Raw genomic sequence first — 99963 nt, forward strand, 5'->3', positions numbered from 1 at the left:
GGCCGCAGCGTGGGCGGCACCACGGGCAGCCTGATCGGCTCCGCAGCGGGCGGTGGCGCCGGTGGTGCACTCGGCAACTACATGGGCAACAAGAGCGATGAGGACGATAACCGTCGCTCCTATCGCGGCGGCCGTGATGATCGTCGCTACTATCGCGATGGCCATCCGGGTCGCGGTCATGCCTACGGCCACCGCAAGCACAAACATCGCTATCGCGACTGAGGCATCAATCGCCTCGTTTACCGATAAATCAAAAAATCGCGGCCCTTGGGCCGCGATTTTTTTTGCCGGTCAAACCACCAACCGTTCCAGCGCCCCGCGCAACCCGGCAGGGATCGCCACCGGCTGATTCGACCCGCGATCGACAAACACATGCACAAAGCGCCCCGCCGCACAGGCCTCGTCATCATCGGCCTTGAATACTGCCAGTTCGTATTGCACCGAACTGTTGCCCAGCTTGCCTACGCGCAGGCCGATTTCAATCCGGTCCGGGAAAGCAATCGAGGCGAAATAATCACAGGCCGAACTCACCACAAAACCGACTACTTCGCCGTCATGGATATCCAGGCCGCCGACTTCGATCAGGTAGGTATTCACCGCCGTATCGAAGAAGCTGTAGTAGGTCACGTTGTTGACGTGACCGTAGGCATCGTTGTCATGCCAGCGGGTGGTGATGGGCTGGAAGTGCGGGTAGTCGCAGCGTTGGGGCATTGGCGTTGTTCCTTGAATTGAATTGCAGTTCTAAAGCTATTACTGCTTCAGCATTCTTCGCCAGCAGGCTGGCTCCCACAAGTCGATCGGGTTTCAACCCCACGTCAGCGAACACCAGACACCCCCCTGTGGGAGCCAGCCTGCTGGCGATGGCGCCCGCAAGAGCGCTGTATGCATCACCTGCCAGCAAACCCCTTGCCTGCCGCCGCCAACTCCGCAATCCGCCGGGCCGGATTCCAATGATCCCCCTGGCGAGTTTCCAACGCCAATAACCGTTGATGAATATCCGCCAGCCCCTGCTGATCGGCCCAGGCCATCGGGCCGCCCTTGTCTGCCGGGAAGCCATAGCCGTTGAGGTAGACCAGATCGATGTCATGGGCCGATCCAGCAATGCCTTCCTCAAGAATCTTCGCGCCTTCATTGACCAATGCCAGCAGGCAGCGCTCCAGGATCTCCTCAGGCGAGATATCACGGCGTTGAAAGCCCAATCCTTCGCTGACCTCCAGCACCAGCGCATCGACCTCTACGTCGTGCTCGGCCTGACGACTGCCGGCTTCATAGTGATAGTAACCATTGCCGCTCTTCTGGCCGAAGCGACCCAACTCACACAAGCGGTTGTCGACCTGCACCTCTGGCGCATCCTGGCCAACGCCCGCCAGCTCCCTGGCGCGCCACCCCAGATCGACGCCTACCACGTCGTACATGCGGAAGGGGCCCATGGCAAAACCAAAACCTTGCAGCGCCGCATCGACCTGATGGGGATACGCGCCTTCCAGCAGCATCTTGCGTGCTTCAAGCACGTAGGTATTGAGCATGCGGTTGCCGATGAAACCCTCGCAGTTTCCGGCCACCACGCTGACCTTGCCCATGCGCTTACCCAGCGCCAGCGCCGCCTCCAGTACCGACGGCGCAGTCTTCGCGCAGCGCACGACTTCCAGCAGCTTCATGATGTGCGCCGGGCTGAAGAAATGCAGCCCCAATACCTGCCCGGGGCGGCCAGTGACTGCAGCGATGGCGTCGATATCCAGCGCCGAGGTATTACTTGCCAGAATCGCCCCGGGTTTGAGCAGAGCGTCGAGCTCGCGGAAAATCCTCTGCTTGAGTTCAAGGTTCTCGTACACCGCCTCGATCACCAGGTCTACGTCAGCAATGGCCGCATAATTGGCCGCCGTAGTGACCCGCGCAACACGCACATCCGCTTCGGCCTGATCGATACGGCCCTGGCGAACATTGTGAGCGCAGGTGTCTGCCACACTTGCCAGGGCTTGCTCGAGCATCTGCGGATTATTATCGACCCACTGCACTGGCACCCCGGCATTCACCAGGCACATCACAATGCCCCGGCCCATGGTGCCCGCGCCAATCACGGCGGCGCGCTGAATGTTGAACGGTGTCTGGCTCATGGTTGTTCTCTTGTTGGCGATCCAAAGACAGCCCTCACCATAGTCAGGCACCGATCATTTTTGAAATTTATTCCTGTGATGGGGGACATTCAGCAGATGGATACGCTGTTTGCCCAGACGCCAAACCCCCTGTAGGAGCGAGCTTGCTCGCGATGATCTTGAGGTCTCGCAAATTAAGCTGTTGCCCCGCGTCATCGTTGACGACCATCGCGAGCAAGCTCGCTCCTACAGATATCCCGCTCAAGTTGGGAGGTGAGTTTCGACCCACTCCCGCACTTCGCCATACGGGTATTCCTCCAGCACCGCATACCCCGCAATTGACCGCGCCTTGAGCTTGGTAAACAACGGCACACTGATTCCACACAGAAAACGGGTCACCCGTTCGGTCGAAGGGATGCTGGCGGTGTGCTGCTCGTGCTTGTGGATAAATTCAGTGGATAACGCGTCAAAGTTCTTATCCACAAGCGCTGGCAGCTCCGGCGGCGCCGGCAGTCGTGCGACATCCCCGTGACACACTGAACAATGCCCGCACTGCCGGGGAGCGTTTGCATCCCCAAAGTACTCGGCCAGCCGATAACCCAGGCAGCGGTCGGTGGCAAACAGATCCAGCATCGCATGAATTCGGGCGACCTCGGTTTGCTCGTGCCGGGTGAAGTATGCGTGCAGTTCCGTGGCCAGCACCTGGCTGTCAAAGCCTGCTTGCAGCACGCTGTAGACCTCGGTCATCTGCTTGCTTTCGAGCTCGATCCAGCCCTTCTCCTGGAAATAATCCAACGCCTTGACCACCCGATTACGCTCGGCCTGGTAGCGTTCGTACAGCGCATCAAAGCTCACCGTGGCCCAGGCTCGCGCAAGAGTGGATGTCTGGATGATCGCCGCGACGAAATCCTTGCGCTCACCCTCGAAGCGGGCCAGCAACTCGGCAGGCTCCTGCAGGTATTTGAACCGATACTCGGCGTAGTAGGCGTAACGCGGGGCAATGATCCGGCGTAGCTCCAGCTGCACCAGCAGTGTCTTGAGCGGCAGCTGCCGGATGTTGCTCTGGTCCGCCAGCGGCCCCAGCAGAAACTCCCATTGCCCATCGGCCGCGCACGCTTGCAACTCATCCAGCACATGGCGGATGCCATCCAGTTCCGGCGTGTCGCCGTAGACGAAGTTTTCCAGCACGTTGAGGCTGTCGCGGTTGGCCAGTACCAGACAGTCAGACGGCTGCCCGTCGCGCCCGGCACGACCAATTTCCTGACTGTAGTTCTCGATGGATTTGGGCAGGTCGAAATGCACGACGTTGCGTATATCGCTTTTGTCGATGCCCATACCAAACGCGATGGTGGCGACGATGCAGTTGGACTGCCCGCCCATGAAACGCTTCTGGATCGCCTCACGTTTTTCGTGGGGCAACCCGGCGTGGTAGGCCTCGGCCTGAATGCCGTTACGCCCCAGGTGTTCAGCGATGTGCTCGGCGGTTTTCTGCAGGGTAACGTAGACAATGCTGGGTTGGCCCGGGCGCTCGCTCATCCACTCAACCAGGCGCCGTCGCTTGTCCTGCCCACGCACAGGTTCCACCAGCAAATTAAGATTGGGCCGGTAGAACCCGGTGGTCACCACGTCTTCTGGCGTAATGGCGAACTTGGCCTGCATGTCCGCGATCACCTTCGGCGTCGCAGTGGCGGTCAGCAGCAGCGCCTGCGGGATATTGAACTGACGCTGGTAGTCCGGAAGCTTGAGGTAATCGGGCCGGAAGTTATGACCCCATTCCGAAATGCAGTGCGCCTCATCGACCACCAGCAACGAGATCGGCACTTGCTGGAGAAAGTTGCGAAAGCGCTCATTCTTCAGCCGCTCCACGGACACCATCAGGATCTTCAACTCACCTGATTTCGCCCGAACCATCACATCGGCGGCGGCGTCGCGGCTCTGCGCCGAATCGATACTGCCGGCCGAGATCCCGTGACGCTGCAGGAATGCCAACTGGTCCTGCATCAGCGCCAGCAATGGCGAAACCACCAGCGTCAGGTGCGGCAGCAACATGGCCGGAAGCTGGTAGCACAGGGACTTGCCCGAGCCCGTGGGGAATATCGCCGCCGCCGAGCGCCCGGCCAGCACTGCACTGATGGCAGCCTCCTGGCCGGGACGAAATTGTGGATAACCAAAAACCTGTTCCAGGGTGTTGTGCATAAGCTGTCACTCCGTTGACCGCTGGCGAAGCCCAAAGCCTAGCTGGCGATCGCCGCGAGTCGAGAATAGGTCGGGGGGAAAAGGATACGCGATGATACCGCGCAAGGAATGGCAGGGCGTGGGGAGAGCAGGACAATATGGCGCTTGCATTCCGGTTTTCAGGTAACTGGTTTGCCTGCACAGTTCAGGGCCACCAAGGCCCAACGCTGGGACACGCAGAAGCTGAAATGCTTCTACAATCCGCAGCGAACACCTATAAGGACATAGCGTGGACGTATTGATGGGGTTACTCGCCGCCTTGATGTGGGGCGGCACGGACTTTCTCGTGGGCTTGAATGCCCGGGCTGTGGGCGTCAAGCGGGCGGTGTATTTCGGTCAGGCGCTTGGCTTCGGCATCATGAGTTTGCTGCTGATCGCTTTTCCCGCGTTCATTCTCAAAGCCATGTCGGCATCTATCAATGTGTGGCTGATCGGTGTTGTTGCGGCAGTACTCACTGTGTCCGGTGCGCTGGCGCTGTCGAAGGCTTTTGCTCTGGGCAAGGCATCCATCGTCGCGCCGCTGGTGACGTCTTACGGGGTGGTGACGACGTTGCTGTCCTGGGCCGCAGGGGAGCAGATCGGTTTGCTCCAGCTACTGTGTATTGCCCTGTGCGTAGTCGGGGTCATTCTTTCCGGCATTCATTGCGACTCGAAGATTCCTCACTCCATCCAAGCCAAAAGTTCGGTGGCCTACGCGCTGTTGGCGGCGGTTTTTTACGGCACCAGTTTCTGGTTGCAGGGCCAGTTTGTACTGCCGGTGCTTGGACCGGTGACGATGCTGTGGCTCGCCTATCTGATCGGGCTGATCGTGCTGGTGGCGATCGTCTTTAGGATCAAGGACGGACTGAAGATTCCACCGTTGAAAAACTGCGTGACGCTGACCGGTGCCAGCCTGATGAACCTCGCAGGGTTCTCGTCATTTGCCTGGGGCGCGGTGGCAGGATCGGTTTCGGTGGTGACGGTGATCAGCACCCTGTCGGGCGGGATAGCGGCGATCCTGGGGTATGTGTTCTTCAAGGAGCGCCTGGCGAAGATCCAGGTGCTCGGGGTGGTCCTGGTATTGCTCGCAGCGTTTGTGCTGCACCTCAAGACCTGAGGCAAACGCCCACAAAAAAGCCGCCCCTGCGGGCGGCTTTCTCGTTACATCAGCCCAATCCTTACAACTTCGGACCAGCAGCCTTGATCGCGTCGCTCACGTCGAACTTCTTGAAGTTCTCCACGAACAGACCGGCCAGTGCTTTAGCCGATTCATCGTAGGCAGCCTTGTCAGCCCAGGTATTACGAGGGTTCAACAGGCCAGTCTCAACGCCCGGGACAGCCAATGGCACATCGAGGTTGATGGTGTCGAGGTGTTCGGTTTCAGCACCGATCAACGCACCGCTCTGGATCGCAGCGATGACGCCGCGAGTGGTCGGGATGTTGAAGCGCTTGCCGACGCCGTAGCCACCGCCGGTCCAGCCGGTGTTGACCAGGTAAACCTTGGAGCCGAAGCCGCGGATGCGCTTGATCAGCAGCTCTGCGTATTCGCCAGCCGGACGCGGGAAGAACGGTGCGCCGAAGCAGGTGGAGAAAGTCGACTTGATGCCGCTGCCGGAGCCCATTTCGGTCGAGCCCACCAGAGCGGTGTAGCCGGACAGGAAGTGGTAGGCCGCTTGTTCTTCGCTGAGGATCGATACTGGCGGCAGAACGCCGGTCAGGTCACAGGTCAGGAAGATCACCGCGTTTGGCTCGCCACCGAGGTTCTTCTCGGAACGCTTGGCAACGTGCTCCAGCGGGTAAGCCGCACGGCTGTTCTGGGTCAGGCTGACATCGGCGTAGTCGGCGTGCTTGGCGTCATCAATGACAACGTTTTCCAGGACGGCGCCGTGCTTGATGGCTTTCCAGATGACCGGCTCGTTCTTCTCGGACAAGTCGATACACTTGGCGTAGCAGCCGCCTTCGATGTTGAAGACAACGCCTTCGCCCCAGCCGTGCTCGTCGTCGCCGATCAGGTAACGGCTTTCGTCGGCGGACAAGGTGGTTTTACCGGTGCCGGACAAACCGAAGAACAGCGTCACGTCGCCCGCTTCACCGATGTTGGCAGCGCAGTGCATTGGCAGCACGTCGGCGGCCGGGAGCAGGAAGTTCTGCACCGAGAACATAGCTTTCTTCATTTCACCGGCGTAGCGCATACCGGCGATCAGCACCTTCTTCTGGGCGAAGTTGAGGATCACGCAGCCATCGGAGTTGGTGCCATCACGCTCTGGCACGCACTCGAAGTTGGCCACGTTCAGAACTTGCCACTCGTCACGACCTGCCGGGTTGTACTGGGCAGGATTGATGAACAGGCAACGACCGAACAGGTTCTGCCAGGCAGTCTGGGTGGTCATTTTCACGGCCAGGTAGTGCTCTTCAGCCGAACCTACATGAACGTGGGAAACGAAATGCTCTTGCGCGTTGTTGAAGGCCTCGACGCGGTCCCACAGGGCATCGAACTTGTCGGCCGGGAACTTGCGGTTGATCGGGCCCCAGGCAATGGCGGCCTGAGTGGACGGCTCTTCAACGATGAAACGGTCGACTGGCGAGCGGCCGGTACGGTGACCGGTACGAACAACCAGCGCGCCGGTATCGGCAAGCTCGCCTTCACCACGATTCAGAGCTTCTTTTACCAGATCATCAACACTCAGATCGGTGTACACGGCGTTATTGGCTTGCGTCATGAGATTCCCCGTCGGCCAGTGGCCGAGTGTGCTCCAAACGTTTTGTAGTAGAAAGTCGTGCACTACTACCGCGACAAAAAGTGGGCCGGATTATGCCAGAAAAGCCCAAAAATAGTAGGGCCCTCCCGTCGTAACGGCGTTAATCCGGTACTTACCAGTGAATTTACCTGCGCTGAACCGTTTTAGTGCCGGGTATCTGACGGTGTATCCACACCGGCTCCAGCGAACAATTGAGTGATATCAGCGGCGTCGAAAAGGTAACGCTGGTTGCAGAACTGGCAGTCGATCTCGATGTTGCCACCGTGTTCGATGACCAGCTCCTGAGCATCTTCCAGACCCAGACTGACCAATGCATTGGCCGATCGCTCGCGGGAACAGCTGCAACGGAAGCGCAGCCGCTGAACATCGAACAGGCGCACCTGCTCTTCGTGATACAAGCGGTGGAGCACGGTTTCGTTGTCCAGGCTGAGCAGCTCATCGGCAGTCAGCGTGCTGCCCAGGGCGGTGATGTGCTGCCAGCTGGCGGCGCGCTCTTCCTCATCCTTGAGGCGATCAGCAGGCAGTTGCTGCAGCAGCAGACCTCGCGCGCGACGGCCGTCGGCGTAAAGCCAGAAGCGCGTACCGACCTGTTGGGACATGACGAAATAATTGGTGAAGCACTCCGACAGGGTTTCGCCATCCAGATCAACGATGCCCTGGTAGCGCTGGCCTTGGGTCGGGTCGACCGTCAGCGCGAGGACACCGTTGGGCATCAGGTCGGCGAGCGTCGCATCTGGCGCGATGCGGTCGGCTTCATAACGGGCCAGGCCACGGATTTCGCGCTCGCTGGAGCACTCGATCATCAGTAACGGGATCGGACCATCGGAACGGGCCTGGAGGATCAACAGACCATCGAATTTCAGGGTGCCGACCAGCAACGACGCCGCCGCCATCAACTCGCCGAGCAATTGCGCGACCGGTTCCGGATACGCATGTTTAGCCAGGACTTCGGCGTAGCTGAGCTCCAACGAAACCAGTTCGCCGCGAGTATCGCTGTCATCGAAGATGAAGCGTTGGGTGTAGTCGGTATCCGTTAGATCGGTCATAGGTCTGGGTATCTGAATTAATGTCAAAAGTTTTCAAAGAGTAGCTGCACAGAGTTTGCGCACGCGAAGTTTGGCCATGGCAGGCATTTTAGCATTGGGCCAAACCTATGGGAGTGAGCTCGCTCGCGATTGCGTCATACCGGCCAGCACAGAAGCACCGGCTTCACTCGTCGTTGCTGTTCCCACGGAATTTAAACAGATCCCGCCGCTGTTTTTTGCTCGGTTTGCCATCGGTGGTCATGCCCAGCGAGCCCGCCTTGCGCATCTCGGCGGCCGCCTCGCGCTTAACGATGCTGGCTTCTGTCTCGGCGTACAACGCCTGCGCCTCGGGAGCACCACGCCGCACGATCGTCAGTGCCTGAACCACCACCGTTCGCTCTTCGAACCCCTGACGAATCTGAAATTCGTCGCCAATGTGCGGCTCCTTGCCGGGTTTGCAGCGCTCGCCCCGACAATGCACCTTGCCACTTTCGATCGCCGTCTTGGCCAAGGCACGTGTTTTGTAGAAGCGCGCGGCCCACAACCACTTATCGAGACGGACCTTGTCGTCCTCTTCTTTTTTTTGTGTCACTGGAGTTCCTCTTTTAGCCCATAGTCGGAACTGTACTACCGTTTCTGTCGGGCGCAAGAATCCGCCCCTCCAGTTAGAATGTGATCCTGTCGGTTCATCGCAGTGGAGTGTTCGAGTGACAATATTTCCGTCTTCATTGACTTCAACCAGTGGCGATTGCCAGGGATGTCAGCAAAGCGAACCTCTGGGCTTTGATTTTGCCTTTGCCTATCAACCCATAGTAGACCTGCGAGACCGATCGATCTTCGCTCACGAGGCGCTGGTGCGCGGCACCGCCGGTGAAGGCGCGTTTTCGGTGCTTGATCAGGTTACCGAAGCCAATCGCTACCGATTCGACCAGCTCTGCCGCACCAAGGCGATCGAAGGTGCCGCGCAACTGGGGATGCAAACCAACCTGTCGATCAACTTCATGCCCAATGCCGTGTACCGCCCTGAGCTGTGCATTCGCAGTACGCTGGCGGCCGCAAAAAAGCACAACTTCCCTATCAACCGGCTGATTTTCGAGACCCTGGAGAGCCAGCACGTAGATAACTATCGCCATTTGACCAATATTCTGCGTGAATACCGCGAATTCGGCTTCAAGACCGCCATCGACGATTTCGGTGCGGGGTACTCGGGGCTCAATCTGCTCGCTAACTTCCAACCCGACCTGATCAAACTCGACATGGATCTGATTCGTGATGTCGATCGCGATCGTGCTCGTCAGGCTATCGTGCGAGGGATTGTCACAATCTGTGCGGATCTGGACGTTACAGTCATTGCCGAAGGCATCGAAAGTGCTGGAGAACGGGATTTCCTGGCGGACTGTGGAATTTTTCTGATGCAGGGCTATTGGTTCGCCAAGCCTGCATTCAAAGCGTTGGCCCAGGTACCACCGGGTACCTGGACGCGTTAATCTCCGGTTTATTCCTATTGAAGACATTTGACCATTTGACCGTTGTCGGTCTGCGCGAGTGGGTGGCGCTTCCGGATTTGGGAGTGGCGGGCCTGCGGGCAAAAATCGACACCGGTGCCAGCACCTCCAGCCTGCATGCCACCGACATCGAGCCGTTTGAGCGCGATGGAGAAAAGTGGGTGCGTTTTACTGCGCATCTGGGCACGGTAGTGCAGTTGCGTCACCGACGTTGCGAAGCCCCGCTGGTGACGATGAAAACCATCAAGAGTTCCAATGGCCATGCGCAGAAGCGCTATGTGGTCAGCACCACCCTGGCCCTCGGTGATCGGGTCTGGCGGGTCGAGTTTACCCTCGCCTGCCGTAAATCCATGCGATATCGCCTGTTACTCGGTTCAAAAGCCCTTATCGACGGCCGTCTGGTCGTCAATCCGGGTATCAAATATGTACAAGACAAGCCGGTGTTCCCGGTATCTACCCTTTCCACAGGTGTTGCATGAAGATCGCTGTGCTGTCGCGGAACCCGCGTCTGTATTCCACTCGTCGTCTGGTCGAAGCCGGAACCGAGCGTGGCCACGAAATGGTCGTGGTCGACACCTTGCGCGCCTACATGAACATCGCCAGCCACAAGCCGCAGATTCACTATCGAGGCCGGCCGCTGGAAGGTTTCGATGCGGTCATCCCACGCATCGGGGCATCGGTGACGTTTTATGGCTGCGCGGTCCTGCGTCAGTTCGAGATGATGGGGGTATTTCCGCTCAACGAATCGGTGGCCATCGCGCGTTCGCGGGACAAACTGCGTTCCCTGCAACTGCTCTCGCGCCGGGGGATCGGGTTGCCGGTCACCGGGTTTGCACACTCCCCGGATGACATTCCCGACTTGATCGAAATGGTCAACGGCGCCCCACTGGTTATCAAGGTACTGGAAGGCACCCAGGGTATTGGCGTGGTGTTGTGTGAGACCGCGACTGCGGCGGAATCGGTGATTGAGGCGTTCATGGGCCTCAAGCAGAACATCATGGTCCAGGAGTACATCAAGGAAGCCGGTGGTGCGGACATTCGCTGCTTCGTGGTGGGCGACAAGGTCATCGCTGCAATGAAACGCCAGGCCAAACCAGGGGAGTTCCGCTCCAACCTGCACCGGGGCGGCAGCGCGAGCCTGATCAAGATCACCCCCGAAGAACGCATGACGGCCTTGCGGGCCGCCAAGGTGATGGGGCTGGCCGTGGCGGGCGTGGATATCCTGCGGTCCAATCACGGGCCTCTGGTGATGGAGGTCAATTCGTCGCCGGGGCTGGAAGGGATCGAGACCACCACGGGGAAGAACGTGGCGGGGATCATCATTGAGCATCTTGAAAAAAATGGTGGGCCGAATATGACGCGCACCAAAGGGAAGGGCTGACCCGGCTCCCTGTGGCGAGGGAGCTCGCTCCCGCTCGGCTGCGCAGCAGTCGCAAGACCAGGCAACCGTGTTCTGGCTTTTGGAACGCGGCTGAAGGGGCAGGGAGTCCTTCGGCCTCCAGCGGGAGCAAGCTCCCTCGCTACAGGGTTTGTGTGCAGTTGTTAAACCGCATCCCTGGGCAACATCAACCCCAACGGCAAGCGCACCCGCGCCTCCAGCCCGCCACCATCACGGTTGCGCAGCTCGACATTGCCGCCATGCATCGAAGCAATCCGCTTGACGATCGCCAGACCCAATCCGGTTCCCTTGCCGCCCCGGGCACGATCGCCACGGGTGAACGGGTTGAAAATGGCTTCCAGCTCCGACGGATCGATCCCTGCCCCACGGTCCATCACGCTCAGCACCACATAAGGCGCACTGGTATCACCGGAGACGTAAGCCGCGACCTCCACTCCGCTGCCGGCGTGATGCAGCGCATTGCCGATCAGGTTGTTCAGCAGTCGTTTCATCGACACCCGACGTAACGGGAACGGCTGGATCGGCTCCACGCGCAAACGGACTTTTTCTTCATTCTGGTTGTACGGCGCAGCGACTTCGCGCACGAGATCGATCAGGTCGACTTCTTCCACCGATTCATCGCGTCCATCACGGATAAATGCCAGGAACTGGTCAAGAATCGCGTCCATGTCCTCAATGTCGCGGACCATGTCGTCGGTCAGGTCGTTGTGGTCGCCCATCAGTTCCAGAGACAGCCGCAAACGGGTCAACGGCGTGCGCAGGTCATGGGACACCCCGGCCAGCATCAGCTCACGCTCGCGGCCGGCCTGTTCGACGTCTTCGGCCATTTGGTTGAAGGCGCGGTAAACCTCGGTCATCTCACTCGGTGTGTCGCTGATCGGCAGGCGAACGCTGCGGCCCTGACCCAATTGCCTAGCGGCATAGACCAGACGCTTCAACGGTTGATTGAGCTGGCTGACGAAGATCCACGCCGACGCGGTGGACAGCAAACCGATGGCGAGGAACCAACCGAGCACGTTCCAGATTTTCTGGCCACGCAACGGATGTGGATACAGCGGCACTTTCAGCCAGCCATCGCCCAGGCTTGGCGCCCGAACCCACAGTGCCGGCGGCGAGTGCATGCGCAATCGGACTTCGGTGTCGGGGCCCAACTCGGTTTGCATCTGCCGCTGGTAGATTTCGCTGTAGGGCCAATGCTGCTCACCTTCCGGCACGCCAGCGCCCACCACACGAATCAGAGGCACAGCATCGGCAATCTTGCCGCGATTTTCTTCATCGGCCGCCCAATAGGCGCGCAGCGTCAAGGCGACGCCGTGGCTGTACTGGCGATCCACAAGCACGTCTTCGTTCATCAACAGATAAACGAGGGTCAATGCCTTGGAAAACAGCACAACAATCAGCACCAGCCACAGGGTGCGGGAGAAGAAACTTTGGGGGAACCACACGGGCGTTTTCATGGATAACCGCTAAACACATGCAAGAGCGAGCGATGCTCGCACATTGCGGTTCGCGAGTCTGCGGACAAAATCATCCGCATGACCCGCTCCTACAAATCGCCAATCACTTGGTGGCTGCGCCATCCGGCACGAATACGTAACCCACGCCCCATACCGTCTGAATGTAACGAGGTTTGGATGGATCAGGTTCGATCATCCGGCGCAGACGGGAAATCTGCACGTCGATGGAACGTTCAAGCGCATCCCACTCACGGCCACGCGCCAGGTTCATCAGCTTGTCGCGAGTCAATGGCTGACGCGCGTTCATCACCAACGCCTTGAGCACGGCGAACTCGCCAGTGGTGAGCATGTGCACTTCGTCGCCGCGCTTCAGCTCACGGGTGGCCAGCGACAGTTCGTAGTCACCGAATGTCACGCTCTCGTCTTCGCTGCCCGGCGCGCCCGGCACTGGAGTCGACTGGCGACGCAATACCGCTTTGACCCGCGCCATCAGTTCGTCCGGGTTGAAAGGCTTGGCCAGGTAATCGTCGGCACCCAGTTCCAGACCTTTGATCCGGCTCAGCTCATCGCCCTTGGCGGTCAGCATGATGATCGGAATCTGATTGTTCGCGGTACGCAGGCGCCGGCAGGCGGTCAGGCCGTCTTCGCCTGGCAGCATAAGGTCGAGAACGACCAGGTTGAACACCTCACGCGCCAGCAGGCGGTCCATTTGTTCGGTGTTTGGTACCGTGCGGGCACGGTAGCCCTTGCTGACGAAAAAGCGCTCCAGCAGGCTGCTCAGCCCCGGGTCGTCATCAACAATAAGAATTTTTTCGCCTTCAGCAATGTTTGCAGTGCTGCTCATTAGATGCTCCTTTTAGCTCGGCGCGCATTATGGCGTAGCTGCCGTTATACGCACCGTGTGCATTGTTAGCAGATTTTTCCTCTACCGCCAGTAAACCGGGGCAGGTGCCTGGAACCTGCGATGTCCCCGAATGCCCGATGGCTGGTTATAATGCGCGGCCTTTTGTGTCAGGCAACGTCTGATCGTTTACAGCAGCAGCCACTTTTTATTTTCATGGCGCTGGCAGTAATTGTTCGATTTCACGGGTCAACGGGATGCCTGTTGATCCAGGTAGCGGCGCAGGCCAGGCCGCTCAACCAGACTCGCCGAGCCTTTAATCCTGTGCCCGCGAGCCTGCTTTCACAATTTGTCAGGTGGTTTTATGGACAGCATCAACAGCCGCATCGCCGAGGAACTCGGTGTACGCCCACAACAGGTCGAAGCGGCCGTCGCGCTACTCGATGAAGGCTCTACCGTTCCCTTCATCGCCCGCTACCGGAAAGAAGTGACCGGCAGCCTCGATGACATCCAGTTGCGTCATCTGGAAGAGCGTCTGCGCTACCTGCGAGAACTCGACGAACGGCGCATTAGCATCCTGGCCAGCATTCAGGAACAAGGCAAGCTGACTCCACAGTTGGAGCGCGACATCAAGCTCGCCGACACCAAGACCCGCCTCGAAGACTTGTACCTGCCGTACAAGCAGAAGCGCCGCACCAAGGGCCAGATCGCCCTGGAAGCCGGCCTCGGCGAGCTGGCCGACGGCCTGTTCAACGACCCGACCCTGGCCCCGGACGCCGAAGCTGCACGCTTCATCAACGCCGAAACAGGCGTGGCCGATGTGAAGGCGGCCCTCGAAGGCGCCAAATACATCCTGATGGAGCGCTTCGCCGAACACGCCGGTTTGCTGGACAAGCTGCGCAGCTACCTCAAGCAGGAAGCCACCCTCAGCGCCCGCGTCATCGCTGGCAAGGAAGAGGAAGGTGCCAAGTTCCGCGACTACTTCGAGCACGACGAACCGCTGAAAAGCATGCCCTCGCACCGCGCCCTGGCGATTTTCCGTGGTCGCAACGAAGGCATCCTCAGTTCCGCGCTGAAAGTCGGCGATGAACTGCCGGGCACCATGCACCCCTGCGAAGGCATGATTGGCCAGCAGTTCGGCATCCAGAACCAGAACCGCGCGGCGGACAAATGGCTAGGCGAAGTGGTGCGCTGGACCTGGAAGGTCAAGCTCTACACTCACCTTGAAACCGACTTGCTCGGCGAGCTGCGCGATGGCGCGGAAACCGAAGCGATCAATGTGTTCGCCCACAACCTGCACGACCTGCTGCTATCTGCCCCGGCCGGCCCGCGCGCCACGCTGGGCCTCGACCCAGGCCTGCGCACCGGTTGCAAGGTCGCCGTAGTCGATTCGACCGGCAAGCTGCTGGATCACGCCACTGTTTACCCACACGTGCCGCACAACAAGTGGGACCAGACCGTCGCGATTCTGGCGGCCCTGTGCGCCAAGCACTCGGTCGACCTGATCGCCATCGGCAATGGCACCGCCAGCCGCGAAACCGACAAACTCGCCGCTGAACTGATCAAAAAATACCCAGCCATGAAGATGACCAAGGTCATGGTTTCCGAGGCCGGTGCATCGGTTTACTCTGCGTCGGAACTGGCTTCCAAGGAATTTCCGGACCTCGACGTGTCGATCCGTGGCGCGGTATCGATCGCTCGTCGCTTGCAGGACCCGTTAGCCGAACTGGTAAAGATCGATCCGAAATCCATCGGCGTCGGCCAGTACCAGCACGACGTGTCGCAGCTGAAACTGGCGCGAGGCCTGGACGCAGTGGTCGAGGACTGCGTGAACGCCGTGGGTGTGGACGTTAACACCGCTTCCGTGGCGCTGCTGGCCCGCATCTCCGGCCTCAACGCGACTCTGGCGCAGAACATCGTTAGCCACCGCGACGAACACGGCGCGTTCAAGACTCGCGCCGCGTTGAAAAAAGTCGCACGCCTGGGTGAAAAAACCTTCGAACAGGCCGCGGGCTTCCTGCGAGTCATGAACGGTGACAATCCGCTGGATTCGTCCGCGGTTCACCCGGAAGCCTATCCACTGGTGCAGCGCATTGCCGCCGAAACCGACCGCGATATCCGTTCGCTGATCGGCGACGCCAGCTTCCTCAAGCGCCTGGACCCGAAGAAGTACACCGACGAGACTTTCGGCCTGCCAACGGTCACCGACATTCTGCAAGAGCTGGAAAAACCGGGTCGCGACCCGCGTCCCGAGTTCAAGACTGCCGAGTTCCAGGAAGGCGTCGAAGACCTCAAGGACCTGCAGCTGGGCATGATCCTAGAAGGCGTGGTGACCAACGTGACCAACTTCGGCGCATTCGTTGACATCGGCGTGCATCAGGACGGTTTGGTGCATATCTCCGCACTTTCGGAGAAGTTCATCAAGGATCCCCGTGAAGCAGTGAAAGCCGGTGACGTGGTGAAAGTGAAGGTCATGGAAGTCGATATCCCTCGTAAACGCGTGGGCCTGTCGATGCGCATGAGCGACACCCCTGGCGAGAAAATCGATGGCGCTCGTGGCGCGCGTCCTGGTTCGGCACCGCGCCAGTCCCAGCACACGGCACCACGCAAGGAAACTGCGGCGCCAGCCCCTGCCAACAATGCCATGGCTTCCCTGTTCGCCAACGCCAAACAGCTGAAGAAGCGTTGATGGATATCCCGCAAGGGTTGACCGAAAGCGCGTTCTTCAAGCTGCTGGGTTGTCGTTTGCACAGCCTGGAAGCCGGGGTGGCGCAAGTCGCCCTGGCACTGGAGCCAGAGTTGCGCAATCGCGGCGGCAAGCTGCACGGCGGCGCGTTGTTCAGCTTGGTGGACATTGCCATGGGGCTGGCCTGTTCCAGTACCCATGGTTTCGACCAGCAGAGTGCGACCATCGAGTGCAAGATCAACTACATTCGTGCGGTTTCTGACGGCGAAGTGATGTGCACGGCAAGGGTGATCCACCCTGGCCGCCGCACCTTGGTGGTTGAGGCCGACGTCATGCAGGGCGAAAAATTGGTCGCAAAAGCGCAAGGCACGTTCGCTGTCCTGTAGATGAATGCCATCATTTTGAGTTAATTTCAGCGCATGGCCGCAGCGTCGAAATTTCCGGTGGGAGCGGGCTTGCTCGCGAAGGCGGTGTGTCAGACTATTATTTGTCGGCACACAGTCCTCTTCGCGAGCAAGCCCGCGCCCACAATGATTGCGGCAAGTTGCAAAAACCAGGCGAAAACGCCAGTTTCAACTTCACCCTTGTAGACCGTCTTGCCCACCCCCATATTGGGGCGACTGACGCGTGAAGGAATCCAACTTGAGCGAAATTCTCAACCGCCGCCTGGCTATGCTCGGCGAGCGCGCTAACCTCTCTCTGCTCGAACAGTGCCTTCACGGCATCGAACGTGAATGCCTGCGCGTGACCAGCGAAGGTCGCCTGGCGCAAACGCCGCACCCGGAAGAATTGGGTTCCGCGCTGACCAATGAGCAAATTACTACCGACTATTCCGAGTCGCTGCTGGAGTTCATCACGCCCGCCCTGCCTGACCCGGCCGATACGCTGGCGAGTCTGGACAGCATTCACCGCTTTGCCTACAGCAAGCTCGGTAACGAGTACCTGTGGAGTCCTTCGATGCCGTGCCCATTGCCGGCCGAGGAAGATATCCCGATCGCCTACTACGGCACCTCCAACATCGGTCAGCTCAAGTATGTCTACCGCAAGGGCCTGGCCCTGCGCTACGGCAAGACGATGCAATGCATCGCCGGGATTCACTACAATTTTTCCCTGCCGGAACAACTCTGGCCGCTGCTCAAGGAAGCTGACGGCTTTGTCGGCACCGACCGCGACTACCAGTCCTCGGCCTACATCGCGCTGATCCGTAACTTCCGTCGCTACAGCTGGCTGCTGATGTATCTGTTCGGCGCTTCACCCGCACTGGATGCGGGTTTCCTGCGAGGTCGCTCCCATCAATTAGAGCAACTGGACCCGGACACTTTGTACCTGCCGTACGCCACCAGCCTGCGCATGAGTGACCTCGGTTACCAGAGCAACGCCCAGGCCGGCCTGACGCCGTGCTACAACGACCTGGCCAGCTACACCGACAGCCTGCGTAAAGCAGTAGCCACACCCTATGCGCCGTACGTGGAAATTGGCACCCATCAGGACGGAGAGTGGGTTCAACTCAACACCAACATCCTGCAGATCGAAAACGAGTACTACTCCAACATTCGCCCCAAGCGCGTGACCTACACCGGCGAGCGGCCGATCCAGGCGCTGGTGGCCCGTGGCATCCAGTACGTCGAAGTGCGCTGCCTGGACATCAACCCGTTCCTGCCGATGGGCATCGACCTCACCGAGTCACGCTTTCTCGACGCGTTCCTGCTGTTCTGCGCGCTCAACGAAAGCCCGCTGCTGACCAACAACTCTTGCAGCAACGCGACCTCGAACTTCCTCAGCGTGGTCAAGGAAGGCCGCCGTCCGGGCCTGCAACTGCAGCGTGACGGTCAAACAGTAGACCTCAAGGAGTGGGCCAGCGAACTGCTGGAGCGCATCGCCCCCCTCGCGGCGTTACTGGACCAGAGCCATGGCGGCGATGCTCACAGCAAAGCGCTGGATATTCAGTTGGCCAAGGTCAAGGACCCGTCCCTGACACCATCGGCCCAGGTATTGGCCGCGATGGCGGAGCACAAGGAGAGCTTCAGTCAATTCTCTCTGCGCCAAAGCCAGGCCCATGCGGAATACTTCCGCAGCGAGCCACTTTCTGCCGAAGACCAGGGGAAATTCGAAACACGGGCACGTTCGTCGCTGGCTGAACAAGTGAACCTGGAGCAAAACGAAGTCGGCGATTTTGATGTGTTTGTCGGGTCGTATCAGGCGAGCATTCTGGCGATCAGTAACTAAGCGGCGCCTGTTAAAAGATCGCAGCCTGCGGCAGCTCCTACGGATCGATGATCATGCCGCTGCCGTAGGAGCTGTCTCGTCAAACGAGGCTGCGATCTTTTGCCCCTCAGAATTTTCCACTAATAAGCTAATTCGAAAAAGTTATTTATTTTAGGTTTCTTAGATCATTTAGTCTCCTCACACGCCAACTCCCGGCCGCCTGTTGAGGAGCTTCTCCGATGAAACTGCATGTCCCCCTTCGCCTCCTGGCGGCCGCTTCGCTGGCTGCGGCGAGCTTCTTCGCCCAAGCCGCCGCCGTCACCGTTGCTTACCAGACCACCGTGGACCCGGCAAAAGTCGCCCAGGCCGACGGCGCCTACGAACAAGCCACCAACGCCAAGATCGACTGGCGCAAATTCGACAATGGCGCCGACATCATCGCCGCCATTGCCTCCGGCGACGTACAGATCGGCTACCTTGGTTCCAGCCCCCTGACCGCCGCGATCACTCGCAAGGTGCCAGTGGAAACCTTCCTGATCGCCACCCAGATCGGTGCTGCCGAAGCCCTGGTCGCTCGCGACGGTTCCGGGATCAAGACCCCGCAAGACCTGGTCGGCAAGAAGATCGCCGTGCCTTTCGTTTCCACCGGCCACTACAGCCTGCTGGCCGCGCTCAAGCACTGGAACATCGACCCTTCGAAAGTCACCATCCTCAATCTCGCACCGCCGGCGATCATCGCAGCGTGGAAACGCGGCGACATCGACGCCACTTACGTGTGGGACCCAGCCCTGGGCGTTGCCAAGGAAAACGGCAAAGTCCTGATCACTTCGGGTGAATTGGCCAAGTTGGGTGCACCGACCTTCGATGCCTGGATCGTGCGCAAAGACTTCGCTGAGAAGCACCCGGAAATTGTCACTGCGTTTGCCAAAGTCACCCTCGATGCCTACGCCGAATACCGCAAGGACCCGAAAGCCTGGCTGGCCAATCAGGGCAACGTCGACAAGCTCGTGAAGCTTTCCGGTGCCAAGGCCAGCGACATCCCTCTGTTGCTGCAAGGCAACGTCTACCCGCTGGCGGCTGACCAGGTCACCACCCTGGGAGCGCCGACGACCAAAGCCATTACCGACACCGCCACGTTCCTCAAGGAACAAGGCAAGGTCGAAGCGGTTCTGCCGGACTACGCACCGTACGTCAGCGCAAAGTTCATCACCAACTGATCGGGAGTTAATTGCGATGGCCTTGCTACAGCTGGAGCGCATCAGCGCACAGTACCCCGGCAGCCCAGAACCGGTACTGGCGAATATTTCCTTGAGCCTGGGGCCTCAGCAATTGCTGGTAGCGCTCGGCCCGTCCGGCAGTGGCAAGACCTCGCTGTTGAACCTGATTGCCGGTTTCGTCGAGCCCAGCGCCGGGCGCATCACCCTCGATGGCGTGCCCGTCAAGGGACCGAGCGCCGAGCGCGGCGTGGTATTTCAAGACGACGCCCTGCTGCCCTGGCAGGACGTACTGGCCAATGTCGGCTTCGGTCTGGAACTGGCAGGCGTCTCGAAAGAGAAACGCGAAATCCGCGCGCGGGAAATGCTCGCACTGGTGGACCTGTCCGGCTTCGAATACCGGCGCATCTGGCAGCTTTCGGGCGGCCAGAAACAGCGCGTCGGCCTTGCCCGTGCGCTGGCGGCCGACCCGCGTGTGCTGCTGATGGACGAACCCTTCGGTGCCCTCGACGCGTTCACCCGCGAGCAAATGCAAGAGCTGTTACTGCAAGTCTGGGAACGCACCGCAAAACCGGTATTCCTGATTACCCACGACATCGAAGAAGCAGTGTTTCTTGCCACTGACCTGATTCTGCTGGCACCGAATCCAGGGCAAATCGTCGAACGCCTCAGTCTGGATTTCGGACAGCGATACGCGACCGGCGAATCGGCTCGGGCAATCAAGTCCGACCCGCGCTTCATCGAGACCCGCGAACACGTGCTCGGCAAAGTGTTTAACCAACGCAGCGCCGCCACGCGGCAGGAGCGCGCATGAGCAGCTATGAAATTCCAGCCATGGCGGCGAAACCCGGCTCGACGTTGACTCCGGTTCGTCGCAGTTTGAGCACTCGTTGGATCAGCGTGCTGACCCTGATTGTATTGGTGACGCTGTGGTGGGCCGTAACCGCCACCGGCATGATCGAGCCACTGTTCCTGCCTTCTCCAGCCGCTGTGCTGCACAAGGGCTGGTTACTGGTGACGGCCGGCTATATGGATTCCACGCTGTGGCAACACTTGGGCGCGAGCCTCGGCCGTATCGGCCTGGGCCTCGGCTTTGCAGTACTGACGGCCGTTCCGGTGGGTATCGCCATCGGCCACAATCGCATCGCCCGGGGCATTCTCGATCCGCTGATCGAGTTCTACCGCCCTATCCCGCCGCTGGCTTATCTGCCACTGATCGTGATCTGGTGCGGCATCGGTGAGCTGTCCAAAGTCCTGCTGATCTACCTGGCGATCTTCGCCCCGATTGCCATTGCGACCGCCACCGGCGTGCGCACCGTCGACCCGGCGAAATTGCGTGCCGCACAGTCCTTGGGTGCTACCCGTGCGCAGCTGATTCGCCATGTGATTCTGCCGAGTGCGCTGCCGGACATTCTGACCGGTGTGCGCATTGGCTTGGGTGTCGGCTGGTCGACACTGGTCGCCGCCGAACTGATCGCTGCCACCAGCGGCTTGGGCTTCATGGTGCAGTCGGCCGCGCAATTCCTGGTCACTGACGTGGTGGTGCTCGGGATCCTGGTGATCGCGCTGATCGCCTTCGCCATGGAAATGGGCCTGCGCGCCCTGCAACGCAAGCTGGTGCCGTGGCACGGCCAGGCTCACTAGATTTTCCAATGTGCAAGCCCCCAGGCGCCACACTCCGAATTGAGTACGAGAAAGACCATGAGCAACCTGACAATCATCACCCTCAGCTGCGCGCTGGGCGCGCAAATCAGTGGCATCGACATCAGCCAGCCACTCGATCCGGAACAGCATGAGGCCATCGAAAAAGCCCTGCTCAAGCACCAAGTGCTGTTCTTTCGCGATCAACCCATCACACCACAGCAACAGGCCCGATTCGCCGCGTACTTCGGCGACCTGCATATCCACCCGATCTACCCCAATGTGCCGGAACAACCGCAAGTGCTGATCCTCGACACCGCCGTCACCGATGTGCGCGACAACGCGATCTGGCACACCGACGTGACCTTCCTGCCGACCCCGGCAATGGGCGCGGTGCTCAGCGCCAAGCTATTGCCAGAGTTTGGCGGCGACACCTTGTGGGCCAGTGGCATTGCGGCCTATGAGGCGCTTTCCGCACCAATGAAGTCCTTGCTCGAAGGACTCACAGCCACTCACGACTTCACCCGGTCATTTCCGGTGGAGCGCTATGGCAGTACCCCTGAAGCGTTGGCCCAATGGGAAGAGGCCAGGCGCAAGAACCCGCCGTTGTCGCACCCGGTGATTCGTACGCACCCTGTGAGCGGACGCCGGTCGCTGTTCGTCAATGAAGGGTTCACCTCCAAGATCAACGAGCTGTCGGACACCGAGAGCGAAGCGGTTCTGAAATTACTGTTCGCCCATACGACTCGGCCGGAGTTCACCATTCGCTGGCGGTGGCAGAAGGACGACGTGGCGTTCTGGGATAACCGCGTCACGCAGCATTACGCGGTGGACGATTACCGACCGGCGCGGCGGGTGATGCAACGGGCTACGGTGTTGGGGGATGTGCCGTTTTTTCGCTGAGCCCTGAGTATTTTGCTGGCTGTTCAGGCCTCTTCGCGAGCAAGCCCACAGTGAATTTTGTGCATGGCACGGATTCCTGTGTGAGCGGGCTTGCTCGCGAAGGCGATCTTACAGGTGCCAGATAGACCGGCGCAGAATGCCTACTCAGCCGTCGAAGGCTTCTCCCAAAGATTAATCCCGCCCTCCTGGGCAAACCGGTCAATCTCCGCCAGCTCCTGCGCACTGAAGCTCAGATTCTTCAACGCCCCGACGTTCTCGACAATTTGCTCCGGCCGGCTCGCACCGATCAACGCCGACGTCACCCGCGGATCACGCAGTGTCCAGGCCAGCGCCAGCTGCGCCAGGCTCTGCCCACGGCGCTGGGCGATTTCGTTGAGTGCCCGTACATGAGCAATATTGGCTTCTGACAAGTGCGACGCCTGTAAAGAGCCGCCACCCGGACGATTGACCCGGGCGTCTCGCGGAATGCCGTTGAGGTACTTGTCGGTCAACAGACCCTGGGCCAACGGGGTGAATGCAATCACGCCGGTGCCGAGCTCATCGGTGACATCCAGCAAATCCTTTTCAACCCAGCGATTGAGCAGGTTATAAGCCGGTTGATGGATCAGCAGCGGCACTTTCCACTCGTTCAACAGCGCCGCCATCTCCCGAGTCTTCACCCCGGAATACGACGAGATCCCGATGTACAGAGCCTTGCCTTGCTGCACCGCTGTGGCGAGGGCGCTGGCGGTTTCTTCCAGCGGGGTATCAGGGTCGAAGCGGTGGGAGTAGAAGATGTCGACGTAATCCAGACCCAGGCGTTGCAAGCTCTGATCAAGGCTTGCCAGCACGTACTTGCGCGACCCGCCACCCTGGCCATAGGGCCCCGGCCACATGTCCCAACCGGCCTTGCTGGAAATGATCAGCTCATCGCGGTACTGCTTGAAATCTTCACGCAGCAAACGACCGAAGTTGATCTCGGCGCTGCCGTAAGGAGGGCCGTAGTTGTTGGCCAGGTCAAAATGGTTGATACCAAGGTCGAACGCCGTGCGCAACAACGAGCGCTGGGTGTCGATCGGCGTACTGTCGCCAAAGTTGTGCCACAGCCCCAGTGACAACGCCGGCAACACCAAGCCGCTGCGGCCTACGCGGCGGTAGGGGATAGAGTCGTAGCGATTTTCAGCAGCGGTATAAATCATCGAATCCTCTCTCGTTTGTTTCTGTGGGAGCAAAGCTTGCTCGCGATGATGCCATCACCCCTCCTGATCAACGTACCAAATGCAGGAACTGCATGTGCCGCTCGTACTGGTCGAGGATGTCATTGATGATCTGTTCCTTGGTGTAGCCCACCAGATCGTAATCCTGACTGCCCTCGCTCAGATGCACTTCGGCCCGGTAATAGCGGCGGTTGTTGAGCTGCTTGGAGCCCATGCCACCGCGGGCGAAGGACGGCGTGAAATAACCGCGCATCTGCACTTGATAGATGAACGGATGCTGCTCGCCATGGCCGATTTCCAGGCTGACGCTGTCATTCGCAGGGTCCGGCTGAGTCACTACATTCAAGCCCTTCTCGACAAACACCGCCGTCACTTCTTCAATCGCCGGACGCACCGTCGTTTCGAGGAAGCGATACACCTCATCCCGCGACGGGAAATGCACCGCCTGGCTCAGGCGCTGACGCCAGCCACCACGACGGGAGCCGGAGACCGGTGCCAGGGAGTGCATCTGCGCGATCTGTTTCTGCGACTCCAGATAAAACGCTTTGTGCAATCCCCACATCATCAACAGCAGAATCAGCGAAAACGGCAGCGAAGTGAGGACCACCGCTGACTTGAGTGCATCGATACTGCCGGAAAACAGCAGCGCGCTGGTCACCAGTGCAGTCATCGCGCCCCAAAAAACTCGCAGCCATTTCGGGCCATCTTCATCAGGATTGCCGCCTTTGGCAGACAGCGTCGACAGCACCACCGTGCCGGAGTCGGCAGAGGTGACGAAGAACACGAAGCTGATGAACACGGTGACGGCGATCACCGTCTTGCTCCACGGATAGGTTTCCAGCAGCAGGTATAACGTCATCGAAGGGTTATCGATGGCAGACATGCCCAGTGCACTCATGCCGTGATTGAGCACCTGATCGATCGCGCTGTTACCGAAGATCGACATCCACGCCAAGGTGAATCCCAGCGGAATCAGCAACACGCCGAAGACGAACTCGCGGATAGTTCGGCCACGGGAAATACGTGCAATAAACAGCCCCACGAACGGCGACCATGCAATCCACCAGGCCCAGTAGAACACGGTCCAGCCACCCAGCCAGTCGCTGGGCTTGTCGTAGGCATACAGGTCGAAGCTCTTCATCGGCAAGGCGCCGAGATAGTCACCGATGTTCTGGATCAAGGTATTGAGCAAGTGCTGGGTAGGACCGGTGAACAACACGAACAGCAGCAGCGCGCACGCCAGCAGCATGTTGATATCGGACATCACCCGCACGCCTTTGTCGACGCCGGATACCGCAACGATGATTGCCGCGCCCATCATGAGGGTGATCAAGCCGACCTGAATCCATTGGGTATGGGCGATACCAAACAGGTAGTCGAGGCCCGAGTTGAGGTGCAACACCCCAAAACCCATGTCGGCACCCAAGCCGAAGACCGTGGCGATGATGCCAAAGCCGTCCACCGCGTAGCCAATCGGGCCGTTGATGCGCTTGCCAATCAGCGGGTACAGCGCCGAACGCAAGGCCAGAGGCAGGTTATGTCGATACGCGAAGTAGGCAAGCGCCATGCCCACGAAAGCGAACACACCCCAGCCGTGCAGGCCCCAGTGCAGAAACAGAATTTGCATCGCCTGACGTGCCGCATCCGCCGTGCCTGCTTCCCCTTGAGGCGGTTGCGCCAGGTGGGTCAGCGGTTCGGACACACAAAAGAAGAACAACGTGATGCTGATCCCGGCGGCGAACAACATGCCGGCCCAGGACAGGTAACTGAATTCGGGTTCGTCGTGGTCGGCACCGAGCTTGATCTTGCCGTAGCCGGACAAGGCGGTGACCACCACGAAGACCAGATACAGGCTCATCGCGAGCATGTAATACCAGCCGACCGTATTGGCCGCCCAGTTTTGCGCTTCCAGAAGCCAGGCACCGGCCTGTTCAGGCATGGCGATGACGACGATGCCGAACAGCAGGATAAACGTCGCCGCAAAGTAGAACACCGGCGGATTCATGCGGACCTGGCCGCTTGGAGGGAGGGACGATGCACTCATGGAGCGTGCACCTCAAAGGTTGCCGATGTGGCTGTGAAAATCGGACTCAGCAAAGGCAAGCCTCCTGTTGTGAGCGGGCAGCGAACCAAGGTTTAACTTGAATGAACGTTCAAGTTAAACATGGATAGGGCCCTAAGGACTAATCGCAGGGCTTGGCGGTACTGTTTGTACGCTAGCTCAAGGAAGGGTATGACGCGGGGCTGGGGGTATTCGTTCAGCAAGAAATTAGCGATAAATGCCATTATCTCGGTCGGCTTGAAATCATTCGCGGGCAAGCCACGCTCCCACAGGAGTTGTGTCGTACGGTAATTACGCGAACGACATCAATCCTGTGGGAGCGTGGCTTGCCCGCGAAGGCGTTCGCAAGATCACTGAAGGTTTCAGCCCTTACTTCTGCGTCCCATCGTCATGCTGCAGATTCGCCTGCGTCAGGTTGCACCCCGCCGGCACACTGCGAGTCAGCCAGACATTGCCGCCAATGGTCGAGCCCTGACCAATGGTAATCCGCCCCAGGATCGTCGCACCGGCATAAATCACCACGTCATCCTCGACAATCGGATGCCGGGCATGACCTTTTTGCAACTGCCCATCCTCATCGGCCGGAAACCTCTTGGCGCCCAGAGTCACCGCCTGATAAACCCGCACGCGCTCCCCGATGATGGCCGTCTCGCCAATTACCACGCCCGTTCCGTGATCGATGAAGAAGCTGCGGCCAATCTGCGCGCCTGGGTGAATATCAATGCCGGTGGCCGAGTGGGCGATTTCCGCACTGATCCGTGCCAGCAAGGGCAAGCCCGCGCGATACAGGTGGTGCGCCAGGCGATGGTGAATGACCGCCAGGATGCCGGGATAGCACAGCAGCACTTCGTCGACACTGCGCGCCGCCGGGTCGCCGTGATAAGCCGCCAGCACGTCGGTGTCCAGCACGCTGCGCAGGCCCGGCAAGGCGAGTGCGAAATCCTGGATGATCTGTATCGCCCGGGCCTCTACCTCGGTGTCCGTCTGGGCATTGTGGCGCGCGGCGTAACGCAGTTCGAGCCGCGCCTGGGCGAGCAGTGCATTCAGGGCAACGTCCAGGGTGTGGCCGACATAGAAGTCTTCGCTTTCCTCGCGCAGGTCCACCGGGCCCAGGCGCATCGGGAACAGCGCCCCGCAAAGCGCTTCAAGAATCTGCGCCATTGCCCCCCTGGAAGGCAATTCACGACCGCCCTGCTCACCGCTGACACGGCCATTCTGGGTGCGCCACTGTTCACGCGCTGTACGCAGTTGGCTGACGATGGACTGCAATTGCCAATGGCTCGAACGCTCGCTCACAGTAGAAACTCCTCTCGGGCGGCCGGACTGTCTGGCCGCCTTGACGGCAATTACTTTACGTCAAGGTCTCAAAGTCGAATTAAGAACCAATAGTGCTGTGCTCCGCACTTTCAGCCATATGCGATTCACGGTTGCCCACGGTTTTGGGGCTGCCTATAGTCCTGACACCTTCCTCCGCCAGTACGCAATCATGATCAAACAACAGCTCGCCCGTTTTGACCGCCTCGATCTGCTTAGCCATCCCACGCCCCTGGAAAAACTCGAACGCCTCTCGACCTGGCTGGGCCGTGATGTGTACGTCAAGCGCGATGACCTGACACCGCTGGCCATGGGCGGCAACAAGCTGCGCAAGCTTGAGTACCTGGCAGCCGATGCGTTGGCCCAAGGCGCCGACACCTTGATTACCGCAGGTGCGCTGCAATCCAATCACGTGCGGCAGACGGCAGCCCTGGCCGCCAAACTGGGACTAGGCTGCGTCGCCCTGTTGGAAAACCCCTTGGGCACTGATGACAAAAATTACCAGGGCAATGGCAATCGCCTGTTACTGGACCTGTTCGACGCCAAGGTTGAATTGGTGGAAAACCTCGACAACGCCGACGAGCAACTGCAGGCCCTGGCTGATCGTCTGCGTAACAATGGCAAGAACCCTTATATAGTGCCGATTGGCGGTTCAAATGCCTTGGGTGCCTTGGGCTACGTACGCACCGGCCTCGAATTGGCCGAGCAGATCAAGGACACAGGCCTGACCTTCGCTGCAGTAGTCCTTGCCTCCGGTAGCGCCGGAACCCACAGCGGTCTGGCGCTGGCCTTGAGCGAAGCAGTGCCGGATCTGCCAGTGATCGGCGTGACCGTATCCCGCAACGAGGAAGATCAGCGCCCGAAGGTGCAGGGCCTGGCCGAGCGTACCGCAGAGCTCTTAGGCGTGAGCCTGCCGGCAGCTTTCAAGGTGCAATTATGGGATGAGTATTTCGGCCCCCGTTATGGCGAGCCCAACGCCGGCACGCTATCGGCGGTGAAACTGCTGGCGAGTCAGGAAGGCTTGTTGCTGGACCCGGTTTATACCGGCAAGGCCATGGCTGGAATGCTCGATGGCATTGGGCGCCAGCGTTTTGATGAGGGCCCGATCATATTCCTGCATACCGGTGGGGCGCCGGCGTTGTTTGCTTACGCAAATTTTTTGTAGGAGCGAGCTTGCTCGCGAGAAACCCTGGAACCCCGCAGGGTTTCAGGTTTCCAGAGTTATCGTTAACGACCATCGCCAGCAAGCTGGCGCCTACAAGGAAGGCACTCTTTTATATTTCCAAATAGAATAACAAATCCGATATTTAATATTTTAATATCTATCAACATCATCATATAGTCGCGCCGCAGGCGAATTTGTGGCAAAACGCATATGCTGCTTCAGGGCAGCTTATTGCAGTCGCTTCAATCCCGAATTTGCCAACTTTCCTAAAGCGTCTTCCCATAAGAAACCACAGGGGCTTGTCATGAATTTTTCCGCATTACGTCGAAATCTGCTGGTAGGTTCGTTGGGTCTGGCGCTAAGCGCCGGCCTGATCGGCCAAGCAGTTGCCGGTGAGCAACTGCAAAAAATCAAGGACGCTGGCGTGATCAACGTCGGCCTGGAAGGCACTTATCCACCGTTCAGTTTCGTCGACGCCGACGGAAAACTGGCCGGCTTCGAAGTTGAATTCTCCGAAGCCCTGGCCAAAGAGCTGGGCGTGAAAGTGAAACTGCAACCGACCAAATGGGACGGCATCCTTGCGGCCCTGGAATCCAAACGCCTGGACGCCGTGGTCAACCAAGTGACTATTTCCGAAGAGCGCAAGAAAAAGTACGACTTCTCTGAGCCGTACACCGTTTCCGGGATTCAGGCACTGGTTCTGATCAAGAACAAGGACACCATCAAAACTGCCAACGACCTGGCCGGCAAGAAAGTCGGTGTTGGCCTGGGCACCAACTACGAGCAATGGGTAAAAGCCAACGTACCGGACGCCGACGTGCGCACTTACGAGGATGATCCGACCAAGTTCCAGGACCTGCGAGTGGGTCGTATCGACGCTATCTTGATCGACCGCCTTGCAGCGCTGGAATACGCCAAAAAGGCCAAGGACACCACCGCCGCCGGTGAAGCGTTCTCCCGTCAGGAAGCCGGTATCGCCCTGCGCAAAGGCGAGCCTGAACTGCTGGCTGCAATCAACAAGGCGATCGACAAGCTACGGGCCGACGGTACGCTGACCAAGCTTTCGGAAAAATACTTCAACGCTGACGTCACTAAATAATGGAAGAGGCTTTCCAACTCGCGCTGGATTCTGCGCCCTTCCTGCTGAAGGGTGCGTACTACACGGTGTTCTTGAGCCTGGGGGGCATGTTCTTTGGCCTGCTGATGGGCTTTGGCCTGGCGTTGATGCGGTTGTCGCGCTTCAAGCTGGTGAGCTGGATCGCGCGCATCTACGTGTCGTTCTTTCGCGGCACGCCGTTGCTGGTGCAACTGTTCGTGATCTACTACGGCCTGCCGCAACTGGGTATTGAACTTGATCCGTTGCCAGCAGCCCTGATCGGCTTCTCGCTGAACATGGCCGCCTATGCCTGCGAAATCCTGCGTGCCGCAATCAGCTCCATCGAACGCGGCCAGTGGGAAGCTGCCGCGAGTATCGGCATGACCCGCGCGCAGACCCTTCGCCGGGCCATTCTGCCGCAAGCGATGCGCACAGCCCTGCCACCACTGGGCAACAGCTTCATCTCGCTGGTCAAGGACACGGCACTGGCAGCCACTATCCAAGTGCCGGAACTGTTCCGCCAGGCGCAGCTGATCACCGCTCGCACCTTCGAAATCTTCACCATGTATCTTGCCGCCGCGCTGATCTACTGGATTCTGGCCACGGTGCTGTCGCACCTGCAGAACAAGTTGGAAGAGCGGGTCAATCGGCACGACCAGGAGTCCTGACCCAATGATTGTCGTGGAAAAACTGACAAAACAGTTCAAGGGTCAGGTGGTGCTCAACGGCATCGACCTGGAGGTGAAGGCAGGCGAGGTGGTGGCGATCATCGGGCCTAGCGGTTCGGGCAAGACCACCTTCCTGCGCTGCCTGAACTTTCTCGAAGAACCCACCAGCGGCCGGATCAAGGTCGGCGACATCGAAATCGATGGCAGTCGTCCACTGAACCAGCAGCAAAGCCTGGTGCGCCGCTTGCGCCAGCACGTGGGCTTCGTGTTTCAGAACTTCAACCTGTTCCCCCATCGCACCGCCCTGGAAAATGTGATCGAAGGGCCGATCGTGGTGAAAAAAATCCCCCACACCGAGGCTGTTGCCCTAGGCAAAAAGCTTCTGGCCAAGGTCGGCCTGGCCGGCAAGGAAGACGCCTACCCAAGGCGCCTCTCAGGTGGCCAGCAACAGCGCGTGGCAATTGCCCGGGCGCTGGCGATGGAGCCGGAAGTGATTCTGTTCGATGAACCGACTTCAGCGCTGGACCCGGAACTGGTGGGCGAAGTGCTGGCGACTATCCGCGGCCTGGCCGAGGAGAACCGCACCATGGTCATCGTGACCCATGAAATGGGGTTCGCCCGGGATGTCGCCAACCGCGTGGTGTTTTTCGATAAGGGCGTGATCGTGGAACAAGGCGAGGCAAAAGCATTGTTTGCCAACCCTAAAGAAGAACGAACGAAACAATTCCTCAGCAAGTTTTTGAATAACGCTCACGCCTAATCCCCTGCAATACTCTTTAACTTCCAAGGATGGAAGTTCTCCCCTCGCTATAAATAACTCATTTAATTTTCGTGGCCTTGAAAGCAACTTGTTTGTGCTCGCGTGCGGTACATATCTATGTGCTGTCGCCATTTTTTCTGCGCTTGTAATCTTCTCCTCGCCCTGACCTTGCTGGCCGAAGTGCTTTCACTCCGGCCCTGATAATGCGTGTGCCGCACGTAGTGATGTTCGACTAACCGGCAGCGTTTAATACCCGCCGAACGTAGGATATTTCTGAATAGCCGTTGATATTGCGATTGGCCAAACCACTCTATTGACAGTTAATCGCGCAAACTTTTATCTAGCCCTCAATCGACGGCACTTATCACGCTCAATCATTAGTTAACCAAAAAATTAATGAACGGTTTTGCTGCTCGAACATTCGCGTTCTTTATGTTTCAGAAACGGACTTCGCTGCAAAACACCAAGGAGAACCCATGAAAAGCATCTCGAACACACCCGAACTGGCGATGCCGACGCTGGCACGTTCCCACAAGGGCGGCATCAACATTCACCTGGCAGCTCACCTGATGATGGACATAGCGCCCTATCCCGGCATGAGCGAAGGCGATCTGATCGAGTTGTATTGGGATGAGTGCTTCGTGGCGTCCAAGACCCTGGGCGCTGATGAGGTCGGGGCAACCGTCAGCCTGCGCGTACCGCAGAGCTTTATCGTCAACGGTATCGCCAGCGTGCATTACCGCCTGATGCAAATCGGCGCGGCGCCGGTTTTGTCGGCCGTCGAGCAGGTACAGGTCAAACTCGACTGTCCCGGCGGACAACCCCCGCCCCTGTGCGGCGATGAAAATCAGAACCTGGCTCCGGTGCAGATGCCCGAGACCATTTGCCGCAAAGGCGTCAATCCCAGTCAGATCAAGCGCGGCGTTCCCCTGACCATCGAGCCCTACCTCAACATGGCCGTTGACGACGAAATCACCCTGCGCTGGGGCGATGTGCGCATGGACCTGCCCAAACTCGACCGCACTGATATCGGCCACCCTATCCAGGTCTGGGTACCACCCGCGATCATCGAGGAAGCCGGCGAAGACCTGCACCTGGAAGTGACCTATTGCGTGCTCGACCGCCTGGGCAACAACTCTCGCTGGGCGCCGCCGCGCAGGCTGAAAATTGGCTGTGGCAAAACCTCTATCAAGCTCAAACCGAAACACCCTGGCGGGCAGTGAGATTCAGGCATACCGTCTATGCATATTCCTAAAAGTTAGTTTATTAATTTTTTATACACGTTTACGGTATATACACCGGACCACCGGACATTCTTGATTTCAGTCGCCGCCATTTCCCGCGGCGCTTCCATGAAGATGCGAGGTAGGTATGGTCCGGAACACAATCACCCGAGTGCAAAACGCCAGGGCATTGCGTGCAGCCAAGGAGTGGCACTGATGTCCAGTCTGGCAGATGCACTAGTCCAGAGTGATCTGGACATCGCCCCCTTGGTATTGCCAACGCAGGTCTTGCGCAACGATGCGCAAGCCATCGCGGCCGCCCGTGAACTCGCGCAGGCCGCGCGACTGCAAGCAGCCAGGCGCGACCAGCAGCGCACGTTGCCCTGGTCGGAAATCGAACAGTTCTCCCGCAGCGGCCTGGGCGGTATTTCCATCCCCCGTGAGTACGGCGGCCCACAGGTTTCATTCGTGACCCTGGCCGAGGTGTTCGCGATTATTTCCGCAGCCGACCCGGCGTTGGGACAGATCCCGCAGAACCAGTTCGGCATCCTTCATCTGTTGCTCGACAGCGCTACCGAGGCGCAAAAAAAACACCTGTTCACCAGCGTGCTGGAGGGCTGGCGGATCGGTAACGCAGGTCCCGAGCGTGGCACCAAAAACACTCTGGAGCTCAAAGCGCGAATCAGCCCCAGCGGCGACAATTTCGTAGTCAACGGCCAGAAGTTCTATTCCACCGGCGCGCTGTTCGCCCATTGGGTTGCGGTCAAGGCGCTCAACGACGACGGCAAGCAAGTGCTGGCCTTCGTCCGTCGCGGCACACCGGGTTTGCGCATCGTTGATGACTGGTCGGGTTTTGGCCAGCGCACCACCGCCAGCGGCACCATCCTGCTTAACAACGTGCCGGTTGAACCTGAACTGGTGGTGGATAACTGGAAGATCAACGACAAACCCAATTTCCAGGGCGCCGTATCGCAGCTGATTCAAGCAGCGATTGACGCCGGTATCGCCCGGGGCGCGATTGACGATGCCATTGGATTCGTGAAAACCCGTGCCCGGCCATGGATCGATGCCAAGGTCGAGCGAGCCTGCGACGATCTCTATGTGATTGCCGACATCGGCAAGCTGAAAATCGAACTGCACGCTGCCGAAGCACTGTTGCGCAAGGCCGGCAAAGTTCTCGATGAGGTTAGCGCCGCGCCGCTGACTGCCGAATCCGCCGCCCGCGCCTCGATTGCCGTGGCCGAAGCCAAAGTAATGACCACCGAGATCTCGCTACTGGCCAGCGAAAAACTCTTCGAGCTGGCCGGCAGCCGCGCCACCCTCGCCGAATTCAATCTCGACCGCCACTGGCGCAACGCCCGGGTGCACACGTTGCACGACCCGGTGCGCTGGAAGTACTACGCCGTCGGCACTTACCACTTGAACGGCACCTTGCCGGCTCGTCATTCCTGGATTTGACCACCAGAACACTTTTGACCAGATTTCCGGAGAAGCACATGCCTCTTTCTCACCACGTCGCGGTCATAACCGGCGATGAGCAAGCCTTGGTCGTCGCCAGTGACCTGGCCGATGACTTCAGACGCGACAGCGCCCTGCGCGACCACGAACGCCGTTTGCCCCACCCTGAACTTGAAGTGTTTTCCCGCTCCGGCCTGTGGGGCATCAGCGTGCCGAAAGAATATGGCGGCGCTGGCGTTTCCAACGTCACGCTGGCCAAGGTCATCGCCCTGATCGCCCAGGCCGACGGCTCCCTCGGACAGATTCCGCAAAACCATTTCTACGCCCTCGAAGTGTTGCGGGTGAACGGCAGTGAAGAGCAGAAAACACGCCTGTACGCCGAAGTACTGGCTGGCCAGCGCTTCGGCAATGCGCTCGCCGAACTGGGAACCAAGACCGCCCACGACCGCGTCACGCGCCTGACCCGAGAGGGCGACGGCTATCGCATCAATGGCCGCAAGTTCTACGCCACCGGCGCGATCTATGCCCAGCGCATTCCCACTTCAGTGGTGGATGAGCACGGCGTACAGCAACTGGCATTCGTGCCACGTGACAGCAAACGCCTGACCGTAATCGACGACTGGAGCGGCTTCGGCCAGCGCACTACCGGCAGCGGTTCGGTAGTGTTCGAGGATGTATTTGTCGCAGCTGAGGACGTGATCCCGTTTCAGAGCGCTTTCGAACGACCAACGCCGGTCGGCCCCCTGGCGCAGATTCTCCACGCCGCCATCGACACCGGTATCGCCCGCGCCGCCTATGAAGATGCACTGCATTTCGTGCGCACCAAGACCCGCCCGTGGATTGACGCCACCCACGAAAAAGCCACTGAAGACCCGCTGACCATCAAGAGCTTCGGCCACTTGAGCATTCGCCTGCACGCCACCGAAGCGCTGCTGGAACGCGCCGGCGAATACCTCGACAAGGCCCAGGCCGACACCAATGCCCAGACCGTCGCAGCGGCCTCGATAGCCGTCGCCGAAGCCCGCGCCATCAGCACTGAAATCTCCCTCGCGGCGGGCAGTACGCTGTTCGAATTGGCCGGCAGCCAGGCAACCCTGATCGAACATGGGCTGGATCGCCACTGGCGCAACGCTCGGGTGCACACCCTGCACGACCCGGTGCGCTGGAAATACCATGCCGTGGGCAACTACTACCTCAACGATGAAAACCCGCCACTGCGGGGGACCATCTGATGGCTGTCACCAGGAAGAAGATCCTGCTCAATGCGTTCAACATGAACTGCATCGGGCACATCAACCACGGCCTGTGGACCCATCCACGGGACAACTCCACCCAATACAAAACCATCGAATACTGGACTGAGCTGGCGCAGCTGCTGGAGCGCGGACTGTTCGATGGCTTATTCATCGCCGACATTGTCGGGGTGTATGACGTCTACCAGAACTCGGTAGACGTGCCGCTCAAAGAGTCGATCCAGTTACCGGTCAACGATCCCCTGCTGCTGGTTTCAGCCATGGCCGCCGTCACCCGTAACCTTGGATTCGGCCTGACAGCGAACCTGACATATGAGCCGCCGTACCTGTTCGCCAGGCGCATGTCCACGCTCGACCACCTGAGCCGAGGCCGGGTCGGCTGGAACATCGTCACCGGCTATCTCGACAGCGCTGCCAAGGCCATGGGCTTGAGCGAACAGGTCGAACACGACCGTCGCTACGACCAGGCTGACGAATATCTGCAAGTGCTCTACAAACTCTGGGAAGGCAGCTGGGAGAACGGCGCGGTGGTCAACGACTCCGTGCAGCGCATATATGCGCAGCCAGACAAAGTGCACAAGGTCGAGCACCAGGGTGAGTTCTATCAGGTCGAGGGCTATCACCTCTGCGAACCGTCACCGCAGCGTACCCCGGTACTGTTCCAGGCCGGCAGCTCGGATCGCGGCTTGCTGTTTGCCGGGCGTCACGCCGAGTGCGTGTTTATCAGCGGGCAGAACAAACCGTCGACCAAGGTCCAGGTGGACAAGGTGCGCGCCAGTGCCGTCGAAGCTGGGCGCAATCCCGAGGACATCAAGGTCTTCATGGGCCTGAACGTGATCGTCGGCGAAACATCCGAGCAGGCCTGGACCAAGCACGCCGAGTACCTGAGCTATGCCAGCGCCGAAGCTGGCGTCGCGCATTTTTCGGCCTCCACGGGCATCGATTTATCCGAGTACGCGCTTGATGAACCGATCCCGTACGTGAAAAGCAACGCCATCCAGTCCGCGACCAAGAACCTGCAGAACAACGACTGGAGCCGAGGCAAATTGCTCGAACAACACGCCCTCGGTGGCCGTTACATCACCGTGGTCGGTTCGCCTGAGCAAGTGGCCGATGAGCTGGAATCGTGGATCGCTGAAACCGGCCTGGACGGCTTCAACCTGACGCGCATCGTCACGCCGGAAAGCTATGTGGATTTCATCGAGCTGGTGATTCCGCAGCTGCAGCGTCGAGGCTCGTACAAGACCGCTTACGACGACGGCAGCCTGCGGGAAAAGCTGTTTCGCGGTGAGGCGCATTTGCCTGCGCAGCACATTGGCTCCGAGTTCCGCCGCTAAAAGCATCGCGATGCCTGCTCGCGATGAGGCCCAACCAAACACCCAAATTTTCATGCACTGACTGGAAAAACCATCATGACCAAAAAACGTCTCTCTCACCCAGTAAAAGCACTGGCCCTGGCCTTAGGTCTCTTCAGTTCGGTGATCTTCGCCGCTGATCCACCACTGAGAGTCGGCACCACCGCCGCCTTTGCCATTCCCCTGGAAGCCGCAGTCGAAGAAGCCAACAAGCAAGGCCTTAAGGTCGAGCTGGTTGAATTCAGCGACTGGATCGCCCCCAACGTCAGCCTCGCCGCCGGCGACATCGATGTGAACTATTTCCAGCACATCCCGTTCCTGGAAAATGCCAAGGCCGCTGCGGGTGTTGACCTGGTGCCGTTCGCGCCGGGAATCATCAACAATGTCGGTCTCTACTCGAAAAAATACAAAAGCTTCGACGAGCTGCCAGAAGGCGCCACCGTCGCGATCGCCAACGACCCGATCAACAGCGGCCGCGGCCTGCAACTGTTGGCCAAGGCCGGGCTGATCACCCTAAAACAGGGTGTCGGCTACAAGGCCACCGAAGAGGACATCATCGCCAATCCGAAGAAAATCAAGATTCTCCAAGTCGAAGCAGTGCAATTGGTACGAGCTTACGATGACGCCGACCTGGTGCAGGGCTACCCGGCCTACATCCGCCTGTCCAAGACCTTTGACGCCGGCTCTGCCCTGCTGTTCGACGGCCTTGATCACAAGGAATACATCATCCAGTTTGTGATCCAGCCAAAGAGAAAAACCGACCCGCGCCTGATCAAGTTCGTCGACATTTACCAGCATTCGCCAGCCGTTCGCGCAGCCCTGGATCAAGCCCACGGCAAGCTCTATCAAGCTGGCTGGGAAAGCTGAGAATGAACGCTGCCACCCAACTGCGACTGGATGTTCCAGAGCAACGTAATGCGCAACAAGGCGAGCGGCACCCGGACCTGAATCGCGCCCACGTGCGCTTCGTTGGCCTGGGCAAAACCTACAACGGCCAGCAGGGTCCGGTAGCGGCACTGCACGGCATCGACCTGGCGATCCAGCGCGGCGAAGTGTTCGGCATCATCGGCCGTAGCGGTGCCGGCAAGTCGTCGCTGATCCGCACCATTAACCGTCTCGAACAACCGAGCAGCGGTCGGGTGCTGATCGATCAGGTAGACATCGGCGAGTTCGATGAAGACCGCCTGGTGGCGCTGCGCAGACGCATTGGCATGATCTTCCAGCACTTCAACCTGATGTCCGCCAAGACGGTGTGGCAGAACGTCGAGTTGCCGCTGAAAGTCGCCGGAGTGCCCAAGGAAAAGCGCGAGCGCAAAGTGCGCGAGCTGCTGGAACTGGTTGGTCTGGAAGGCAAACACAAGGCCTACCCGGCGCAGCTGTCCGGCGGGCAGAAACAACGAGTGGGTATCGCACGGGCCCTGGTACATGACCCGGCGATTCTCCTGTGCGACGAAGCGACTTCGGCACTGGACCCGGAGACCACGCAATCAATCCTCGGCCTGCTGCGCGAGATCAACCAGCGCCTGGGGCTGACCATCGTGCTGATCACCCACGAGATGGCGGTGATCCGCGACATCTGCGACCGCGTGGTGGTGTTGGAGCACGGACAAATCGTCGAACAGGGCCCGGTCTGGGAAGTGTTTGGCGACCCGCAGTATGAAGTCAGCAAAACCCTGCTCGCGCCGCTGCAGCACGCCCTGCCGCAGGAATTGCAGAGCCGTTTGCAGCCGCAACCACAGTCCCCGAACGCCGCCGTGGTGCTGCGCCTGCAGTTCACCGGCAGCGCCACTGACGAGCCCGACCTGGCCGCGTTGTTCAGCGCCCTCGGCGGTCGCGTGCGCTTGCTGCAAGGTGGTGTGGAGCGGATTCAGGGACATGCCCTCGGGCAACTGCTACTGGCGGTCTCAGGCTCGTCACTCGGGGCACAGCAATTGCGCCAACGCGCCGGGCAATGGGCGCAACAGGTAGAGGTGCTTGGCTATGTGGTTTGATCGGTTGCTGCAAGGCTTTATCGACACCTTTCTGATGGTGGGAGTGTCGTCATTGATCGCGCTGCTGGCGGGCATTCCGCTGGCGGTGATTCTGGTGACCAGCGCCAAGGGCGGCATCTACGAAGCTCCGGCGCTGAACCGCGCACTGGGTGCGTTCGTGAACCTGTTCCGCTCAATTCCGTTTTTGATCTTGATGGTGGCTTTGATTCCGTTCACCCGGCTGATCGTTGGCACCACCTACGGCGTCTGGGCTGCCGTGGTGCCCCTGACGATTGCCGCTACGCCGTTTTTTGCGCGCATTGCCGAGGTCAGCCTGCGCGAGGTGGATCATGGGCTGATCGAAGCGGCGCAAGCGATGGGCTGCCGGCGCTGGCACATTATCTGGCACGTGCTGTTGCCTGAAGCGCTGCCGGGGATTGTTGGCGGGTTCACCATCACCCTGGTCACCATGATCAACTCATCGGCCATGGCCGGGGCGATTGGTGCCGGCGGGTTGGGTGACATCGCTTATCGGTACGGCTATCAGCGGTTTGATAGCCAGATCATGTTGACGGTGATTGTGTTGCTGGTGGTGTTGGTGGCGATGATCCAGCTGGGCGGGGATCGCCTGGCGCGAGGTCTCAACAAACGCTGACCCAGCCCCTTGTAGGAGCGAGCGTGCTCGCGATGGACGTCAACGATTACGCAGGCTTACAGAACGCACGCATCGTTCTTGAATTTTTCGCGAGCAAGCTCGCTCCTACAGGGAATGCGGCTTGCTCGCGAATGGGCTGCGCAGCAGCCGCCTGCTTCATGGCGTATATTCGGCGCATCCCCATTGCCCGCGCAGCCCACCATGAAACAGACCCCCGACGACCTGGAAAAAATCACCTCCACTACCCTGGACCATTACAACTCGGTCGCCGAGGGGTTTCGCGAGGGGACTCGTGATCATGATGTCAGCCAGAATATCGACGCGCTGTTGCGGCATATCCAGGGCACCGCGCCGTTCGACATTCTCGATTTTGGCTGTGGCCCGGGTCGCGACCTGCAGACGTTTACCCGCATGGGCCACACGGCTGTGGGCCTCGACGGCTCTGAGCAGTTCGCGCAGATGGCGCGCACTGACAGCGGCTGTGAAGTGTGGCAGCAGGACTTTCTGAAACTGGATTTGCCTGATGAGCGCTTCGACGGGATTTTTGCCAATGCAGTGCTGTTCCATATCCCGCGCCAGGAGTTGTCGAGGGTGCTAGAGCAATTGCGCGGAGCGTTGAAGCCCGGTGGCGTGTTGTTCAGTTCAAACCCTCGCGGGCAGAACCAGGAAGGTTGGAATGGGCCGCGGTATGGGGCTTATCACGACTGGCAGGCGTGGCAGCAATTGCTGATCGAGGCGGGGTTTGTGGAGTTGGAGCATTACTACCGGCCGGCCGGGCTGCCGCTGGAGCAGCAGCCTTGGTTGGCGAGTGTGTGGCGCAAGCCCGGGTAATCTGGCAGGACGCCATCGCGGGCAAGCCCGCTTCCACAGTGATAAAGGTAGGACCACAAATGTATGATCCTCCCTGATACCTGTGGGAGCGGGCTCGCCCGCGATGAGCGCGAAGCGCTCGCTTTACTGCGCGTCCGGTTTCGGCTCGCGAATTTTGTACCAGGCCACATACAGCGCCGGCAGAAACAGCAGCGTCAACAAGGTTGCGATGATGATCCCGCCAATCATCGCGTAGGCCATCGGCCCCCAGAACACTTCCCGGGCAATCGGGATCATCCCCAGGCTCGCCGCTGCTGCCGTCAGCAGAATCGGCCGGCGCCGATGTTCTGTGGCTTGCACCACCGAGTCCCACGGCGAGTAGCCGTCTTTCTCGAAGGCCTCGATCTGCGTCACCAGGATCACCGAGTTACGGATGATGATACCGATCAGCGCGAGAATCCCCAGGATTGCCACGAAACCCATCGGCGTGCCGGTCGGGATCAGCGCCAGCACCACGCCGATCAAGCCGAGCGGCGCGACGCTGGCGACCAGGAACAGCTTCTGCACGCTTTGCAACTGGATCATCAGGAGCGTCGCCATCAGGAACAGCATCAGTGGCACGACCTTGGCGATCGGGCCCTGAGCCTTGCCACTTTCCTCGACCGTACCACCGGTGGCGACCTTGTAGCCGACCGGCAATGTCGAGGCGAACTGGTCGATGGCCGGCTTGAGTTGTTTGACCAGATCGGTCGGCTGAATCTCATCTCGCACTGCCGCCTTGATGGTGATCGTCGGCTTGCGGTCGCGACGCCAAACCAGGGGCTGCTCAAGTTCATATTGCACGGTGGCGAACGATAACAGCGGAATCGACGTACCACTTGGGGTAACGATCTGCAGGTTCTGCAGGGTCTCAGGCGTGCCACGTTCGGCGTCCACCGCGCGCCCCACCACGTTGATCAGATAGATATCGTCATCCACCTGGGTCACGGGCGCACCCACCACGATGCTGTTCATCAGGTTGGCCACGTCTTCCGAGGACAGCCCCAGCTGCCGCGCCTTGTCCTGGGCGATGTCGATGCGCAGGACTTTGCCCGGCTCGTTCCAGTCGTAGATGATCTCGCCAATGTGCGAGTTCTTGTCCAGTTCAGTGGCCAGCGCGATCGCATGCTTGCGCACTTGATCGATATCCTTGCCGCTGACCCGGTACTGGATCGGCCGCCCTACCGGCGGGCCCATCTCCAGGGCCTGGACGTAGCTGCCAATGCCGACGAAATCCTTGCGCAGACGCTCACGCAAACGCTGGCTCAGGGCCGTGCGCGATTCCAGCCCCTTGCTGACGATGACCAATTGCGCGTAGTACGGGTTCTGCAGTTGCTGGTCGAGGGGAAGGTAGAAACGGATCGCACCTTCACCGATGTAAGTGCTCCAGCGCACAATGTCCGGGTCGCCCTTGAGCGTTTCTTCGAGCCTGTCCACCGCCTTGCGGGTTTCAGCGATGGAAGCGTTTTGCGGCAGGTTCAGGTCGACGAGAATTTCCGGACGGTCAGAGGACGGGAAGAACTGGTTCTGCACAAATTGCATGGAGTACACCGACGCCAAGAACAGCGCAATGGTAATTCCGATCGCCCACCAGCGATTGCGCATGGCCCACAACATGCCCCCGTTGAACGCCCGCCCGACGCGGCCGGGTTCGGCGTTGTGCGGCTTCACATTGGCGCTGAGAATATGCACGCCGATCACCGGGGCAAACAGCACCGCAACCACCCATGACACCAGCATCGCCACCGCGATTACCGCAAACAGCGTGAAGGTGTACTCGCCAGCCGAGCTGGCGTTGAGGCCGATCGGCACGAAGCCGGCAACGGTCACCAGCGTACCGGTGAGCATCGGGAAAGCCGTCGAGGTGTAGGCGAACGTCGCCGCCTGCTCCTTGGTTTCGCCCATTTCCAGGCGCGTGACCATCATCTCGACCGTGATCATTGCGTCGTCCACCAGCAGGCCAAGGGCAATGATCAAGGCGCCGAGGGAGATCCGCTGCATGGTAATGCCGCTGTACTCCATGAAGACGAAGACCATCGCCAGCACCAGCGGAATCGAGCAAGCCACCACCAGCCCGGCACGCACGCCGAGGCTGATGAAGCTGACGATCAGCACGATCACCACCGCCTCGAACAGAGCGCTGGTAAAGCCGCCGACTGCTTTTTCCACCACTTCCGCCTGGTCGGAAACGCTGTGCACGCCCACGCCCACCGGCAGGTCGGCAGTCAGTTCCTCCATGCGTTGATGCAGGGCCTTGCCGAAGTCCTGGATGTTGCCACCCTTCTTCATGGCGATTGCCAGGCCGATGGCGGTCTGGCCATTGAAACGGAATTCGGGCGTTGCCGGGTCAACGTAGCCGCGGCTAATTTCCGCGATGTCGGCCAGGCGATAGAAACGATCATTGAGTTTGAGATTGACGTCAGCCAGGTCTTTTTCGGAATCGAACTGGCCGGAAGTGCGTACCGAGATCCGCTCTGGACCTGCCTCGATCACACCTGCAGGGGTCACCGCGTTCTGCGATTGCAGGCTCTGCACCACCTGGCGCTGATCAATGCCCAAAGCCGCGAGTTTGCGAGTGGAGAAATTCAGGTAGAGCACTTCGTCCTGCTCGCCAACCATCTCGACTTTGCCCAACCCTGGTACGTCGCGGATCTGCGCGCGGACCTGTTCGACATAGTCGCGCAACTGGCGCAGCGACAGTCCATCCGTGGTGAAGGCGTACACCGAACCGAACACGTCGCCGAACTCGTCGTTGAATCCCGGCCCTTGCAGGCCCTTGGGGAAGTCGCCGCGAATGTCGTTGATCTTCTTGCGCACCTGGTACCAGATTTCCGGGATGTCCTTGGCACTGGTGGTGTCGCGAAGGTAGACGAACACCGTGGATTCACCGGGTCTGGTGTAACTTTTGACGTAGTCGAGGGAGTCGAGCTCTTCGAGTTTTTTCTCGATGCGATCTGTGACCTGCTTGAGGGTTTCTTCCTGGGTCGCGCCCGGCCAACGGGTCTGGATGACCATGGTCTTGATGGTGAACGAGGGGTCTTCCTCACGGCCCAGGTTCATGTAGGAGAACACGCCCATCAGCAGCGCGACGAACATCAAATACCACACAAACGACTGATGCTTGAGGGCCCATTCGGATAAATTGAAACTCCCTTTCATTGCGGGCTTTCCTCGTCGATTTTTACTTTTTGCCCGGGTTTCAGGCTGTTCACGCCGGCGCTGACCACGCGCTCGCCAGACTTCACGCCGTCGGCCAGTACCACCGTGCTGTCAGTGCGGCTGATGAGGTGAACGTCTCGCGGCGAAACGGTTTGGGTTTGTGCATCGATCACCCAGATTCGCGACTTGCCATCGACCTCTTGCAAGGCGCTGACCGGCAATTCGATCCGCGGCTTGATCGCCGAGCTGAGGGTCACGCTGATGGCTGTGCCCAGGCGAAAACCCGGTGGCGAATCGGTCAAGGTCAGGCGCGCGCGCCGGGTGCGAGTTGCACTTTGCGCCTGGGGTTCGATTTCGCGAACGATGGCGGTGGCGGTGGTGCTCGGATCGAGCTGCGAGGCGACCTGGAACACCACATCCGTGGGCAACTGGTCGACCAGGGTGTCCGGCAGGTCGATCACCGCTTCCTTTATATCAGGCCGCGCCAGGGTCACCACTTGCTGACCTGCAGTGACGACTTGGCCGGCTTCGGCATTCCACGCGGTGACGATGGCCTTGTGGTCGGTGCGCAGCTCGACGTAGCCAAGTTGGTCTTTGGCCTGATCGACGGCCGCCTTGGCTTGATCAAGGGACGCCTGGGTGGTTTTCAGGTCAGTCTGGGCGATGTCCAACTGGGCCTGCGCGCCCACCCCGCGATTGAACAGCTCCTGCTGGCGTCGGGCATTGGCCTGGGCGTTGATGAACTGAGCCTGGATCTTCGCCAGATCGCCCTGGGCAGCGCGCAGCTGGTTCTGCTGATCCGTGGGATCAAGTGTGGCAAGCAAGGCGCCCTTCTCGACTTCGGCACCCACATCGACATTACGGCTGGCAATGCGCCCGGGCACGCGGAAGCCGACGTTGCTCTCATAACGCGCCTGGATATTGCCGGCGAAGCGCCCGAGATTTTCCTCGTTGAGCGCCAGCACCTTGATGAACAGCACCGGACGCACCGGCTCCGGTGGCGCTTCTTTCTTCGAGCAGGCCGCCAGCATGACGCTGGCTAAAACCAGCAACAGGCGCTTCATGGCTGGTTCCCCACTTCAAGATCCTTGTAGGTGTTCTCGGCGATTTCGACCTTCGCCCCAGGGTGCAACAACTGGCCGCCGGCGGTGACGACTCTGTCACCAGCGTTCAGGCCGTCGCTAATAATGACTTTGCCGGTCAGGTATCGGCCAACAGTGACCGTATGCAGCTCCACCTTGCCTTCGCCATCCACTTTCCACACGGCAGGCTCACTGATTTTTTTGGTCAGCGCCGACCACGGCAGCACGACGGCGGTTTTGCCCGGAGTCTTGGCCGTAGCGCTCACCACCGAACCCAACTGCATGCCATCAGGCAAACCATCGAGTGTGACCTTGACCTGTACAGTGCCGCTTTGCGCAGAGACGGCTGGGGTAACTTCGCGCACGGTGCCAGTGGTCTTGATCGAGGGGTCGTCGAGCAGGCTGACGACCACCGTTTTGTCCTCCGGGGCTTGGGTCAGCAGCGACTCATAGACGTTGAACACCGCATCGCGCTCGCCGTCCCGGGCCAGACTGAAAATCGGCACCGTAGCCTGCACCACCTGGCCGACTTCAGCCTGGCGCGCGGTAATCACGCCCGGTGCGTCGGCAATCAGTGAGGTGTAGCTCAGTTGCTCACGGGCATTGGCCAGTTGCGCTTGGGCGGCGGCCAGCGCGCTTTGGCTGCTACGCAGTGCGGCTTGGGCGGAATCGTATTCGCTGTGGCTGGTGTAGCCCTTGGGCAGGAGCTTTTGCTGGCGTACGAACGCCGCGGCGGTCTGTTTGACCCGCGCCTGTTCGGCGGTGACCTGGGCTTGCGCCGAGTCGACGTTGGTCTGCAGGGCCTTGGGGTCCAGCTTGGCCAACACCTGCCTGGCCGTCACGCGATCCCCGACATCGACCATACGCTGGATGATCTTGCCGCCGACCCGGAACGACAGTTCGGTCTGCACCCGTGCCTGGACATCCCCCGTGAGGGTCACCGAGGCTGCGTAATCCGCCGGTTTGACCTCCTGCACGAACACCCGTGGACGGTCCTTCTCGACCGGTTTTTCGTCACCGCAGGCAGTCAACAAAGCCACAAGGCTCAGCCCAACCACCAGTTTTAATCCAGGACCAGCCATGCAGACTCCTTTGCGTAGTACGGGCGTGCGATTGTCGATACGACTGTGAGCTTAGAACAGGGTTCAACCTTCGCCCTGGAGAAGCTCGCAAAGACTGCCATCTTATGTTTTTTGTGGCTCAAACCCCTGTTGAAAGCAAAAGATCGGCGCAACTTCGGGGTGGCGGCACTCGCTGGCGTTAAAGACGAATGTTTTTATTGATCTCGTCAATGCTGGAAGGATCGGCGCTCGTGCGGCTCACGTGGTCATGAGCCAGCGAATTGCTCGCTCTGCGCGTACTGGTCGGCGAAGAAGCCGGTGTCGAAGGGACGACAGGGTCAGGGGGAGCGGATGGCTGCAGTGCCTTGGGATTTTTATAGACTGCCGGCTTGGGCCCGCTGAAAGCCTTTTGCAGCGCAGCAGCCCTGTTTACCTTATGAGCGCGAAAAGCGTAACCAACCGACACCACCGTTGGAATCATGGACAGCACGCTCAACGCTGCCATGACAATGAGCAGCGGATTCTGGGCAGAGTTATCCGGGTCACTGGCATTCATGCTGGCCCTCGCAGTGCCTACCACTCCACTTATAAAACCCGTCACTGCTGCTGCGGCGCCCCAGTAAACGGCTTTTCTTCCAAAAGCTGCAGATAGCGGCGAGCTTGCGGTTTTCATTCCCACAACAGACAGGCCTGCGCAAGCCAGCCCGGCAGTACCTGACACCAAACCCACGACATTTATTCCAACGACCAACGGCGCTATCCATTGGCCAGTTGGGTCGGTGAAATTTACTGGATCGCCCTGACAATTGGCGTACGAATTCGACCCGCCGCGACTGAACGGACTCAACTTGTCAGGACCGTTAAAGCGCATCAGCACCGGGTTGAACGCACGATGACCGTTACCCAGCAGGTAGTGCCCGGTGACCGCGTCACACCGTTCGCCGCTGAAATTCAGCAAACTGCTCAATCCGCTCGGCGACACCTATCAGAAATGCGAGTAAAGGGCATAAAAAAACGCCGACGCTGTATCAGCCGTCGGCGTTTGCAACCGTGATGTGGTTAGCGAAGAAATCAGAACGCAGGCAGTACCGCGCCGCTGTATTTCTTCTCGATGAAAGCCTTCACTTCAGGACTGGTCAAAGCCTTGGCCAGTTTCTGGATGGCTACGCTGTCCTTGTTGTCCGGGCGGGCCACCAGGAAGTTCACGTAAGGTGAATCGGCACCTTCGATGACCAGTGCATCTTTAGCCGGGTTCAGGCCGGCTTCCAGCGCGTAGTTGGTGTTGATCATGTCCAGGTCGACCTGGTCCAGAACACGCGGCAGCATGGCCGATTCGAGTTCCTTGAACTTGAAGTTATGCGGGTTCTTGGCAATGTCCTTCGGGGTGGCCAGGGCGTTTTTCGGGTCTTTCAACTCGATCAAGCCAGCCTTCTGCAGCAGGATCAGGGCACGGCCGCTGTTGCTGCCTTCGTTCGGGATCGCGATGGTCGCGCCGTCTTTGAGCTCCGCCAGGCTTTTGACTTTCTTGGAGTAGCCACCGAACGGTTCGACGTGCACGCCGATCACGGTCACCAGGTTAGTGCCTTTACCTTCGTTGAAGCTGTTCAGGTACGGCAGGGTCTGGAAGTAGTTAGCGTCCAGACGCTTCTGATCGACCTGAACGTTCGGCTGAACGTAGTCGGTGAACACTTTGATTTCCAGGTCCACGCCTTCTTTGGCGAGGGTTGGCTTGATCAGTTCGAGAATCTCGGCGTGTGGAACCGGAGTCGCCGCCACCACCAATTTTTCGCCGGCCTGGGCCAGGCCCGTAGTCAGGGCAGCCGCCAATGCGGTGAACAACAGAACCTTTTTCATGCAGTGTCCTTATCGAAAAACGCGGTCGTCATCGACGACGGCTAAAAGTATGAGTGCCATAGAAGTGCTATCGCTGGCGTGAGGCGGACAATACCGGGATTTTTTATTCCTGAACAATATCTTTTATTCACTTTGATATTCCATTTTGTTCATACACGACATCGCGCGTGCCCTCTGTAGGCGCGAGCTTGCTCGCGAAGCACGCGAAGGCACCGCAGGCATTCTGAAAATCGCGTTATCGTTGACCTCCATCGCCAGCAAGCCCGCTCCTACAGTAGGGAGGCGCTCTTTAGAAGTAGTTTCAGGGCGGCCTTTTCGGCATTGGAACCCTTTGCAAGAACATGCTTGAGGTGCTGTTCAATTTGCTCAAGCGCACTCGGCACTCCCGGCAAATTCAAATGCTCCGGCAGAATCTCGTCACCGGTGCTTACCAGCAACGCAAAGTGAATGACGTTCTCCAGCTCCCGGGTATTACCCGGCCAACTGTGCTGTTCCAGCACCTGCTGCGCGGCCTCGCTAATCAACGGTACCGGCAGGTCCAGGCGCTGGCTGTAGATGCCGATGAAATACTCGGACAACGACAGAATGTCACCCACTCGCTCGCGCAACGCCGGCAGCTCCAACTGGCCTTCGCTGAGGTAGTGATACAAGCGCTCGTGGAATTTCCCGGCAGCTACCGCTTGCGCCAGGTCAATGCTGGTCGCCGCCACCAGCCGCACATCCACAGGGCTTGGTTGATGAGCACCCACGCGTATGACCTCGTGATTCTCCAGGGCCGCAAGCAACTTGGTCTGAATCGGCTGCGGCAGGTCGCCGATCTCGTCCAGGTACAAGGTGCCGCCATTGGCTGAGCCAAACCAGCCGGCACGACTGCTCGCTGCACCGGTGTAGCTGCCGGCTGCATAACCGAACAATTCGGCATCGGCGTAGGTCGGGCTGATAGCGCCACAATTGACCGAGACGAACAGGCCGCTCCGATCACTGGCACGATGGATCTGCCGCGCAAGCAGCTCCTTGCCGCTACCGGTTTCGCCACGAATCAACACAGAGATCGTGCGCGGCGCCAATTGCTCAAGCTCCTGGCGCAACTGCCGCGAGCGTGGGTCGACAAACACCAGCGCCTTGGCGCGGATACTCAGTGGGCTTTTTTCTGCGTCGGGAAAGGTCAGCAGGGGCTGACTGAAGGTTTCAAAATTCATCGCAGACTCCCGCCCAAAACCGTCGTAAGACGAGGGCGCTTGAAAAAATAAAAATCAGGCGCGACGTAGTGCGTGATGTTCCATGCGGTTCTGCAGCCGATACAGGTAGGCAAAACCCTGCTCCCAGCGCTGGTGGCCGGACTTCACATTAATGTGCCCTGCCCCTGCCAGAATCCCCGCCTCGGCCCCCCAGTTGCGCGCCAGTTCCAGCGCCCGTGGGGCAGTGACGGCACTATCGTTGTCGGAGCTGACGACCTGACTCGGGAATGGCAGCAGATCGGTCGGAATCGGCGCGAAGTTGCGCAAGGCGGGCGCGCAGGCAGGACGCTCGACGTCCGCCGGGGCTACCAGCAACGCGCCGCGCACCTGACGCAAAACCTGCACGGGCGCGGCAGCCGCCCAGTGGGCAACCGTGATGCAGCCCAGGCTATGAGCGATCAGGATGACCGGCGTACTGTCGGTGACAATCGCCTCGGCCAGCGCGGCAACCCAGTCTTCACGACGCGGCGTCAGCCAGTCGGCCTGCTCCACCCGTGAGCTGTTCGGCAAACTGTTCTGCCAGTGGCTCTGCCAATGATCATCTGGCGATCCTTGCCAGCCCGGCACAATCAGGTAGCGAATTGATTCGTTGCGCATGGGGGAGCTCTCCTGCTGCGTGTCTGTTCCTGATCGAGTATAGGGAGTGGAGTTATATTCGTTAAGGAATAAGAAGCTATTTGTTAATGCCCAAAAAGAATATAAAGAACAATTACTTCAGGTAGTCCAGAAATAAAAAAGGGGCCGCACCCTGCCAAGGAGACGGCCCCGGAAAACTTAATTCTGTTCGCGCGGTGATCACCACCTGCAGACAGTCCACCGCGCTTTAGCTGGACGCAGGTGGAGATGCCAACAAAGCCATGATGAGTTTCTCGTGTAAACGTTTCGCGTGATATAGGTTTCGGTTTAATGAATATTGAAATCGATAGGCACGCTGACCCTGCCCGCCTGGGCGACATCACTTGGCTGGGCGGGAACGAACCTCCGGCGCTTTACGGCGCTCCGTGCTGCATCGACGAGGGCATCGCGAGCAGGCTCGCTGCCACGTAATGTGAGCTTGCCCCCTCACCACGGGAATACCTCAGACTTGAGCAGTGCGTGTCCTCGCGCCTATTGCTTGCTCCTCACGCACAAACCGATTCGCCCGGCCAAACGTCCCGAAATCGTTAAACCGCACCCCCATCTCGCGCATGACCTTATGTGCCACCGGCACCGTCATCTGGCGAATGTAAAACGGTTCCTTCACCACAAAATGATGAATTCCGTGGCTACTGCCAAAGTTGAAGCAGAACGCCTGCAACGGCCACAACCACCACGGGTTCAACACCTGGGTCTGCTGGATCACGTTCCCCGGCTCCAGGTCACCGTAGTAGTGCATGTTGGAGCTGATGAAGTGCAGGCAAAACGTACGCAGTACATTGGGACCGATGATCACCACCACGGCGATATCGATCACCTGCATCACTGCAAGCGTGGTCGCCGACCATTCGATGGGCGCATTCAGTAAATAAGCGATGCCATTGGCTGCGTGGAAACCGAGAAACACATACCAGGCGCCCCAATGCACCAGTGCCAGCGGCGCATAGACCTTCAGCGTACGCTTGATGATGCTGAATTTATGCGCCCAGGTTTTCGCTCGCAGCATGCGAATGAACGCCGACATCACGTTGTCACCCACCATCAGCAGCCGCGCAAAACCCCACGGTTCACCGTTGGTTATCGCGCGCTCTTCCATATCGGATTCAGTGCCGGACACCTTGTGGTGATTGAGGTGCAGGTGGCGACGGATCCATGGATTGATCGTACTCGGACGCGCCAGCCACACCAGGCCCATCATCAGGTTGTGCGGCACGCGCTTCTTGCGAAAATACATGCTGTGGATCAGGTCGTGTTCGAGCTCATGGGTCAGTGAAGCGAAAAATGCGTTCAGCAGCAGGCACACCCACCAGGCCATGTAACCATTGATATAGAGCACCGCCGAGCCGATCATCGCGGCCAGGGCAAACGCCAGGATACCCGCGCCCAAAGCGTCCTGGTGGTTGAGAATCGGATAGCGCTTACGCAATTCGACGCCCTTTGCCAGCACCACTTCGCGTATGTGCGCTGATCGCTGGGATGCATTCAGTCGCTGGGGACTTGCAGAAGTACGGTCCATGCTTCCATCCTCTGGTTATTGATGTTCGCATCCTGCCCTGTGAACCCTCGCAAGGCGGTAGCCGTGAACGCCAACCTGTTGACCGGAAGCGCCAATCAGCATGACTGAACCGACCTCCCTCGCCAGCTGGACCCGTGCCCTGCGCAAGCAACTCGACGCATTGGGCCTCGACAGCACCGCACTGTGTCACCAGGCGGGGCTCGATCCGCTATTGATGGACGACCCTAACGCCCGTTATCCGTTGTCCGGCACCACGCGGCTGTGGGAACTCGCCGTGCAGGTCAGCGGCGACCCAGCGATCGGCCTGCGGGTTTCGCGCTTCGTCAGCCCCACCACTTTCCACGCACTCGGCTACGCGCTGGTGGCCAGCGGCAGCTTGCGCGAGGTGTTTGAACGCATCGTGCGCTATCACCCAGTGGTGAGCGATGCCCTGGAACTCGAATTGACCCGCTCCGAGGATCGCTATCGCTTCCGCCTGAAAATCCCACCGGGTAACCCGGCGCCGGCCTATGAAGCCATTGATGCCTTCACCGCGATTTATGTGCGCACCTGCCGCAACCGGCTAGGTCGCGAGTACGCGCCAATGGCGGTCTACTTGCGCCGTCCGGAACCGGCTGATGCCCATCAATGGCACAAGGTTTTCCGCTCACCGGTGCACTTCGCCGCCGACGAGGATCGCCTGGAATTTTCCCTGGTGGACTTTGAAAGTCATCTGGACGACGCCAACCCGGAGCTCGCCGAGCACAACGAAACCGTGCTCAAGCGCACCCTGGCGCAACTCAAGCCGATGACCTGGGAGCGCAAGGTCCGCGATGCCATCGAAGAACAGTTGCCAGAAGGCGAACCCAGCGCCGAGCACATCGCCCACACCCTGCACCTGAGCTTGCGCAGCCTGCAGCGGCACCTGGCGGATGAGGGATGCCGGTTCGACACGCTGCTCAACGAAAGCCGCGAGAACCTGGCGTTGTTGCACCTGCGTGATCCGCAGTGCTCTTTGAGCGAAATCAGCTACCTGCTGGGGTTTGCCGACACCAGCAGCTTCAGCCGCGCCTTCAAGCGCTGGACCGGGATGACTCCGGGACAGTTTCGCGATGGGTTGCGGTGATAGATGGGGCACAGGCACCGTATCCTGCTCAGGGTCCAACCACGCAACAAATTACCGCCCGCGATCCCGTCGCAACAACTTGCGCACCCGAGCCACCAGGTCACTCACCTTGAAGGGCTTGAGCAGGTAATCTTCTTCGTGCAGTTCCAACCCGCGCAGGCGGTCTTCGATGCCGTCCGTGGTGGTCAGGAACAGGACCGGCGTCTCGCCGAGCTTGCGGACCTGTTGCTGCAACTGCCAGCCGTTGAGGCCCGGAAGCATGACATCGAGGATGATCATCTCGTACGCACCGGACTCGATGAAACGCCGGCCGTCCATCCCGTTCAGCGCCACATCGACCGTATAACCCGCTTCACCCAGGCCGTTGGCCAGGAGTTTGGCGGTCTCCGGCTCGTCTTCTACTAACAGCACACGCATGGCACACCTCATTTGTCGTCGCTACAGGCTATGCGCGTTCGGGGACAAAGCCCACTGTTAAAAGATGACCGCCAACGCCCGCAGCCGCTCGGCATCGATAATTTCTATCTCGCCATACCTTAAGCTGACGACTCCCTGCCCTTGCAGCTCCTTGAGCAACTGGTTGGTGGTCTGCCGCGACAGTGACAGCATCGACGCCAGTTGCTCTTGTGGCAGATGCAGCACCCGACGCGGCGGTTCGATTTCGCCATAGCTGTCGGCGATCATCAGCAATCGATGCGCCAGGCGCGCCGGGGCCGGCAGCAGGCTCAGCTGTTCGAGGTTGATGAAAGTCAGGCGCAGCTTCTGGCTCATCAGTAATGCCAGTTGCCGCCAATACAGCGGTTGCTCGTCGAGCATCGCCAACAGCGCAGTTTGCGGGATATGCAGCAGCGTGCACTGGCCCAGGCTGAAGGCGTCGTGGGTCCGCGCCTGCCCATCGAACAGGCAGATCTCACCGAACCAGTGCGGCGGTTCCACCAGGCTCAACAGCGCTTCCTTGCCCTGTTCGTTAACCGCGCCGATCCGCACGGCGCCTTCGAGCACCGCGTACAGCCCGCATGGCGGGTCACCGCGCTGGAACAAACGTTGCCCCGCGGACAAGCGCCGCAGCCTGGCCGCTGCCAGCAGACTATCCTGTAGAGGAACAGGCAGATGACTGAACCACTGGCCGCTCATCAAGCGCTCACGCCAGATCTGCATGTCCATGAAAACTCCTTGAGATTGTCGCCTGGCTGACAGAGCAAAAGAACCAAGCGGTGGATGATCACTCACCCTACAGGAGGAATAACAATGAAAAAAAGCCTGGTTGACCATCTCGGCCAATACGCCACCTATCACCGTGACCCGCGCAACATTGCCACTCACTTCATTGGCATTCCGCTGATTGTCGTGGCCGTGGCGGTGCTGTTGTCCCGCCCGCAGTGGGCCGCAGGCTGGCTTTCACCGGCGGTGCTGGTATCGCTGGCGTCGGCCTGGTTCTACCTGCGCCTGGAGTTGCGTCTCGGGCTGTTGATGACCGTGCTCCTGGGTTTGTGCATCTGGGCCGGTCATGTGTTGGCGCAGCAGAGCACGCTGGTATGGCTGGCGAGCGGCATCGGCCTGTTTGTGGTGGGCTGGGCAATCCAGTTTGTCGGCCATCACTATGAAGGACGTAAACCGGCCTTTGTCGATGATGTGACGGGGTTGATTGTCGGCCCGTTGTTTGTGGTGGCGGAGCTGGCATTTTTGCTGGGGTTGCGGCGAGAGTTGAAAGAGCAGATCGAGGCGCGGGCGGGCGGGGTTCGAGTCAATCCAAAGCGCGCTGCTGCTTAGATCGCCATCGTCGGTACGGCTCCCACAGGGACTTTGTGAACCACACAAATCCGTGTAGGAGCTGCCGCAGGCTCGGCCCGCGATCGGACGATGTTTTGGTCTTAGATATTAGCGAGTTTCTGCCAAACCTTCGGTTTGAAGAACAGTGTCTCGCCCCTCACCAACCCAGTCAGGCTGTCGTGGTCCTTGACCACTTCCGCCTCGATCAGCTCGCTCTGGCCTTCGACTTTCAGCGTCACACGGGTTGTCGCACCCAGCGGGCGGATATCCCGCACTTCGGCCGCATGGTGATCCTCCAGCTCATGGCGCGACAGCGAAACTTCGTGAGGACGGAACAGCACGTGGTTGTCTTCGCCCAGGTGCAACCGGTTCGAATCCCCCAGGAAGTGATAGACGAAATCGCTGGCCGGGTTTTCGTAGACGTCACCCGGTGAGCCGATCTGCTCGATCACGCCCTTGTTCATCACCACGATACGATCGGCGACTTCCATGGCCTCTTCCTGGTCGTGGGTCACGAACACTGACGTCAGGTTGATGTCTTCGTGCAAGCGTGCCAACCAGCGACGCAGCTCCTTGCGGACCTTGGCGTCGAGGGCGCCGAACGGTTCATCAAGCAGCAGCACTTTAGGCTCTACTGCCAAAGCGCGGGCCAAGGCAATACGCTGGCGCTGACCACCGGAAAGCTGTTCCGGATAGCGGTCCGACAGCCAGTCCAACTGCACCATATTCAGTAGTTCGTGAACCTTCACCGCGATCTGGCTTTCGCTCGGGCGCTGGTTTTTCGGCTTCATGCGCAGGCCGAACGCGACGTTGTCGAACACCGTCATGTGGCGAAACAGCGCGTAGTGCTGGAACACAAAACCGACGTTGCGATCACGTACATCGTGGCCGGAAACGTCTTCACCGTGGAACACGATATTGCCCTGATCCGGCGTCTCCAGGCCGGCGATAATCCGCAGCAGCGTGGTCTTGCCGCAACCCGAGGGGCCGAGCAGCGCCACGAGTTCGCCGCTCTGGATGTCCAGGCTGATGTTGTCCAGCGCCTTGAACGCGTTGAAATTCTTGCTGACGTTACGCACTTCGATCGACATGAATTATTCCTCCGCAGCGCTGGCGCGCAGGCGGTTAATACGATTTTCGCTCCACTGCTTCAGCAGCAGGATGAAGAGCGCCATGATCAGCAACAGGCTTGCTACCGCGAACGCGGCTACGTGGTTGTATTCGTTGTAGAGGATCTCGACGTGCAACGGCAAGGTGTTGGTCACCCCGCGAATGTGTCCGGAAACCACTGACACCGCACCGAATTCACCCATGGCCCGCGCGGTACACAGCACCACGCCATAGATCAGGCCCCATTTGATGTTGGGAACGGTGACGTGCCAGAACATCTGCCAACCATTGGCCCCCAGCAGCCGCGCGGCTTCTTCTTCCTGGGTTCCCTGCTCCTGCATCAGCGGGATCAGTTCGCGCGCCACGAATGGCACCGTGACAAAGATCGTCGCCAGCACGATGCCCGGCAAGGCGAAAACGATCTGGATGTCGTGATCCTGCAGCCAAGGCCCGAACAGGCCTTGGGCACCGAACATCAGCACGTAGACCAGGCCGGCGATGACTGGCGACACCGAGAACGGCAGGTCGATCAGGGTCACCAGTATGCTCTTGCCGCGAAATGAGTACTTGCTCACGCACCACGCCGCGCTCACCCCAAACACCACGTTCAGGGGCACCGAGATCAACACCGCAATCAAGGTGAGCTTCAGCGCGGAGAGCGCGTCGGGCTCGAAGATCGCGGTAAAGAATGCACCGAGACCCATCTTCAAGCCCTGGGACACCACGATGATCAACGGCAGCAACAGGAACAGGGTAAACACCAGCCAGCCGAGACCAATCAGGACCCGACGCGAACTGGCACTGCCACGACGGGCTGCGTTGGAGGAAGCTGCAGCAATAGACGATTGGGACATTTGTGCGCCTCCTTATGGGGTTTCGATACGACGTTGCAGCAAGTTGATCAGCAGCAACAGGACGAAGGAAACCACCAGCATCAACACACCGATGGACGTGGCGCCGGTGTAATCGTACTGGTCGAGCTTGACCATGATCAGCAGCGGCAGAATTTCAGTTTTCATCGGCATGTTGCCGGCGATGAAAATCACCGAGCCGTATTCGCCAACTCCACGGGCAAAGGCCAGGGCAAAGCCAGTCAACCAGGCTGGCAACAGCGCAGGCACCAGAATATAGCGAAACACCTGTATGGGTTTGGCACCCAGGCACGCCGCGGCTTCTTCGACTTCACGTGGAATATCGGCCAATACCGGCTGTACCGTACGCACTACGAATGGAAGCGTGACAAACGTCAGCGCGAGGGTGATGCCCAGGGGTGTGTAGGCGATCTTGAAGCCCAGATCCGCAGCCAACTGGCCAATCCAGCCATTAGGCGCGTAGAGCGCAGTCAGCGCGATGCCGGCCACGGCGGTAGGCAAGGCGAAGGGCAAGTCGATCATTGCATCGATGATCTTGCGACCCGGGAAGGTATAACGCACCAGCACCCAGGCCAGCAGTGTGCCGATGATGCCGTTGATGATCGCGGCATAAAACGCAGTACCTAAGCTCAGCTTCAACGCCGCCAGTACTCGAGGCGCGGAGATGATTGCCCAGAACTGATCCCAGGTGAGTTGAGAGGCGTGCACAAACATCGCCGCCAGTGGTATGAGCACAATCAGGCTGAGGTACACCAAGGTGTAGCCCAGCGTCAGCCCGAAGCCGGGTATGACGGGGGAGATACGACGCGACATAAAAGTCCTTGGTTAAAAACGCATCAATGTGGGAGCGAGCCTGCTCGCGAAGAGGCAGAGTCAGTCAACATCTCTGTTACTGAAGATACCGCCTTCGCGAGCAGGCTCGCTCCCACATGTTTATGGGCTCGTTTCGAGATTACTGCGCCTGATAGATCTGGTCGAACACGCCACCGTCATTAAAGAATTTCGGTTGAGCCGTTTTCCAGCCGCCGAAGTCTTTGTCGATGGTCACCAGCTCCAGTTTCGGGAACTGCTGGGCGTACTTGGCGGCGACGTCCTTATCACGTGGACGGTAGAAATTCTTCGCCGCAATTTCCTGACCGGCCGGGCTATACAGGTGCTTAAGATAGGCTTCGGCGATCTGCTCGTTGCCCTTTTTCTCGGCGTTCTTGTCGACCACGGACACTGGAGGCTCGGCAAGGATCGACAGCGAAGGCACGACGATCTCGAATTTGTCAGCCCCGCCATCTTCCTTCAGGGCCAGGAAGGCTTCGTTTTCCCAAGCCAGCAACACGTCGCCCTGGCCATTGTTGACGAACGTGATGGTCGAACCGCGAGCGCCGGTGTCCAGCACGGGTACGTGCTTGAACAGGGTCTGCACATATTCCTTGGCCTTGGCTTCGTTACCGCCGTTGGCTTTCAGGCCATAAGCCCAGGCCGCGAGGAAGTTCCAGCGTGCACCGCCGGAGGTTTTTGGATTTGGAGTGATCACCGATACATCATTTTTGACCAGGTCGCCCCAGTCCTTGATGCCTTTCGGGTTGCCCTTGCGCACCAGGAACACGATAGTCGAAGTGTAAGGGGTGCTCGCCTCCGGCAGACGCGTCTGCCAGTCGGCTGGCAGGGTCTTGCCGAGCTTGGCGATTTCGTCAATGTCGCCCGCCAGTGCCAGGGTCACCACGTCGGCACGCAGACCGTCGATTACCGCACGGCCCTGCTTGCCCGAACCACCGTGGGACTGCTGGATTTTCACTGAGTCGCCAGCGTGATCTTTCTGCCAGAATTTAACGAATTCAGCGTTGTATTCCTGATACAGCTCGCGGGTCGGGTCGTACGACACGTTAAGCAGCTCGTAATCCTTGGCAACCGCAGAACCAGCAAAAAGGGCGCTGGCCAGGGCGGCCAAAGCGAAATGACGAATCGACGACATGGTGAAAGCTCCTGGAATTCTGATTGTGTAGGCTTTTTTTGATTTTCTGGAATCGCAGTGCCCGCTCAACAATTATCCGAAGGCTCGGGCCCCGCTCGGACGATCATTGCTCAGCTCGGTTTGTTGCCCGGATGCTGCAAACGGAATTTTTCCTTACGTTCGATCTGGACGATCTGAGCGTTGTGCACAGTGATTTCCACTGCCCCAAACCGCAGGTCCCGCAATGCGCTCTGAATCTCGCGCAAGATGGTTGCTTCGTCCTGGCCGTCAACGCTACGCAGGGATGCGCTCATGGTGCTGCTCCTTCGACTGAGAGGTTGCCTGACAGTGGCGGCACTGTTTGCGGCGTGAGACCAATAGTAGATAGGTGCAGATATTCTTAAAAAGACTATTTAAGAATGTTTATATAACCAGAAGTAGTATTTGACGGGGCGAGGGCGGGTGATCTTTCAAGGCTTAACAAATAACTGGCGCCCGCGACCAGTCGAGCTCCAGAGCAGGCATTGGCCGCGCGAACCAGTACCCCTGGCCCAGATCGCAGTCCTGTTCGAGCAGGAAACCTGCCTGCTCGACTTGCTCGATCCCTTCGGCGTGCACCTGCATGCCCATGCTCTTGGCCAACGCGATAATCACCCGCACGATCGCCACATCGTCCTCATCCCACGGCAGCCCGACGACGAAACCCTGGTCGATCTTGAGTTTCTGTACCGGCAAGCGTTTGAGCCGCAGCAAGGAAGAATAGCCGGTGCCGAAATCATCGATGGCCAGGCGCACGCCCAGCTCACGAAGGCGATGCATCTGTTCCAGCGCCACTTCGGGGTCATGCATCACCGCACTTTCGGTCACTTCCAGCTCCAGATAAGCCGGATCCAGACCTGTATCGCGCAGCACCTGCGCCACCTGTTGATACAGCTCGCGACGGGCAAATAGCCGCGATGACACATTCACCGCAACAAACGACAATACAACGCCGGACTGCTGCCATTGGCACATTTGCTGACACGCCTGCAGCATGACCCAGGCATCGATTTCGGCGATCAGGCCGGTACGCTCGGCGACGGGGATGAACTCGGCAGGCGACACCAATCCACGCTGGGGGTGCTCCCAGCGAACCAGCGCCTCGACGCCAATCAGTCGACTGGTCTTGAGGTCGTGGACCGGCTGGTAATACACCCGCAACTCATGCCGCTCCAGCGCCCTGCGCAACTCGAACGCGGTCTCGACCCGCTGCTGGGCCTGGGCAGTAAGCTCTTCGGTGTAAAGGGCATAGCTGTCGCGGCCAGCATTTTTCGCCTTGGACAAGGCCGAGTCGGCGTTACGCAACAACTGCTCGGCACTCAGAGCGTCGCCGGGGAACAGGCTGATACCAACGCTGGCATTGATGAACAGCTGATTGCCGTCGAGAAGGAAGGGTTGCTTGAAGCCGTCAATGATTCGCTGGGCCAGCGCCGCCGCGTGGACCAGTTGTGGGCAATCCTCTGCGAGGACGGCGAATTCGTCGCCCCCGAGGCGGGCCAAGGTAATTCCCGGCCCGAACATCGCGAGTAAACGCTCGGCCACTGCCTTGAGCAACTGATCGCCCACTGTATGCCCAAGGCTGTCGTTGATCATCTTGAAGTGATCCAGATCGATCGCCAGCAACGCGCAGCCACGCTTGTGTGCCTGCGCCGACGCCACAGCCTGTTCGGCGCGGTCAGTGAACAGCAGACGATTGGGTAAATCGGTCAGTGGATCGTGATGGGCAAGATGGGTCAGCTCATTCTCGGAGTTCTTGATTGCGCTGATGTCGGAGAACACCGCCACGTATTGGCTTACCCGGCCGTCATCGTCGCGAACGATACGGATCGTCTGCCATTGCGGATAGATTTCCCCACTTTTGCGCCGATTCCAGATTTCACCGCTCCACTCGCCAGCGCTATTGAGCGTCGCGAACATGGCTTGGTAGAAACTCGCCGGATGGCGGCCGGATTTGAACAGGCTGGGCTGCTGGCCCATCACTTCTTCGCGCTGATATCCGGTGATCTGCATGAATGCCCGGTTGACGTGAACGATCAAACCTTTGTCGCTGGTCACCAGCACGCCTTCGCGGGTGCAATCGAACACGGCCGCCGCCTGACGCAGCCGCTCTCGATCGGCAGAGCGCTCGCGCAACTGTGCACCAATCCCCAGGCAGCGGAACAAACGCGCGCGGGCAATGTAAATACTTCCTGCGCTTAGGGCTATCCAGGCGTAACCGTTGATCAGTTGCCAGCGCAACGCCTCGGTCGAATCATCAAATAAACTGTTTAATGCAAAACCACTCAGCGTAAGCCAGACAACGGAAAGCAGCAGATAAAGCAGCGCTGCACGCAAGGCATCGCGACAGGTAGCAGACATTAGGTCTTCCATGCACCTCAAAATGGTTGCGATTATAGAGTAAAGAAACATCCAGCCACTCTTATCTGAAACGGTGACTGGTTTTATCTGCGCGCTCGGTGATAATGCGAGGGCTATTTATTTCTTTATCGAGGGCCCTACAGCCTATGTGGTACGAAGGTTTTCTTGGCTTGTCGCCCTGGTCACTGGTGGCAGTCACCCTGCTGATGACCCACGTCACAATCATCGGCGTCACTGTCTACCTGCATCGCTATTCAGCCCATCGCTCCCTTGAGCTCAATGCCGGCCTGAAACATTTCTTCCGCTTCTGGCTGTGGCTGACCACGGCGCAGAACACCCGCGAGTGGACCGCCATCCACCGCAAACATCACGCCAAATGCGAAACTGTCGATGACCCGCACAGCCCGGTCGTCAAAGGACTGTCCACTGTTCTGCGCAAAGGTGCGGAGCTGTATCGTACTGAAGCAGAAAACCCGGAGACCCTGCGCATTTACGGCAAGAACTGTCCGGAAGACTGGATCGAACGCAACCTGTATAGCCGCTTCCCCCTACTGGGCGTGGCCATTATGGGCGTCATCGACCTGCTTCTGTTCGGCACCATCGGCATCACCATCTGGGCCGTGCAGATGATGTGGATCCCGGTGTGGGCGGCCGGTGTGGTCAATGGCCTGGGCCATGCCATCGGTTACCGCAACTTCGAATGCCGCGATGCGGCCACCAACCTGGTGCCATGGGGCATCCTGATTGGCGGCGAAGAACTGCACAACAACCATCACACTTACCCCAACTCGGCAAAACTGTCGGTGAAGAAGTGGGAGTTCGACCTCGGCTGGGCCTGGATCCAGGTATTCAGCTTCCTGCGCCTGGCCAAGGTCCAGCGGGTCGCGCCGATCGCCCACCGGGTTGAAGGCAAAGGCAACCTGGACATGGATACCGCCATGGCGATCCTCAACAATCGCTTCCAGATCATGGCCCAGTACCGCAAATTGGTCATCGCGCCCTTGGTCAAGCAAGAGCTGGAAAAGGTCGATCACTCGGTCCGCCACCAGTTCCACCGGGCCAAACGTCTGTTGTCGCGTGAAACCAGCTTGCTGGATGACAAGCACCATGTGCGAATCCAGACCATGCTTGAGCATAGTCAGTCCCTGAAAGTCATTTACGAGAAGCGCCTGGCCTTGCAGCAGATCTGGGTCAAGACCAGTTCCAATGGTCACGACATGTTGGCAGCCATCAAGGACTGGATCCACGAAGCCGAGGCCAGCGGGATTCAATCCCTGCGCGAGTTCGCCGACCAGCTGAAAACCTACTCCTTGCGCCCCGCCAACGCTTGACCCCCCGCAGAGCACCTCACTCAAGGTGCTCTGCTGTAGTGAGCGACGCTCCTGTGGCGAGGGAGCTTGCTCCCGCTCGTTTGCGCAGCAAACGCACCCTCTGAATAACCATTGCATCCGATAAAACTCGTCGCTTACCGCCCGGCGGGAGCATCCCCCTGCTCTTCCCGACCCGGGAACTTAGTTCCAAATCCCCTATCTCAAAAGCACTTCGCCACCTTGGCGGTCTTCGTTGCAGCCGCTGTCGAACTCGCGGCACGCTCTTTGAGATTTGTGTCGATGGTCGAAAAAAACCTGCAGGACCCGCCAAAATGGCCAGAAGCCGCCCAAACCCTGATGGCGCTGATGCAGGCCCAAGGCGAAGTCGCGCGCTTAAGTGAACGCGAACAGTTGTTGAGCTCGCTGCTGGTAAGTGTCAATGCGGTGCTGTGGGCATTCAACTGGGAAACCCGCCAGGTGCTCTACGTCAGCCCTGCCTACGAAAGGATTTCGGGCCGCGCCACCGACCTGTTGCTGGCCGACTACAACCATTGGCGCGACATCGTTTACCCGGATGACCTGCAGGAAGCCGAGTGCAGCCTGGCCTCCGTGCTGGAAAAAGGCTCAGTCGAAGACCGTGAGTATCGAATCATTAACACCGACGGCCAGGTGCGCTGGCTGAGCGACAAGTGCTTTATCAACCGCCAGGGCGAGCCGGGTCAGCCACTGATCATCGTCGGCATTGCAGAAGACATCACGGAAAAGAAGCACCTCGAAACCAAACTGCAACGCCTGGCCACCACCGACGAATTGACCGAGAGCAGCAACCGCCGGCACTTCTTCGAGTGCGCCAACCACGAGTTCGAGCGTGCGCGAACTCGTGGGACTCCACTGTCGTTCCTGATGCTGGACATTGATGACTTCAAGGCCGTCAACGACACCTATGGCCATCAGGAAGGCGATAACGTATTGCAACGCATTGCTGAGTGCGGTCGGGCTGCATTGCGTCGTGGCGACGTCTTCGGGCGCATCGGCGGGGAGGAGTTCGCTGCGGTGTTTCCCGGCTGCGAGCCCGGGGTGGCCATGCAGGTGGCCGAGCGTTTGCAACGGGAGATTAAGCGACTGAGTTTCAGCCATGACGAGCGGAGTTTCGGCATCACCATCAGCCAGGGCCTGACCAGCCTTCTGCCTGAGGATGACAGCATCGACAGCCTATTCGCTCGCGCGGATGCAGCGATGTACGAAGCCAAGCGCCAGGGCAAGAACCGTATAATCCCCGGCTGACTCGACCCTGCGTAAGAGCTGCCGAGAGAAACGAAGTTGCGATCTTCTGATCTTGATTCAGCCCCTGAAGATCAAAAGATCACAGCCTTCGGCAGTTCCTACACGCCATCGCGCAGGGCTATTTCTTGCGCAGCCGCACCAACTCCGGCAGGCCAATCTTGAGCAATCTCGCCGTCCGACCTTTGGCCAGCTCCTCAAGCCCCTCATGCTCGCCCAGGCGCGCCAACTGGGCCGCCATGCTCATCACCAGCGCCTCGCGTGAGTAAACCCCGCCACCGAGCTGATACACCCCCGCGATCAGCTCTCGCAGTTCCAGCGGCAGACGCCAGCGGGTACGCAGCGCCGAACCGTAGGCTGCACCGAACCCGGCCAGCGCTTCACCGACCTGCTCCCACTCGTCCAGCTCACCACCGGCCTGCTTCCACTCCTGCAAACAGCGCAGCAAAGCCAGATCACCCAGCCGATGGAGCATGCCAGCGCAATAACAACGCTCCTGATCCAGGTCGAGAAGACGTGCCAGGGTCCGCGCGTATTCGGCTGTATGCAGCGACAGGTCCCAATAACGTTCGGCGTAGTCCGCCAGGTACGGATCGCTGAGCCGCGCGCTACGCTTGAGTGTGAGCCCCAGGATCAGGTTCATGCTCTGCGCGCCGCCGAGGCGATGCAGCGCCTGGGACAGGGTTTGCACGGCCGCACCGTGGTGCTGGGCGGCGCTGTTGGCAGCGGCAATCAGCACGGCGGTAATCTGCGGATCGGTACGCGTTTCCTCCTCGAGGACGGTCAGATCAAGACCGCCGGGGTTAAGGCTGCGTTTAACCGCCACCTCCACATCGGTCATCAGTGGTGCGCCGTCAGCCAACGTCCGCCGGCGCTCCAGATACACCGGCAAGGTCATGCCCGCCGCCAGGGCCGGTACGTGACAAAATACTTCCTGTCCGGCATCAAGCAGCAGATCCTGCAATCGCTGGGTCAGGTTTTCCATATTCAATGGCTTGGTCAGGTACGCAGTGGGCGCCAAGGGCAAAGCTTCGCGCACGCTGGCACTGTCGTTGCGACTGCTCATCAGAATGAACGGCAGCGGCGGATTACGCTTGCGCTGGCGCACGCTGCGCAACACATTCAAGCCATCCACGCCGGGCAACGCCCAGTCGACGATCACCAGGTCGTAGGCATTTTCCGCCAGTCGCGACAGCGCGTCCTTGCCATCGGCACACAGATCGATCCGTGCATCGCAGCGCACGCTCAGCAGTACTTGCCGGAGCAGATCCCGCGACCAGGGGTCTGCCTCGGCGATCAGCACTCGAGGTACAGCGGGTAAATCAACGGCTCTCATGCAAACAAGTTCCCCTCTCAGTGCATGCACCATAGTCAATGCAGGCCACAGGAAAAAGTGCTGTGGGTTTGATGTAAAAAAAACCCGCCGAAGCGGGTTTTTTTGTCGATCAGCTCACACTTTCATACGAGCACTTTAGATCAAAGCTCCGAGAAGCACTCTTCGATGATTGCCAGACCTTTGTCCAGTTGCTCATCCGGGGAAGTGAGTGGTACCAGTACGCGCAGAACGTTGCCATAGGTGCCGCACGACAGCAGGATCAGACCTTTGTCGCGAGCCTTGGCGACAACAGCCGCTACCGCCGGTGCGTTTGGCTTGTGGCTGTCGCCGTCAACGAACAGCTCGACCGCGATCATCGCGCCCAGGGCACGCACTTCACCGATCACCGGATACTTGGCCTGGATGGCCTTCAGGCCAGTGACCAGACGCTCGCCGACTGCCTTGCAGCGGTCCAGCAGGTGCTCTTCTTCGAACACTTCCATCACGGCCAGGGCCGCAACGCAAGCGATCGGACTACCGGCATAGGTGCCGCCCAGGCCGCCTGGAGCAATGGCGTCCATGTATTCGGCCTTGCCGCACACACCGGCCAGCGGGAAGCCGCCAGCGATGGATTTGGCGAAGGTGGTCAGGTCGGCGGACACGCCCATCTGTTCCATGGCGAAGAAGGTGCCGGTACGGCCAGCGCCGGTCTGCACTTCGTCAGCGATCAGCAGGATGCCGTGTTGGTCGCACAGGGCGCGCAGGCGCTTCATGAACTCTTTAGGTGCGACGTAAAAACCGCCTTCACCCTGAACCGGCTCGATGATGATTGCAGCAATGTCACGCGGCTCGGCGTCGTTCTTGAAGATGCGTTCGATGCTGGCGATCGAGTCGTCGACGCTCACACCGTGCAGTTCGTTCGGGTACAGCGCGCGGAAGATGCCGCCTGGCATCAGGCCCATGCCGGCCGAGTAAGGCACGACTTTACCGGTCAGGCCCAGGGTCATCATGGTGCGGCCGTGGTAAGCGCCAGTGAAGGCGATCACGCCGGCGCGACCAGTGGCGGCACGGGCGATTTTCACGGCGTTCTCAACGGCTTCGGAACCGGTGGTCACCAGCAGGGTTTTCTTGGCGAAATCACCAGGCACCTTGGCGTTGATTTTTTCGCACACTTCAACGTACGGCTCGTAAGCCAATACCTGGAAGCAGGTGTGAGTCAGCTTGTTCAGCTGCTCGGTCACGGCGGCGATGATTTTCGGGTGCACGTGACCGGTGTTCAGCACGGCGATACCGCCGGCGAAGTCGATGAACTCGCGACCTTCAACGTCGGTCACGGTAGCGTTCTTCGCGGACTCGGCGAAGATCGGGTGAATCTGGCCAACACCGCGCGGTACAGCGGCTTCGCGGCGTTTCATCAAAGAAGCGTTAGTCTTGCTCATAAAGTCCTCATTCGCCGCTCATCGGGCGGCGTGGTTCAAGGAAAATGCGGCGGGGAGGCAACTACGACAGCATGCGATGATCGACTGCCATAGCTTTCCCGGCCACAGAGAAAATTCCGGTTGAAACGCAGAAAGAGTCAGCGCTCTCGTGCCCTTTCCGCTTATTGCATTCCCGTCTGCCGAGCTTAGATGCCCAGGCAGAGGTATTTGATTTCCAGGTAATCTTCGATGCCGTACTTGGAGCCTTCACGGCCCAGGCCCGAAGCCTTAATGCCGCCGAACGGCGCGACTTCATTGGAGATCAACCCGGTGTTGACGCCGACCATACCGTATTCCAGGGCTTCAGCCACACGGAACACACGGCCCAGGTCACGGGCATAGAAGTACGACGCCAGGCCGAACTCGGTGTCGTTGGACATCGCGATCACTTCGGCTTCGTCTTTGAAACGGAACAGCGGCGCCAATGGGCCGAAGGTTTCTTCCTTAGCCACGGCTGCGTTGTTCGGCACGTTGGTCAGGATGGTCGGCTCGAAGAAGTTGCCTTCCATGGACTTGCCACCCGACAGCACGGTGGCGCCTTTGGCCACGGCGTCCGCGATGTGTTCCTTGACCTTGGCCACGGCTTTTTCATCGATCAGCGGACCGGTGGTGGTGCCGTCTTCCAGACCGTTACCGATCTTGAGTTTGGCCACGGCCACTTTCAGTTTTTCAGCGAACGCATCGTAGACCGAATCCTGAATGTACAGACGGTTAGCGCAGACGCAGGTCTGGCCATTGTTGCGATACTTGGAAATGATCGCGCCTTCGACGGCCTTATCCAGGTCCGCGTCGTCGAACACGATGAACGGCGCGTTGCCGCCAAGTTCCAGAGACACTTTCTTGATGTCCTTGGCGCATTCAGCCATCAGCTGGCGACCGATTTCGGTCGAGCCGGTGAAGGACAATTTACGCACGATCGGGTTGCTGGTCAGCTCGCTGCCGATGTCGCCGGCGCTGCCGGAAACAACGCTGAACACGCCAGCAGGAATGCCGGCACGCTGGGCCAGTTCAGCCAGGGCGAACGCCGAGAACGGCGTTTGCGAAGCAGGCTTGAGCACCATGGTGCAACCGGCGGCCAGCGCCGGGCCGGCTTTACGGGTGATCATTGCGGCCGGGAAGTTCCACGGGGTAATTGCCGCAGTCACGCCGATGGGCTGCTTGATCACGATCAGGCGCTTGTCTGGCTGGTGGCCCGGAATCACGTCACCGTAGACGCGCTTGGCTTCTTCGGCGAACCACTCGATGAAGGAAGCCGCGTAGACGATTTCACCCTTGGCTTCAGCCAATGGCTTGCCCTGTTCCAGGGTCATCAGGCGAGCCAGGTCGTCCTGGTTTTCGATGATCAGTTCGAACCAGCGACGCAGCTTGTTTGCACGATCCTTGGCGGTCAGTGCACGCCAGGCCGGCAGCGCCTTGTCAGCGGCTTCGATTGCACGACGAGTTTCGGCAGCGCCCATTTTCGGCACGGTGCCCAGAATTTCGCCCGTTGCCGGGTTGTTGACCTTGATCGTCTGACCATTGTCCGCATCGACCCAAGCGCCATCAATGAAGGCTTGCTGGCGGAACAACTGGGTGTCTTTAAGCTGCATGTCGGCTTTCCTTAACAGCACCGCGTCAGGCGCGGAGCAAATTAGAATTATAGAAAGGCGCCTTATAGGCTGCCGTCAGGGAAATCATTCACCGGGCTGAAGCACATAAATAGCGCACGGATTGGACTCGCGCGGTTCAGCACCCAGACAAGAGCGTTTGAAATCTCAAACGAATCCTAGGATCAAAGGGGGTAAAGGACAAGAGCCTGTTCGAAAAAAAGAACGAAAACGGCACATTTGCTCATTTTTTCGGATCAACGTGACAACCGTCCGTTGGGCGCTGAAAAACACAGGCGATTCAGCAGCATGGACGCCCGCAGCGCTTATGAGTATCATGGCGCCCGCTTGCACCAGTAGCTCAGCTGGATAGAGTACTGCCCTCCGAAGGCAGTGGTCGTGGGTTCGAATCCCGCCTGGTGCACCATAGTAAAAACGAAAAAGCCTCAGGCCTTAGGGTCTGGGGCTTTTTTTGTGGGCGAGCTAAGGGCAGTGCGGGCTGACCCAAAATCTGACGACCCTCACTCCGTCGTCCAATCAAACTCATCATATTCATCATCCCCCTCCTCATCCTCGAACACCTCATCATCAAGGTCATCCTCCTCCAAGGCCTGCTCCTTCTCCTGAGCCAGCAAAAATTCCTTGCGGCTCTCGGTCACTGCTCGCCGTAATTCCTCTCCCTTCACCGGGCAGTTGAGCATTTGGGCGATGCGGTCGATTTTTTTCGCCATGGCTTCCTCCAACGCATCGGCTATGGCCCGATAGTGCGCGCTTTCGGGGGTGGTTGCCAAATGGCGGACCTCTATCGTTACTGGTTTTTCTGCAGTTGCTTGAGCCGGTCGGCCAGGTTTTGGTTGGGGAAGCGGTTTTTTAATGATTCGAACAGCTGGTCAGCGGCGGCCTTCTCACCGGTTTCCTGCAGCCGTACCACCTCACGCAATTGCTCATCCAGGCTCTTCGCTGGCGCCGCCATGCGCTTGCTGACTTTGGCTTCGTCGACCATTTGCGCGCTTATCGATTCATGCTGCGCAGGCGCGCCGAGTTCGGCCATCGGCGCTGCAGGTGCCGGGGCGGAGGCTTTGGGGGCAGGTGCGAAGTCGTAGGCGGGCTCCTGATCGGGACCCGGTTGTACAAGCGCCAGCATCAACGCGATGCCAACCAGGCTGGCGAATGCGACTTGCCAGCGCGGCTTTTGGCAGGCTTGCGACCAGCGCTGCCAGACGCTTGACTTGGGTACCGGGGTTGCTCGATGAGCCGCGGCAAGGATGAAGGCATCCAGGTGTGCCGGCGGCTCGTCGATGGACTGTTGACGAAAGTGCTTCACCACTTCCTCTTCGGGTGTAGGACGGGCGTCAGTCATGTCAGTACCTCCTCGGCCAGCAGCCGACGCAGTTTTTGCTGGGCGTAACGCAAGCGGCTCTTGACGGTTTCCAGCGGTGTTTCGGTGAGGGTGGCGATCTGCGGCAGGTCGAGATCGCCGTGGGCACGCAGCAGGAACACTTCGCGCTGGTCCGCCGGCAAGGTTTGCAGGGCGGTTTCCAGGCGCTGGGTGTCGCGGCTCAGGCTCAGCAATTGTGCGGGGTCGGCGGCGTCATTAGGCAAGGCGTGGAGCTGTTCGTCATAGCTGTCGTGCAAAGGGTTACGGATTCCGTGTTTGCGCCAGTGGTCGATCAGCCGATTGCGGGCGATCTGGTACAGCCATGTACGAAAATTCGCCCGGCCTTGTGGCTGGCTGGTGCTGCGGATCAGGCTCAGCCAGGTGTCCTGATAAACCTCTTCGGCCAGCTCGGCTTTGCCGCTGAGGCCGAGAAGGAATCGATACAATCCCTGACGGTGGCGAGCGTACAGGATCTCGAAAGCCGGTCCGTCGCCGGAGCGATAGCGGGCCAGCAGCGATTCGTCGCTGCTGGTGGCTGAGCTGGGGGGCGGGGCAGACATGTCAGCGGGTCTCTCCTATCAATGCCTGATGTTCGGTGGTTTGCAGGCTTTGCGCGAGTTCGACCAACTGCACGAACTCCGCCCGCAGGCCAAACCGGTCTTCACCCCGGGCGCCACGGGCCAACGCCTCAGTGTCTTTGAGGCTGAAACTGCCGGTGTAGCGCCCGTCCTTCAGTTGCTGGGAAAAAGCGGCCACAGCTGCGGCAAATCGCAGGTCTTCGGAGGCTTTCTCAGCTTGGCTCGAAGCAATCGGCCGCTCGATCAAGCGACTATTCCCACCTTCAGGCAGCTGATAACGCACGCGCAGCATGGCCATTTCCGTTGTTTTGCTGGAAGCACCAGCGGCGCCCTGGCTGTAGCGCAGCGGCTCCAGCCAACCTTTCTCACCCTTTGGAACAATTTCGTACAGTGCCGTGACCGTATGACCTGCGCCAATCTCACCTGCGTCGACCTTGTCGTTGCTGAAGTCTTCGCGTTTCAGGGCGCGATTCTCATAACCCAGCAGGCGATACTCGCTGACTTGGGCCGGGTTGAATTCCACTTGCAGCTTCACATTCTTCGCCACGACCGCGAGGGTTGAACCGAGCTGGTCCACCAGTACCTTGCGCGCCTCGCGCAGGTTGTCGATATAGGCGTAGTTGCCATTGCCCGCGTCGGCCAGTTGCTCCATCAGGTGTTCATTGTAGTTATCCACCCCGAAACCCAGGGTGGTCAGGGAAACGCCGGTCTTGCGCTTGTCTGCCGCCATTTGCTTGAGGCTGTCGAAGTCGCTGATGCCGACGTTGAAGTCGCCGTCCGTGGCCAGGAGGATGCGGTTGATGCCATTGGGGATAAACGCCTGCCGGGCCATTTGGTAGGCCAGTTCGATGCCCGACGCGCCAGCGGTCGAGCCGCCAGCCGATAACTGATCGATGGCTGTACGAATCTTCGCTTTTTCCCGTCCAGACGTCGGCTCCAGCACTACGCGGGATTCACCGGCGTACACCACCAGGGACACACGATCCTGAACGCGCAGTTGATCGACCAGCAATTTCAGCGTGCTCTTGACCAGCGGCAGGCCTTCGCGGCGGTCCATCGACCCGGAGACATCCACCAGGAATACCAGATTAGCCGGGGCCAGGTCTGCCACCGCGCGGTCCGAGGCCTTGATGCCGATGCGCAGCAACCGTGTATGCGGGTTCCAGGGTGATGGCGCCAGCTCTGTGGTCACGCCAAAGGGCGAGCCGTCGGTGGGCAAGGCGTAATCGTAGGGAAAGTAATTGACCATTTCTTCCAGGCGCACCGCACCTTCAGGCGGCAGGCGCCCCTGGTTGAGCAAGCGGCGGACATTCGCGTAGGCGCCGGTGTCGACGTCGGCGCTGAAGGTCGAGACGGGTGTTTCAGCCACGCTGTGGATTGGGTTATCGGCCAGCGCCTGATATTGCTCGCGCTGCGCGTCCTGGTAGCCCGCAGAAGATGCCTCGGGCATTGGCGCGAAAGTCGCCGACGGTGCAGCTCGCACCGCGCGTTTGGTCAATGCGGCATCGTTCTGCACCAACGCCTCGGTCTTTGACTCGGTCTGAGCGGGTACAGGCGCAACGGAAGTGGAGTCCGGCGAGGACGAGACACCGCAACCGGCCGTAGCCAGCAGCAGGCCGGCGGCGAAACCCTGGGCGGCCGGGCGGAGGAAATGCAAAGGGAGGGACATGGGCTGACCTCAAGGAAGATGATCCATTCATCCTCTGAGACGGGCAGCCTGGCAGGTTCGGGTTAACTCACCTCAAAAAAATGTTCAGCGATGATAACGCCGCACCACACTGCTGTTCTTCAGCACATGGCCTTTGATTTTTTCCAGTAGCTGCGTGCGCGTCAGGCCGGCGGGCAAAGCTTGGGGTGCCAGATCCAGGGCGTAGAGCTGGATGAGGTAGTGGTGCGCGCTGTCACCGATAGGCGGGCAAGGGCCAACGTAACCTGTAGTGCCTTTGCTGTTGGTGCCACCGACACCCTCCAGGGCGGATTTTGCGCCGACGCCAGCGGCAATCTGATGAGTCGTGGCTTTGATGCCGTAATGCAGCCAATGGTCGACACCCTGGCCTTTTTGACCGTCGGGGTCATGCATGACAATCGCGTAGCTCAAGGTGCCCGCCGGGCCGGCGTTCCAGCTCAGTGCCGGGGAAACGTTGCGCCCGCCACAGCCTTCGGCGTCGCTGGCGGCAGCCGCAGTGAACAGCCGGTCGTCCGACACGCCTGGAATGTTCACGGTGAAACGCTCCTGGGCCTGAGCCGGCAGTTGCACGCAAAAGGCAACTGCGAGCGCCGCCAGCCAAGGGGTCAGAGAGGTCGATCGGGTCATTCCAGAGCACCTTGTGCGGGGTGGGGCCATCGTCGGCCTGCAAACTATAGCCGGACCGTTCGTGCCGTGGCAGCGGGATTTGGCTGAACCTCGCGATTGGCGCTCCAGTTTTAAGGGAAACGCCTGTTTGGAGAGCAATCATGGCCCTGCAACGCGTCGCCCGCTTCGCCGAGGATGAAACAACGCTTGTCCGTGGATGAGGCCTGGCGGCTGATCCGGGATGTGCGATGTGGAATGAAAAACTTCGCCCTATTCGATCAATCTTTGTGGACACGTGCTTGTTTGCGATGCGGCCAATGCGACGTAAATACATTCAATCCATTGAAAAGGACGACTTCGTGTCGCCCTTTTCATTGGTAATTCTTGACGGGTTTCAACAAGCGCTTGCGCAAGTTTCGTGCAGTTAAGTACGGCGGATTTTTGTTCTTTCCCATCTCGCGGACATCTCCCCTTTATTGTTCATGTATCCAACCCATTGGTAGTCGCTTTGAAACTTTTTCATCCGCTTAGTCTCAAGAGCCATACCTCGAGCGTGCACAGCAAGACGTTCTTCTGAGTGTATTCCTGCGCCAGGTCGTGGAATCTGAACGAATTCTGCCAGCTGTTCATCCGTCACATTCTGAATCGAGCCAGCCCATTCTCTGGCAGCCAACTTAGGATGCTGCTCCGGTAACTCACTGAGAGTAACGTCCGGTGCTATTTTAGCGTAATTTGGATTACGGCTCCGAACAGAGGCGGAGGGGCCAATGGTGGAAACAGAATCCTGAGCAATGCTTCCAGGTGGGGAGCGCATTGGCAATCGGGGGGTACCCGAGACACTTGAATAGGAGTTTATGCTTGCGTAGCCAGAGGAAACACTTCCTTGATTAAGGGTTGATCCAACATCGGCATAAGTGGAGGAGGTTGAGCCTGCTTCAGGAACGACACGCGATGACTTTCTGAACCCGAGCTTTCTTCCGATAAATTTCAGCGCTCCAAAGATACCGGCATGCCCTGTCGGGTCCAGGCGATTCACTGGATCCCCGGCGCAATACGCATACGCATTCAATCCACCTTTGCCAAACGGGCTCCAACTGTCCGGACGGTTAAACCGCATCAACACCGGGTTAAACGCTCGATAGCCATTGCCTAACACATAACATCCTGTCACCGGGTCCGGGGGTTCGCCGTTGAAGCCGAGCAGGCTGAGCAAACCGTTTTCAGGTGAGCGGTGACCATAAGCCGTATAGGCGAGATGATTGGATCGGGTTGCATCGAGCACGCTCAACACCGAGCGCTGTTGATCGGTCGTGAGCAGTCGGGTTGTTACGGTGCCTGTCTGGCGTTGTTGCTGCCCCAGCAGTTGGTCGTTGTGCTGCATGATCGAACGCTGCACCACACCTTGAACCTCAGTGGCGAGGCGATCTTTTTGGTAAAAGCGCTGGATGGTCGCTTGCTCAGTCACAGGAAACGTGGAATCGACGAGACGATCCAATGGGTCGTAGTTATAGCCGCAGAGCAGCGTTTCGCGATTGGTTGGCATCCAGAGTACTCCCTGAAGGGTGTGACGGCTCAGAGTTGTACTGTGGCGCATTTGGCAGGTGTTGGGTACTAGCAGAACTGCTAGGGTTGAGTGGTTTTCCCCGGCATGCATTGTCGTTATCTTCCGTCCGAGGACTCGAAAGCTCACACTCTGCCATTCAATTAGAAACACTATGTCTGCGTAGGATGCATCCGAGTTCCGGGACCGGCTTATGTAGGAAAATTCGTGTATTGGATGAGTTTTGGCGGGGGTCTTTGTTAGTAATGTGGTCTGGTTGAGGCCCTCTGCAACATAGAATTTTCCACAGTGGTTCATCGATGAACGCAGCATTGGCGAGCGACGCAGGGCAAAAATGTGGGCTTGCTCGCGAAAGGGCCGCCACATGCAACATTATGGCGACTGACACACCGCCTTCGCGAACAAGCCCGCTCCCACATTTTGAGTCTGTGTGCTCTGGAGATAGTTGGCCACGCTGGGCATCGGAAGGGTTTGTTTAATCGCAGTCAGCTTCACTTCTTGAAAGCTACAGCGCCTTGCGTGGATGCCTACAGGTACGCCAGAATCCGCCGACTTTTGCGCCTTGGGGCGGGTCGGTAACTTGGGTCGGTCACTGATTCGCAGTGATCGGTTTTAGTAGCCCGAGGTTATCTTGGCTGCACGCACAACTGTCAGACAGGTATTCCAATACCTGAATTTTGATGGTGGCTGTACGTAGGGCGCCTTCGGGCGCGCCGGCTTTGCTGAGTTCCCCGGTCTACTAACCTGCGTATAGCCGCCTCCCTTTTCGTTTAGTAGCAAAAAGGTAGGCGCTCAACTAGAGAACACAGCACATGTCCAAAATAACTCCAGATCCGCCGAATACCGATTCGACAGCGCCACACGAAATCCCCAACGCCAATTCCCACCACAAAACTGCTGATCGAGTGCCGTCGTTCGCCGACATCAAAGCCACTCCACGCAAACTCTGCACTCTCTTTACCGTCAACCCCGACGTCGATACCGAATCCCTGCTGGCCTATGCCTGCGAGTCGCTGGCGTCGGCCAATGTCATGGCCACTGACCTGGTGGATCATCTGGAAGGGACCTCGCGTAATGCGCTGTTGGGCATTGCACAGGTGATCATGCTGGGCGAGCTGGCGGTGAATCGGGCGCTGGATCGGTTCGAGCCGGCTGCCATTAAATAAACAATGGCGCGAACCAATCCCTGTAGGCGCTGTTGAGGGAAACGGGGCTGCGATCTTTTGCCTCTCAAGTTCAAAAGATCGCAGCCTGCGGCAGCTCCTTGGGAGTGCGTCTGATTCAGAGGTGTTCCGGTACCAACCCCAGACAGTAAAACGCCCGGCGTCTGCAGTATGCAGAGGCCGGGCGTTTTTTGAGGCTACAGGTTTACTGGACTTCGACTTCGCCAGCACCGCCCACTTTGCTCATCAGGAAGCCGATGAATTCTTCCACGGTCATTTTCTGGCCGTTGAATTCCACTAGATTATTGGCGTAATGCAGCTTGGTGACGATGTTGTTGCCATCAAGTTTGGCAAACTCGCTGCCCACCGCCATGCTGCCGAACATGTCCGCAGTGGCCGTGGCCTGATCGGCAATCAGCTTGGCATCGGTCTGGCCGTCGATCTGCGACTGCACGCTGAACAGGTCAACCAGCATCGGCTTGGACACTTGCACGTTGAGGTCCAGCAGGGCGATCAGTTGTTGAGTCAACTGGTCCGCCGGCAGGTCCATGGATTTCGGCTTGGTCAGGTCGAGCACCAGGTTGGCCTTGCTTTCACCGTTGGCGGTTTTCAGCGAGAGGTTTTCCAGCGCGACCTGTGGCCCGGCGGCCAGCAGTTTTTCCAGGCCGGTTTTTACCTGCGCCTCTTCGGCAGGCGTCAACACCAGTTCCGGCGCCGGCTGACCCGCAGCCGCCGCTTCAGCAGCCGCCTTTTCGTAGGGTTGCAATTTGGTCTGGTAAACCTGCACCAACGACAGGGTCGCCGGAATATCCAGGTTCTTCAGGCTCATGGCCATCTGCGCGGAGCCGATGGTCTTGCCGTTCAGCGACACCTCGCCCACCTTGTAATCGGCGCGGCCCGACGCGCTGGTGCCCGATTCCTCGGTCTGGTTCTTCATTTCAAACTTCTTCAGGCCCAGTACCGACTGGCCGGCGCCGAAAGTGGTCTTGTTGTCGCTCAGTTCGACTGTGTTTTCGCCAAGGTAATACCCGTAGGTGCTCTTGGTCAGGTTGCTGGCGAAGGTCAGACCACTCAGCTCGACCTTGACCGGCGTCAGGTCTTCAGCCACGGTCGTCAGGGTCAAGCTGTCCATGTAGCCGTTGGCCTTGACCTTTTGCGCCTGGGCGCTGGCATCGACGTCGAGATTCAACCCGGAAAACTTCAGCTGCGACTTGTCGTCCAGTGCGACGTCAAGCGGCAGCAGCTGGAGGTTGCCGTGGGTGGATTTGTCGTAGCCGATATTGACCACGCCCGTGAGCGGGGACTTGTCCTTGGCAGCGGCGAACCACTTGGCGGTGAGTGGGGTTTTTTCCAACTCATAGTGACTGGTGGCCATGACGGGCAGCCACTTCAGCGACACCAGGCGGGAGAACGGCAGAGGGCCGTGCTCGATGTGGTCGACGAACAGCAACTCCACCGGGGCTTCACCAAACATCTCGCCTTCACCCTTGAGGCGATAATGCGCGGTGCTGCTAAATACGTTGCGCTCCAGGGACACCAGCTCCAGCGACGCGGTGCCATTGGACCCCACCAGCGCGGCCTGCAGCTCCTTGTTGGCATCGGCGATCGAGGTATTGAGCACTCCTTCAAGCTTGGTGCCGGTGTACCAGGCACCGCCTGCGCTGACTGCACCGATTGCCACGACAATTCCCAGAAGCAAGCCTGCTGATTTATTCATGAATTACCCGATCAATGTCCGTTGTTGAAAGTGTGGTCGTCTTCCCTGAACCCATGGCGGGTTACGGACACGACTGCGCTGAAAGTGCGATGGAGGTTAGCACCGGGCGCGTTAAGTGACCCAATGATTAAAGGTTAAAGAGTGTCTATGGGACTGTGCTGGGGGTGGAGAGTTTCGGCGCACATTAGATTGCCTTCGTCGGAATGCCGCCCAGACCACGCCCGCTCCCACGTCTGGGCGGCATTCCGACGAAGGTGTCGGTCCTGCCAACACTGGATCAGGAATACTGCACTTCAATTTCATCAAGCTGATGATCAAAAGTCTTCAGCCGCGCAGTCCAGGTGTACACCAGCACCTCGAAATCCCGATTGATCACCGCCCCCCCCGTCACTTCCGCGCGCGGGTCGCAGAAGTCCAGCTGGTAACGCTCCCGGGCCATGGCGGTGGCGACGTCGGAGAGCTCGCGGGCGTTGCTCAACCAATGCCGCTCCTCGTCCGACACTTGCTTGTCCAGCGCCAGGCACTGCTTCTTCAAGGTTTCCAGGCTTTTTTCCAGCGGCGTGCCTGTGAGCTCGCCCATGACTTCCTGGAAGGTGCGGCCGGGTTGCCAGTAGCTGCCCCAGAAATACCGGTCAAACACCGTTTCAACCCGGCGCAAAGCCACCTTGGTGTCCCAGATAAGCACCAGGGTCTTGCCTTGTTCGAGGTGTTTTTTCTTGATGCGTGTGCCCTGGACCGAAGCCCAGGCGACCACCACGATCGACAGCACGGCGATCAGCGCCGAGGCACTGTCGAGAAAGATCAGGGCCTTGTCGATCTGGTGGGCCAGCATGATGCCGTAGAAATAGGTGGCTGACAGCAGGACCAGTGCGGCGATAGCGCACCAGAAGCCGGGAGCATAAGGGTTTTTCATTATTTTAGTCCCCATGACCAACGCGAGCCTTGATCAGTGGACTGGCGTGGCTCGTGGCGCGTCAGCCCAACAAATCAAAGCATAGCAACGGCCTCAGGGTTTGCTGGCGTTCGAACCTTGCGTTCGTCCGCTTTCCCAGCCACCGCCCAGCGCCAGGAACAAATCGATCTGGCTCATGGCAACCTGGGTGTTCGCGGCGGCCAATTGTGCCCGTACGTCGGTATAGGTCCGGGTGGCTTGCAGGTCCGCGAGGAATGACGCCCGGCCGGCCTGGAAGAAGCGGTGTGTCTGGTCCGCACCCTGTTGCGCGGACTGTTCCGCCTCGGCCAGGGCATCGCGACGTTGCAGCAATGCGGAGTACTGGGCCAGGCCGGTCTGGGTTTCGCGAATCGCGTTGAGCACTACCCCGTCGAAATGCGCCAGGGCACCCTGGGTTGTCGCCTCAGCCTCACGAATACGCGCCCGCGAACCGTTGGATGGCACGGTCCAGCTCAGTAACGGGCCGAAGCCCCAGCGATTGGCCGCCGGCTTGCCGAGATTTTCCAGAATGCCAACTGTTCCAACCGACGCGCCGATGCTGATGTCCGGGTATAGCTCGCCCGTGGCGATGCCGATACCCGCCGTGGAAGCCGCGAGGCGCCGCTCGGCCTGGCGCACGTCGGGACGGCGCTTGAGTAACGTGGCACCGTCACCCACGGGTAACAGCTGGGTGACTTTTGGCAGTTCGGCGCATGTCGCCGTCCCGGCGGGCAACTGCTCCACCGGTTGAGCGAGCAGCATCGACAGGCGGAACAAAGCCGCCTGACGGGCCGCCTCGTAGCGCGGCATTTCGGCGCGCAGGGATTTGAATTGGGTTTGCGAACGGGTCACCTGGGTTTCATCCCCACGCCCGGCGTCACGCAGACGCTGCACCAACGTGGTGCCCTGGGCTTGCAGATCGAGGGAATGCTGAGCAATTTCCTGTTCCTCGTTGGCAGCGCACACCTGGGTGTAGGCTCGCACCACGTCGGCCACCAGGGTAATTCGTGCAGTATCGGCCGCCGCTTGAGTCGCGTCGGCATTGGCCTTCGCCGCCTCGATACCACGCTGCAAGGTGCCGAACAGGTCGAATTGATACGAGGTGGTGATGCCGATATCGCCCACGTTGGCTACTGGCACTTTATCCGGCAGCAGGAACGCCTCACCGGACTCCTGCAAACGCTGGGCGCCGATTTTCACGCCCCCACTCCAGCCGCCCGCAGCTTGCGCTTCGTCGACCTGCGCCCGCGCCCGGGAGATATTCGCTGCTGCCACCCGCAGATCGGTGTTGGTGACCATGGCCTGCTGCACCAGGTGATCCAGGCGCGGATCCTGGTACAGCCGCCACCAATCGCCGGGCACGGGTGCGGAAACGACGTTCTTGTCGTTCACCGCCAACTCGCCTTGAAAGTCATCACGGTGCACGGCGGCTTCGTCCGGCAGGTGGTAATCCGGCCCGACCACCTGGCAGGCCGACAGCAACATGCCCAGCCCAATCACCGCCAAACCCCAAGCCTTGCTCATTGCGCGGGCCCCTGCTGCTGATCATCGATGATCGACACGGTGGCGGTACGTCCGGCGATCATGCGGAAGTCCGCTGGCACGTCATCGAAAGCAATGCGCACTGGAATCCGCTGGGCCAGCCGTACCCAGCTGAACGCCGGGTTGACGTTGGGCAGCAGGTTACTGCCGCTGCTGCGGTCACGGTCTTCGATGCCGGCAACGATGCTTTCGACATGCCCGCGCAACCGGGCACGGTCACCGACCACGCGGATATCGACGCTCTGGCCGACGTGAATGCCGTCGAGCTTGGTCTCTTCGAAATAGCCGTCAATGTGGAACGAGTTGCTGTCCACCACCGACAACACCGGGCGCCCGGCGGTAACGAATTCCTGATTGCGTGGCGCGCGGTCGTTGACGTAGCCATCGACCGGGCTGCGGATGGTCGAGCGATCCAGGTTGAGCTGGGCACTGTCGACCGCCACCTGGGCTTCCATCAACGCGACTTCGGCGCGGGCCACCCGGGACTGGCTTTCTTCCAGTTGCTCGCCAGGCACCAGGTTGCCCAGGCCACGGTTACGTTTGTGCTCGCGTTGCGCCTGCGCCAGGGTTTCCTGACGGTCAGCAACGGCGGCCCTGGCCTGGCGCAACGCCAGCTTGAAGCGGTCCTGGTCGATGCTGAACAGCACCTGACCGCGCTTGACCAACTGGTTGTCGCGCACTTCAACGGTCTGGATCAGACCGGACACATCCGGCGCGATCTGCACGATGTCGGCACGGATGTGCCCGTCCCGGGTCCATGGGGCGAACATGTAGTACATCACCATGCGCCAGACAACGACGACGGCGAAGGTCACGATCAGCAGGGTCAGCACCACGCGACCGAGGGTCAAAAAAGGTTTTTTCATGTCATCAGGTATCGACTGAGTGAATCCACGGCGCCAAGCAGCAAGGCGTAGAGAGCCACGTTGAACAATGCCCGGTGCCAGACCAGACGGTAAAAGTGCAGACGCGTCAGCAGCCCGTGCACCAGCAGGAAAATCACGTAGGTTATGCCCATCAGCACCAGCAGCGTGGGCAGGAAAACACCGCTGATATCCAGATCACCGATCATAAAGGCGCTCCATCGATGCCATGGGGAAGCGGTTCTTCGAGTTCGCCGGCGCCAACAAATTCCACCCCTGGCAACAGCGCCAGGCGCAGCCCGCTCAGGGCGTGCAGCAAGTGCAGGCGCGCACCTTCATCACATTCGATGGAGAGGGCGCGACGGGTGCGATCGAGCGTCATCTGCAGGGCCGTCGGCGCCGGCAAGCGCTCGTCCGCCTTGAGGCAGGCCTTGAAGTAGACGCCAACCTCGGCCACCACCTGGTGCAGCAGCGCCTGCGGAACCCCAGTGACCCGCGGCGTGTAGGCCAGCAAGTCGAGCAGGTTCAACGCCACGCGCACTTCACGCAGGGCAATGCCGGTGTCCTGGCCGGTCATGGCCAGGCGCGGCAGGTGCTGCATCAGGCGATCGAGCATCTGCACGCCCAGGTGCCGATGTTCCGACAGGGTCGCCGGCTCGGTGAGGCTGACAATGTCGCGCCAGCTAAAACGGGTCAGACGCTTGGCCGCCAGCTCCGCACCGAATGGCCGGGCAATCAGGGTCCAGACAAACGCGAATAGCAACCCGACCGGGCCGGCCAGATTGGAGTTGGCGAAGCTCAGGAAATCCGCGTCATAGGCCCCCTGGATACTGATGAACGAGGAGGTGTTGACCAGCGTCAGCAACATGCCCAGGTAGAACTGCGGCTTGACCGTCAGGGTGCCAATGCAAATGAACGGGACCGCGAACGCCAGCACCAGCATCGGAAAGTCATGCAGGTTGGGCAGGACCAGAAACAGGTACAGGCTGGCGAACACCACCGACATCGCCGTCCAGAAGAAAAACCGGTAAATCTGCGGCGCGGGGTCGTCCATCGAGGCAAAGAAGCTACAGGCCACAGCCGCGAGAATCACTGCAGCACCGCCGTCAGTCCAGCCGAGCAGGATCCACAGCACCGACGCCACGATGATCGCAGTGACCGTCGACGCAGCCGAATACAACATCAGCCCGCGATCGAGGAATGGCGAGAGCCGGCCCAGGCGCCAGTGCCGATACACAGCGCGCCAGCTGTCCTGGCTTTCGCACTGGATGGCATGTTGCAGGCTGCGGCAGTCCTGCCACAAGTCGATCCATTCGCCGAGGCGATAGATGGCGTTGGAGAATAGCAATTGCCTGCGATCATCCAGCGCCTCGGCACTTGGTTGCAGGGCTTCGAGCCGATTTTTCAGGGCATGCCAGTGATTCAGGTCGGCGCTTTTGTGTTCGAGCCATTGCGTGGTGGTCGCCAACAACGGGGCAAATTTCTCCACCAGCTCGGGAGTGCGCCGCTCCAGGGCATACAGCGCATCGTCCAGAGCATCGATCACCGGGAGCAGGTGGATCATCCGCCCGCGCAGCTCTTTGGTATTGCGCACGGTTTGCGGTCGGGAGCCCTCGTGGGGCAACTGGCCGATCATCAGTTCCAAGGTGTTGAAGGTTGCGACCATCGAGGCGCGCAGGGCGCTGACCTCATCGGGCTGCACCTGACGATTGAGAAACCGCAGGCTGTAGGTCGAAGCGTCGGCGAACCATTTGCTCACCGAGTCGTTGAACACTGGCGCCAGCCTTCGCGGCCAGAACATCGCGCCAACCACTGCCGCGACTGCGATGCCGAGAAAGATCTCCTCAGTGCGCGCTTGCGCCACATCCCACACGGCCAACGGGTTATCCACCACCGGCAAGGCAATCAGCGGCAAGGTGTAGCCGGCGAGCATCAAGGCATAGCTGTTGGCAGTACGCAGGTGCAGGGACAGAAACAGCAGCGTCCCGGTCCATAGTGCGATCACGACCACCAGTACGTACGGGCTTTGCACGAACATCGGCACGAAGAAAACCGCCGCCATCGCCCCTAGAAAAGTCCCGATCGCCCGGTAGAGCGCCTTGGAACTGGTGGGGCCGACAAAGGGGCTGGAAACGATGTACACGGTAGCCATCGCCCAATATGGACGAGGCATTTGCATGAGCATGGCGATGTACAGCGCGATCATTGAAGCCGCGAATGTGCGAACGCCGTAGAACCAGTCCCGAGCAGGGGGCATGCCGGTAAAAAATCCGCTCACGAGCCGATCACCGACGGCGCGTTGGCCGCTTCGAACGCCCGAAGCACCCGCAACGTGGCTTCCAGATCACTCTGGTCGATGCCTTCAAGCACTTCATGACGCAAGCGCACCAACTCAGCTTCAACCGCTTGCACCAGCGCCCGCCCGCTTTCAGTCAGGCTCAGGCACTTGGCCCGGCGATCATGGGCGTCTTCGGTACGGCGTACATAACCGGAATGACAAAGCTGATCGAGCAAGCGCACCAGCGAAGGGCTTTCCATCCCCGCCGCCTGCGCCACAGTCACCTGACGCACTCCCTCGCCCAAACGCCCAATCATCAGGAGCGGGACGGCGCAGGCTTCGGAAATTCCATAATTGACCAGCGTGGTCTGGCAGATTTTGCGCCAGTGCCGGGCGGCTACCACCATGGCACTGCTGATGTTCATCTGGAGGGCGTCGAGGTTGTTCGGCACGAGACAATGCACACACTGTTAGTTTGCTAACTATCAATATCGCATTTACGGAGAAAGCAGGTCAAGTTTTGAAACAAATTGGCTGCGTTCAGCGTTTTCGAGCTCGCTCGTACACTTCGCTGCGCTCGCGCTTGCCTACAGCCACTACTGAAACGACTACACGCTCATCAACTACTTGATAAACCGGACGATATCCCGATGCCTTCAGCTTTATTTTGTAGCAGTCAGACATTCCATGCAGGGAGTCCGAAGGTATTCGAGGCACCTCTAATCTTTCTGCCAGCTTTTTCTTGAACTGCTCGCGCAATGTATGTTCCAGCTTGTCCCACTCCTTGCGAGCCGATGGCAGAAACTCGAGCTTATAAGTCATCCAGCGTTACCGGCACCGGTGTCTCATGAAGACGCGAGCGAACGATTTCCGCCAGCTCGAGATCGTCGAGGCGCTCAACCATGCGTTCGAAAACATCCGCAGGAACCCTGTAACCCATCACGCGATTATGATTAAGCACTGCAACAGGACCACCCAATGCGCCGTTTAGAACGGCTGAAGGATTTTTCTTCAACTCAGAAACGCTGACAGCCATATTGGCTAAAACATTTTGCATAATTAAGACCTCATTGAAGTCCTAATTCAGGTCCTTTTTTTCACCGACCAGCAATCCTGAAATTACGTTCCTCTGGCTGTTAAGCGCCCCGCCCCTTTCTCAACAACACATTCAACTGATCGATCACCTCCGCCCAGTCCGCATCATCCAGAATCTCGTCCCGCAGGAACGCTGCCTGGCTCTGGGTCCAGAAAAACGCGTCCGCCAAATGTAACTCCGGCTTAAGGGGTGAGTGAGTGGCGATGAACTGATCGATGCTGACCGGATCGTCGGCCAGCCCTAGCTGCTTGAACAGAGTGGGCAAGCTATGCGTTGGGGATTCCATGTCAGGCTCCTGTGGTGATCCAGAAATAATCGCGAGCAGGCTCTCTCACACAGTTGAGCGCAATTTCCATGTGGGAGCGAGCCTGCTCACGAATAGATGTCGCTGACGCCGCAGAATTCAATCACTCACCTCGACCACCTGCGCGTGCGGCACCATTTTCAAGAATTGCGGCACACTCATGTGCAGCAGGTTGTTGTGATTACCCGCCTCCAGGTAGATGTCTTTCTGCCGCGTCAGCAACGGGTCGATGACCATGTCCAGGCCGTAGGACTCACCCAGCGCCGGCACCGCTCCGCGTTCACAGTCATTGAACAGGTGCGCCAGGTTGCTTTCACGAGTGATCTGCCACTCGCCGCTGCCGCGAACCTTGCTCAAGTCCAGGTGGCGACTGGCCGGCAGGACGGCCATCAGGTAACGCCCATGGTGATCATCCAGGATCACCGACTTGGCCACTCGTTCGGCCGGAATACCGGCGACACGCGCGGTTTCCAGGCTGCTGGCCGAGTGAGGGTGGCTGACGATGTCAAATTCGCAATTGGCCTTTTCCAGGCTGTCCTGCACGGTTCTTGCCATACGCATGATGCACCTCGGTGCCCGCACGGCTCAGCTGCGGACGATGATTAATCCTGTTGGCTCCATTAGGAAAGTCTAGGCCCGCCAGAACGATCGCGGGGGAAATCCGCCCATCGGGCCGGCGTGACGATTGATCAAAACTCATACAGTCGAGCCCTCGACTAGACTCTATTCAGAGCCACTGGCTGACTCTCCCGGAGGGTCACGTGAACACCCGATGTTGTGCGGCTGCATTCTTCCTGGCGCTGAGCGGATCGGCTTTCGCTGCGGACCCGCTTGTGCTGCTGGTACCCAACCCGATCGGCATCTGGCTGATCATCTTTGGCCTGGGTTTCATGATCGCCGAAGCCGCCCTGCCCAACTACGGCGTGATCGGCCTGGGCGGTATCGTGATGTTCGTGATTGGCGCGGTGATCCTGACCAACACCGAGGTCCCGGTGCCGATGATGATCGGTCTGGGCCTGCTCAGCGGGTTGCTGCTGATTTACCTGCTGATCCACGCCCTGAAAACCCGACCGCGCCACACCGTCAGCGGGGACGCCGGGCTGATCGGCAGCGTGACACCGGTCACCGCCCTGCAAACCGGCAACACCTTGGCCGGCTGGGTGCACCTGCAAGGAGAACAGTGGCAAGTCCACAGCGCCACACCGTTGCAACCCGGCCAGCGGGTGCGGGTGGTAGCGCGCAAGGGATTACTGCTGCAAGTCGCCGCGGCTGATGCGCCGCCACACGGAGAATAACCATGGGTCTGCAACTGGGTTTTGCCGCGCTACTGCTGTTGCTGATTGCCCTGGCGGGGTCGACCTTTCGCATCCTGCGCGAATACGAACGCGGCGTGGTGTTCCAGCTCGGCCGCTTCTGGCAGGTCAAGGGGCCGGGCCTGATCCTGCTGATTCCGGTTGTGCAGCAGATGGTCCGGGTCGATCTGCGCACGATAGTGCTCGATGTGCCGCCTCAGGACGTGATCACCCGCGACAACGTCTCGGTCAAGGTCAACGCCGTGTTGTACTTCCGCGTCCTCGATCCGCAAAAGGCGATCATTCAGGTCGAGGACTTCCTCATGGCCACCAGCCAACTGGCACAAACCACCTTGCGCGCGGTACTGGGCAAACACGAACTCGACGAGCTGCTGGCCGAACGCGAGCGCCTGAACATCGACATCCAGCAAGTGCTCGACGCACAGACCGATGCCTGGGGCATCAAGGTCGCCAACGTCGAGATCAAACACGTCGACCTCAACGAATCGATGGTCCGCGCCATCGCCAAACAGGCCGAAGCCGAACGTGAGCGCCGGGCCAAAGTCATCCACGCCGAAGGTGAATTGCAGGCCTCGGAAAAACTGATGCAGGCCGCCGAAATGCTTGGCCGTCAGCCGGGGGCGATGCAGTTGAGGTATATGCAGACGTTGAGTTCGATTGCCGGGGATAAGAGCTCGACGATTGTGTTTCCACTGCCGATTGAGTTGTTGAAGGGGATGGCGGATTTGTCTGGGAAGGGTTGAGGAGCCGCAATCTACTCGTTTGGTGAGCTTCATTTTGAGCCTATATTTCAGGGCAACCTGGAGATTCAGGCCGTTGCTCAATCGTCAGCCCGCTTGGGCCTCTAGCTTCTGACCCAATACAGCCAACGCATCACATCCGTCCTGGATGAGGATGTATGCAACGTTGGCGAAATGCGCCAGGTCATGCCCTTCGGCATCTTTCACATCAAGGCAGGTGAGGCTGTTTAGCAGATTGCGCGCAGCTTTGATTCGGTGGGTCGCGGTTTCGAGAAGGTCTGATACGCGCGCATCAGTGTCGATATACAGGGTTGGGCCAACGCTGAAATTGCCCTGCAGGGGGAGATATTGAGGCATGTTTTAAACTCATCTGATTAGGAGAAACTCCCACCCTTTCCGCGGCTAAACGAATTAGGGTGGTAGCTGTACGCGGGTTAGCCGACCGGACAGATGCACCCGGCACACCCGAAGGTGTCCCACGCACAGCCACCATAGACATGAAAATGCCAGGCAGCAAAAAGCGCCGCGTCTGGACGGGCGCTTGTGCATCATCTGTAACGACCGGCTAAAGTCGATCACCAATTCGTCGGCGACGGGCAAACTATAGGGCACCCCTCGAACGATGTAAAACTTTTGCAGAGTGGGGGAGTTAGGTGGGAGCAGCCGCGATAAGGGCACGGCTGTATTTTTTTGATGCGCGGCTCTCGTGGTGGGAGCTTGCTCGGAAGTGCAACCATTCTGTGATCAAGTAGTCGCCTGATACGCTTTAATCGCGAGCAGGCTCACTCCTACAGGGGATCTGCGGCGGCCGCGGCAGATGCGGTTCAATGTGGGAGTGGGCTTGCTCGCGAAAGCGGTGCCTCAGTCAGCATGGATACTGAATGTGACGGCCTCTTCGCGGGCAGCCCGCTTCCACAGGGATTAGTGGTGTCGATTCAAGTTGAGTCGTTCGAGCTCCCACAGCTTCTGCAATTTGCCTTACCAATCGTAGGTCAGGCTCGACACCACAGTCCGGCCATCGCCGTAGTAGCAGTCCCACTGGCTGCGACAACTGGCGACATATTCCTTGTCCGTGAGGTTCTTCACGTTCAGCGCCAGTTTCACGCCTTTGAGGCGAAAGGCGGAGGTGCCCAGGTCGTAGGTCAGGCTGGCGTCATACACCGTGTAGGACGGAATCTGGAATGCGCCTGGGTAGTCATCGCCGTAATTGCCCCTGGCATAACGCGCACCCACGCCGGCGCCCAATCCCGACAAGGGTGTATCGCCGAGCAAGGTGTAGTTGACCCAGAGCGCGGCGGTCAGCGGCGGGTTGCCGGCCGGGTGTCGGCCTTTGCGGCCGTCGTTGTCCTTGGTGTACTTGATGTCGTTGCGCGATGCCGAAGCGATCACGTCCAGTGCCTCGGTCAGCTCTGCCTTGGCTTCGAGCTCGATGCCTTTGGAGCGTATGGCGCCGCTTTGGTTGCTGAACCCAGGGTTGCCGAGATCGGTGGTCAGGATATTTTCCTGTTCCAGCTCATAAGCGGAAATCTGCACGAAGCTGTTTTGTCCTGGCGGTTGATACTTCACGCCTGCTTCGTACTGCTTGCCGGTGGAGGGGTCGAACGCTTTGCCCTGGACGTTGGTGCCACTGAGCGGCAGGAACGATTCCGAGTAGCTGACAAAGGGTGCCAAGCCGTTATCAAACAGGTAGACGATGCCGCCGCGGCCGGTGAACTTTTCATCCTTGCTGCTGGTATGAGCGCCGCTGAGCGGTTGTTTGTTGTCGGTCTCGGCCCAGTCGTAGCGACCGCCGAGGACAAAGATCCACTGGTCGAGCTTGATCTGATCCTGGGCGTATAAACCGGTCTGGGTGATGGTGTTGTCCCAGCGATAGTTGTTGCCGAAATTCAGCGGTTGACCGTAGGAGGGCGTGAACAGGTCGATGATTGGCGGGTTGTAGTCGTACAGGCCGTCGAACTTCGAATTGAAGTGGTAGTAATCAAGGCCGACGATTGCGGTATGGCTGAATGGACCGGTGTCGAATTCGGCCTGGGCGATGTTATCCACGCCGAAGACTTTGTTGTCCTGTTGCCAGTCCACGCCGTAGCGGGTCTGGTAGCGCTGGTCGTTTTGCCCGGTGATCGGGTTGGTGACGAACCGGTAACCGTGCAGCGGCGCGGTATAATGGTCATTGACCCGGGCGTAACGCGCATTCTGCTTCAAGGTCCAGACGTCGTTCAGGCGGTGGGAAAACTCGTAGCCGAAGGCATACTGCTCACGGTGGTAGTCGTTGACGCCGGGCTCACCGAGGAAAAGGTCGCGGTCAATCTTGCCGTTGGGGTTGTCGAACAGTGTGCCCACTGCAGGCAGGCCCTGCGCCTCAGGTACGCCTTTGTCTTTCTGGTACTGGGCGAACACTGTCAGGCTGGTGCCTTCACTCGGCCGCCAGGTAAAACTGGGCGCGATGAACTGGCGCCGCTCTTCGACGTAATCGATTTCGTCATTGCTGTCGTTGGCCAGGGCGGTCAGGCGATAGAGGAACTTGCCCTCGTCATCCAGCGGGCCACCGAGGTCGAGGGCCGCGCTTTTATGGTCGTAGCTGCCGGCCTCGAATTTGATTTGATGCAGGGGCGTTTCGGTTGGACGTTTGCTGACCAGATTGACGATACCGCCTGGCTGATTCTGCCCATACAGCACCGACGCCGGACCCTTGAGCACCTCAATCCGCTCCAGCGAGTAAGGCTCGATCTGCAGCGCACCACCGGTACTGCCGCCGCCATAGGGCAGGTGCAAGCCATCGAGGTACAACGGTGTAGGCGAGAACCCGCGCGAGGTCGGCTCATCGAAAATCTTCACTCGGTCAGAGAAACCACCACCCGTGATGCCTGGTGTATAACGCAGGGCTTCGGTGACACTTTGCGCGCTGCGTGAGTTGATCTCGGCGGCGGTGACGACGTTGATGGTTTGCGGAATTTCCACCAGCGCCGCATCAGTCTTGGTCCCGGTGGCACTGCGCTTGGCAACGATGCCAGCGACCGGGCCCCAGGCATTTTCCAGCGCCTCGGTGGCATTCACCTGGGTAACGCCCAGTTGTAGCGGACCGTCTTGCGCGACGGTTTGCAACGACCAGCCGCCCTGAGCGTAAACGGCCTGCAAGCCACTGCCTGCCAGCACACGCTCAAGACCTCGAGCCACATCGTACCGCCCCTGCAACCCGGTGCTGCGTTTACCCAAGGTGAGCTGAGCGTCCACCGATAGCAGAATCCCCGCCTGACGGGCAAAACGATTCAGCACCTGATCGAGATTGCCGGCGCCGATGCTGTACTGGCGCACCTGGCTGACGCTTGCCTCTTCAGCCCAAGACAGGGACGGCAGCATCGGTGTAGTGGCCAGCAGGGTGGCGAACACGCCACGGCGCATTACACCATTCAAAGGAAAAATCTTCTGTGTTGGGCGGTGTGGCATTCCGGAACTCCCCATGAGAATGCTTCTTGATTTGCTTTCAAGAGGTATCCCGAACGGGGGATGAAAACCGACAAGCATTTGGTTAATTTATTTTTTCAGCATCAGGCGCGACGTTTCACCGTCACCCAGTAACGGGTCACGGACTCGACATGCACCGGCAACGTGCGTTCGAGGGCGGCCAGCACCGAGTCGGTGTTATCGAGCGGGAACACCCCGGTCAACAGCAACTGCGAGGCCGCCTCGTCGCAACGAATCCAGCCAGGCCGATAGCGCGCCAGCTCGGCCAGGAAACGACCCAGTGGCTGACGCTCGGCCACCAGTCGGCCCTGGCTCCAGCTGCTGTCATCCGGGTTCGCGAGTTGCCTTGGGCCCGTACCGGTGGCACTGAACCACAGGCTGTCGCCGGCATTCATGTGTGCGGTGGTGCCATGGCGCGGGCTGATGCGTAATCGGCCTTCGTACAATTCGACTCGTGCGCCGTCGTCCATTTCACGCACCGAGAATCGGGTCCCCAGCGCCTGGACATCGCCGCTGGCGGTTTCCACAATCAACGGACGGACGGGGTCATGCCCACTGTTGAGCAGAATTTCGCCGCTGAGCAAGCGGATGCGCCGCTCCTGCGCGGTGAAGCGCAGGTCGACTGCAGTGTTGCTATTGAGGTCGAGCCGGGTGCCATCGCTCAGGGTCATGTGCCTGATTTCGCCGGTCGCGGTGCGGTGCTCCGCGAACGTCGAGCGCCAGGAGACCTGGTTTTGCAGGAGATATCCGCTGCCGCCAGCGACCAGCAACAGGCCGAGCATTTTCAGCGCTGCACGGCGCTGCGGGTCGGGACTGTCACGCAATACCGCCCGCGCAAACCCTGCAGGCACCGCGCCGAAGGTTTCCTGCAACTGCTGCAATCGTTGCCAGGCGCGGCGATGCTCTGGATGGGCGTGCTGCCAAGTGGTGAACGCCTGGCGCTGGTCCGCATCCATTTCGCCGCCCCAATGCAGCATCAGCCATTCACTGGCCTGCTCGACGATCGCAGTGTCGATCGGACCATCAAGCGCCCGGGTCATGATTCGTAAACCAGTTGGTAGCAGGCAAGGATCGCCCGGGTCATGTACTTCTGCACCGAGCTGACGGTCACCCCGAGCCGCTCGGCAATCTGTGCATAACTCAAACCTTCGAACTGCGACAGCAGGAATGCCTGGCGTACGTTATCCGGCATGCGGTCGAGCATCGCGTCTATCTGGGTCAGGGTTTCGAGGATCAAGGCGCGGGTTTCAAGCGAGGGCGATTCCGGCTCTGGCAGATGCGCGACGCTTTCCAGATAAGCCCGCTCGATCCGCAGTCGCCGCCACTGGTCGATCACCAGGTTGCGCGCAATCTGCGTCAGATAGCGGCGACTTTCCAGCGGACCAGGCAAGCGCCCGGACACCAGCAGGCGCAGAAACGTATCCTGGGCCACATCCGCCGCATGCTCACGATCACCCAGGCGCTTGCGCAGCCAGCCTTGCAACCAGCCATGGTTATCGCGGTAAAGACGATGGAGAGAGTCGTTGCCGTCAGTTGCTGCGTCCATGGGAGTACTACGCGTGTGATTGATAGCAATTATCATTACACTTTACGCAGCGACTGGCAAAACGGTGTTGATCAACGGCTCGACCCAGGGCCTTTAAGGCAGCAGAAAATAGGTCAAGAACAGCAAAGTCCAAAAGCACAAACCCAGCCCGATCCACACGCCATTGGCAAAAGTTAGCGCAGAGTTCGTATGCCCCTCGGAGTCGTTCTCAGAGTAGTTGATCGCGGCCTGTGCACTCAGCAAGCAAAAAATCTGCAGAAGTAGCACCAGAAGGCTCATCGCGAATTGGATATGGAAGTCTTGAATCCAAACCGCAGCACTACTTGTGCATGCAACAACGATGAATGCCAGGGCCAGACTTCTAGGAAACCAGCGAAATTCCCTTCCTGAAGCCTTGATTCGTCGATCGATCCTGGTGAACAGGGAGTAAATGAAAAACACGCCAAAAATTGTGCGCACCAAAGGTAAAACCTTGTTGCCTGCCGCCCGGTGTAGCTTCCAGTTTTTATAAAGCCAGTAGGCGATATAAAAACCGTTAGTCGCAACGAACAGCATTGCAAACTTGCTTTTGCTCACCACGTAAAACGCTGGTGAGGTTGGTGCCGCGTCGTGGAGAGTGGCTGCTGGAGGTGCGTAAGGATCAGCGATCATGGAAGCGTAACCATCGTCAGGGAGGAGTCGAAATGCTAAACCCTGGGACGACCGACATTCCGCGCGCCAGAAAATCAAGACGCGTCCTACAGCCCTGCAGCCGACGTCTGTCAGCGACGAGCCTCAAGCGGATAAACCGACTCCCATCCCCCACCCAACGCCTTGTACAAACCCACCATCGCCAACGACACCCCGGTCGAACTCTCCACCCACTGTTCCTGGGTCGCCAGCAGTGCGCCTTGTACGGTGAGCACGTTGACGAAATCGACGACGCCTTCGACGTACTGCCGTTGCGCGGTGCTCAGCGCGATCTGGTTCTGGCGTACGGCTTCGGCCAGGCTGTCGCGGCGGCGTTGGCTGGTGTTGTAGGCGCTCAGTTGATCATCGATCTCGTGCCAGGCGCGCAGGACTGTTTGCTGGTACGCGACCGCCGCTTCCTGTTGCTGGGCTTCACGCAGGTTGAGCACGCCGCGCAGGCGGCCGCCGTCGAATAGCGGCAGGCTGAACTGCGGGCCGATGCCGAAGGCGCGAGAACCCCAGCTACCAAAATCACTCAAATGCATCGCTTGGGAGCCGATGTTGCCCGACAAGGTAATCCGTGGGTAAAAATCGCCTTTGGCCACGCCTATGTTGGCGGTGGCAGCGTGCAGACGCGCTTCGGCCTGACGAATGTCCGGTCGTCGCTCGGCCAGTTGCGATGGCAAGCCGATGGCGATCTGGCTTGGGGTTTGCGGCACAGGTGCATCGTCGGCCAATTCCGCGGATAGTGCATGGGGCGGTGCCCCCATCAACAGGCTCAGCGCGTTGATCAGTTGCGACTGGCGTTGCTCAAGCGCCGGCAGGCGCGACTCGATAGCGGCGACTTGCGCAGCAGCTTCGGCGACATCCAGGTCCGTGGCGACGCCGTCGGCCAGGCGCAGCTGTGAGAGCTTGAGGCTGTGCCGGGCGACATCGAGGTTTTGTTCGGTGACCGCTCGTGTGCCTTGTACTCCGCGCAACTGGATGTAGTCCCGGGCGGTTTCCGCGAGTACCGACAGCAGTACCCCGCGACGATCATTTTCGGCAATTTCAAGGGTGGCATCGGCAGCCTCGGCCTCGCGCCGCACGCGACCCCAGAAGTCCAGCTCCCATGAGGCCGAGAAACCTGCATCCCACAAGCTGAAGGCAGAATCACCGTTGTTGCCCGAGGGATCGTTCAACCCTTCGCCGCTGTTGCGTTTGCGCCCGTAGCTGCCGGTGGCGGCGGTGTTGGGGTAACGGTCGGCGGTGATGACCTGGCGTGCGGCGCGGCTTTGCTGCAGGCGACTGCTGGCGAGTTTGAGGTCCAGGTTGTCGGTCAGGGCGCGCTGGGTGAGCGCTGCCAGCTTGGGGTCGTTGAAGACTTCCCACCAGCGCTCGTCCATGTTTTCGGCGACCGCCTGACTCGCGGCGGCCTTGATGGGCTGCGACCAGTCGGCCATTTGCTGTGTATGGGGTTTGTGAAAATCGGGGCCGACGGTGCAGGCTGACAGGTTCATTAGCAGTAAGGCACAGAGGGTGAGTTTTGGCTTGCGGCCCCCTGTGGGAGCGAGCCTGCTCGCGATGACGTCAGTCCAATCAACAAACATCTTCATTTTTGCGCCACCTCATGCTTATCGGTCGCGGCAGTGTCGATACTTGCCTCCACCGACATCCCCACTCGCAGCCGATCCGCCAATGGCTGGCCCGGATCCAGCACAATCTTCACCGGAATCCGCTGTACCACCTTGGTGAAGTTACCCGTCGCATTGTCCGGTTTGATCGATGCGAACGTCACCCCGGTGGCCGGCGCAATACTTTCGACCCGCCCCGTCAGCGCTTTGCCGTCCAGGCTGTCGACGCGCACCAGAACCCGCTGTCCGGGCCGCACGTCAGCCAATTGGGTTTCCTGAAAGTTGGCCACCACATAGGCCTGCGCCAGCGGTACCACTGCGAGGATTTTGCTGCCCGGCGTGACGTAGGCGCCGACTCGCACTGCGCGTTCCCCAACCATGCCATCCTGGGGCGCAACGATTCGCGTATAGGACAGTTCGAAGCCGGCAATTTCCAGCGCAGCTTGTGCACGTTTAAGACCACCTTCAGCCGCATCACGCTGGGCGATTAGGATGTCCACCTGCTTGCGCTCCGCCGCCAATACCGCCGTGACATTTGCCAGCTTCGCCGAAGCCTGGTCGATGCGGGTCCGCGCCTGCTGTGCGTTCTGTACCGTCCCGGCCCCGACGCCGGCCAGGTGGTTGTAGCGGTTGAGTTCATGTTCGGCAAAGGCTCTTTGCGCCTTGGCCGAGACAACGCTCGCTTGCGCCTGAGCGATCACCGATGCCTGACGCTCCAGCGTTGCCCGCACATTCTGCAATTGAGCCTTGGCCACCAGCGTTTCAGCGTCGGCAGCTTGTGCGGCAGCGCGCAGATCCTGGTCATCAATCAACGCCAGCAACTGCCCGGCGCTGACCTGCTGGTTGTCTTCCACCAGCACTTGCTTGATGAACCCGGCAACGCGCGGGACCACCAGGGTGAAGTCTGCGGAAACGAAAGCATCATTGGTGCTCTGGTGCGTACGTTTGCCGAACAGCCCGGGCGCCAGCAGGTAAATCAACACGCCGAGCGCGACCACCGCAGTGATGCCGACGGCCACTTTTTTCCTGGAGAGAGTCGTCATAAAAACCTTCTGTTTCGTGGAGCGTTCAAGTCGGGGCGCGGGGCGGATAGATCCGTGTTGGCAGCCAGAAAATCATCAGGATCAGCGTCAATGCGACACCGACCATGCACAAATAGAGGTCCGATGCGGTGAGCACGACGACCTGCTGGTGCAACCGATGAGCGAGGCCCACGCTGTCACCGTCCGCCAGGGGCGAATTGCCCAGACGGTCGACCAGCATGGTCGAGTGAAAATGCTGTCGTGCCGTGGTCAGCGCCTCGATCACGCCGGTGGCGATCACCGCCGACAGGCCCTTAACGGTGTTGAACCAGGCCGAGGCGAACGGCCCTTCCATCGGGCTGATGCTGCCGGTGGACAGCATCAGCAAAGGCAGCACCGACATGGGCTGGCCGAAAATCTGCAGCAATTGCATCGGGTAGAAATCGTCGCGAATCCATACCGACGTCAGGTGCGAGCCCCCAAGGCAGGACAGCATCAGCATGCTCAGGCCGATCCCGAGCACCCACCGACAATCGACCCAGCGCATGTTGCACAGCGCCGCCACCAGCGGCAGCGCGATCAACTGAGGCAGTGCGGCCAACAAGGTGATTGGTGCGGTTTGTATCGGGCGATAACCCTGGACTTGCGCTAGGTAGCTGGACGGAATAATGATCACCGCCAGCAGGATCACCAGAACACCGGCCAGGGTCAGCAGAGCGAAAGCCAGGTTGCGGATACCAAGCATCTGCATCTTGAAAAACGGAATCGGTTGCGACCATTCGTTGATCAGGAACAGCACCAGCAGCAATAGCCCGCCGCCGAGCAACGTGCAGATCAGGCTCGACTCGAACCAGTCCAGGCGATTGCCCTGCAGGATGCCGATCACCAGCATGCAGATCGCCGGAAAACCCAACAGCAAACCGCGCCAGTTGAACTGTTTGCAGCGCTCCAGGCGCAGCGGATCCTGAGGCAAGCCATAAGCCACCGCAGCCATCGCTAGCAGGCACGGCACGACGATTTGCCAGAAGGTCCACTGCCAGCCGACATACTCGGTCCACAGCCCGGCCAGCGGGGTGCCCAGGCCGGGACCGAAGGTTGCCGTCAGCGCATAACCCGCCAGGCCGTAAAGCTTCACGTTGGCTGGCAGAAAGCGCAGTGCGACCGTCATCAGCATCGGCGGCAGTGCTCCGCCCGCCAGGCCTTGCAAGGTGCGCATCAGCAGCAGGCTTTCGTAGTTCGGGGCGAACGGGCATAGCACACCGAGCACGCTGAATACGCCGATGGCCCAGAGGGTGAACCGGCGCAAGGAGAAGGTCACCGAACACCACGGAGCGAAGGCCATGGCCGCCACCGAAGTGGCGGTGTAGCTGGCGACCAGCCAGGTACCTTCGTCGTAACCAATGGCCAGTGCGCCGCGGATGTCGGCGAGGGCCACCTTGGTGACCATCTCGTTCAGACCGGACACCAGCACGGCGATCAACACACCGATGAGGCCGATGATGATCCGAAGACCGAATACCGGGGGCGAAGCAGCGGTCGTGGCCATAAGTGCCGGGACCGTGAGGGAAGTCATGTACTGCAGGCTCCGGGATTTGAATACCCGGGTATTTTATGAAGGGTAACAGCTGACGAAAATCAACTTATTGGCAGGTTATAAGTGCGTGTGACGCAATCGTTAGAATAAAAGATCCTTAAGGCTGCGCCGCCAACCAAGTCTCATCACAACATGATTTCAACGTCTCGCGCAGCCAGCGATGCGCCGGATCCTTGTCAAACCGCGGGTGCCAGGCCTGGGTCAGCATGATGGTAGGCAGAGGGATCGGCAGGGTAAACGAGCGCAGCTTCAAGCCCAGGCGCCGGATGCTTAACAACGCTTCCTTGGGCACTGGCAGGATCAGGTCGGAATCCGGCAAAGCAAACATCGCCGCATGAAAACTCGGAGCGATCACCGCGACCCTTCGCTCCAGCCCCAACGCGTTCAGCGCTGTATCGATCGGGCCGCGGGCAATGCCGCGGCGAGACATGCTGATATGGGAAAACCCGGCGTATCGCTCGGCGGTGATCTCCTCATCGAACAACGGATGATCCTCACGGACCAGGCCGACGAAGTGAGTGGCAAACAGATTCTGTACTTTCACCTCTGGCATCAACGGGCGATTGTTGCTGACGCTCAGATCGATCCGCCCCTCACGCAAAGCCTCGTCATCACCATCCCCCTCGGGCACAAAACGCAGCTCACAATGGGGGGCCTGGCGCTCCATGGTGTCGAACAGCTTGCCGCCGTAAACCCCGACGAAAAAGTCATTGGCGCGAATGCTGAAGCGTCGACGCAAGCTCCCCAGGTCCACATCATCCGCCGAGCGAAACAGCAACGAGGCCTGCTCTACCACATCCCGCACCTGCTCACGCAACTCCAGCGCCTTGGGCGTCGGCACCAGGCCACGTCCCGCCCGCACCAGGATCGGGTCGCCAATGGCTTCACGAATGCGCGTCAGCGTTCGGCTCATCGCCGCCGGGCTCAGATTCATACGCCGCGCAGCGCCCACCACACTGCCCTCGTCGAGCAAGGCGTCGAGGGCGACCAAAAGGTTCATGTCTGGGAGTTGCATGCTGAGCACTCGTAACCGATCAGGATTGATCCAACCGCAATCCTAACAGCGATTTGCATTGGCGGGAGACGGCATCAGCGCAAGTGCAAGGACTATCAGTTCTGATAGTTCACAAACTTCCTGAAGCCGCGTAAAAACGAGGAACTGCATTTGCTTTGTAAGCGCTTCAGGAAGTTTTCGATGCCGGTACATTCAGACCATAAAACAAGCCTCAACCGCACCGTGCTACTGGCGACAGACAGTAAAAACTCGGTGCTCGCCGAGTTGGCAGCCGAGACAATCAATGCAATTGCTTATTCTGCTTATGGCCATCAATCCTCGCTGCACGCCGCCATGTCGACAATTGGATTCAACGGGGCTTTACGCGAGGCATTCAACGGGTGGTACTTGTTAGGGAATGGCTACCGGGCCTATAACCCTGGATTGATGTGCTTTCATAGTCCGGACAGCTTGAGCCCGTTCGGAGCGGGCGGTATTAACTGTTATGCCTATTGCTCGAATGAACCTGTGGGTAGCACCGACCCAACAGGACATGTACGTGTCACGAGACTTATCCCCACACGCGCTTTACCTTACAGACCTAACGTCAATGTTAAGAATCCAAAAGTCGCAACTGCTACGCCAGTAACGAGTGTCGCTGAGAGCGGCCTTGAGAAGCACACACAAAGTGCGATCTCGACACCGCTGGCGTCACAGCAGTCGAGACCTTCAGCAATAGTCGAAAGGCCAACCGTCACGAGATCCGATAACTCATCCCTGTTGAACAATGCCGATACCGTGCGGGCGGAACCGCCACCCCCAACGGAAATGCCCGTGCTGAAGAGTCAAATAGATCCTTGGTTTCAACCAAGGCCACAAGGCAAACGGAAAAAGCCAATTCTGGTCGCCTATGGATCAAACTCTGTCGACTCAGAACGACTAACGCTCGTGGTTTCTATTAAGAAGATCCGTTTGAGAACCTGAGCTCAGTCGCGTATTGGTTTGTGTCGTGCGGCGCGCCAGGCTTGGGCCCTCCTGCAGGAGCTCGCTCGCGATGGTCGTCAACGACAACGCTGGCTACCTGACACCCCGAGGCGCTCTCGGGGTTTTCGCGAGCCAGCTCGCTCCTACAAGATTTACCGCTCGTGCAAAGCCTCAGCCCGCGCCCGGATGATCGGCTTGAGCAGATAGCTGAGCACCGTCTTCTTGCCCGTGATGATATCCACCGACGCCACCATTCCGGGAATGATCAGCAGCGGTTTTTCATCCGTGCCCAAGTGGCTCTTATCGGTGCGCAACTTGATCACGTAGTAAGTGGTTTTCTTGTCTTCATCGGTAATGGTGTCCGCACCGATCTGCTCCAGCTTGGCTTTAAGACCGCCATAGATGGTGTAGTCGTACGCGGTGAACTTCACTGTCGCTTCCTGCCCCGGGTGCAGGAACGCAATATCCTGCGGGCGAATCTTCGCTTCCACCAGCAAGGTGTCGTCCAGCGGTACGATCTCGACCAGATCACTTCCAGGCTGAATCACGCCACCAATGGTGTTCACCAGCAGCTTGTTGACGATACCGCGCACTGGCGATGTCACCAGGGTGCGGCTGACTCGGTCTTCAAGCGCCTTGCCGGTGGCCCGGGCCTTGTTCAAGTCGGTGCGGGCTTCGTTGAGCTGAGTCAGTGCTTCGCTGCGGAATTTACCGCGAGTTTCGTCGATTTTACGCTGCACTTCCTTGATCGCCGATTCGGCACGCGGAATTGCCAGGGTGGTCGCGTCCAACTGCCCCAGGGTTTCCACCTCGGCCCGCTTGAGTCGTAGAACTTCCACTGGCGAGACCGCGCCTTGGGCCACCAGCGGCTCGGACATGTTGATTTCCTGACGCTGCAAAGCCAGACCATTACGGTACTGGGACTGCTTGGACGTGAACTCGCGCAACTCCTGCTGGCGCTGGATCAACTGCTCTTTCAGGCCACCGATCTCATCGTGCAATTGCTGGCGACGGCTGATGTACAGCGACTCTTCGCTGGCAGCCTGCCCAGGAACGGCCTTCAACACTTCAGCAGAGAAATTCAGTGGACGGTCATCAACCTCAGCACTCAGGCGCTCCACACGTAGCAGCATCGCCAGGCGATCGGCTTCGGTTTCGCCAACGTTGGAGGCGAAGCGCGTGTCGTCCAGACGGATCAACGGGGCACCGGCCTCGACGATCTGCCCTTCCGAGACAAACAGCTCGGCAACGATACCGCCCTCAAGGTTCTGGATTTTCTGGATCTTCGACGAAGGAATCGCCTTGCCGTCGCCCTTGGTGACCTCGTCGATCACTGCAAAGTTGGCCCAGACCAGGAGGAACAGGAAAAAGCCGATGATGCTCCAGATGGTCAGCCGCACCACGCGCGGCGCATCTTCGATGAGGGCCTTGTTGACCTCCGGAAGCGGCTGACCCTGCAGTGAATCGGTGCCTTTGAAATAGCGGCGGATGGAACCTTTGATTCCGGACTTAAGCAACACTGATCTGCCCCTTTTTCAACGCTTCCATCACCACGGCTTTCGGTCCATCGGCGAGTATCTGCCCGCGGTCGACGACGATCAGGCGATCGACTAGCGACAACAGCGAAGCACGGTGCGTCACCAGCACCACGGTCTTGTTTTCAATGATCGCTGCGAGGCGTTGCTTGAGCCGTTCTTCACCGGTGTTATCCATGGCGCTGGTTGGCTCATCGAGCAGCAGGATAGGCGGGTTGAGCAGCAGCGCACGGGCCAGGGCCACGTTCTGCCGCTGACCGCCGGACAGGTTTTGCCCACGCTCGCCAACCTGCAACTCATACCCCTGCGGGTGCAGGCGGGCGAACTCGTGCACGCCAGCAAGCTCAGCGGCTTGCAGGACCATTTCGTCTTCCACGTAACGGGCGCCGGAGACAAGGTTGTCGCGCAAAGTCCCGGCGAGCAGTTGGATGTCCTGGGGCACATAGCCAATGTTGTGGCGCAGTTCGCTGACGTCGATCTGACGAATGTCGACACCGTCCACCAGCAATGCACCGTCGTCCGGTTGATACAGGCCAACTACCAGCTTGGCCAGCGAGCTCTTGCCCGAGCCGCTTCGACCGATGATGCCGATCTTCTCGCCTGGTTTGATGAGCAGGTTGATGTTTTTCAGCGCCGGGTTCTGTTGTCCGGGGTAAGTGAAATTCAGCTGGCGGCATTCGATACCACCCTGCACCACCTTGCGGCTCAGCGGGCGCTCTTCGAAATTGCGCTCCTGGGGCAACTCCATCATCTGGTCGACCGACTTCATGGTGACCCGCGCCTGTTGATAGCGAGTCAGCAGACCGGACAGCGATGCAAGCGGGCTGAGTGCGCGCCCACTGAGCATGTAGCAGGCGATGAGGCCACCCATGCTCAAGTCGCCAGCGATGATCTGATACACGCCGAACACGATCATGATCACCCCAGCCAGTTGCTGGATCAGCAGGGTGATGTTCATCGCCAGGCCGGACAGCATTTTCACCCGCAGCTCAAGGCGGCTGAGGGTGCCGATGGTTTGCTCCCACTGGTACTGGCGTTCGCTTTCGGCGTTGTTGACCTTCACCGCATCCAGGCCGGCGAGGGTTTCGATCAGGCTCGACTGGCGCTCGGCGCCAAGGGCCATGGTGCGCTCCATGGTCGCGACCAGTGGCTTCTGCAGCGCATAACCGATCAGCAAGGCAATCGGGAAGGCTAGCACCGGAATCCACACCAGGTGTCCCCCGAGGATCGCGATAACCATGAATATCAACAGTGTGAACGGCAGGTCGATCAGGCTGGTGAGGGTCAGCGAAGCGAGGAAGTCGCGCAGGCTCTGAAACTCATGGATGTTCTGCGCAAAGCTGCCGACCCGGGCTGGCCGAAACTTCATGGACATGCCGACAATTCGCTCGAACAGTGTCGCCGAGATGATCAGGTCGGTTTTTTTGCCGGCAAGGTCCAGGCACAGGCTGCGCAGGCTCTTGAGAATCAGGTCGAACATGTAGGCACCGCAGATGCCGATAGCCAGCACCCAAAGTGTGGACTCGGCCTGGTTCGGCACTACGCGGTCGTACACGTTCATTACGAACAATGGTGCCGCCATGGCGATGACGTTGATCAGGAAACTGGCGGCGATGGCATCGGCATACAGCCAGCGCGAACGCTTTAGGGTGTCACGGAACCACGACCTCGCACGAGGGATCAGTGTGCCGTGATTGACGTCGAATTTATGCTGGGGTTGGGCGAAGAACACTTTGCCGATGTAATCGTCGGCCAGCAGTTCGCGAGCTACGAGGCTTTCACCGCCATCGCTTTCGCTCAATAGAACGCGGGCCTGGTCTTCACCCTGCCAGCCGAGCAGTACAGCGCTTCGACCGTCCTTGAGCAGCAACAGCGCCGGCATTGCAATTTCCGGGATCTGCTCCAGCTTGCGCACCAGCACTCGCCCTTGCAGCCCGGCGCGGGCCGCAGCACGCGGCAGCAACTCAACGCTCAAGCGCTGCTTGGGCAACGGCAGACCTGTGGTCAACATCGCAGCGCTGGCGGGTTTCTGATGCAACGTGCAAAGGGCTAGCAGACCGTCCAGTAACGGATCGTCATGCAACGCGCGTGGATCATGGATGAGATGAACTCGACTGACTTCTGATTCCACGCTCGGCACTCTTGGCTAACAATTGAACGATAAAGGTTCTGCTCAATCCGTACCGGGCAGTTGGACCTTGGCTTCACGTTGTTTGCACAACGGATGCCAACGGTGCGACCACTCCTTGGCTCTTGAGCAACTTACCCATGGTCGCCTTGATTGGGTATTGAGTAAATAACTGAATATTTCTGATCCGCGCAGAACACGGATTGTTGACGCGCGGCGGCGAAGCACGCCGCAGATCCGACAACAGCAACTTGCGACATCCATGGACTTCATGTGGCGCGACTCAAAATCTTCGAGCACCAGCCTAAGTCCATCACCGCTCAAGGTGATGCAAAACGAGCGGCCAGGAGAAATAGCCGAGACCGAATCGATAGCAAATGCACGGTATGAATATTCCGCAATTTGTTGTCCTAAATCACTGCAAAACGTGCATCTACAGCGGATTCTGAGCAGGCAGATGACCGCTTGTCGGAAAGTACAAAATGAGTACTGGATCACACGGTTCGGCACAGGTCCCAGCCCGAATATCAATGTGACATTACCCGGGCGATTGTTTAGGATGGCACCCAGAAGGTCAATAGTTTGGCATATAGTTTATAGCCAAAAAACATAGCCAGAATATTGACACAAAAAAGCGTCAAAGTTGTAACTATTATTGCAGGAACCAGCGTCCAGACTGATTAGGCAAGAATGCCATCAGGTCCATGGAAGTCTACTGAACGTGACACCCGGAGAGTCTTCAATGAGCAGTGTTGTTGCCATCGTCAAAAGCATTGTTGGTCAAGTTTTCGTGGTGTCCCCAGAGGGCATCCGGCGCGTGCTTGTTGAAGGCGATCGCCTGTTCGTCGGTGATCAGGTAGACACTGGCCTGGCCGGCGCTGTCACCCTTGAGTTGGCCGACGGCCGCACCCTGGACCTGGGCCGCGAGACGCAATGGAGCGGCAGCGCTCCGGACTCCAGCACCGACCTGGCCGAGGC

Annotated in this window: 90 protein-coding genes, 1 tRNA gene and 2 pseudogenes; 34 read left to right on the forward strand and 59 right to left on the reverse strand. The window is 59.3% G+C overall.

Annotation, left to right across the window (positions count from 1 at the left end; translation table 11 throughout):
- Window positions 1-222: pseudogene (locus L9059_RS19680) on the forward strand (hypothetical protein); the annotation flags it as partial.
- Between the two features lie 69 nt (window positions 223-291).
- Here the strand turns inward: L9059_RS19680 and L9059_RS19685 are convergent.
- The 3 genes from L9059_RS19685 to L9059_RS19695 form a co-directional block, all read right to left on the reverse strand.
- Window positions 292-711: an acyl-CoA thioesterase gene (locus L9059_RS19685; protein ID WP_247292599.1), complete on the reverse strand. Its 420-nt coding sequence runs from the start codon at window positions 709-711 to the stop codon at window positions 292-294.
- A 176-nt stretch (window positions 712-887) separates the two neighbouring features.
- On the reverse strand, window positions 888-2114 hold the full coding sequence (locus L9059_RS19690) for a 3-hydroxyacyl-CoA dehydrogenase (RefSeq protein WP_247292600.1): 1227 nt from the start codon (window positions 2112-2114) through the stop codon (window positions 888-890).
- 240 nt (window positions 2115-2354) lie between these two features.
- The gene (locus L9059_RS19695) at window positions 2355-4289 is read right to left on the reverse strand and encodes a RecQ family ATP-dependent DNA helicase (protein WP_247292601.1); all 1935 of its coding nucleotides are present in this window, start codon (window positions 4287-4289) and stop codon (window positions 2355-2357) included.
- 280 nt (window positions 4290-4569) lie between these two features.
- On the opposite strand from L9059_RS19695, the gene L9059_RS19700 reads away from it, so the two are divergent.
- The gene (locus L9059_RS19700; protein WP_247292684.1) at window positions 4570-5424 is read left to right on the forward strand and encodes a DMT family transporter; all 855 of its coding nucleotides are present in this window, start codon (window positions 4570-4572) and stop codon (window positions 5422-5424) included.
- 61 nt (window positions 5425-5485) lie between these two features.
- On the opposite strand, the gene L9059_RS19705 is transcribed toward L9059_RS19700, so the two are convergent.
- From L9059_RS19705 to L9059_RS19715, 3 genes are all read right to left on the reverse strand, one after another.
- Complete coding sequence (locus tag L9059_RS19705) at window positions 5486-7027, reverse strand: phosphoenolpyruvate carboxykinase (protein ID WP_247292602.1); 1542 nt, start codon at window positions 7025-7027, stop codon at window positions 5486-5488.
- 182 nt (window positions 7028-7209) lie between these two features.
- The gene (gene hslO / locus L9059_RS19710; RefSeq protein ID WP_247292603.1) at window positions 7210-8112 is read right to left on the reverse strand and encodes an Hsp33 family molecular chaperone HslO; all 903 of its coding nucleotides are present in this window, start codon (window positions 8110-8112) and stop codon (window positions 7210-7212) included.
- 163 nt (window positions 8113-8275) lie between these two features.
- Window positions 8276-8683, reverse strand: a complete 408-nt coding sequence (locus tag L9059_RS19715; protein ID WP_247292604.1) for an RNA-binding S4 domain-containing protein — start codon at window positions 8681-8683, stop codon at window positions 8276-8278.
- A gap of 115 nt (window positions 8684-8798) precedes the next feature.
- On the opposite strand from L9059_RS19715, the gene rimA reads away from it, so the two are divergent.
- From rimA to rimK, 3 genes are read left to right on the forward strand one after another with little or no spacing between them, the layout of a single operon-like run.
- Entirely contained in the window at window positions 8799-9578 is a 780-nt protein-coding gene (gene rimA, locus L9059_RS19720; RefSeq protein ID WP_247292605.1) for a S6 modification regulatory phosphodiesterase RimA, read from the forward strand.
- A 17-nt stretch (window positions 9579-9595) separates the two neighbouring features.
- A complete protein-coding gene (rimB, locus tag L9059_RS19725) occupies window positions 9596-10075 on the forward strand; it encodes a retropepsin-like aspartic endopeptidase RimB (protein WP_486969858.1) in 480 nt (159 codons plus the stop codon).
- On the forward strand, window positions 10072-10977 hold the full coding sequence (gene rimK, locus L9059_RS19730; RefSeq protein WP_045061318.1) for a 30S ribosomal protein S6--L-glutamate ligase: 906 nt from the start codon (window positions 10072-10074) through the stop codon (window positions 10975-10977). Before rimB ends, rimK begins: the two co-directional genes overlap by 4 nt.
- A gap of 161 nt (window positions 10978-11138) precedes the next feature.
- Here the strand turns inward: rimK and L9059_RS19735 are convergent, their stop codons facing one another.
- Together L9059_RS19735 and ompR are read right to left on the reverse strand one after the other, a co-directional pair.
- On the reverse strand, window positions 11139-12452 hold the full coding sequence (locus L9059_RS19735) for an ATP-binding protein (RefSeq protein ID WP_247292606.1): 1314 nt from the start codon (window positions 12450-12452) through the stop codon (window positions 11139-11141).
- A gap of 103 nt (window positions 12453-12555) precedes the next feature.
- Window positions 12556-13296, reverse strand: a complete 741-nt coding sequence (gene ompR / locus L9059_RS19740) for an osmolarity response regulator transcription factor OmpR (protein ID WP_247292607.1) — start codon at window positions 13294-13296, stop codon at window positions 12556-12558.
- A 361-nt stretch (window positions 13297-13657) separates the two neighbouring features.
- On the opposite strand from ompR, the gene L9059_RS19745 reads away from it, so the two are divergent.
- From L9059_RS19745 to tauD, 7 genes are all read left to right on the forward strand, one after another.
- Entirely contained in the window at window positions 13658-15982 is a 2325-nt protein-coding gene (locus L9059_RS19745; protein ID WP_247292608.1) for a Tex family protein, read from the forward strand.
- Window positions 15982-16365: a PaaI family thioesterase gene (locus L9059_RS19750; protein ID WP_247292609.1), complete on the forward strand. Its 384-nt coding sequence runs from the start codon at window positions 15982-15984 to the stop codon at window positions 16363-16365. Before L9059_RS19745 ends, L9059_RS19750 begins: the two co-directional genes overlap by 1 nt.
- 256 nt (window positions 16366-16621) lie before the next feature.
- Complete coding sequence (gene gshA, locus L9059_RS19755) at window positions 16622-18205, forward strand: glutamate--cysteine ligase (RefSeq protein ID WP_247292610.1); 1584 nt, start codon at window positions 16622-16624, stop codon at window positions 18203-18205.
- A gap of 218 nt (window positions 18206-18423) precedes the next feature.
- Window positions 18424-19401, forward strand: coding sequence for a taurine ABC transporter substrate-binding protein (gene tauA / locus L9059_RS19760; protein ID WP_247292611.1), 978 nt, complete (start codon window positions 18424-18426; stop codon window positions 19399-19401).
- A 16-nt stretch (window positions 19402-19417) separates the two neighbouring features.
- Complete coding sequence (gene tauB / locus L9059_RS19765; RefSeq protein WP_247292612.1) at window positions 19418-20212, forward strand: taurine ABC transporter ATP-binding subunit; 795 nt, start codon at window positions 19418-19420, stop codon at window positions 20210-20212.
- Window positions 20209-21042: a taurine ABC transporter permease TauC gene (gene tauC, locus L9059_RS19770; RefSeq protein ID WP_247292613.1), complete on the forward strand. Its 834-nt coding sequence runs from the start codon at window positions 20209-20211 to the stop codon at window positions 21040-21042. The genes tauB and tauC overlap by 4 nt, the downstream gene beginning before the upstream one ends.
- Window positions 21043-21099: 57 nt before the next feature.
- Window positions 21100-21942, forward strand: coding sequence for a taurine dioxygenase (tauD, locus tag L9059_RS19775; RefSeq protein WP_247292614.1), 843 nt, complete (start codon window positions 21100-21102; stop codon window positions 21940-21942).
- A 140-nt stretch (window positions 21943-22082) separates the two neighbouring features.
- On the opposite strand, the gene mgrA is transcribed toward tauD, so the two are convergent.
- From mgrA to epsC, 3 genes are all read right to left on the reverse strand, one after another.
- Entirely contained in the window at window positions 22083-23120 is a 1038-nt protein-coding gene (gene mgrA / locus L9059_RS19780) for an L-glyceraldehyde 3-phosphate reductase (RefSeq protein WP_247292615.1), read from the reverse strand.
- A 67-nt stretch (window positions 23121-23187) separates the two neighbouring features.
- Window positions 23188-25143: a choline transporter BetT gene (gene betT / locus L9059_RS19785; RefSeq protein ID WP_247292686.1), complete on the reverse strand. Its 1956-nt coding sequence runs from the start codon at window positions 25141-25143 to the stop codon at window positions 23188-23190.
- Window positions 25144-25569: 426 nt separating this feature from the next.
- Window positions 25570-26496 (reverse strand): serine O-acetyltransferase EpsC, encoded by a 927-nt coding sequence (gene epsC, locus L9059_RS19790; protein ID WP_247292616.1) that lies wholly within the window; start codon window positions 26494-26496, stop codon window positions 25570-25572.
- A 190-nt stretch (window positions 26497-26686) separates the two neighbouring features.
- Here epsC and L9059_RS19795 point away from each other — a divergent pair, with 190 nt between their 5' ends.
- The 12 genes from L9059_RS19795 (at window position 26687) to L9059_RS19850 (ending at window position 38948) form a co-directional block, all read left to right on the forward strand.
- Window positions 26687-27679, forward strand: coding sequence for a D-cysteine desulfhydrase (locus tag L9059_RS19795; RefSeq protein ID WP_247292617.1), 993 nt, complete (start codon window positions 26687-26689; stop codon window positions 27677-27679).
- Between the two features lie 304 nt (window positions 27680-27983).
- On the forward strand, window positions 27984-28778 hold the full coding sequence (tcyJ, locus tag L9059_RS19800; protein ID WP_247292618.1) for a cystine ABC transporter substrate-binding protein: 795 nt from the start codon (window positions 27984-27986) through the stop codon (window positions 28776-28778).
- A complete protein-coding gene (tcyL, locus tag L9059_RS19805; protein WP_247292619.1) occupies window positions 28778-29443 on the forward strand; it encodes a cystine ABC transporter permease in 666 nt (221 codons plus the stop codon). The genes tcyJ and tcyL overlap by 1 nt, the downstream gene beginning before the upstream one ends.
- A 4-nt stretch (window positions 29444-29447) precedes the next feature.
- Window positions 29448-30203 (forward strand): L-cystine ABC transporter ATP-binding protein TcyN, encoded by a 756-nt coding sequence (tcyN, locus tag L9059_RS19810; RefSeq protein WP_247292620.1) that lies wholly within the window; start codon window positions 29448-29450, stop codon window positions 30201-30203.
- Window positions 30204-30679: 476 nt separating this feature from the next.
- Entirely contained in the window at window positions 30680-31426 is a 747-nt protein-coding gene (locus tag L9059_RS19815; protein WP_247292621.1) for a hypothetical protein, read from the forward strand.
- Window positions 31427-31642: 216 nt separating this feature from the next.
- Window positions 31643-32884 carry an SfnB family sulfur acquisition oxidoreductase gene (locus L9059_RS19820; protein ID WP_247292622.1) on the forward strand — a complete coding sequence of 414 codons (1242 nt, stop codon included), beginning with the start codon at window positions 31643-31645 and terminating at the stop codon, window positions 32882-32884.
- A 38-nt stretch (window positions 32885-32922) separates the two neighbouring features.
- Complete coding sequence (locus tag L9059_RS19825) at window positions 32923-34116, forward strand: SfnB family sulfur acquisition oxidoreductase (RefSeq protein WP_247292623.1); 1194 nt, start codon at window positions 32923-32925, stop codon at window positions 34114-34116.
- The gene (locus tag L9059_RS19830; RefSeq protein WP_247292624.1) at window positions 34116-35474 is read left to right on the forward strand and encodes an LLM class flavin-dependent oxidoreductase; all 1359 of its coding nucleotides are present in this window, start codon (window positions 34116-34118) and stop codon (window positions 35472-35474) included. The genes L9059_RS19825 and L9059_RS19830 overlap by 1 nt, the downstream gene beginning before the upstream one ends.
- A 75-nt stretch (window positions 35475-35549) precedes the next feature.
- Window positions 35550-36359: a MetQ/NlpA family ABC transporter substrate-binding protein gene (locus L9059_RS19835; RefSeq protein ID WP_247292625.1), complete on the forward strand. Its 810-nt coding sequence runs from the start codon at window positions 35550-35552 to the stop codon at window positions 36357-36359.
- Window positions 36360-36361: 2 nt separating this feature from the next.
- Window positions 36362-37483 carry a methionine ABC transporter ATP-binding protein gene (locus L9059_RS19840; protein ID WP_247292626.1) on the forward strand — a complete coding sequence of 374 codons (1122 nt, stop codon included), beginning with the start codon at window positions 36362-36364 and terminating at the stop codon, window positions 37481-37483.
- Window positions 37473-38117 carry a methionine ABC transporter permease gene (locus L9059_RS19845; RefSeq protein WP_247292627.1) on the forward strand — a complete coding sequence of 215 codons (645 nt, stop codon included), beginning with the start codon at window positions 37473-37475 and terminating at the stop codon, window positions 38115-38117. The genes L9059_RS19840 and L9059_RS19845 overlap by 11 nt, the downstream gene beginning before the upstream one ends.
- A 201-nt stretch (window positions 38118-38318) precedes the next feature.
- Window positions 38319-38948, forward strand: coding sequence for a class I SAM-dependent methyltransferase (locus tag L9059_RS19850; protein ID WP_247292628.1), 630 nt, complete (start codon window positions 38319-38321; stop codon window positions 38946-38948).
- 123 nt (window positions 38949-39071) lie between these two features.
- On the opposite strand, the gene L9059_RS19855 is transcribed toward L9059_RS19850, so the two are convergent.
- From L9059_RS19855 to L9059_RS19890, 8 genes are all read right to left on the reverse strand, one after another.
- Window positions 39072-42125, reverse strand: coding sequence for an efflux RND transporter permease subunit (locus tag L9059_RS19855; protein WP_247292629.1), 3054 nt, complete (start codon window positions 42123-42125; stop codon window positions 39072-39074).
- Window positions 42122-43189, reverse strand: a complete 1068-nt coding sequence (locus L9059_RS19860; protein ID WP_247292630.1) for an efflux RND transporter periplasmic adaptor subunit — start codon at window positions 43187-43189, stop codon at window positions 42122-42124. Before L9059_RS19860 ends, L9059_RS19855 begins: the two co-directional genes overlap by 4 nt.
- A complete protein-coding gene (locus tag L9059_RS19865; protein WP_247292631.1) occupies window positions 43186-44289 on the reverse strand; it encodes an efflux RND transporter periplasmic adaptor subunit in 1104 nt (367 codons plus the stop codon). Before L9059_RS19865 ends, L9059_RS19860 begins: the two co-directional genes overlap by 4 nt.
- Before the next feature lie 178 nt (window positions 44290-44467).
- Complete coding sequence (locus tag L9059_RS19870; RefSeq protein WP_247292632.1) at window positions 44468-45235, reverse strand: RHS repeat-associated core domain-containing protein; 768 nt, start codon at window positions 45233-45235, stop codon at window positions 44468-44470.
- Between the two features lie 104 nt (window positions 45236-45339).
- On the reverse strand, window positions 45340-46122 hold the full coding sequence (locus L9059_RS19875; protein WP_247292633.1) for a MetQ/NlpA family ABC transporter substrate-binding protein: 783 nt from the start codon (window positions 46120-46122) through the stop codon (window positions 45340-45342).
- 269 nt (window positions 46123-46391) lie between these two features.
- Complete coding sequence (locus L9059_RS19880; RefSeq protein WP_247292634.1) at window positions 46392-47321, reverse strand: sigma 54-interacting transcriptional regulator; 930 nt, start codon at window positions 47319-47321, stop codon at window positions 46392-46394.
- Between the two features lie 54 nt (window positions 47322-47375).
- Window positions 47376-47957 (reverse strand): alpha/beta hydrolase, encoded by a 582-nt coding sequence (locus tag L9059_RS19885; protein WP_247292635.1) that lies wholly within the window; start codon window positions 47955-47957, stop codon window positions 47376-47378.
- Between the two features lie 481 nt (window positions 47958-48438).
- Complete coding sequence (locus L9059_RS19890) at window positions 48439-49512, reverse strand: fatty acid desaturase (protein WP_247292636.1); 1074 nt, start codon at window positions 49510-49512, stop codon at window positions 48439-48441.
- Window positions 49513-49612: 100 nt separating this feature from the next.
- Between L9059_RS19890 and L9059_RS19895 the strand changes: the two genes are divergently transcribed.
- Complete coding sequence (locus L9059_RS19895; RefSeq protein WP_247292637.1) at window positions 49613-50617, forward strand: AraC family transcriptional regulator; 1005 nt, start codon at window positions 49613-49615, stop codon at window positions 50615-50617.
- A gap of 51 nt (window positions 50618-50668) precedes the next feature.
- Here L9059_RS19895 and L9059_RS19900 read toward each other — a convergent pair whose 3' ends face one another.
- Window positions 50669-51034, reverse strand: coding sequence for a response regulator (locus tag L9059_RS19900; RefSeq protein ID WP_247292638.1), 366 nt, complete (start codon window positions 51032-51034; stop codon window positions 50669-50671).
- A 57-nt stretch (window positions 51035-51091) separates the two neighbouring features.
- Window positions 51092-51781: a Crp/Fnr family transcriptional regulator gene (locus L9059_RS19905; protein WP_247292639.1), complete on the reverse strand. Its 690-nt coding sequence runs from the start codon at window positions 51779-51781 to the stop codon at window positions 51092-51094.
- 84 nt (window positions 51782-51865) lie between these two features.
- Between L9059_RS19905 and L9059_RS19910 the strand changes: the two genes are divergently transcribed.
- Window positions 51866-52387, forward strand: coding sequence for an Mpo1 family 2-hydroxy fatty acid dioxygenase (locus L9059_RS19910; protein ID WP_247292640.1), 522 nt, complete (start codon window positions 51866-51868; stop codon window positions 52385-52387).
- Between the two features lie 101 nt (window positions 52388-52488).
- On the opposite strand, the gene L9059_RS19915 is transcribed toward L9059_RS19910, so the two are convergent.
- The 6 genes from L9059_RS19915 to dibA form a co-directional block, all read right to left on the reverse strand.
- Entirely contained in the window at window positions 52489-53478 is a 990-nt protein-coding gene (locus L9059_RS19915) for a sulfate/molybdate ABC transporter ATP-binding protein (protein ID WP_247292641.1), read from the reverse strand.
- Between the two features lie 3 nt (window positions 53479-53481).
- On the reverse strand, window positions 53482-54351 hold the full coding sequence (gene cysW / locus L9059_RS19920) for a sulfate ABC transporter permease subunit CysW (protein ID WP_247292642.1): 870 nt from the start codon (window positions 54349-54351) through the stop codon (window positions 53482-53484).
- Window positions 54352-54363: 12 nt separating this feature from the next.
- Entirely contained in the window at window positions 54364-55182 is an 819-nt protein-coding gene (gene cysT / locus L9059_RS19925) for a sulfate ABC transporter permease subunit CysT (protein WP_247292643.1), read from the reverse strand.
- Window positions 55183-55321: 139 nt separating this feature from the next.
- On the reverse strand, window positions 55322-56335 hold the full coding sequence (locus tag L9059_RS19930) for a sulfate ABC transporter substrate-binding protein (protein WP_247292644.1): 1014 nt from the start codon (window positions 56333-56335) through the stop codon (window positions 55322-55324).
- Window positions 56336-56445: 110 nt separating this feature from the next.
- On the reverse strand, window positions 56446-56628 hold the full coding sequence (gene oscA, locus L9059_RS19935) for a sulfur starvation response protein OscA (RefSeq protein WP_247292645.1): 183 nt from the start codon (window positions 56626-56628) through the stop codon (window positions 56446-56448).
- A 163-nt stretch (window positions 56629-56791) separates the two neighbouring features.
- Window positions 56792-58711 carry a phosphodiesterase DibA gene (gene dibA / locus L9059_RS19940; protein WP_247292646.1) on the reverse strand — a complete coding sequence of 640 codons (1920 nt, stop codon included), beginning with the start codon at window positions 58709-58711 and terminating at the stop codon, window positions 56792-56794.
- A gap of 146 nt (window positions 58712-58857) precedes the next feature.
- On the opposite strand from dibA, the gene desA reads away from it, so the two are divergent.
- Window positions 58858-60042, forward strand: coding sequence for a delta-9 fatty acid desaturase DesA (desA, locus tag L9059_RS19945; protein ID WP_247292647.1), 1185 nt, complete (start codon window positions 58858-58860; stop codon window positions 60040-60042).
- A gap of 279 nt (window positions 60043-60321) precedes the next feature.
- Window positions 60322-61305, forward strand: coding sequence for a sensor domain-containing diguanylate cyclase (locus L9059_RS19950; RefSeq protein WP_247292648.1), 984 nt, complete (start codon window positions 60322-60324; stop codon window positions 61303-61305).
- Window positions 61306-61423: 118 nt separating this feature from the next.
- On the opposite strand, the gene L9059_RS19955 is transcribed toward L9059_RS19950, so the two are convergent.
- The 3 genes from L9059_RS19955 to gabD form a co-directional block, all read right to left on the reverse strand.
- Window positions 61424-62638, reverse strand: a complete 1215-nt coding sequence (locus L9059_RS19955) for an HDOD domain-containing protein (RefSeq protein ID WP_247292649.1) — start codon at window positions 62636-62638, stop codon at window positions 61424-61426.
- A 140-nt stretch (window positions 62639-62778) separates the two neighbouring features.
- Window positions 62779-64056, reverse strand: coding sequence for a 4-aminobutyrate--2-oxoglutarate transaminase (gene gabT, locus L9059_RS19960; protein WP_247292650.1), 1278 nt, complete (start codon window positions 64054-64056; stop codon window positions 62779-62781).
- Between the two features lie 185 nt (window positions 64057-64241).
- On the reverse strand, window positions 64242-65684 hold the full coding sequence (gabD, locus tag L9059_RS19965) for an NADP-dependent succinate-semialdehyde dehydrogenase (RefSeq protein ID WP_247292651.1): 1443 nt from the start codon (window positions 65682-65684) through the stop codon (window positions 64242-64244).
- Between the two features lie 347 nt (window positions 65685-66031).
- Here gabD and L9059_RS19970 point away from each other — a divergent pair.
- Window positions 66032-66108 (forward strand) — tRNA-Arg (locus tag L9059_RS19970).
- A 94-nt stretch (window positions 66109-66202) separates the two neighbouring features.
- On the opposite strand, the gene L9059_RS19975 is transcribed toward L9059_RS19970, so the two are convergent.
- The 6 genes from L9059_RS19975 to L9059_RS20000 form a co-directional block, all read right to left on the reverse strand.
- Window positions 66203-66472, reverse strand: coding sequence for a hypothetical protein (locus L9059_RS19975; RefSeq protein ID WP_247292652.1), 270 nt, complete (start codon window positions 66470-66472; stop codon window positions 66203-66205).
- Window positions 66473-66489: 17 nt separating this feature from the next.
- Window positions 66490-67041, reverse strand: a complete 552-nt coding sequence (locus L9059_RS19980; protein WP_247292653.1) for a hypothetical protein — start codon at window positions 67039-67041, stop codon at window positions 66490-66492.
- A complete protein-coding gene (locus L9059_RS19985; RefSeq protein ID WP_247292654.1) occupies window positions 67038-67619 on the reverse strand; it encodes an RNA polymerase sigma factor in 582 nt (193 codons plus the stop codon). Before L9059_RS19985 ends, L9059_RS19980 begins: the two co-directional genes overlap by 4 nt.
- Before the next feature lies 1 nt (window position 67620).
- Window positions 67621-69306, reverse strand: a complete 1686-nt coding sequence (locus L9059_RS19990; protein ID WP_247292655.1) for a vWA domain-containing protein — start codon at window positions 69304-69306, stop codon at window positions 67621-67623.
- Window positions 69307-69390: 84 nt separating this feature from the next.
- Window positions 69391-69951 carry a YbhB/YbcL family Raf kinase inhibitor-like protein gene (locus L9059_RS19995; RefSeq protein WP_247292656.1) on the reverse strand — a complete coding sequence of 187 codons (561 nt, stop codon included), beginning with the start codon at window positions 69949-69951 and terminating at the stop codon, window positions 69391-69393.
- Window positions 69952-70354: 403 nt separating this feature from the next.
- Entirely contained in the window at window positions 70355-71473 is a 1119-nt protein-coding gene (locus tag L9059_RS20000) for an RHS repeat-associated core domain-containing protein (RefSeq protein ID WP_247292657.1), read from the reverse strand.
- Between the two features lie 830 nt (window positions 71474-72303).
- Here L9059_RS20000 and L9059_RS20005 point away from each other — a divergent pair.
- Entirely contained in the window at window positions 72304-72657 is a 354-nt protein-coding gene (locus L9059_RS20005; RefSeq protein WP_247292658.1) for a DUF6124 family protein, read from the forward strand.
- A gap of 202 nt (window positions 72658-72859) precedes the next feature.
- Here L9059_RS20005 and L9059_RS20010 read toward each other — a convergent pair whose 3' ends face one another.
- From L9059_RS20010 to L9059_RS20060, 11 genes are all read right to left on the reverse strand, one after another.
- A complete protein-coding gene (locus tag L9059_RS20010; RefSeq protein ID WP_247292659.1) occupies window positions 72860-74371 on the reverse strand; it encodes a YdgA family protein in 1512 nt (503 codons plus the stop codon).
- 277 nt (window positions 74372-74648) lie between these two features.
- On the reverse strand, window positions 74649-75284 hold the full coding sequence (locus L9059_RS20015; protein WP_247292660.1) for an NADH:ubiquinone oxidoreductase subunit N: 636 nt from the start codon (window positions 75282-75284) through the stop codon (window positions 74649-74651).
- Between the two features lie 93 nt (window positions 75285-75377).
- On the reverse strand, window positions 75378-76826 hold the full coding sequence (locus L9059_RS20020) for an efflux transporter outer membrane subunit (RefSeq protein ID WP_247292661.1): 1449 nt from the start codon (window positions 76824-76826) through the stop codon (window positions 75378-75380).
- Entirely contained in the window at window positions 76823-77710 is an 888-nt protein-coding gene (locus tag L9059_RS20025; RefSeq protein WP_247292662.1) for an efflux RND transporter periplasmic adaptor subunit, read from the reverse strand. Before L9059_RS20025 ends, L9059_RS20020 begins: the two co-directional genes overlap by 4 nt.
- Entirely contained in the window at window positions 77707-77916 is a 210-nt protein-coding gene (locus tag L9059_RS20030; RefSeq protein ID WP_045059488.1) for a DUF1656 domain-containing protein, read from the reverse strand. The genes L9059_RS20025 and L9059_RS20030 overlap by 4 nt, the downstream gene beginning before the upstream one ends.
- Window positions 77913-79985, reverse strand: coding sequence for an FUSC family protein (locus L9059_RS20035; protein WP_247292663.1), 2073 nt, complete (start codon window positions 79983-79985; stop codon window positions 77913-77915). Before L9059_RS20035 ends, L9059_RS20030 begins: the two co-directional genes overlap by 4 nt.
- Window positions 79982-80410, reverse strand: a complete 429-nt coding sequence (locus L9059_RS20040; RefSeq protein ID WP_247292664.1) for a MarR family winged helix-turn-helix transcriptional regulator — start codon at window positions 80408-80410, stop codon at window positions 79982-79984. Before L9059_RS20040 ends, L9059_RS20035 begins: the two co-directional genes overlap by 4 nt.
- A 115-nt stretch (window positions 80411-80525) precedes the next feature.
- Entirely contained in the window at window positions 80526-80807 is a 282-nt protein-coding gene (locus L9059_RS20045) for a type II toxin-antitoxin system RelE family toxin (RefSeq protein WP_247292665.1), read from the reverse strand.
- Window positions 80797-81042, reverse strand: a complete 246-nt coding sequence (locus tag L9059_RS20050) for a type II toxin-antitoxin system Phd/YefM family antitoxin (protein ID WP_247292666.1) — start codon at window positions 81040-81042, stop codon at window positions 80797-80799. Before L9059_RS20050 ends, L9059_RS20045 begins: the two co-directional genes overlap by 11 nt.
- A 79-nt stretch (window positions 81043-81121) precedes the next feature.
- Window positions 81122-81367, reverse strand: coding sequence for a DUF2789 domain-containing protein (locus tag L9059_RS20055; protein ID WP_247292667.1), 246 nt, complete (start codon window positions 81365-81367; stop codon window positions 81122-81124).
- Between the two features lie 117 nt (window positions 81368-81484).
- On the reverse strand, window positions 81485-81946 hold the full coding sequence (locus L9059_RS20060) for an aminoacyl-tRNA deacylase (protein WP_247292668.1): 462 nt from the start codon (window positions 81944-81946) through the stop codon (window positions 81485-81487).
- Between the two features lie 200 nt (window positions 81947-82146).
- Between L9059_RS20060 and L9059_RS20065 the strand changes: the two genes are divergently transcribed.
- Window positions 82147-82680 carry an NfeD family protein gene (locus tag L9059_RS20065; RefSeq protein WP_247292669.1) on the forward strand — a complete coding sequence of 178 codons (534 nt, stop codon included), beginning with the start codon at window positions 82147-82149 and terminating at the stop codon, window positions 82678-82680.
- 2 nt (window positions 82681-82682) lie between these two features.
- Entirely contained in the window at window positions 82683-83441 is a 759-nt protein-coding gene (locus tag L9059_RS20070) for a slipin family protein (protein ID WP_247292670.1), read from the forward strand.
- Between the two features lie 84 nt (window positions 83442-83525).
- Here L9059_RS20070 and L9059_RS20075 read toward each other — a convergent pair whose 3' ends face one another.
- The 9 genes from L9059_RS20075 to L9059_RS20115 form a co-directional block, all read right to left on the reverse strand.
- Window positions 83526-83795 (reverse strand): hypothetical protein, encoded by a 270-nt coding sequence (locus L9059_RS20075; protein WP_247292671.1) that lies wholly within the window; start codon window positions 83793-83795, stop codon window positions 83526-83528.
- Window positions 83796-84416: 621 nt separating this feature from the next.
- Window positions 84417-86882: a TonB-dependent siderophore receptor gene (locus L9059_RS20080; protein WP_247292672.1), complete on the reverse strand. Its 2466-nt coding sequence runs from the start codon at window positions 86880-86882 to the stop codon at window positions 84417-84419.
- 101 nt (window positions 86883-86983) lie between these two features.
- The gene (locus L9059_RS20085) at window positions 86984-87940 is read right to left on the reverse strand and encodes a FecR domain-containing protein (protein ID WP_247292673.1); all 957 of its coding nucleotides are present in this window, start codon (window positions 87938-87940) and stop codon (window positions 86984-86986) included.
- The gene (locus tag L9059_RS20090) at window positions 87937-88446 is read right to left on the reverse strand and encodes a sigma-70 family RNA polymerase sigma factor (protein WP_247292674.1); all 510 of its coding nucleotides are present in this window, start codon (window positions 88444-88446) and stop codon (window positions 87937-87939) included. Before L9059_RS20090 ends, L9059_RS20085 begins: the two co-directional genes overlap by 4 nt.
- Window positions 88447-88539: 93 nt before the next feature.
- Window positions 88540-89097 (reverse strand): hypothetical protein, encoded by a 558-nt coding sequence (locus tag L9059_RS20095; protein ID WP_247292675.1) that lies wholly within the window; start codon window positions 89095-89097, stop codon window positions 88540-88542.
- A gap of 110 nt (window positions 89098-89207) precedes the next feature.
- The gene (locus L9059_RS20100) at window positions 89208-90710 is read right to left on the reverse strand and encodes an efflux transporter outer membrane subunit (protein ID WP_247292676.1); all 1503 of its coding nucleotides are present in this window, start codon (window positions 90708-90710) and stop codon (window positions 89208-89210) included.
- Window positions 90707-91771 (reverse strand): HlyD family secretion protein, encoded by a 1065-nt coding sequence (locus L9059_RS20105; protein ID WP_247292677.1) that lies wholly within the window; start codon window positions 91769-91771, stop codon window positions 90707-90709. Before L9059_RS20105 ends, L9059_RS20100 begins: the two co-directional genes overlap by 4 nt.
- A gap of 25 nt (window positions 91772-91796) precedes the next feature.
- Complete coding sequence (locus tag L9059_RS20110) at window positions 91797-93323, reverse strand: MFS transporter (protein WP_247292678.1); 1527 nt, start codon at window positions 93321-93323, stop codon at window positions 91797-91799.
- A gap of 118 nt (window positions 93324-93441) precedes the next feature.
- On the reverse strand, window positions 93442-94359 hold the full coding sequence (locus L9059_RS20115) for a LysR family transcriptional regulator (protein ID WP_247292679.1): 918 nt from the start codon (window positions 94357-94359) through the stop codon (window positions 93442-93444).
- A 180-nt stretch (window positions 94360-94539) separates the two neighbouring features.
- Here L9059_RS20115 and L9059_RS20120 point away from each other — a divergent pair, with 180 nt between their 5' ends.
- Window positions 94540-95322 (forward strand): RHS repeat-associated core domain-containing protein, encoded by a 783-nt coding sequence (locus L9059_RS20120; protein ID WP_247292680.1) that lies wholly within the window; start codon window positions 94540-94542, stop codon window positions 95320-95322.
- 152 nt (window positions 95323-95474) lie between these two features.
- Here L9059_RS20120 and L9059_RS20125 read toward each other — a convergent pair whose 3' ends face one another.
- The 3 genes and pseudogenes from L9059_RS20125 to L9059_RS20135 all read right to left on the reverse strand — a co-directional run.
- The gene (locus L9059_RS20125; RefSeq protein WP_247292681.1) at window positions 95475-96842 is read right to left on the reverse strand and encodes an HlyD family type I secretion periplasmic adaptor subunit; all 1368 of its coding nucleotides are present in this window, start codon (window positions 96840-96842) and stop codon (window positions 95475-95477) included.
- A complete protein-coding gene (locus L9059_RS20130; protein ID WP_247292682.1) occupies window positions 96832-98988 on the reverse strand; it encodes a type I secretion system permease/ATPase in 2157 nt (718 codons plus the stop codon). The genes L9059_RS20125 and L9059_RS20130 overlap by 11 nt, the downstream gene beginning before the upstream one ends.
- A gap of 42 nt (window positions 98989-99030) precedes the next feature.
- Window positions 99031-99178, reverse strand: a pseudogene (locus L9059_RS20135) (TolC family outer membrane protein); the annotation flags it as partial.
- A 549-nt stretch (window positions 99179-99727) separates the two neighbouring features.
- Here L9059_RS20135 and L9059_RS20140 point away from each other — a divergent pair.
- The coding region (locus tag L9059_RS20140) for a retention module-containing protein (protein WP_247292683.1) at window positions 99728-99963 on the forward strand (236 nt) is incomplete at its 3' end.

Source organism: Pseudomonas violetae, assembly GCF_023072615.1.
Lineage (GTDB): Bacteria > Pseudomonadota > Gammaproteobacteria > Pseudomonadales > Pseudomonadaceae > Aquipseudomonas > Aquipseudomonas violetae.

What these genes read in the sequence shown, in the direction of transcription:
- L9059_RS19685 (WP_247292599.1), bottom strand. Translation starts at nt 711, where the DNA reads ATGCCCCAACGCTGCGACTACCCGCACTTCCAGCCCATCACCACCCGC.
- L9059_RS19690 (WP_247292600.1), bottom strand. Translation starts at nt 2,114, where the DNA reads ATGAGCCAGACACCGTTCAACATTCAGCGCGCCGCCGTGATTGGCGCG.
- L9059_RS19695 (WP_247292601.1), bottom strand. Translation starts at nt 4,289, where the DNA reads ATGCACAACACCCTGGAACAGGTTTTTGGTTATCCACAATTTCGTCCC.
- L9059_RS19700 (WP_247292684.1), top strand. Translation starts at nt 4,570, where the DNA reads ATGGGGTTACTCGCCGCCTTGATGTGGGGCGGCACGGACTTTCTCGTG.
- L9059_RS19705 (WP_247292602.1), bottom strand. Translation starts at nt 7,027, where the DNA reads ATGACGCAAGCCAATAACGCCGTGTACACCGATCTGAGTGTTGATGAT.
- hslO (WP_247292603.1), bottom strand. Translation starts at nt 8,112, where the DNA reads ATGACCGATCTAACGGATACCGACTACACCCAACGCTTCATCTTCGAT.
- rimK (WP_045061318.1), top strand. Translation starts at nt 10,072, where the DNA reads ATGAAGATCGCTGTGCTGTCGCGGAACCCGCGTCTGTATTCCACTCGT.
- L9059_RS19735 (WP_247292606.1), bottom strand. Translation starts at nt 12,452, where the DNA reads ATGAAAACGCCCGTGTGGTTCCCCCAAAGTTTCTTCTCCCGCACCCTG.
- ompR (WP_247292607.1), bottom strand. Translation starts at nt 13,296, where the DNA reads ATGAGCAGCACTGCAAACATTGCTGAAGGCGAAAAAATTCTTATTGTT.
- L9059_RS19745 (WP_247292608.1), top strand. Translation starts at nt 13,658, where the DNA reads ATGGACAGCATCAACAGCCGCATCGCCGAGGAACTCGGTGTACGCCCA.
- L9059_RS19750 (WP_247292609.1), top strand. Translation starts at nt 15,982, where the DNA reads ATGGATATCCCGCAAGGGTTGACCGAAAGCGCGTTCTTCAAGCTGCTG.
- tauA (WP_247292611.1), top strand. Translation starts at nt 18,424, where the DNA reads ATGAAACTGCATGTCCCCCTTCGCCTCCTGGCGGCCGCTTCGCTGGCT.
- tauB (WP_247292612.1), top strand. Translation starts at nt 19,418, where the DNA reads ATGGCCTTGCTACAGCTGGAGCGCATCAGCGCACAGTACCCCGGCAGC.
- tauC (WP_247292613.1), top strand. Translation starts at nt 20,209, where the DNA reads ATGAGCAGCTATGAAATTCCAGCCATGGCGGCGAAACCCGGCTCGACG.
- tauD (WP_247292614.1), top strand. Translation starts at nt 21,100, where the DNA reads ATGAGCAACCTGACAATCATCACCCTCAGCTGCGCGCTGGGCGCGCAA.
- mgrA (WP_247292615.1), bottom strand. Translation starts at nt 23,120, where the DNA reads ATGATTTATACCGCTGCTGAAAATCGCTACGACTCTATCCCCTACCGC.
- betT (WP_247292686.1), bottom strand. Translation starts at nt 25,143, where the DNA reads ATGAATCCGCCGGTGTTCTACTTTGCGGCGACGTTTATCCTGCTGTTC.
- L9059_RS19795 (WP_247292617.1), top strand. Translation starts at nt 26,687, where the DNA reads ATGATCAAACAACAGCTCGCCCGTTTTGACCGCCTCGATCTGCTTAGC.
- tcyJ (WP_247292618.1), top strand. Translation starts at nt 27,984, where the DNA reads ATGAATTTTTCCGCATTACGTCGAAATCTGCTGGTAGGTTCGTTGGGT.
- tcyL (WP_247292619.1), top strand. Translation starts at nt 28,778, where the DNA reads ATGGAAGAGGCTTTCCAACTCGCGCTGGATTCTGCGCCCTTCCTGCTG.
- tcyN (WP_247292620.1), top strand. Translation starts at nt 29,448, where the DNA reads ATGATTGTCGTGGAAAAACTGACAAAACAGTTCAAGGGTCAGGTGGTG.
- L9059_RS19815 (WP_247292621.1), top strand. Translation starts at nt 30,680, where the DNA reads ATGAAAAGCATCTCGAACACACCCGAACTGGCGATGCCGACGCTGGCA.
- L9059_RS19820 (WP_247292622.1), top strand. Translation starts at nt 31,643, where the DNA reads ATGTCCAGTCTGGCAGATGCACTAGTCCAGAGTGATCTGGACATCGCC.
- L9059_RS19825 (WP_247292623.1), top strand. Translation starts at nt 32,923, where the DNA reads ATGCCTCTTTCTCACCACGTCGCGGTCATAACCGGCGATGAGCAAGCC.
- L9059_RS19830 (WP_247292624.1), top strand. Translation starts at nt 34,116, where the DNA reads ATGGCTGTCACCAGGAAGAAGATCCTGCTCAATGCGTTCAACATGAAC.
- L9059_RS19835 (WP_247292625.1), top strand. Translation starts at nt 35,550, where the DNA reads ATGACCAAAAAACGTCTCTCTCACCCAGTAAAAGCACTGGCCCTGGCC.
- L9059_RS19840 (WP_247292626.1), top strand. Translation starts at nt 36,362, where the DNA reads ATGAACGCTGCCACCCAACTGCGACTGGATGTTCCAGAGCAACGTAAT.
- L9059_RS19845 (WP_247292627.1), top strand. Translation starts at nt 37,473, where the DNA reads ATGTGGTTTGATCGGTTGCTGCAAGGCTTTATCGACACCTTTCTGATG.
- L9059_RS19850 (WP_247292628.1), top strand. Translation starts at nt 38,319, where the DNA reads ATGAAACAGACCCCCGACGACCTGGAAAAAATCACCTCCACTACCCTG.
- L9059_RS19855 (WP_247292629.1), bottom strand. Translation starts at nt 42,125, where the DNA reads ATGAAAGGGAGTTTCAATTTATCCGAATGGGCCCTCAAGCATCAGTCG.
- L9059_RS19860 (WP_247292630.1), bottom strand. Translation starts at nt 43,189, where the DNA reads ATGAAGCGCCTGTTGCTGGTTTTAGCCAGCGTCATGCTGGCGGCCTGC.
- L9059_RS19865 (WP_247292631.1), bottom strand. Translation starts at nt 44,289, where the DNA reads ATGGCTGGTCCTGGATTAAAACTGGTGGTTGGGCTGAGCCTTGTGGCT.
- L9059_RS19875 (WP_247292633.1), bottom strand. Translation starts at nt 46,122, where the DNA reads ATGAAAAAGGTTCTGTTGTTCACCGCATTGGCGGCTGCCCTGACTACG.
- L9059_RS19880 (WP_247292634.1), bottom strand. Translation starts at nt 47,321, where the DNA reads ATGAATTTTGAAACCTTCAGTCAGCCCCTGCTGACCTTTCCCGACGCA.
- L9059_RS19885 (WP_247292635.1), bottom strand. Translation starts at nt 47,957, where the DNA reads ATGCGCAACGAATCAATTCGCTACCTGATTGTGCCGGGCTGGCAAGGA.
- L9059_RS19890 (WP_247292636.1), bottom strand. Translation starts at nt 49,512, where the DNA reads ATGGACCGTACTTCTGCAAGTCCCCAGCGACTGAATGCATCCCAGCGA.
- L9059_RS19895 (WP_247292637.1), top strand. Translation starts at nt 49,613, where the DNA reads ATGACTGAACCGACCTCCCTCGCCAGCTGGACCCGTGCCCTGCGCAAG.
- L9059_RS19900 (WP_247292638.1), bottom strand. Translation starts at nt 51,034, where the DNA reads ATGCGTGTGCTGTTAGTAGAAGACGAGCCGGAGACCGCCAAACTCCTG.
- L9059_RS19905 (WP_247292639.1), bottom strand. Translation starts at nt 51,781, where the DNA reads ATGGACATGCAGATCTGGCGTGAGCGCTTGATGAGCGGCCAGTGGTTC.
- L9059_RS19910 (WP_247292640.1), top strand. Translation starts at nt 51,866, where the DNA reads ATGAAAAAAAGCCTGGTTGACCATCTCGGCCAATACGCCACCTATCAC.
- L9059_RS19915 (WP_247292641.1), bottom strand. Translation starts at nt 53,478, where the DNA reads ATGTCGATCGAAGTGCGTAACGTCAGCAAGAATTTCAACGCGTTCAAG.
- cysW (WP_247292642.1), bottom strand. Translation starts at nt 54,351, where the DNA reads ATGTCCCAATCGTCTATTGCTGCAGCTTCCTCCAACGCAGCCCGTCGT.
- cysT (WP_247292643.1), bottom strand. Translation starts at nt 55,182, where the DNA reads ATGTCGCGTCGTATCTCCCCCGTCATACCCGGCTTCGGGCTGACGCTG.
- L9059_RS19930 (WP_247292644.1), bottom strand. Translation starts at nt 56,335, where the DNA reads ATGTCGTCGATTCGTCATTTCGCTTTGGCCGCCCTGGCCAGCGCCCTT.
- oscA (WP_247292645.1), bottom strand. Translation starts at nt 56,628, where the DNA reads ATGAGCGCATCCCTGCGTAGCGTTGACGGCCAGGACGAAGCAACCATC.
- dibA (WP_247292646.1), bottom strand. Translation starts at nt 58,711, where the DNA reads ATGTCTGCTACCTGTCGCGATGCCTTGCGTGCAGCGCTGCTTTATCTG.
- desA (WP_247292647.1), top strand. Translation starts at nt 58,858, where the DNA reads ATGTGGTACGAAGGTTTTCTTGGCTTGTCGCCCTGGTCACTGGTGGCA.
- L9059_RS19950 (WP_247292648.1), top strand. Translation starts at nt 60,322, where the DNA reads ATGGTCGAAAAAAACCTGCAGGACCCGCCAAAATGGCCAGAAGCCGCC.
- L9059_RS19955 (WP_247292649.1), bottom strand. Translation starts at nt 62,638, where the DNA reads ATGAGAGCCGTTGATTTACCCGCTGTACCTCGAGTGCTGATCGCCGAG.
- gabT (WP_247292650.1), bottom strand. Translation starts at nt 64,056, where the DNA reads ATGAGCAAGACTAACGCTTCTTTGATGAAACGCCGCGAAGCCGCTGTA.
- gabD (WP_247292651.1), bottom strand. Translation starts at nt 65,684, where the DNA reads ATGCAGCTTAAAGACACCCAGTTGTTCCGCCAGCAAGCCTTCATTGAT.
- L9059_RS19980 (WP_247292653.1), bottom strand. Translation starts at nt 67,041, where the DNA reads ATGACTGACGCCCGTCCTACACCCGAAGAGGAAGTGGTGAAGCACTTT.
- L9059_RS19985 (WP_247292654.1), bottom strand. Translation starts at nt 67,619, where the DNA reads ATGTCTGCCCCGCCCCCCAGCTCAGCCACCAGCAGCGACGAATCGCTG.
- L9059_RS19990 (WP_247292655.1), bottom strand. Translation starts at nt 69,306, where the DNA reads ATGTCCCTCCCTTTGCATTTCCTCCGCCCGGCCGCCCAGGGTTTCGCC.
- L9059_RS19995 (WP_247292656.1), bottom strand. Translation starts at nt 69,951, where the DNA reads ATGACCCGATCGACCTCTCTGACCCCTTGGCTGGCGGCGCTCGCAGTT.
- L9059_RS20000 (WP_247292657.1), bottom strand. Translation starts at nt 71,473, where the DNA reads ATGCCAACCAATCGCGAAACGCTGCTCTGCGGCTATAACTACGACCCA.
- L9059_RS20005 (WP_247292658.1), top strand. Translation starts at nt 72,304, where the DNA reads ATGTCCAAAATAACTCCAGATCCGCCGAATACCGATTCGACAGCGCCA.
- L9059_RS20010 (WP_247292659.1), bottom strand. Translation starts at nt 74,371, where the DNA reads ATGAATAAATCAGCAGGCTTGCTTCTGGGAATTGTCGTGGCAATCGGT.
- L9059_RS20015 (WP_247292660.1), bottom strand. Translation starts at nt 75,284, where the DNA reads ATGAAAAACCCTTATGCTCCCGGCTTCTGGTGCGCTATCGCCGCACTG.
- L9059_RS20020 (WP_247292661.1), bottom strand. Translation starts at nt 76,826, where the DNA reads ATGAGCAAGGCTTGGGGTTTGGCGGTGATTGGGCTGGGCATGTTGCTG.
- L9059_RS20025 (WP_247292662.1), bottom strand. Translation starts at nt 77,710, where the DNA reads ATGAAAAAACCTTTTTTGACCCTCGGTCGCGTGGTGCTGACCCTGCTG.
- L9059_RS20030 (WP_045059488.1), bottom strand. Translation starts at nt 77,916, where the DNA reads ATGATCGGTGATCTGGATATCAGCGGTGTTTTCCTGCCCACGCTGCTG.
- L9059_RS20040 (WP_247292664.1), bottom strand. Translation starts at nt 80,410, where the DNA reads ATGAACATCAGCAGTGCCATGGTGGTAGCCGCCCGGCACTGGCGCAAA.
- L9059_RS20045 (WP_247292665.1), bottom strand. Translation starts at nt 80,807, where the DNA reads ATGACTTATAAGCTCGAGTTTCTGCCATCGGCTCGCAAGGAGTGGGAC.
- L9059_RS20050 (WP_247292666.1), bottom strand. Translation starts at nt 81,042, where the DNA reads ATGCAAAATGTTTTAGCCAATATGGCTGTCAGCGTTTCTGAGTTGAAG.
- L9059_RS20055 (WP_247292667.1), bottom strand. Translation starts at nt 81,367, where the DNA reads ATGGAATCCCCAACGCATAGCTTGCCCACTCTGTTCAAGCAGCTAGGG.
- L9059_RS20060 (WP_247292668.1), bottom strand. Translation starts at nt 81,946, where the DNA reads ATGCGTATGGCAAGAACCGTGCAGGACAGCCTGGAAAAGGCCAATTGC.
- L9059_RS20070 (WP_247292670.1), top strand. Translation starts at nt 82,683, where the DNA reads ATGGGTCTGCAACTGGGTTTTGCCGCGCTACTGCTGTTGCTGATTGCC.
- L9059_RS20075 (WP_247292671.1), bottom strand. Translation starts at nt 83,795, where the DNA reads ATGCCTCAATATCTCCCCCTGCAGGGCAATTTCAGCGTTGGCCCAACC.
- L9059_RS20080 (WP_247292672.1), bottom strand. Translation starts at nt 86,882, where the DNA reads ATGCCACACCGCCCAACACAGAAGATTTTTCCTTTGAATGGTGTAATG.
- L9059_RS20085 (WP_247292673.1), bottom strand. Translation starts at nt 87,940, where the DNA reads ATGACCCGGGCGCTTGATGGTCCGATCGACACTGCGATCGTCGAGCAG.
- L9059_RS20090 (WP_247292674.1), bottom strand. Translation starts at nt 88,446, where the DNA reads ATGGACGCAGCAACTGACGGCAACGACTCTCTCCATCGTCTTTACCGC.
- L9059_RS20095 (WP_247292675.1), bottom strand. Translation starts at nt 89,097, where the DNA reads ATGATCGCTGATCCTTACGCACCTCCAGCAGCCACTCTCCACGACGCG.
- L9059_RS20100 (WP_247292676.1), bottom strand. Translation starts at nt 90,710, where the DNA reads ATGAAGATGTTTGTTGATTGGACTGACGTCATCGCGAGCAGGCTCGCT.
- L9059_RS20105 (WP_247292677.1), bottom strand. Translation starts at nt 91,771, where the DNA reads ATGACGACTCTCTCCAGGAAAAAAGTGGCCGTCGGCATCACTGCGGTG.
- L9059_RS20110 (WP_247292678.1), bottom strand. Translation starts at nt 93,323, where the DNA reads ATGACTTCCCTCACGGTCCCGGCACTTATGGCCACGACCGCTGCTTCG.
- L9059_RS20115 (WP_247292679.1), bottom strand. Translation starts at nt 94,359, where the DNA reads ATGCAACTCCCAGACATGAACCTTTTGGTCGCCCTCGACGCCTTGCTC.
- L9059_RS20120 (WP_247292680.1), top strand. Translation starts at nt 94,540, where the DNA reads ATGCCGGTACATTCAGACCATAAAACAAGCCTCAACCGCACCGTGCTA.